The 113,855-nt window shown below is 58.2% G+C and carries 107 protein-coding genes (2 of these 107 only partly in view); 54 read left to right on the forward strand and 53 right to left on the reverse strand.

Annotation, left to right across the window (positions count from 1 at the left end):
- Positions 1-504 carry the start of a chorismate mutase gene (locus tag LGH74_RS10450; RefSeq protein WP_226175436.1) on the reverse strand. The gene continues 594 nt to the left of window position 1, outside the view, so only the first 504 of its 1,098 coding nucleotides appear in the window; its start codon is at positions 502-504; its stop codon lies beyond the left edge, outside the window.
- Positions 505-678: 174 nt separating this feature from the next.
- On the opposite strand from LGH74_RS10450, the gene LGH74_RS10455 reads away from it, so the two are divergent.
- The 7 genes from LGH74_RS10455 to LGH74_RS10485 all read left to right on the forward strand — a co-directional run bounded on the left by LGH74_RS10455 (position 679) and on the right by LGH74_RS10485 (position 9,767).
- Positions 679-1,869 (forward strand): proline dehydrogenase family protein, encoded by a 1,191-nt coding sequence (locus LGH74_RS10455; protein ID WP_226175438.1) that lies wholly within the window; start codon positions 679-681, stop codon positions 1,867-1,869.
- A 126-nt stretch (positions 1,870-1,995) separates the two neighbouring features.
- A complete protein-coding gene (locus LGH74_RS10460; RefSeq protein WP_226175440.1) occupies positions 1,996-2,364 on the forward strand; it encodes a hypothetical protein in 369 nt (122 codons plus the stop codon).
- A 198-nt stretch (positions 2,365-2,562) separates the two neighbouring features.
- A complete protein-coding gene (locus tag LGH74_RS25090) occupies positions 2,563-3,366 on the forward strand; it encodes a hypothetical protein (protein WP_348532990.1) in 804 nt (267 codons plus the stop codon).
- Between the two features lie 348 nt (positions 3,367-3,714).
- Complete coding sequence (locus tag LGH74_RS10470; RefSeq protein WP_226175442.1) at positions 3,715-5,859, forward strand: carboxy terminal-processing peptidase; 2,145 nt, start codon at positions 3,715-3,717, stop codon at positions 5,857-5,859.
- A gap of 229 nt (positions 5,860-6,088) precedes the next feature.
- On the forward strand, positions 6,089-7,129 hold the full coding sequence (locus LGH74_RS10475) for a hypothetical protein (RefSeq protein ID WP_226175444.1): 1,041 nt from the start codon (positions 6,089-6,091) through the stop codon (positions 7,127-7,129).
- 175 nt (positions 7,130-7,304) lie between these two features.
- Positions 7,305-8,867, forward strand: coding sequence for a lysine--tRNA ligase (gene lysS / locus LGH74_RS10480; protein WP_226175446.1), 1,563 nt, complete (start codon positions 7,305-7,307; stop codon positions 8,865-8,867).
- A 606-nt stretch (positions 8,868-9,473) separates the two neighbouring features.
- Positions 9,474-9,767: a DUF3861 domain-containing protein gene (locus LGH74_RS10485; RefSeq protein WP_226175448.1), complete on the forward strand. Its 294-nt coding sequence runs from the start codon at positions 9,474-9,476 to the stop codon at positions 9,765-9,767.
- A 299-nt stretch (positions 9,768-10,066) separates the two neighbouring features.
- Here the strand turns inward: LGH74_RS10485 and LGH74_RS10490 are convergent, their stop codons facing one another.
- Together LGH74_RS10490 and LGH74_RS25095 are read right to left on the reverse strand one after the other, a co-directional pair.
- Positions 10,067-10,429, reverse strand: a complete 363-nt coding sequence (locus tag LGH74_RS10490; protein WP_226175456.1) for a YtxH domain-containing protein — start codon at positions 10,427-10,429, stop codon at positions 10,067-10,069.
- Positions 10,430-10,592: 163 nt separating this feature from the next.
- Entirely contained in the window at positions 10,593-11,027 is a 435-nt protein-coding gene (locus LGH74_RS25095; RefSeq protein ID WP_348532991.1) for a YtxH domain-containing protein, read from the reverse strand.
- A 255-nt stretch (positions 11,028-11,282) separates the two neighbouring features.
- Here LGH74_RS25095 and LGH74_RS10500 point away from each other — a divergent pair, with 255 nt between their 5' ends.
- The 4 genes from LGH74_RS10500 (at position 11,283) to LGH74_RS10515 (ending at position 13,267) form a co-directional block, all read left to right on the forward strand.
- Positions 11,283-11,528: a Kazal-type serine protease inhibitor domain-containing protein gene (locus tag LGH74_RS10500; protein ID WP_226175458.1), complete on the forward strand. Its 246-nt coding sequence runs from the start codon at positions 11,283-11,285 to the stop codon at positions 11,526-11,528.
- 11 nt (positions 11,529-11,539) lie between these two features.
- Entirely contained in the window at positions 11,540-11,908 is a 369-nt protein-coding gene (locus tag LGH74_RS10505) for a cupin domain-containing protein (protein ID WP_226175460.1), read from the forward strand.
- An 86-nt stretch (positions 11,909-11,994) separates the two neighbouring features.
- Positions 11,995-12,261, forward strand: coding sequence for a Kazal-type serine protease inhibitor family protein (locus LGH74_RS10510; protein WP_226175461.1), 267 nt, complete (start codon positions 11,995-11,997; stop codon positions 12,259-12,261).
- A gap of 148 nt (positions 12,262-12,409) precedes the next feature.
- Positions 12,410-13,267 carry a dienelactone hydrolase family protein gene (locus tag LGH74_RS10515; protein ID WP_226175463.1) on the forward strand — a complete coding sequence of 286 codons (858 nt, stop codon included), beginning with the start codon at positions 12,410-12,412 and terminating at the stop codon, positions 13,265-13,267.
- Positions 13,268-13,451: 184 nt separating this feature from the next.
- Here LGH74_RS10515 and LGH74_RS10520 read toward each other — a convergent pair whose 3' ends face one another.
- From LGH74_RS10520 to LGH74_RS10535, 4 genes are all read right to left on the reverse strand, one after another.
- Positions 13,452-16,121: an alpha-L-rhamnosidase-related protein gene (locus LGH74_RS10520; protein ID WP_226175465.1), complete on the reverse strand. Its 2,670-nt coding sequence runs from the start codon at positions 16,119-16,121 to the stop codon at positions 13,452-13,454.
- Between the two features lie 244 nt (positions 16,122-16,365).
- A complete protein-coding gene (locus tag LGH74_RS10525) occupies positions 16,366-17,919 on the reverse strand; it encodes a M20/M25/M40 family metallo-hydrolase (protein WP_226175467.1) in 1,554 nt (517 codons plus the stop codon).
- A 177-nt stretch (positions 17,920-18,096) separates the two neighbouring features.
- A complete protein-coding gene (locus LGH74_RS10530; protein ID WP_226175469.1) occupies positions 18,097-18,513 on the reverse strand; it encodes a response regulator in 417 nt (138 codons plus the stop codon).
- Positions 18,514-18,607: 94 nt separating this feature from the next.
- Positions 18,608-20,842 carry a xanthine dehydrogenase family protein molybdopterin-binding subunit gene (locus tag LGH74_RS10535; RefSeq protein WP_226175471.1) on the reverse strand — a complete coding sequence of 745 codons (2,235 nt, stop codon included), beginning with the start codon at positions 20,840-20,842 and terminating at the stop codon, positions 18,608-18,610.
- A 173-nt stretch (positions 20,843-21,015) separates the two neighbouring features.
- Here LGH74_RS10535 and LGH74_RS10540 point away from each other — a divergent pair, with 173 nt between their 5' ends.
- From LGH74_RS10540 to LGH74_RS10610, 15 genes are all read left to right on the forward strand, one after another.
- Positions 21,016-21,573 carry a hypothetical protein gene (locus LGH74_RS10540; protein WP_226175473.1) on the forward strand — a complete coding sequence of 186 codons (558 nt, stop codon included), beginning with the start codon at positions 21,016-21,018 and terminating at the stop codon, positions 21,571-21,573.
- Positions 21,574-21,635: 62 nt separating this feature from the next.
- A complete protein-coding gene (locus LGH74_RS10545; protein ID WP_226175475.1) occupies positions 21,636-21,923 on the forward strand; it encodes a putative quinol monooxygenase in 288 nt (95 codons plus the stop codon).
- A 92-nt stretch (positions 21,924-22,015) separates the two neighbouring features.
- Positions 22,016-22,663: a hypothetical protein gene (locus tag LGH74_RS10550; RefSeq protein ID WP_226175478.1), complete on the forward strand. Its 648-nt coding sequence runs from the start codon at positions 22,016-22,018 to the stop codon at positions 22,661-22,663.
- 108 nt (positions 22,664-22,771) lie between these two features.
- The gene (locus tag LGH74_RS10555; protein WP_226175480.1) at positions 22,772-24,583 is read left to right on the forward strand and encodes an ABC transporter ATP-binding protein; all 1,812 of its coding nucleotides are present in this window, start codon (positions 22,772-22,774) and stop codon (positions 24,581-24,583) included.
- Positions 24,584-24,676: 93 nt separating this feature from the next.
- Complete coding sequence (locus LGH74_RS10560) at positions 24,677-25,267, forward strand: REP-associated tyrosine transposase (RefSeq protein ID WP_226175482.1); 591 nt, start codon at positions 24,677-24,679, stop codon at positions 25,265-25,267.
- A gap of 272 nt (positions 25,268-25,539) precedes the next feature.
- Complete coding sequence (locus LGH74_RS10565) at positions 25,540-26,166, forward strand: hypothetical protein (RefSeq protein WP_226175484.1); 627 nt, start codon at positions 25,540-25,542, stop codon at positions 26,164-26,166.
- A 301-nt stretch (positions 26,167-26,467) separates the two neighbouring features.
- Complete coding sequence (locus LGH74_RS10570) at positions 26,468-27,172, forward strand: hypothetical protein (RefSeq protein WP_226175487.1); 705 nt, start codon at positions 26,468-26,470, stop codon at positions 27,170-27,172.
- 321 nt (positions 27,173-27,493) lie between these two features.
- Entirely contained in the window at positions 27,494-27,757 is a 264-nt protein-coding gene (locus tag LGH74_RS10575) for a barstar family protein (protein ID WP_226175488.1), read from the forward strand.
- A gap of 262 nt (positions 27,758-28,019) precedes the next feature.
- Positions 28,020-28,595: a hypothetical protein gene (locus LGH74_RS10580; protein ID WP_226175490.1), complete on the forward strand. Its 576-nt coding sequence runs from the start codon at positions 28,020-28,022 to the stop codon at positions 28,593-28,595.
- 44 nt (positions 28,596-28,639) lie between these two features.
- Positions 28,640-29,098 (forward strand): hypothetical protein, encoded by a 459-nt coding sequence (locus LGH74_RS10585; RefSeq protein WP_226175492.1) that lies wholly within the window; start codon positions 28,640-28,642, stop codon positions 29,096-29,098.
- 175 nt (positions 29,099-29,273) lie between these two features.
- Positions 29,274-29,804, forward strand: a complete 531-nt coding sequence (locus LGH74_RS10590; protein WP_226175494.1) for a hypothetical protein — start codon at positions 29,274-29,276, stop codon at positions 29,802-29,804.
- 160 nt (positions 29,805-29,964) lie between these two features.
- A complete protein-coding gene (locus LGH74_RS10595) occupies positions 29,965-30,789 on the forward strand; it encodes an alpha/beta fold hydrolase (protein WP_226175496.1) in 825 nt (274 codons plus the stop codon).
- Between the two features lie 19 nt (positions 30,790-30,808).
- The gene (locus LGH74_RS10600) at positions 30,809-31,615 is read left to right on the forward strand and encodes a polysaccharide deacetylase family protein (RefSeq protein ID WP_226175498.1); all 807 of its coding nucleotides are present in this window, start codon (positions 30,809-30,811) and stop codon (positions 31,613-31,615) included.
- 111 nt (positions 31,616-31,726) lie between these two features.
- Positions 31,727-32,164, forward strand: a complete 438-nt coding sequence (locus LGH74_RS10605) for an SRPBCC domain-containing protein (protein WP_226175500.1) — start codon at positions 31,727-31,729, stop codon at positions 32,162-32,164.
- A gap of 142 nt (positions 32,165-32,306) precedes the next feature.
- Complete coding sequence (locus LGH74_RS10610; RefSeq protein WP_226175502.1) at positions 32,307-32,705, forward strand: hypothetical protein; 399 nt, start codon at positions 32,307-32,309, stop codon at positions 32,703-32,705.
- On the opposite strand, the gene LGH74_RS10615 is transcribed toward LGH74_RS10610, so the two are convergent.
- Positions 32,693-33,115, reverse strand: a complete 423-nt coding sequence (locus tag LGH74_RS10615; RefSeq protein ID WP_226175504.1) for a DoxX family protein — start codon at positions 33,113-33,115, stop codon at positions 32,693-32,695. The genes LGH74_RS10610 and LGH74_RS10615 overlap by 13 nt on opposite strands.
- Before the next feature lie 147 nt (positions 33,116-33,262).
- Here LGH74_RS10615 and LGH74_RS10620 point away from each other — a divergent pair, with 147 nt between their 5' ends.
- From LGH74_RS10620 to LGH74_RS10640, 5 genes are all read left to right on the forward strand, one after another.
- Positions 33,263-34,330, forward strand: coding sequence for an SDR family oxidoreductase (locus LGH74_RS10620; RefSeq protein ID WP_226175505.1), 1,068 nt, complete (start codon positions 33,263-33,265; stop codon positions 34,328-34,330).
- A 110-nt stretch (positions 34,331-34,440) separates the two neighbouring features.
- Positions 34,441-35,250: an SDR family NAD(P)-dependent oxidoreductase gene (locus tag LGH74_RS10625; RefSeq protein WP_226175507.1), complete on the forward strand. Its 810-nt coding sequence runs from the start codon at positions 34,441-34,443 to the stop codon at positions 35,248-35,250.
- Between the two features lie 148 nt (positions 35,251-35,398).
- Positions 35,399-36,097 (forward strand): hypothetical protein, encoded by a 699-nt coding sequence (locus LGH74_RS10630; RefSeq protein WP_226175509.1) that lies wholly within the window; start codon positions 35,399-35,401, stop codon positions 36,095-36,097.
- A 134-nt stretch (positions 36,098-36,231) separates the two neighbouring features.
- Entirely contained in the window at positions 36,232-36,633 is a 402-nt protein-coding gene (locus LGH74_RS10635) for an ACT domain-containing protein (protein ID WP_226175511.1), read from the forward strand.
- A 275-nt stretch (positions 36,634-36,908) separates the two neighbouring features.
- A complete protein-coding gene (locus tag LGH74_RS10640; protein ID WP_226175513.1) occupies positions 36,909-37,427 on the forward strand; it encodes a hypothetical protein in 519 nt (172 codons plus the stop codon).
- A 77-nt stretch (positions 37,428-37,504) separates the two neighbouring features.
- Here LGH74_RS10640 and LGH74_RS10645 read toward each other — a convergent pair whose 3' ends face one another.
- A complete protein-coding gene (locus LGH74_RS10645; RefSeq protein WP_226175515.1) occupies positions 37,505-39,655 on the reverse strand; it encodes a carboxy terminal-processing peptidase in 2,151 nt (716 codons plus the stop codon).
- Positions 39,656-39,949: 294 nt separating this feature from the next.
- Here LGH74_RS10645 and LGH74_RS10650 point away from each other — a divergent pair, with 294 nt between their 5' ends.
- The 4 genes from LGH74_RS10650 (at position 39,950) to LGH74_RS10665 (ending at position 42,784) form a co-directional block, all read left to right on the forward strand.
- Entirely contained in the window at positions 39,950-40,357 is a 408-nt protein-coding gene (locus tag LGH74_RS10650) for a hypothetical protein (protein WP_226175517.1), read from the forward strand.
- 35 nt (positions 40,358-40,392) lie between these two features.
- The gene (locus tag LGH74_RS10655) at positions 40,393-40,740 is read left to right on the forward strand and encodes an MmcQ/YjbR family DNA-binding protein (RefSeq protein ID WP_226175519.1); all 348 of its coding nucleotides are present in this window, start codon (positions 40,393-40,395) and stop codon (positions 40,738-40,740) included.
- 76 nt (positions 40,741-40,816) lie between these two features.
- A complete protein-coding gene (locus LGH74_RS10660; protein ID WP_226175522.1) occupies positions 40,817-41,752 on the forward strand; it encodes an NAD(P)-dependent oxidoreductase in 936 nt (311 codons plus the stop codon).
- 117 nt (positions 41,753-41,869) lie between these two features.
- On the forward strand, positions 41,870-42,784 hold the full coding sequence (locus LGH74_RS10665; protein WP_226175524.1) for a carboxypeptidase-like regulatory domain-containing protein: 915 nt from the start codon (positions 41,870-41,872) through the stop codon (positions 42,782-42,784).
- 74 nt (positions 42,785-42,858) lie between these two features.
- Here LGH74_RS10665 and LGH74_RS10670 read toward each other — a convergent pair whose 3' ends face one another.
- The 8 genes from LGH74_RS10670 to LGH74_RS10705 form a co-directional block, all read right to left on the reverse strand.
- A complete protein-coding gene (locus LGH74_RS10670) occupies positions 42,859-43,680 on the reverse strand; it encodes an enoyl-ACP reductase FabI (protein WP_226175525.1) in 822 nt (273 codons plus the stop codon).
- 117 nt (positions 43,681-43,797) lie between these two features.
- Complete coding sequence (gene recN / locus LGH74_RS10675) at positions 43,798-45,471, reverse strand: DNA repair protein RecN (RefSeq protein WP_226175526.1); 1,674 nt, start codon at positions 45,469-45,471, stop codon at positions 43,798-43,800.
- Between the two features lie 223 nt (positions 45,472-45,694).
- The gene (porD, locus tag LGH74_RS10680) at positions 45,695-46,612 is read right to left on the reverse strand and encodes a type IX secretion system protein PorD (RefSeq protein ID WP_226175527.1); all 918 of its coding nucleotides are present in this window, start codon (positions 46,610-46,612) and stop codon (positions 45,695-45,697) included.
- The gene (locus LGH74_RS10685; RefSeq protein ID WP_262904585.1) at positions 46,605-47,258 is read right to left on the reverse strand and encodes a phosphopantothenoylcysteine decarboxylase; all 654 of its coding nucleotides are present in this window, start codon (positions 47,256-47,258) and stop codon (positions 46,605-46,607) included. Before LGH74_RS10685 ends, porD begins: the two co-directional genes overlap by 8 nt.
- Positions 47,259-47,407: 149 nt before the next feature.
- Positions 47,408-47,956, reverse strand: coding sequence for a flavoprotein (locus LGH74_RS10690; protein ID WP_431357444.1), 549 nt, complete (start codon positions 47,954-47,956; stop codon positions 47,408-47,410).
- Positions 47,957-47,965: 9 nt separating this feature from the next.
- The gene (locus LGH74_RS10695) at positions 47,966-48,310 is read right to left on the reverse strand and encodes a DNA-directed RNA polymerase subunit omega (RefSeq protein ID WP_226175529.1); all 345 of its coding nucleotides are present in this window, start codon (positions 48,308-48,310) and stop codon (positions 47,966-47,968) included.
- A 128-nt stretch (positions 48,311-48,438) separates the two neighbouring features.
- Positions 48,439-49,263 (reverse strand): outer membrane protein assembly factor BamD, encoded by an 825-nt coding sequence (locus LGH74_RS10700; RefSeq protein ID WP_226175536.1) that lies wholly within the window; start codon positions 49,261-49,263, stop codon positions 48,439-48,441.
- Positions 49,264-49,319: 56 nt separating this feature from the next.
- Positions 49,320-51,065 (reverse strand): OstA-like protein, encoded by a 1,746-nt coding sequence (locus tag LGH74_RS10705; RefSeq protein WP_226175538.1) that lies wholly within the window; start codon positions 51,063-51,065, stop codon positions 49,320-49,322.
- Between the two features lie 86 nt (positions 51,066-51,151).
- Here LGH74_RS10705 and tilS point away from each other — a divergent pair, with 86 nt between their 5' ends.
- The 5 genes from tilS to LGH74_RS10730 all read left to right on the forward strand — a co-directional run bounded on the left by tilS (position 51,152) and on the right by LGH74_RS10730 (position 55,487).
- Positions 51,152-52,480 (forward strand): tRNA lysidine(34) synthetase TilS, encoded by a 1,329-nt coding sequence (gene tilS / locus LGH74_RS10710; RefSeq protein ID WP_226175540.1) that lies wholly within the window; start codon positions 51,152-51,154, stop codon positions 52,478-52,480.
- A gap of 36 nt (positions 52,481-52,516) precedes the next feature.
- Positions 52,517-52,990 carry a hypothetical protein gene (locus tag LGH74_RS10715; protein ID WP_226175542.1) on the forward strand — a complete coding sequence of 158 codons (474 nt, stop codon included), beginning with the start codon at positions 52,517-52,519 and terminating at the stop codon, positions 52,988-52,990.
- A 113-nt stretch (positions 52,991-53,103) separates the two neighbouring features.
- Positions 53,104-54,045, forward strand: coding sequence for a malate dehydrogenase (mdh, locus tag LGH74_RS10720; protein WP_226175543.1), 942 nt, complete (start codon positions 53,104-53,106; stop codon positions 54,043-54,045).
- Positions 54,046-54,150: 105 nt separating this feature from the next.
- Positions 54,151-54,783: a macro domain-containing protein gene (locus tag LGH74_RS10725; protein WP_226175544.1), complete on the forward strand. Its 633-nt coding sequence runs from the start codon at positions 54,151-54,153 to the stop codon at positions 54,781-54,783.
- Positions 54,784-54,785: 2 nt separating this feature from the next.
- Positions 54,786-55,487: a DNA alkylation repair protein gene (locus LGH74_RS10730; RefSeq protein WP_226175546.1), complete on the forward strand. Its 702-nt coding sequence runs from the start codon at positions 54,786-54,788 to the stop codon at positions 55,485-55,487.
- A 139-nt stretch (positions 55,488-55,626) separates the two neighbouring features.
- Here LGH74_RS10730 and LGH74_RS10735 read toward each other — a convergent pair whose 3' ends face one another.
- Genes LGH74_RS10735 through mutL form a run of 3 tightly spaced genes read right to left on the reverse strand, consistent with a single transcriptional unit; the run spans position 55,627 to position 59,291 of the window.
- Positions 55,627-56,517: a rhomboid family intramembrane serine protease gene (locus LGH74_RS10735; RefSeq protein WP_226175547.1), complete on the reverse strand. Its 891-nt coding sequence runs from the start codon at positions 56,515-56,517 to the stop codon at positions 55,627-55,629.
- A 13-nt stretch (positions 56,518-56,530) separates the two neighbouring features.
- A complete protein-coding gene (locus LGH74_RS10740; protein WP_226175548.1) occupies positions 56,531-57,316 on the reverse strand; it encodes a rhomboid family intramembrane serine protease in 786 nt (261 codons plus the stop codon).
- Between the two features lie 22 nt (positions 57,317-57,338).
- On the reverse strand, positions 57,339-59,291 hold the full coding sequence (mutL, locus tag LGH74_RS10745) for a DNA mismatch repair endonuclease MutL (protein ID WP_226175551.1): 1,953 nt from the start codon (positions 59,289-59,291) through the stop codon (positions 57,339-57,341).
- 284 nt (positions 59,292-59,575) lie between these two features.
- Between mutL and LGH74_RS10750 the strand changes: the two genes are divergently transcribed.
- Both LGH74_RS10750 and bshA read left to right on the forward strand, forming a co-directional pair.
- Positions 59,576-62,530, forward strand: a complete 2,955-nt coding sequence (locus tag LGH74_RS10750) for a serine hydrolase domain-containing protein (RefSeq protein WP_226175552.1) — start codon at positions 59,576-59,578, stop codon at positions 62,528-62,530.
- Between the two features lie 199 nt (positions 62,531-62,729).
- Positions 62,730-63,866: an N-acetyl-alpha-D-glucosaminyl L-malate synthase BshA gene (gene bshA / locus LGH74_RS10755; RefSeq protein WP_226175553.1), complete on the forward strand. Its 1,137-nt coding sequence runs from the start codon at positions 62,730-62,732 to the stop codon at positions 63,864-63,866.
- Positions 63,867-64,017: 151 nt separating this feature from the next.
- Here bshA and LGH74_RS10760 read toward each other — a convergent pair whose 3' ends face one another.
- Complete coding sequence (locus tag LGH74_RS10760; RefSeq protein ID WP_226175554.1) at positions 64,018-64,554, reverse strand: DUF7935 family protein; 537 nt, start codon at positions 64,552-64,554, stop codon at positions 64,018-64,020.
- Positions 64,555-64,707: 153 nt separating this feature from the next.
- Between LGH74_RS10760 and LGH74_RS10765 the strand changes: the two genes are divergently transcribed.
- Complete coding sequence (locus tag LGH74_RS10765) at positions 64,708-65,061, forward strand: HesB/IscA family protein (protein ID WP_100334767.1); 354 nt, start codon at positions 64,708-64,710, stop codon at positions 65,059-65,061.
- 687 nt (positions 65,062-65,748) lie between these two features.
- Here the strand turns inward: LGH74_RS10765 and LGH74_RS10770 are convergent.
- The 4 genes from LGH74_RS10770 to LGH74_RS10785 all read right to left on the reverse strand — a co-directional run bounded on the left by LGH74_RS10770 (position 65,749) and on the right by LGH74_RS10785 (position 71,131).
- Positions 65,749-66,657 (reverse strand): DUF4249 family protein, encoded by a 909-nt coding sequence (locus tag LGH74_RS10770; RefSeq protein ID WP_226175555.1) that lies wholly within the window; start codon positions 66,655-66,657, stop codon positions 65,749-65,751.
- 10 nt (positions 66,658-66,667) lie between these two features.
- The gene (locus LGH74_RS10775; protein ID WP_226175557.1) at positions 66,668-69,043 is read right to left on the reverse strand and encodes a TonB-dependent receptor; all 2,376 of its coding nucleotides are present in this window, start codon (positions 69,041-69,043) and stop codon (positions 66,668-66,670) included.
- Between the two features lie 319 nt (positions 69,044-69,362).
- Positions 69,363-70,070: a LytR/AlgR family response regulator transcription factor gene (locus tag LGH74_RS10780; protein WP_226175559.1), complete on the reverse strand. Its 708-nt coding sequence runs from the start codon at positions 70,068-70,070 to the stop codon at positions 69,363-69,365.
- Positions 70,067-71,131 (reverse strand): sensor histidine kinase, encoded by a 1,065-nt coding sequence (locus tag LGH74_RS10785; protein ID WP_226175560.1) that lies wholly within the window; start codon positions 71,129-71,131, stop codon positions 70,067-70,069. Before LGH74_RS10785 ends, LGH74_RS10780 begins: the two co-directional genes overlap by 4 nt.
- A 248-nt stretch (positions 71,132-71,379) precedes the next feature.
- Here LGH74_RS10785 and LGH74_RS10790 point away from each other — a divergent pair, with 248 nt between their 5' ends.
- Positions 71,380-72,687 carry a S41 family peptidase gene (locus LGH74_RS10790; RefSeq protein ID WP_226175561.1) on the forward strand — a complete coding sequence of 436 codons (1,308 nt, stop codon included), beginning with the start codon at positions 71,380-71,382 and terminating at the stop codon, positions 72,685-72,687.
- Positions 72,688-73,202: 515 nt separating this feature from the next.
- Here LGH74_RS10790 and LGH74_RS10795 read toward each other — a convergent pair.
- A complete protein-coding gene (locus tag LGH74_RS10795; protein ID WP_226175562.1) occupies positions 73,203-74,228 on the reverse strand; it encodes a TlpA disulfide reductase family protein in 1,026 nt (341 codons plus the stop codon).
- Between the two features lie 284 nt (positions 74,229-74,512).
- Positions 74,513-75,313 carry an alpha/beta fold hydrolase gene (locus LGH74_RS10800; RefSeq protein WP_226175563.1) on the reverse strand — a complete coding sequence of 267 codons (801 nt, stop codon included), beginning with the start codon at positions 75,311-75,313 and terminating at the stop codon, positions 74,513-74,515.
- 224 nt (positions 75,314-75,537) lie between these two features.
- Here LGH74_RS10800 and LGH74_RS10805 point away from each other — a divergent pair, with 224 nt between their 5' ends.
- Entirely contained in the window at positions 75,538-77,742 is a 2,205-nt protein-coding gene (locus LGH74_RS10805; protein WP_226175564.1) for a penicillin acylase family protein, read from the forward strand.
- Between the two features lie 78 nt (positions 77,743-77,820).
- Here LGH74_RS10805 and LGH74_RS10810 read toward each other — a convergent pair whose 3' ends face one another.
- The 3 genes from LGH74_RS10810 to LGH74_RS10820 are packed head-to-tail and all read right to left on the reverse strand — an operon-like array spanning position 77,821 to position 79,438.
- Positions 77,821-78,132 carry an antibiotic biosynthesis monooxygenase family protein gene (locus tag LGH74_RS10810; RefSeq protein ID WP_226175565.1) on the reverse strand — a complete coding sequence of 104 codons (312 nt, stop codon included), beginning with the start codon at positions 78,130-78,132 and terminating at the stop codon, positions 77,821-77,823.
- 50 nt (positions 78,133-78,182) lie between these two features.
- Complete coding sequence (locus LGH74_RS10815) at positions 78,183-78,944, reverse strand: hypothetical protein (protein ID WP_226175566.1); 762 nt, start codon at positions 78,942-78,944, stop codon at positions 78,183-78,185.
- A gap of 53 nt (positions 78,945-78,997) precedes the next feature.
- Positions 78,998-79,438 carry a GNAT family N-acetyltransferase gene (locus LGH74_RS10820; RefSeq protein ID WP_226175568.1) on the reverse strand — a complete coding sequence of 147 codons (441 nt, stop codon included), beginning with the start codon at positions 79,436-79,438 and terminating at the stop codon, positions 78,998-79,000.
- 444 nt (positions 79,439-79,882) lie between these two features.
- Between LGH74_RS10820 and LGH74_RS10825 the strand changes: the two genes are divergently transcribed.
- The 3 genes from LGH74_RS10825 (at position 79,883) to LGH74_RS10835 (ending at position 84,016) form a co-directional block, all read left to right on the forward strand.
- Positions 79,883-81,517 carry a glycerol-3-phosphate dehydrogenase/oxidase gene (locus tag LGH74_RS10825; protein WP_431357446.1) on the forward strand — a complete coding sequence of 545 codons (1,635 nt, stop codon included), beginning with the start codon at positions 79,883-79,885 and terminating at the stop codon, positions 81,515-81,517.
- A gap of 235 nt (positions 81,518-81,752) precedes the next feature.
- Positions 81,753-83,288: a glycerol kinase GlpK gene (gene glpK / locus LGH74_RS10830; protein ID WP_226175571.1), complete on the forward strand. Its 1,536-nt coding sequence runs from the start codon at positions 81,753-81,755 to the stop codon at positions 83,286-83,288.
- Positions 83,288-84,016: an MIP/aquaporin family protein gene (locus LGH74_RS10835; RefSeq protein ID WP_226175572.1), complete on the forward strand. Its 729-nt coding sequence runs from the start codon at positions 83,288-83,290 to the stop codon at positions 84,014-84,016. The genes glpK and LGH74_RS10835 overlap by 1 nt, the downstream gene beginning before the upstream one ends.
- On the opposite strand, the gene LGH74_RS10840 is transcribed toward LGH74_RS10835, so the two are convergent.
- Positions 84,013-84,660, reverse strand: coding sequence for a hypothetical protein (locus LGH74_RS10840; RefSeq protein WP_226175573.1), 648 nt, complete (start codon positions 84,658-84,660; stop codon positions 84,013-84,015). The genes LGH74_RS10835 and LGH74_RS10840 overlap by 4 nt on opposite strands.
- A 95-nt stretch (positions 84,661-84,755) precedes the next feature.
- On the opposite strand from LGH74_RS10840, the gene LGH74_RS10845 reads away from it, so the two are divergent.
- Entirely contained in the window at positions 84,756-85,643 is an 888-nt protein-coding gene (locus tag LGH74_RS10845) for a hypothetical protein (protein ID WP_226175574.1), read from the forward strand.
- Positions 85,644-85,657: 14 nt separating this feature from the next.
- Here the strand turns inward: LGH74_RS10845 and LGH74_RS10850 are convergent, their stop codons facing one another.
- From LGH74_RS10850 to LGH74_RS10880, 7 genes are all read right to left on the reverse strand, one after another.
- Positions 85,658-86,530, reverse strand: a complete 873-nt coding sequence (locus LGH74_RS10850) for a ChaN family lipoprotein (RefSeq protein ID WP_226175576.1) — start codon at positions 86,528-86,530, stop codon at positions 85,658-85,660.
- A 236-nt stretch (positions 86,531-86,766) separates the two neighbouring features.
- The gene (locus LGH74_RS10855) at positions 86,767-88,119 is read right to left on the reverse strand and encodes an ABC transporter permease (RefSeq protein ID WP_226175578.1); all 1,353 of its coding nucleotides are present in this window, start codon (positions 88,117-88,119) and stop codon (positions 86,767-86,769) included.
- Between the two features lie 195 nt (positions 88,120-88,314).
- The gene (locus LGH74_RS10860) at positions 88,315-89,265 is read right to left on the reverse strand and encodes an ABC transporter ATP-binding protein (RefSeq protein WP_226175580.1); all 951 of its coding nucleotides are present in this window, start codon (positions 89,263-89,265) and stop codon (positions 88,315-88,317) included.
- An 84-nt stretch (positions 89,266-89,349) separates the two neighbouring features.
- Complete coding sequence (locus LGH74_RS10865; protein WP_226175582.1) at positions 89,350-89,895, reverse strand: hypothetical protein; 546 nt, start codon at positions 89,893-89,895, stop codon at positions 89,350-89,352.
- An 86-nt stretch (positions 89,896-89,981) separates the two neighbouring features.
- Complete coding sequence (locus tag LGH74_RS10870; protein WP_226175584.1) at positions 89,982-90,455, reverse strand: RNA polymerase sigma factor; 474 nt, start codon at positions 90,453-90,455, stop codon at positions 89,982-89,984.
- Between the two features lie 324 nt (positions 90,456-90,779).
- Entirely contained in the window at positions 90,780-91,922 is a 1,143-nt protein-coding gene (gene dnaJ, locus LGH74_RS10875) for a molecular chaperone DnaJ (RefSeq protein WP_226175585.1), read from the reverse strand.
- A 57-nt stretch (positions 91,923-91,979) separates the two neighbouring features.
- On the reverse strand, positions 91,980-92,564 hold the full coding sequence (locus tag LGH74_RS10880; protein ID WP_226175586.1) for a nucleotide exchange factor GrpE: 585 nt from the start codon (positions 92,562-92,564) through the stop codon (positions 91,980-91,982).
- 201 nt (positions 92,565-92,765) lie between these two features.
- On the opposite strand from LGH74_RS10880, the gene LGH74_RS10885 reads away from it, so the two are divergent.
- Positions 92,766-93,146 carry a hypothetical protein gene (locus LGH74_RS10885; RefSeq protein ID WP_226175587.1) on the forward strand — a complete coding sequence of 127 codons (381 nt, stop codon included), beginning with the start codon at positions 92,766-92,768 and terminating at the stop codon, positions 93,144-93,146.
- Positions 93,147-93,171: 25 nt separating this feature from the next.
- On the opposite strand, the gene LGH74_RS10890 is transcribed toward LGH74_RS10885, so the two are convergent.
- The 6 genes from LGH74_RS10890 to LGH74_RS10915 form a co-directional block, all read right to left on the reverse strand.
- Positions 93,172-93,567, reverse strand: a complete 396-nt coding sequence (locus tag LGH74_RS10890; RefSeq protein WP_226175591.1) for a hypothetical protein — start codon at positions 93,565-93,567, stop codon at positions 93,172-93,174.
- A 26-nt stretch (positions 93,568-93,593) separates the two neighbouring features.
- Positions 93,594-94,592, reverse strand: a complete 999-nt coding sequence (gene obgE, locus LGH74_RS10895) for a GTPase ObgE (RefSeq protein ID WP_226175592.1) — start codon at positions 94,590-94,592, stop codon at positions 93,594-93,596.
- Positions 94,593-94,794: 202 nt separating this feature from the next.
- The gene (locus LGH74_RS10900) at positions 94,795-95,421 is read right to left on the reverse strand and encodes an adenylate kinase (protein ID WP_226175593.1); all 627 of its coding nucleotides are present in this window, start codon (positions 95,419-95,421) and stop codon (positions 94,795-94,797) included.
- Between the two features lie 110 nt (positions 95,422-95,531).
- On the reverse strand, positions 95,532-96,110 hold the full coding sequence (gene hpt, locus LGH74_RS10905) for a hypoxanthine phosphoribosyltransferase (protein WP_348532992.1): 579 nt from the start codon (positions 96,108-96,110) through the stop codon (positions 95,532-95,534).
- A 75-nt stretch (positions 96,111-96,185) separates the two neighbouring features.
- Positions 96,186-98,426 (reverse strand): sodium-translocating pyrophosphatase, encoded by a 2,241-nt coding sequence (locus LGH74_RS10910; RefSeq protein WP_226175594.1) that lies wholly within the window; start codon positions 98,424-98,426, stop codon positions 96,186-96,188.
- 216 nt (positions 98,427-98,642) lie between these two features.
- Entirely contained in the window at positions 98,643-99,557 is a 915-nt protein-coding gene (locus LGH74_RS10915; protein WP_226175596.1) for a M20/M25/M40 family metallo-hydrolase, read from the reverse strand.
- Positions 99,558-99,667: 110 nt separating this feature from the next.
- Here LGH74_RS10915 and LGH74_RS10920 point away from each other — a divergent pair, with 110 nt between their 5' ends.
- Together LGH74_RS10920 and LGH74_RS10925 are read left to right on the forward strand one after the other, a co-directional pair.
- Positions 99,668-100,915, forward strand: a complete 1,248-nt coding sequence (locus LGH74_RS10920; RefSeq protein WP_226175597.1) for a tol-pal system protein YbgF — start codon at positions 99,668-99,670, stop codon at positions 100,913-100,915.
- A 21-nt stretch (positions 100,916-100,936) separates the two neighbouring features.
- Positions 100,937-102,295 carry a hypothetical protein gene (locus tag LGH74_RS10925; protein WP_226175598.1) on the forward strand — a complete coding sequence of 453 codons (1,359 nt, stop codon included), beginning with the start codon at positions 100,937-100,939 and terminating at the stop codon, positions 102,293-102,295.
- Here the strand turns inward: LGH74_RS10925 and LGH74_RS10930 are convergent.
- Positions 102,217-103,281 (reverse strand): glycosyltransferase family 4 protein, encoded by a 1,065-nt coding sequence (locus tag LGH74_RS10930; RefSeq protein ID WP_226175601.1) that lies wholly within the window; start codon positions 103,279-103,281, stop codon positions 102,217-102,219. The two genes, LGH74_RS10925 and LGH74_RS10930, sit on opposite strands and share 79 nt — an antisense overlap.
- Positions 103,282-103,351: 70 nt before the next feature.
- Complete coding sequence (locus LGH74_RS10935; RefSeq protein WP_226175604.1) at positions 103,352-104,089, reverse strand: GNAT family N-acetyltransferase; 738 nt, start codon at positions 104,087-104,089, stop codon at positions 103,352-103,354.
- A 150-nt stretch (positions 104,090-104,239) separates the two neighbouring features.
- Between LGH74_RS10935 and LGH74_RS10940 the strand changes: the two genes are divergently transcribed.
- Together LGH74_RS10940 and rffA are read left to right on the forward strand one after the other, a co-directional pair.
- Positions 104,240-105,175, forward strand: coding sequence for a glycosyltransferase family 2 protein (locus tag LGH74_RS10940; protein ID WP_226175606.1), 936 nt, complete (start codon positions 104,240-104,242; stop codon positions 105,173-105,175).
- Positions 105,172-106,329, forward strand: a complete 1,158-nt coding sequence (gene rffA / locus LGH74_RS10945; protein WP_226175608.1) for a dTDP-4-amino-4,6-dideoxygalactose transaminase — start codon at positions 105,172-105,174, stop codon at positions 106,327-106,329. Before LGH74_RS10940 ends, rffA begins: the two co-directional genes overlap by 4 nt.
- Positions 106,330-106,351: 22 nt before the next feature.
- On the opposite strand, the gene LGH74_RS10950 is transcribed toward rffA, so the two are convergent.
- The 7 genes from LGH74_RS10950 to LGH74_RS10980 all read right to left on the reverse strand — a co-directional run.
- A complete protein-coding gene (locus LGH74_RS10950) occupies positions 106,352-107,491 on the reverse strand; it encodes a glycosyltransferase family 4 protein (protein WP_226175610.1) in 1,140 nt (379 codons plus the stop codon).
- Positions 107,492-107,534: 43 nt separating this feature from the next.
- Positions 107,535-108,776, reverse strand: coding sequence for a glycosyltransferase (locus tag LGH74_RS10955; RefSeq protein WP_226175611.1), 1,242 nt, complete (start codon positions 108,774-108,776; stop codon positions 107,535-107,537).
- Between the two features lie 67 nt (positions 108,777-108,843).
- The gene (locus LGH74_RS10960) at positions 108,844-109,992 is read right to left on the reverse strand and encodes a glycosyltransferase family 61 protein (RefSeq protein WP_226175612.1); all 1,149 of its coding nucleotides are present in this window, start codon (positions 109,990-109,992) and stop codon (positions 108,844-108,846) included.
- Between the two features lie 75 nt (positions 109,993-110,067).
- Positions 110,068-110,964: a glycosyltransferase family 2 protein gene (locus LGH74_RS10965; protein WP_226175613.1), complete on the reverse strand. Its 897-nt coding sequence runs from the start codon at positions 110,962-110,964 to the stop codon at positions 110,068-110,070.
- Positions 110,965-111,009: 45 nt separating this feature from the next.
- Positions 111,010-111,909 carry a glycosyltransferase family 2 protein gene (locus tag LGH74_RS10970; protein ID WP_226175614.1) on the reverse strand — a complete coding sequence of 300 codons (900 nt, stop codon included), beginning with the start codon at positions 111,907-111,909 and terminating at the stop codon, positions 111,010-111,012.
- 9 nt (positions 111,910-111,918) lie between these two features.
- A complete protein-coding gene (locus tag LGH74_RS10975; protein WP_226175616.1) occupies positions 111,919-113,232 on the reverse strand; it encodes a glycosyltransferase in 1,314 nt (437 codons plus the stop codon).
- On the reverse strand, positions 113,229-113,855 hold the 3' portion of the coding sequence (locus tag LGH74_RS10980; RefSeq protein ID WP_226175618.1) for a glycosyltransferase family 4 protein. The gene runs 573 nt beyond the window's last position; only the last 627 of its 1,200 coding nucleotides appear in the window; its start codon lies off the right edge, out of view; it ends in the stop codon at positions 113,229-113,231. Before LGH74_RS10980 ends, LGH74_RS10975 begins: the two co-directional genes overlap by 4 nt.

The following is a 113,855-nucleotide window of genomic DNA, read 5'->3' on the forward strand; positions in this document are numbered from 1 at the left end:
GTGAATAGCTGCCAGCTGCTGAATACCCGCTCGCTCAAGCCGCTCAAGCGCACCAGCCCACAGTGCCACGTCGGGATTTACCGGGTTTTTCACCATCACGGGCACGTTGGAGCCAGCCAGCGCGTCGGCCAGTTCCTGCACCGCGAAGGGGTTTACGGTAGTGCGGGCGCCAATCCAGAGTACATCCACCCCATAAGCCAGGGCATCTTCCACATGGCGCGGCGTCGCTACTTCCACCGTTACGGGCAGGCCCACTTCTTCTTTCACACGGCGCAGCCAGTGCAGCCCCCCCACGCCCACCCCTTCGAAGGAGCCCGGTCGGGTGCGCGGCTTCCAGATACCAGCCCGAAACAGGTCAATGTTGCCCAGCGCCTTTAGGGCCCGGGCGGTAGTCAGTACCTGCTCCTCGGTTTCGGCGCTGCAGGGCCCCGCAATCAGCAGCGGACTGGCCTTAGCCGCCAGCAGCCGCGTGAAAAAGGTATCGGTAGTAATTGCGCTTTCCATAGATGGAGTAAAAAGGAACGAAGAAGAAGGTAGAACGCTGCCTTGGGCGGTGTCAGTAAGGACCGAAATAGCGGGCCGTACTGGTAACTATGCCGGTCGAAACGATGTTTAACGGCTATCTTTGCCCCGCCAAACCGGCCCCTCCTATTAGCCCGCCCAAAGCTAGCCATCCGTATGCCAGTAACCCAATCCCCGCCCATTTCCTTCACCGACACGGCCGTGGCCTTCGCCTCCAAATCGGACGGTGAGCTACGCCAGATGTACGCGCTGTTTGCGGCCATGAACAACAACACGCTGGTGAAAGCCGGCGGCGGAATGATGAAAACGGCTCTGAAGTGGAAGCTGCCGGTGAAGTTTCTGATCAAGAAAACCATCTTTGAACAGTTCTGCGGCGGCGAATCCATCCGGGAGTGCCTGCCGGTTATTGAGGAGCTGGGCCGCTACAACATCGGCACTATTCTCGATTACTCGGTGGAAGGCGAAGGCAACGACCAGAGCTTCGACCACACCCGCGACGAAATTTTGGCCACCATCGATCTGGCTCACCGTTCAACCCACATTCCGTTTTCTGTTTTCAAGGTAACGGGCGTGGCTGATAGCGGCCTGCTGGAAAAAGTGCAGAGCGGCAAGCCGTTATCAGCCAACGAGCAGGCCAGCTATGAGCGGGCCAAAGCCCGCGTTGAAGCCATCTGCGCCCGGGCCCACCAGTATGGCGTGCGGGTATTCGTCGATGCCGAGGAAAGCTGGTTTCAGGACACAATTGATGCTCTGGCCTACGAGATGATGGCCAAGTACAACCGAGAGTCGGCCATCGTCTGGAACACCTACCAACTCTACCGCCACGACCGGCTCGAGGCCATCAAGCAGGCGTATGCGGCCGCGGTGAAGGGCAACTATTTCCTGGGTGGCAAGCTCGTGCGGGGTGCTTACATGGAGAAGGAGGGCCGGGTAGCTACCCAGCGCGGCTACCAGAACCCGATAAACCCGACCAAAGGAGCTACCGACCAGCTCTACGACGAAGCCCTGCGCTACTGCGTGGCCCAGGCCGACCGGATCAGCATCTGCGCGGGCACCCACAACGAAGCCAGCTCCCTGCTCCTCACTGAGCTGATGCAGCAGGCCGGTATGCGCCCCTCCGACCCGCGGATCTGGTTTGCCCAGCTCTACGGCATGAGCGACAACCTCACTTATAACCTAGCCAATGCCGGCTACAACACGGCCAAATATGTACCCTATGGCCCTGTGGAGTCGGTAATGCCCTACCTCTTGCGCCGCGCCGATGAAAACACGGCTATTGCGGGCCAGAGCAGCCGCGAGTTTCTGCTTATTCAGAAAGAAATGGCGCGGCGCAAACTTCAGAAATAGCTTAAAAACAAGGTTTTTTGTAGTCGGCACAGTTTTGGTTAGCGGCGGCCCGCAACGCAGGAAAGGATATTCCTGCGTTGCGGGCCTTTTTTTCTTACTTTCAACTCCCAATTCGCCCCTACCCACATGATCGGCCGAGTACGTAGCCATTTAATCCGCTTTGCCCGCCATCAGGGCGGCACTACCAGTTACCTCAATCTGGTTCAGGAGGCCGAACTCGGCTTCAACCTGGAAATTTCCCACGAGAAAGCCCGGCTCAATGAGCTGCTGGCGGAAATCTCGGAAACTGAGTACCAAGCGGGCCGGCCTATTCTGAGCTGCCTAGTAAAGGTGGAAGGCTCGAAAGGCCAGGGCGACAATTTTTATAAGCTTTGCGAACGGCTGGGCTTAGGCGAATGGCGGACTCTGAAGCAGGACCCGGAGTTTTTAAAAACAATGCGGCGCGAGTGCCGCGCCTTCTGGCTGGACGGGGCCAACTACGAGCAATTTGGCTAAAAAGCGCGTTTAGAGGGCGTTAGTAGCATTTGGTTGAAAAAACATTGGGCGGATACTTGACTGGTAACAGTTTTTTTGTAACCCCTCATTGGCAGGACACGTTAAGAACCCCGAAGCTGAAAAGCACATCACTACTGAGTGACGCTCTGCTTTTCGCGGCTTCTTACTATTCCTTTCCCCACTCAACCAACCCCCTCCATGAACACCAACGATTCGAACAACCCACAGAATACCGGTACTGGTTCAGGCGCTAACTACGGCACCACTAACACGGGCACCGGTTTTGGTAATAGCTCTAGCTCGAGCAACGAAGGCACTTCTTACAACGCCGGCACGGGCGCTGGTGTAGATGGCGACGACTTCAGTGCAACCGCTAAAGGTGCTGCTATTGCTGGCACTCCCGGCGCAGTAGTAGGCCGCGCTATTGATGGCGTACAGAACACGGCCGACAGCGCGGCTCACGCCGTAACCGGCGAGCCTTACCGCGACGGCAGCACGCTAACCAGCACTTTCCGTGACCGTGACAGTGCTGAGCGCGCTTACCAGTCGCTCTCGTCGCGTGGCTACCAGAAAGATGACGTGAACCTGCTCATGTCGGACGAAACGCGCAAAACGCACTTCGGCGACCATACTCCTGATTCCGACCTCGGCGACAAAGCCATGGAAGGTGCCGGCGTAGGTTCGGCTATCGGTGGCACGGCTGGTGCTATCATTGGTGCTATTGCTGCTATTGGTACTTCAGTTGCTCTGCCAGGCCTGGGCTTGGTAATTGCTGGTCCTATCGCCGCCGCTTTGGCCGGTGCTGGTGCCGGTGGTCTGACGGGCGGCCTAGTAGGCGCACTCGTAGGCTCGGGTATTCCCGAAGAGCATGCCGCTGAGTACGAAAGCGACATCAAAAATGGCGGTATTGTAATGGGTGTTAAGCCCCGCAATGCTGAAGATGCCAAATACTTCGAAGACGAGTTCCGTCGCAGCAACGGTGACCGTGTACGTCGCTACTAGGTTTCCTAGATTTTAGCTAAAAAAGGCCTCCTGCTTCTTGCGGGAGGCCTTTTTTATTTTATCTGAAAGCCAACTTTCCCGCTGGCTTGTTTCGTATATCAATGAAAGACCGACCACTTTGCTTGGCTAGGCTAGGCTCATAAATGGCAACTCTTTTGTCCCTAGGCAGGAATTTATTATGTGGTGCAACTCTGCTGGCTGAATTTCGCCCCTTGGCATTGAAAGTCCTGTGCGGGCACTTATTATAGCTGTTCGTGCGTTTTGGCTAAAAGCCGCCAGTCTGACGGGCTCGTGGTTCGGAACGGCTTTTGTTTACATTTGATTTTCCTCCATCTCATTCTGATTTCCATGTCTTCCCCCCGACTGAAAATAGGCCTGTATGCCTCGTTGGTGCTGGCAATCTTCATGCTGGCATCGTATAAGCTGTACCGGCGCAATGACGTCAGCCCTCCTCAAAAAGATGAGGTTCTGATCAAGGCTATGCTGCAGGGGCTTACCGCCGCGCATTACCAGCCCGAAAAGGTAGACGACAACTTTTCCAAGCGCGTATTTGATCTGTACCTGAAGCGTATCGACTACAACAAGAAGTTCTTGCTACAGTCGGATGTGGCGCAGTTGCGCAAGTACCAGAACGACATCGACGACCAGGTACGCCGCGGTAGCCACGAGTTTCTGGACTTGAGCACCAAATTGATGGAACAGCGCACCAAGGACATTCAGGCACTTTACCGCGACCTGCTGGCCAAGCCGTTCGAGTTCACCAAAGAGGAGTCGTTTGAGACGGAGCCTGACAAGATGGTATTTGCTGCCGACGCTGCTGCCCAGCGTGAGGAGTGGCGTAAATACCTGAAGTATCAGACGCTGATCCGGGTGTCGGAAATGATGGATGAGCAGAAAAAGAAGAAGGACAAGCCGCTGGCCTCAACGTCGGTTCAGCCCTCAGCTGCTACCACTTCAGAGCCCGTGCGGACGCCTGCTGAAATGGAAGCCGAAGCCCGCAAGCGCGTACTGAAATATTTCGACGAGCAGTTCAAGGATATGGCCCAGACGGATGCCAACGAGCGACTAGCTGTATATGCTAATACCATTGCTAACACCTACGACCCGCACACTGAATACTTCGCACCCCGCGACAAAGAAAGCTTCGACGTAGCCATGACTGGCCGCTTCGAGGGCATTGGTGCCTCATTGCAGGAAAAAGACGGTCAGATCAAGGTGACGGATGTTATTCCGGGCAGTGCTTCCTACCGCCAGGGCGAGCTGAAGGCCGGCGACATTATCACTCGGGTAGCACAGGGCGCGGCCGAACCGGTATCGGTAGAAGGTTTGCGCCTCGATAAGGCTGTGGCTCTCATCAAAGGAAAAAAAGGCACAGAAGTACGCCTGACGGTGAAAAAGCCCGACGCCAGCACCAAAATCATTTCCATCATCCGCGACGTGGTGGTGCTGAAAGAAACATACGCTCAGTCGGCCACCATCCAAGAGAACGGCAAGAAAATCGGCTATTTACGTCTGCCTACTTTCTATGCCGACTTCAACGACAACGGTGGTCGTAGCTCGGCCGAGGATGTGAAAAAGGAGTTGGAGAAGCTACGCCAGGAGAATGTGGATGGCGTAGTGTTTGACCTGCGCTTCAACGGTGGCGGTTCCTTGCAGGACGCTGTGGAAATGGCTGGCCTCTTCATTGAAAATGGCCCCGTAGTGCAGGTCCGCTCGCCTCAGGGGGCACCAAGCATTCTCAACGACCGTGACCCCCGCGTGCAGTACAGCGGCCCGTTGGTAGTGTTGGTAAACAAATACAGTGCCTCGGCCTCTGAAATTCTGGCCGCTGCTATTCAGGACTACAAGCGCGGCGTGATTATGGGCTCGGCTAGTACGTATGGCAAAGGCACTGTGCAGCGCATCTTCGACCTCGACGATATGCTGGGCGATTTCAACAGCCTGAAGCCTTTTGGCTCGCTCAAGCTCACGACTCAGAAGTTTTACCGTATCAACGGTGGCTCGACGCAGTTCAAGGGTGTAGTGCCGGATATCATTCTGCCCGATGCCTACAGCTACCTCGACCAGGGCGAGAAAGAGTCGGATTACCCGCTGAAGTGGGACGAGATTTCGCCGGCCCGCTACAAGTCCTGGAATGCTGCCCCGGCTGTCGACAAGCTCCGTACGGCTAGCCAAGCCCGCGTAGCCAGCAGCCCCAGCTTCAAGCTGATGAACGAGATGGTACAGCGTATGCGTAAGCGTAAGGACGATACGATGGTATCGCTGAAGCTGACCGCCTTCCGCGCCGAGCAGGAGCAAGCCAAGCTGGAGTCGGAGAAGTACGAAGCTGTACAGAAAGCCGCCCAGCCGCTGGGTATCGCCCCGCTGGCAGTGGATGTTCGTCAGTTGGGCTCCGACACGGTAGAAGTAAACCGGGCTGGCCGCTTCACGAAGAACCTGAAGAACGACATAACCCTGCGGGAAGCCGTAGCTGTTATCAAAGACCAGATCTAAGCTGCTTTAAGCCCGATTTGCAAAGCCCCCGCGCCGTTGGTCCGGGGGCTTTTTTGCGGCCTTTTTCATTTGTCCAATATTATTAGCAAACAGCCGTTAAAAACCATTTTTTATTAATTGGTGCAAAACGCACTAAAAAGCTGTTTAAAGAGCTTTAAGCGCCCATTTGATATTGCGAATATTTTTAGTAAATATGCAACTCGCAGCACACTAATGTTGTTTACTTATCATGACGACGATAACTGAGAACAACATCCTTCCGCTCGTGACCGACGAGCAAAAGCAAGCGGAGGAAACATGGCGCAAGTCTATTCCGGCGCAGGTGTTTCTCAACTACTTTTTTGCTATCAACTACCACATTCAGGAGAATGACGATGCCACCGGTGGCCTGCAGCATCTCCCCTTCTTCCGGGCTCACCAGGCCGAGTTGACCGAGACTGATGTGCAGGCTATTGGTAAGCTGTTGCAGGCTTGCTGGAGTACCGAATACGCACTGCGAGCCACGGCCGAGCTGGGCGACGAGGACTACTTGCGTAATGCCCTGCACTGGACATTTCCGCAAGCATATCACACCATTCTGTCGGGTTTGCAGGCGTTTCTCTATACGGCCGGAGTACGCTCCAACAACCCCTCGTTGATTCGGCGGGAAGTAGGGCGCTTGGTGGTGCGCAATGCGTATCCGCGGCCGGTTTCGTTTTATGCGGCCGGGGCTTATGGCGACTTCAGCATTCACCGGCTGCCGCTGGCCGGCTACAAGCCCGGGCTGCACATTGCGGGCAAGGAAATAGAGGCTCAGGCCCAGATTGGCCAGTTTCTGCGCACTACCCGCAAGATGAAGGCCCAGTGGACCCGGCAGCAGGTGCAGGCCAACCCAAACACGGCCCTGCGCAGCCAGAAAACCGGCAAGGTGCTGGATAAGTGGACGGCCTCGCACTGGCAGCAGATTACCTGGCGCCTAGGCTACACCACTATCTTCGACCTGCTGGGCCGCCTGCGCATTTCGCAGTCGAGCCGCGAGATTGAGCGCTACGTAGAGGCCGAAATCGACTTCAAGCTCTTCCACCAGTCGCTGCTCAATATCGTGAGCTACCTCAACGGTATTCACGAGAGCTACATTGCCAAGGCCGTTGGCCTGGAGCGTTACCAGCAGTTGGTACGTGAATTGCCTAAGCACCTGCAAAACAACTTCGTAGCCGAGCGGCTGCGGACCCGAATCGAGCCGTTGCTTACGGGCCAGGAGCCCGAGCAGCAGATGGGCATCGCCGCCTAAGCACTGCCGACCCGAGCATTTATACCCTACTTCATATAGACCTAAGCGCCATTCCTTTGGGATGGCGCTTTTTGTTTGTCGGCAAGAGACGTGCTATTTAACTCACGGGCAGCAGGACAAGCTGTGAAAATCTAGGTTTCAGACTACCTTTGCAGGCTTATAAACGACCATTCTCATGCAGCACCTCAGCGAACAGGAACAGATACGCCGCCAGAAGCTGGAGGAACTTCAAAAGCTCGGCATTGAGCCGTATCCGTCCGAGCTATTCGACGTCAACTTCTACGCCCAGGAAATTCTCGATAACTACCACCCCGAGCTCAATAATTTCCAGGAAGTAAGCCTGGCGGGCCGGCTGATGTCGATGCGAGTGAAGGGTAAGGCCTCGTTTGCCGAGCTGCAGGACGCTTCGGGCCGCATTCAGCTCTACATCAATCGGGACGAAATCTGCCCCGGCGAAGACAAGGAGCTCTACAACACCGTATTTAAGAAGCTGCTCGACCTGGGCGACTTCATTGGCGTGAAAGGCCGCGTGTTTGTGACAATGGTGGGCGAAACCTCCATTCACGTAACGGGCCTGACAGTGCTCAGCAAGAGCCTGCGCCCGTTGCCCGTAGTGAAAGAGCGTATTGATGAAGCTACCGGCGAGAAAGTAACCTACGATGCCTTCACCGACCCCGAGGCCCGCTACCGGCAGCGCTACGTGGACTTGGTAGTGAACCCGCACGTGCGCGAGGCCTTCATCAAGCGTACCCAGCTGGTGCAGGCCATGCGCAACTATCTGAACGACAAAGGCTACCTGGAAGTCGAAACTCCGATTCTGCAGCCGCTATATGGCGGCGCGGCGGCGCGGCCCTTCAAGACGTTCCACAACACGCTGGACATGACGCTCTACCTGCGCATTGCCAACGAGTTGTACCTCAAGCGCCTCATCGTAGGCGGTTTCGATGGCGTGTACGAATTCTCGAAGGACTTCCGCAACGAGGGCATGAGCCGCTTCCACAACCCGGAATTCACCCAGATGGAGCTTTATGTAGCCTACAAGGACTACTACTGGATGATGGACCTGGTGGAGGAAATGGTGGAGCGCGTAGCGCTGGCCCTGCACGGCAAAACCGAAGTGCAGGTAGGCGAAAACCTCATCAACTTCCAGCGCCCTTGGAAGCGCTTCACGATGGCCGAGTCTATTGAGCACTTCACCGGCTTCAATATCGAAGGTAAGAGCGAAGATGAGCTGCGGGCCGCGGCCAAGGAGCTGAAAGTAGGCCTCGACCCGAGCATGGGCAAAGCCAAAATCATCGACGAAATCTTCGGCGAGCATGTGGAGCCCAAGCTGATTCAGCCTACGTTCATTACCGACTACCCCGTGGAAATGTCGCCGCTGGCCAAGAAGCACCGCTCGAAGCCGGGCTTGGTGGAGCGGTTTGAGGCAATCTGCAACGGCAAGGAAATCTGCAACGCCTTCTCTGAGCTGAACGACCCCATCGACCAGCGTCAGCGCTTCGAAGACCAGCTGGAGCTGGGCAAGCGCGGCGACACCGAGGCCATGGTGCTCGACGAAGACTTCCTGCGGGCCCTAGAGTACGGTATGCCGCCCACGGCCGGCCTGGGCATCGGCATCGACCGGCTAACCATGATCATGACCAATTCCAACTCGATTCAGGACGTGTTGTTCTTCCCGCAGATGAAGCCGGAATACAGCAAGTCGGAGAATGCGCCGAAGCCGGAAGCTGAGGCGTAACGGGCTACGACTGTGGCGGGCCGCCCCAGAAACCTCAGACGCCCAGCCACGCTTGTGCCGGACTACCCGAGAAAGTCAGGGTGGTCCGGCACACTTGTTCTGGGTCAGGCCAGAAACCTATGATGCCCCGGCCCCCTCGTTCCGAACCATCCGAGAAACTTTGGGTGCCCTGGCACACTCGTGATGGGTGCACCGGAAAACGTCGGGTAGCCTGTCACAACTATAGTGGGCATCCCGGAAAACTTCGGTTCTCCTGCCCCACCCTGGGTACAGGGAGGGCTTAAAACTCGAAAAGCCTCCTGCGTATAATCGCAGGAGGCTTTTCTTTTGATAACTAACCTATTGATGTTCTAACGGGATTCCTAAAAGAAGCTTACCAAAGTTGCTGGTTGATTTTGCTACTGGAGGGTTTGAATTTCTGGTAGAAGCTCTGCAGCGGGCAATTTTGCTTTCAAGACATCCCAACTTCTTATAAGTCGGTTATGTCTTCTTTAACGGGATTCGGAAGGCAGGGTTACAAATAGGCCGAAAAAATATCGGGCTGAAATCTTTGAAGCAAAATGCGTCTGGCATCGTTTATTCTGCTCCACCATCACTGACCATAGTATGAGCAAGCGCGCTTATAAATACCGTTTACGCCTCGAACAGGTGGCCGGCATCCAGCCCGACAGTCCGCAGCACGAGCCGCTGGAACTGGTGTTTGACAACCACGACGACATCTTCCGCATCATTGAGCGGATGCAGGAGCGCAACCCGTTTCAGGAGCCCGGACAGGCTACGGAGTTTGCCATTGGGCTGAAGCTGTTCAGCGAAGTGCTGCTCAGGAACCGGCAGCACCCGCTGTTCGAGGAGCTGGGCCCGGCCTTTAAGCTGTTTATGCAACGGCTGAAGGCTTCGTAGCCATTTGCTCTCTATCAGCAGCATTTCGGAAATCAGTGGGGCCTAAAAATCGAAAAGCCTCCCGCGTAAAATCGCGGGAGGCTTTCCTTTAATACAACTTGCTTACCCTTCCAATCGGGGCTTGGCAAAGAATTGTGCGATGGACAAGTCTGATTTTGCTGGGAGAATAAATAACCTTTTCTACCAGAAGCTCCTACTGTCGGCAATTTTGCTTTACCAGCTTCTCCGACCTTCTTTCAAGCTCGTTGTATGTTCTCTAACGGGTGCGCTACCAGAAGGTTACGCTACCGCGAAAAAAATTATAGCGAGCGGCCGTAACCCGAGCCGCTGTGCCGGGCATCACCGCCGCTGCCATCGTAGTCCGAGTCGGCATCGTCGAAGCCGGGGCTGCTGTTCTGGCTCATGGAGTTGAGCACATCGTCGGCAGCGCTGCGGCCTTCCTGGGCGGTATCTGCAGTAGCAGCGCCAGTTTTGGGCAGATTCAGGCCGTTGAGCGAATCTTTGAGCAGCTTGCCCAGCCCGTCGCTCCATTTCGAGGCCGACTTCTTCAGTCCGGTACGAGTTTCTTCGCCAGTTTCGGGGGCTAGCAGCAAGCCGGCTACTACGCCGGCCGTGGCGCCAACCAGCAAGGATAGAATTACTTTACCGTTGTTGTCTTTCATCGGAAAACAGATGTGCTGTGAACAAGTAAAACCAGGAGCCCAGTACTAGCACTGCGCCTGTGAAAAGATAACGCGGATGAAAGGCGAAAGTTGTGAGAAAAAAAGACCCCGCCTCCACAAAGGAAACGGGGTCTTTTTAGAAAATAGGTAAGCCGGTAATGGCCTACAGATCGTTCAGCAGTTTCGTGATTTCACGCTTGCCTTTGCCCAGCTTGGCCTGCAGACGGCCTACCAACTCGTCGCCTTTGCCTTCGGTATACTCCAGGTCTTCGTCGGTGAGCTGAGCGTACTGCTGCTTCAGCTTGCCTTTCGACTCGTTCCAGTCGCCTTTCAGACTCAGGCTGCTGCCTACGCCCGTGATGCCCAGATCTTCGAGCTTCTCCACGTAGCCTTTGAACTTGGTGTCAAGCTCTTCGCCGTATTTCGACAGCTGCTCGCCCAGCGTGCCGCTGTATTTGGTAGCTGCGTTCTTCAGGTTGTCGCGGGTGGCTTTGCCTTTATCAGGAGCCATCAGCATACCGGCAATGATACCGGCACCGGCGCCAGCAAGGGCAGCCAAAAGGATTTTACCTGAGTTGTCTTCTTCGTGATATGACATGGTGTGGAGGGAGAATGGGTGAATAATTTGAACAGTGGTTGGACGTACTGGATTTGTGCGGGTCAGGCACTCGGGCAGCTGACCTACGGGGAGTAAGCTCAGCCGCTGTGGGGCCATTCTGCCTGCCTATACGAAGGCCGGCGGCCGGGGTTATGGCTGAAAGCGAAAAATAGTCAAAGTAAAATATCTACCCGTGCGTTACATATTTGCAGCCCGCTCGTTTGAGAGGCTGTCTGCTTTCAATTTCTCCATTATATGCTCCGAACCACCGCTTCACTGGTTTTGCTGGCCTCCCTACTGGCCTGCCAGCGCGCCACCCCGCCCACGCAGGCCAATGCCTGCATCGACCCCGCCAAAATCCGGAAAGACGCCATGTGTACCATGGAATACGCGCCGGTGTGCGGCTGCGACGGCAAAACCTACGGCAATGCCTGCACGGCCTCCAACGCCGGGGTTACTTCTTTTACGAAAGGCGAATGCCCGGCTTCCACCACCAACTAATTCTCCGAACTATGTCTGAAAAGCGGTATTTCCGTCAGCAGAATCCTTTTCGCGTGCCTACCACCGACGGCAAGCTCATTGAAGAGCATATTGGCTGGGCCAGCACCCAAACGGCCGAGTACAGCGTGGCCCACATGGTGGCGCCACCGCACTGGAGTGAGCCCCACCAAAACCCGGAATTCGACGAAATCACCATTGTGGTGCGGGGCCGTAAGCAGTTTGAGGTCGATGGCGACGTTATTGAGCTGGGGGCCGGCGAGTCGCTGCTGATTAAGGCCGGGGCGCGGGTACGTTACTCCAACCCCTTCGACGCCGAGTGCGAGTATTGGTCGATCTGCGTGCCGGCCTTCACAATGGACACCGTGAATCGGGAGGAATAAATCCGGCGGGGCTGCATGCAACCAAACGGGCCGCGGGTAGGCTCTGGTTTGTGGATTTTATTCTTCACAAGCTACTTCCGCTACCAATGAAACGTCTTGTACTGTTGTTGAGCATCCTGACCAGCCTAACTACCGCCTGCCAGCCAACGGAGGTGAAGCCCGAAGGACAAGCCGACTGCGACCTGCCGCCGATGAGTTGCATTGACCCCACGAAAATCAAGGACGGGCCCTGCACGAAAGAGTATGAGCTTGTGTGTGGCTGTAATGGGCAAACCTATGCTAATACCTGTCTAGCCAGCAACGCGGGCGTGCAGTACTGGACTAAAGGTCCCTGCCCTACCAAGAACAATTAGCCTGTTTTGACCTTCTAAAAACCGCCCCGCTGCAGCTAACAGTTGGGCGGTTTTGCTTTTGCCGGGGTTGTATGCGGAAGCTGGGCCGGGGCCAAGTTCTTTTTATATTACAGGAAATTCCACAGCCATCTTTTCCTCACCACACTCTATGGATCAGCGCATCATCAACCTATTCGATGAATACACCCACAAGCCGCTGACCCGCAAGGAGTTTATGACGCGACTAGTACAACTGACCGGCGGCATGGCCCTGGCTATGTCGGCGCTATCGGTACTGGACCCCGGCTATGCCCAGGCCGCTACCATCGAGGAAACCGACAAGACGCTGGTAACGGAAGAAGTAACCTGGCCCGGCGACGAAACAGTGATGAAAGGCTACCTGGTGCGCCCCAAAGGCAACAAGAAGCGCGGCGCAGTCATCGTAATTCACGAAAACCGGGGCTTGACGCTTCACATCAAGGATGTGACGCGCCGCGTGGCCAAAGCCGGTTACCTGGCGCTGGGCGTCGATGCTTTGTCGCCGTTTGGCGGCACGCCGGCCAACGAAGATGAAGGCCGCACCCTGATTGGCAAGCTCGACGCGCAGCAGAACCTGAGCAACTACCTGCGGGCCCTGAACTACCTACGCGGCCGGCCCGAGAGCAACGGCAAAACCGGCTGCGTGGGCTTCTGCTGGGGCGGGGCTCTGGCCAACCAGCTGGCCGTGCACGACTCGCAGCTAAACGCGGCGGTGGCCTACTACGGGATGCAGCCCAAAGCCGAAGACGTGCCGATGATAAAGGCCGCTGTGATGCTGCACTACGGCGGGCTGGATGAGCGGGTAAACGCCGGGGCTGCCGCCTACGAAGCCGCCCTGAAAGCCGCCCGCGTACCGCACGAGCAGTTTATCTATGAAGGTGTCAACCACGCGTTCAACAACGACTCCTCTCCTGCCCGCTACAACGCCGAAGCCGCCAAGCTGGCCTGGGAACGGACGCTGCGGCTGTTTCAGGAGAAGCTGGCGTAGGAGAATACCTGACGCAAAAAGGCCCGACAAGTCGTTTGTCGAGCCTTTTATTTTCTTCCAGACCGTCATGCTGAGCGAAGTCGAAGCATCTCTCCCGCAGTGGTAAATGATGCCGTTGCAACCTCAGCATGCGAGATGCCTCACGCTATTCGACACGACGTGCTTCAAGCCACAATCCTAAATCCTAATCTAGCTTTGTCAGGCGCAGATAGTCGAGCATAGCTTGGTTTACTTCGCCGTTCATATTTTCATTGGCAGGCTCAAAATTCAGGCTGAGCAAGTGGGAGCCTTTCTCCAGCCGCACCAGCACCGGGTTGGAAAAGCCCCAGTCGGACCACTCTTCCACCCCGCGCTGGGGCAGCACAATGGTACCCAGCAGCTGCCGACCCCGGCGCAGCGTGCGAATCGCGCACTTGTTGCTGGTGTTGATGGGCCCGTTGCCGTTGGCGTAGCGAAAATCAATGGTGTAGAGGCCGGCGGCGGGCACGGTTACCGGGATGGTTACGGCGGTGTTTTTCGTTTTGCTGATTTCCAGAAAACCCTGTCCCGTGAAGCCTTTGTAGGGTTTCGATGATTTGGCGGCTCCCACCCCCAGGTCGTAAATACGGTAGTGCTTTTGCGCCTCCTGCGCCAGCGGCTCACTGGCAAACGACTCGTAATTCTGCGCATCGATGACGCATATTTGATACTCTGTGTAGCTCTCAGTAGACGGCACCGAATAAGTTGTTTCGGTGGTGCGGGCCGCAAACTGGCCGTTGCGCAGCACCTGGTAGGCTTTGGCTCCCTCCACCGGCGGCCACGTTAGCTGCCCGGCCGCGTAGCGCACGGCGGGCGTCATGGGGGCTACGTGGTGGGCTACTTTAGTGGTCTTATAGCTGGACTCGGGGGCACTGTTGACCAGTTTGATGCGCACGGTATGCCGGCCGGTGAGGGTGCCGGGCACGGCGGCATCAGGCAGCGGCTGGCCGTCGAGCGTAATGGTATCGATGCGGTTGCCGTAGCCAGTCATTTCAACATCAAGCACGGCTTGGCGGTAGCGGAAGCCGGTGAGCTTGCGCGGGCCCTGCAGCGCCTGGGGCACGAAGGGCCGGAATACGAGCCAGTCAGGCTGAAAATTCATGCCAAACAGGCCTTTGTACACCAACCCCAGGCTGCCGGAAAGGCTCCAGAGCATATTGCTGCTATTCACCTGCGTGCCGGCAAAGTCGCCATTGCTGGCCACGAAGTTTTCCTTGTTGGTGAGAAACAGCGCGGCGGGACGAGCCACGGCGGCTATGCTTTCCATAAAGGCCGCTTCGTTGCCGACCTGCGCGGCGGCCAGCCCCCAGTAGCTCTGCACGAAGGGCCACACCGCGTTATTGTGGTAGGGCGGAATATCGGCAATCTGGGGGTAGATGCAGGGAATGCCGTAATCCATGACCGGCGTGCTGGCCACTACCGTTTTGGCCCGGGCCTCGTCGGCCACGCCAAACAAAACGGCCAGCGCTTCTCCCAACGCTTCTGCTTTGGGGGAAATCTGCTGGAAAGTGCGGCCGTAGCGGTACTGCCCGTAGTAGCCCTTGCCCTCCAGCCACAAATGCTCATTGATGCCGGATTTGATGCGCTGGGCCCGTTCCCGCGCCAAGCGGGCCACGTCGATTTGTACCAGCTTCTCGGCCATGAGGGCCAGCACCTGGTTGCCCTGGTAATGCGCCGCGTTGGTGCCCAGGCTTTCCGACTGGTAGATATCCACCGGCTGCATCCACTTGGGGTAGGTTTGCTCGCGCCAGTCCAGAAACGACGACTCGCCGCGCACCAGGCCGGTAGCGGGGTTGTAGGCATTGGGCACATCGTCCTCGATGGAGGCTTTGATGATGGGGTACACCGTGCGCAGCCAGGCATCGTCGCCGGTGGCCTGGTAGATTTCCCAGGCGGCCACGGCCCAGATAATTCGGTCGGTGGAGCACGGGTAGGCGCCGCCGGTGCCGGTATCCTGAATGATGCGGCCCTGGGGCGTGACTTTGCGCAGCAGGCTGGTTTTGGCTACTTCGGGCTGTAGCAGCGCTTGGCTGAGAATGATGGAGTAGCTGATGTCGCGGGTCCAGACGCCGGCCCACTCCTGGCCGGTGCTGAAGGTGCCGTCGGGCTCCACGGCGCGCTTGGCTTCTTCCAGGGCCAGGTTATACAGCGCGTCGAGCAGCGGATACTCGGACGTATACTGCGGCAAGGCCGACGTGTCGAGGGTTTTCTGCCACTGCGCGGCCGTGGTTTTCTGGTCGGAATGCGCGTTGAGCACCACAGTGGTTTCGTAGATGCCGTTGCCGTCGGGGTCCAGCAGCTCCAGCCCCGACTTGTTGATCAGGTTGTCGAAATCCCAGCTCAGCGGCGCGGTGTTGCCCGCTACGAATACGTGCTTCAGGTCCTGCTTATACAGTTTCTGCCCGTTGTAGAGCTGGTAAAAGCCCTGCTGCTCAAACGCGGCCAGCACCGGGCGCAGATCCAGCCGGATTTTCAGCGGCGTGTTCGGGGCCAGGTACGTGTTGGCCGGCACGGGCGTTTTGTCTACGGACTGCTGGCCAAAAGCAATGACGGGCGTTTCCAGCGGCTGCTTGGCCCGGGGAACCGCCACGAAGCTATGGTCCTGGCCCGGCGGCATTTCGTTGTCTTTGCCATTGAGGCTGAACTTAAACGTTACCTGCGGACTCTGAAACGCATTGGCCGGGCTCTGGTAGTTCGACCGCAGAGTAGTGCGCGACTCGGCCCGGGCCACATTGCGGCCCTGCACCAGACTGTCGCGGTACAGGGTATAAGCCGCCGACTGCCATACCGGTGCCGCGGCCGAAGTGGCGGCAGGTTGAGTACTATTCTTTTGCACCTGACAAGATCCTAAAGCGAGAAGAGAAAGGAGTAAGCGGGTGGGAAAAGGGGCAGATTTCATACGTGGGCGGAATGGGCGGGATTGGGCGCAAGCTAACCGCAACAAGAACGTCATTCCGAGCTTGCCGAGGAATCCTGCATGCTGAGACGTTGGATTAGTAACTCAACGACGCCACGCGAGAATCCTCGGCAAGCTCGGAATGACGTTCGGCCAATGGCAATGAAGTGCCCGTCGGCAACTGCTACTGCGGCTTGGCGGCGGGCAGGGGCTTGCGGGGCAGTTTCTGGTCGCGCATGGCCGCGTTGTACACGAAGGCGGCTACTACTACGGCGGCCTGTTTCAGGTCGTTGGCGGGCAGCCGCTCGTAGGTATCCATGTTGGTGTGGTGGGTGCGGGTGCTGTAGTCGAGCGGGTCCTGAATGAACTGGAAGCCGGGCAAGCCCACCGCGTCGAACGAGAGGTGGTCGGTGCCGCCGGTGTTGCGCAACGTAACGGTGGTAGCGCCCAGGTCGGCAAAGGGCTTCAGCCAGTCTGTGAAGATGGGCACGGCGGCCTCGTTGCCCTGGGCGTAGATGCCCCGGATTTTACCCGCGCCGTTGTCGAGGTTGAAGTAGGCGGCCACTTTGGCGTGGTCGGGCAGCATTTTCATGGTGGCCGGGTCGCCGAAGTGGTTTTTCACGTAATTTTTCGAGCCGTGCAGGCCCTGCTCCTCCTCACCCCACAGCGCAATGCGGATGGTGCGGCGGGGCTGCACGCCGGCCACCTTCAGTATCCGGACGGCTTCCATCATCACGGCGCAGCCGGCCGCGTTGTCGGTGGCCCCGGTGGCGGCGTGCCACGAGTCGAGGTGGCCGCCGAGCATCACTATCTCACTTTTCAGCTTCCGGTCAGTGCCCGGTATTTCGGCCACTACGTTGTAGCCCTTCAGGTCCTGGGTCTGGAAGCGGGTGCGGGTTTCAAGCTCAATTTCCACCGGAACGCCGGCTTCCGCGAGGCGCGTTAGGCGCAGCAAATCTTCGGGGGCCATTTCCATTTCCGGCAGCACGGGCTTGGCGTCGGGGGCGTAGGGTGCGCCGTTGCTGGTAAAGAACGTACCATCGGAGCCGGCCCGGGAGCTGAGCACGGCTACGGCCCCTTCGCTGAGGTAGAAATCAGCCATTTTAGCCCGTAGCACCGCTTGGGCACGCCGGGCCGCCAGCCGCTCGGCATCGGCCGGCGCGGCAGCAGCAGCGGCTGGGGCTTCGGCCAACTTCTTCAACTCATCATCGGTGTAGCGCCGGGCGTCGGGCTCGAAGGTAAGCTTGGGCGGCATGGCCACTTCCGTCAGCACGATTTTGTCGCGCAGCTTCCCCTGGTACTGGGCCAGGTCAGCTTCCACGGCGGCTTTCACCACCACTACCGACTTCTTCACGCTGCCATTGGTGGAGGGTGTCCAGGCTTTGGGAGCCCCGAGCAGGGCGTGGTAGTACGGCGCCGTCATGGCCACGTACGACTTCTCGATGTCCCAGCCGCGGCCAAACGTACCCCAGGGCTCAATGCTGGCATTCTGCAGGCCCCAGGCGGCAAGCTGCTGGCGCGTCCACTCGTTGGCGCGCTGCAGGCCAGCCGAGCCCGCCAGGCGCGGACCGCTCACGTCGGTCAGGTAAAAGGCCGTTTCCATCACCTTCGAGCGGTTTAGGCCCTCGTCCCGGATTTTGTCGAGCATGGCTTGGTCGAGCTTTTCGGCTTGTTGGGCCCGGCCCGGGAGCGGGAGCAGCGTGGCCACGGCCAGGGCAAGCAGCAGTACATTGTTCATAGCAGACAGTGCAGAGGTAGAAGCGTAAAGGCACGGAAGTCGGCGGGCCGTTGCAGCCTGTTGCCGGGGCACCTAGCCCGGTAAACAAGGTAGCGGGCAGGTAATCAGAAAGCAATTTGCCCCGGCAGGTTGGCTGTCGGGGCAATGAAAGGCAGTGGTGCGGCCGCAGGTGGCAACTTATTCGGCCGTGGTGGTACCGAAGTGCTCCTGTAGAATATTGGTTACTTTTTCCTTGGTCAGCGGCTTGTTCAAAAAGCCGGCAATGTTCAGCGTTTCCACGCGCTGCACGTCGCGCGGGTGCAGCGAGGTGGTGAGCATGATAATAACACTGGGCTGCGGGCAGGCAACGGCCAACTGCTCGTAGGCGCTCAGGAAGTCGAAGCCGTTCATCACGGGCATGTTCACGTCCAGTAGAATCAGGGCCGGGCAGCCCGTCGCCGATTCGCTGTTTTCCTGAATCAGGGCAATGGCTTCCTTCCCGTTCAGGGCAACCAGCAGCTTTTCCGTCAGGGCCATTTCATCGAGCAGGCGCTGGTTCAGAAAATTGGTAATTGGGTCGTCGTCAACTAACAGGATGGAGGAGAGTTTTGGCATGCGTAAGGGAAGCTAAAGGCAGTGAGTGCTGCCTTCACGTTCGGTTAATCTCCGTGCATACGCAACAGCGACGTTTGCGTTGGGAAATACCAGATCAGGCCGGTGTACTCAGCAGCTTATCGGGCGTGATGGGCAACTCCCGGATGCGCTTGCCGGTGGCGTGGTACACAGCGTTGGCCACGGCCGCCGTGAGGCCAATCAGACCAATTTCGCCCATGCCCTTAGCACCTATCGGGTCGAGGCGCAGGTCGGGCTCGTCGATGAACAGCACGTCGATATCGGGCACGTCGGCATTCACCGGCAAATGGTACTCGGCCAGTTGCGGATTGAGGTAGCGGCCGTAGCGGTGGTCCATGCGGGCTTGCTCCAGCAGGGCCATGCCGATGCCCCACACCACCGAGCCGTAAACCTGGCTGCGGGCCGTTTTGGCATTCAGCACCCGGCCCACATCCAGCGCCGACACCACCCGGCTCACTCGCACCGTGCCCGTGGGCTCGTGCACCCGCACTTCCACAAAATTAGCGCAGAACGACTTACCGGAAGACTTTTTCTGCTCCTCACCCGGCTCCACTTCCCGCGTCAGATCCAGGCCCATCAGGTTGTGACGGCGCAGAATCTCGGGGTAGGCAAGCTGCCGGTCCGGGTGGCGGACCAGCCGCACCGTGCCGTTTTCGACTGTTACTTCCGCAGGTTTCAGCCGCAGCTTCTGCCATTCGGGCGTGCTGCGGGCTAGGCTCAGAAGCTGCTCTTTGAGGGCCGTGCAGGCCGCGTGCACGGCCGTGCCCACCGAGGCCGCCGTGTGCGAGCCAAACTGCCCCGGCGCGGGCGGCAGGTCCGAGCTGCCCAACTCGAAGCGGATATTCTCGACCGGCACCCCGCTGGCATCGGCCGCAATCTGGCTCATGATGGTGGCCGTGCCGGGGCCGGCATCGGCCGTGGCGGCCTGCACCAACAGGCGGCCATCGGCAAACAGCTGGGCCCGGGCAGCGGATTTTGCACGCTCTGCTTTGTAGATGCCCATGCTCATGCCCCAGCCCACCAGCCAGTCGCCCTGCCGGGTGGCGCGGGGCGGCATCGGCCGCTTGCTCCAGCCAAACCGCTCAGCCCCCTGCTCGTAGCACCGGCGCAGCTCGTTGCTGCTCCAGGGCTTGCCATCGGCGGGGTTCATGTCAGCAAAATTCTTGAGTCGCAGGGCCAGCGGGTCCATCTTCAGGGCGTAGGCCAGCTCATCCACCGCCGATTCGAGGGCAAACGAGCCGCTAGCCTCGCCGGGGCCGCGCGTCCAGGCGGGCGTGCTCAGGTCGAGGGGCACAAGGCGGTAGGTAGCCGTCAGGTTGGGGCACTGGTAGGCCGTTTTGGTGGGGTCGAGGATGCGCTCCACGAATTCCTCGTGCCGGGAAGTTTGCCCGAAAGCCTCGTGCGTGATGCCCACCAACTGACCATCGGTGGTAGCGCCCAGCCCTACTTTTTGGATAGAGTAAGGTCGGTAGCCCACCATGTTGAACATCTGGTCGCGCCGTAGTGCCACTTTTACCGGCCGGCCCACCAGCTTAGCGCCCAGAATGGCGGCTACTTCCTGGGGCCAGATGCGCGAGGAGCCGCCAAAGGCGCCGCCCACAAACGGCGAATGCACCTGCACGCTGGCCTCGGGCAGTTGAAACATGCGCATCAGGTCCTGCTGGGCCACTTTCGGGGCCTGGGTTTTATTATATACCGTTAGCTTGCCGCCCTCCCAATGCGCAATGGCGGCGTGCGGCTCCAACGGGTTGTGCATCTGCACGGCGGTGCGGTATTCTTGCTCGATGCGCACCGGAGCTTGGCGGTAGGCATCGGGTTGGCCGCGCTGGTGGTCGGCGGCCTTCTGGGGCTTGATGGCGCGGCTGCGGTGCTGGGTCAGGTCGGTTTTGGGGCTGACGGGCTCGTACTGCACCCGCACCAGCGTGGCCGCGTGCTGGGCGCGCTCCAGCGTATCGGCAATTGCCAGAGCTACGGGCTGGTTACTGAAGTGAATCTGGTCGTCGTAGAAGATGCGGATTTCCTGGCCGGCCAGGCGCGGGTTGTTATTGGCTTTAGCATCTTGGTAGGCGGGCACACCGGGCGAGTTGCGGTAGGTAAGAACCGCCAGCACGCCGGGCGCTTTTTCGGCCGCCGTGGTATCGAGGCTTTTGATGCGGCCCCGGGCAATGGTGCTGGTAAGCAGCACTCCGTGCACCACGCCCGGCACGGCATGCTCGGCGGCGTAGCGGGCCTGGCCGGTTACTTTCAGGCGGCCATCGACGCGGCTCAGCGGCTGGCCGATGCTGGGCGGGGTAGCGGGTTGGTTTTCCATAGGGCAGAGTCGGGCCGCCGGTAGCAGCGGCCAGAGTTTCTCTACGATGGAGGCTGGGCGGGTGTTAGCCACCACCTGGAATAGTACCTTACCTTAGCCGGACGTTTCCGGCCTTCCTCCGGCTTCCAAAGAGCGCCGTTTCAATCAAATTCTACCTCTCGCCTCAGGTATCTATGGCCTTTCTACTCAAACTGAAGCACTGGCAGTTATTCCTGCTGACCTGGGGCGCTGGCTTCCTGATCAACCTTGTTGCCATTATCAACATCCACCTGATTATGTATGCCTTTCCGGTGATGATGCTACTGTTTTGCGTTGGCCTTTTCGGCTGGATATGGGCCATTGCCACCACGCTGTTCCGGCAACTGCCACCCGACACGAACATGAATTTGCATTTGTTCAAACTCCTGTTTAGCATCCCCATCCTCTATATGCTGGCTATTAGCGTCTTTATGGGCGTGGCTATGGCCCATCAGCCGGTGCTGCAAGGCTCGGCAATGCTGACTGCCATGGTCTTCATCGTTCCACTACACCTGCTGTCCATGGTTTGCATTTTCTACGGGTTGCGCTTCGCTGCCAAAGTGCTTAAGTCGGTGGAGCTACAGCGCGAGGCGCATTTTGGCGATTATATAGGCGAGTTTTTCCTGATTTGGTTTTCGGTTGTAGGCGTGTGGATACTGCAACCCCGAATCAGTGCACTGGTGCAGCAGAAGCAAGCTGGATTGATTGGATAGCGGCGGCAGGGCATGAATACAGCAGAAACGGTATATTGAGCTTCTACCTTGTTCCTCCCGCCATGACCGTCGAATACATCCGCTACCGTATTGCCGCCGACCAGCAGCCGGCCTTCGTGCAAGCCATCCGCAGCGCCAACGAGCTGCTCTCCCAGGCTCCCGACTGCCTTACGTACCAGCTCAGCCACTGCGACGAAGACCCCGAACTGTTCATCTGGCGCATCGAGTGGACGTCGGTAGACCGCCACCTCAACGGCTTCCGCAAAAGCGCGCAGTTTGGCGCCTTCTTTCAACTGGTGCGGCCCTTTTACCAGAGCATTCAGGAAATGAACCACTACGCGGTGGTATAAGAAACAGTATTGCTTAAGCAGTATAGTATCTGTGGACCTCCTTTGCAGGTCGCTATAATCACAACATTCACAAGATTATTTTCGCAGTTGTAATGAGAGAAATAAGGACAGTATTAGTCTGCGCAAGTATATACTTTACAAGCTGCAATACTGCTGATCAAGAACTTCATTTTAAATCACCTACTCAGCTTGATTCATCCGTTCATCAAACTATTAAAACACGTTTTAAGCTTTCCAGCCTTGATCCAGCACCAAGTCATTGGGGTGGGCTAAAACCGGCGTACCCCATATCCAGTGCCTTCAGCCTTCTGTATGAAGACTGCCGTGAGCCAAAGTGGGTAAACCAAGGAATGATAACGGGGTGTAGCAAAGTGGTAATCAAAAAAGACACCTCTTATGTATTGATCGGCACTAGAGATGAATTACAACAGGTGTATGCACCTATAACTGACAAGCAGGAAGCACTTAGCTATGCCAGCATATATTTTGATTATTTCCCTATAACAACATATTCATTTTTCAAGAAGACTTATATCTATAAAAGAAGCACGATGATATCTAGCGCTGACAGCCTAGAAAACTACTTTATAGTGTATCTGTATGATAAAAAAGTTTTTGGGTGTGGCCCTCATCCTTACTATTCTGTAGCCATAAAGGTGTTCAGAGACGGAAGTGTACAAGAGCTACAAAAGAGCGAAGCATTCCGGAACCCAGAGGCAGATGACTTGTGTGTAGATTAGAACGAGAACCGCTTGCGCGTATATAGCCTCACACAGTCCCTAGAATAACCCCACGCCCCGCTCCCGCGTCTAACCGAACACTACCACACCGTGTCCGCGCTGCCGCTTATGAGTCTCTGGGAAATAATCCGCCGCCTGTATCCCTACGTGCTGCCCTACCGCCGCCTGGTTATCAGCACGCTGCTGCTGACGCTGGTGGGCTCGTTGGCGGCGCAGGTCAACCCGTTTGTGCTGCGCTATACCGTGGACACGGTACAGGGCTTGCTCAACCGCAACCTGGGGCTAGTACAGGGCGCCGAGCTGCTAATCTGGGTGAGCGTGCTGCTGCTGGGCAAGGAAGTTATCAACACCTTTATCCAGTTCGGGCAGAAGTTCTACGGCGAGAAAATCCGCATCAACGTGTCGAGCACCCTTTCCCAGGATGCCATTCACAAGATTCTGAGCTACGAGCTGGGCTTCTACTCCGACAGCGGCAACCAGACCGGCAAGCTCCAGACCCGCGTGGACCGGGGCGTGGAAAGTCTGATGAAGCTGGTCCAGAACTTCTTTATCGACATCCTGCCCCTGTTTGCCAACGCCGCCGTGGCCCTGGTGGTCATGTTTATGGCCAACGTGTATGTGGGTCTGGTGGCCGTGGCCGTGCTGCCCGTCTACTTCTGGATCAGCTACCGGCAGGCCGACAAGCTCAATGGCACCCGGCGCGCCCTGCGCGGGTTGCGCGAGGCCAAGAGCCAGGGTTTGGTGAATCTGATTGACTCGGCCGTGGTCATTAAAAGCTTCGTGCGCGAAGACTACGAGGAGCAGAAGCAGGCCCAGGTGCAGCAAAACCTACAGGAAGCCCAGCTGGCTACGCGCAAAACCAACTTCCTCTACGACGGCCTCAAAACCTTTGTGGAGCAGGTGGGCGTGGTGCTCATCATCATTCTGACAGCCTACCTCGTGCTCGACCGGCAGATCAGCATCGGGGCCATCATGTTTCATATTCTGCTCTTCAACAACGTGTCGGCCCCCATCCGGCAGCTGCACCGCATCTACGACGAGATGAACGAGGCCCTCACCTACTCCGAAGGCTTCTTCGATATCCTCGACGCTTCCGACGCGGTGGAGAAAACCGGCCCAATCCAGCCCGACCAGGTGCGCGGCACCTTCGACATCTGCAACGTGGACTTCACCTACCCCAGTGGCACCCAGGCTTTGCACGACGTGTGCCTGACCATCAAGGAAGGCACCACCACGGCGCTGGTGGGCCTCAGCGGAGCCGGCAAAAGCACCATCATCAACCTGCTCTGCAAGTTTTACGAGCCCGATAGCGGCAAAATGCTGCTCGACGGCAAGCCCCTGGCCGACTACGACACCCACGCCCTGCGGCAGCGCATCGGGCTGGTGCTCCAGAAAAACCACATCTTCAAGGGTACTATCGAGGAAAACATCCGCTATGGGGTGATGGACGCCACGCTGGAGCAAATTCAGGCCGCCGCCAAGCAGGCCTACCTCCACGACCAGATTCTGGAGCTGCCCAAGGGCTACCAGAGCGACGCCCAGCAGCTCTCGGGCGGGCAGCAGCAGCGCATTGCCATTGCGAGGCTGTTCCTCAAAAACCCGCCCATCATCTTCCTCGACGAGCCCACCGCCTCCCTCGACGCCATTGCCACCGAGCAAATCAAAAACTCGCTCGACGCCATTAAAAAGGGCCGCACGGTGGTCATCATCTCCCACAGCCTAGCCCAAATCGTGGACTCCGACTGCATCTACGTCATGAAGCAGGGCCGCATGGTGGAAAGCGGCACCCACGAGCAGCTCTACGACCTGAAAGGCACTTACCGCGAGATTTTCGACGCCTCGGCCCGAAGCTTGAATATCGAGAAGCTGGCTAGGGTGATGGTGGATGATGAGGACGAGGTGGGGGATACGGCGGCGTAGTAGCGCGAACTTTGTAGTTCGCGTGGCCCGCGCCTTTGCAATGATTATCGTTCAGCCACGCGAACTACAAAATTCGCGCTACTACCTTACGATATGGGCGACCTTATTCATTACGAGCGTAATCTACCGCATCGGCTGCCGCCGGGCTCTACTATATTTCTCACGTTTCGCCTCGCCGATTCCTTGCCTGCTAATGTGGTACTCCGCTTACAAATGCAGTTTAGCAGCGGCGAGCAAACCGAGGACCTCTATGCCAAGCAACGCCGCTATTTCGGCAAGTTTGACAATCTACTCGACGGTGCTGCGCATGGCCCCACATGGCTAGAGCAACCACAGATAGCCAACGTAGTGGGAGCTTCGCTACGCCATTTCCATGGCAAAGCATACGACCTAATATGCTACTGCATTCTGCCCAATCATGTGCATCTGGTCATTTCCTTACCCGATGAAGCGCCGTTCTTAGCCAGAACTATCCAACGGATAAAGGGCTACACGGCACTGCAGGCAAACCAATTGCTGAGCCGCACCGGCCAGTTCTGGCAGCGCGAAACCTACGACCATATCATTCGCAGTGGCGAAGAAATGCAACGGGTTATTGCCTACGTGGTCAACAACCCTGTGAAAGCAGGATTGGTAGAAAGTTGGGAGCAATGGCCCCACACCTACTGGCCAGAAATCCAGTAGCACAGTAGCGCGAACTTTGTAGTTCGCGTGAATGAACGATAATCGTTCTGGCACGCGAACTACAAAGTTCGCGCTACTAATACCCTAGCTGCTTTTCCTTTTCTGGTCTCACCTTGCTGGCACTGCGTCTGTGTCGCGAACCAGCCGCGCCACTTGTGCTACCACGCGCGTCGCAGGCGCGAAACCCTCATCCTGTCACCCGACGAGGCTGTAGCCCAGGCATTGTGAAGTATATTACCGCCCTGGTAGCTATACTCTTTATTCCGTTTGTTATGACGTTCCTGCTGTATATACTCGGCGCCCTGGTTGCCCTAGTTTGCTTGCTGATCTTGTTTATTCTTATCCTCAGGCTGCTGGAAGAATTTCCTCTGCGCGTACCCGGACCCGGGTTTAAGTACGTCTATGTAGAGGAAAACGGCACCGTGCGTGAGCTGGACGCGGAAGAGCGGGAATACCTCTCTATTGAGTTTGAACCTGGCAACTCAGGCCGGCCATATATCAAGTGGCGGTATGGCTCCAGAGCTGGGGATGGACTTCTATCAGGCTTCATTGCGCGAAAACGGCTTCCCTTTTGGATTTCCATTGGCTCTCAGGCTCCACATTCGGGCGAGGAGCAGTCGTTAAAAGGTCAGGCCGTTCGCATTATTAGCGAACAACACGGGAATCTGTTCGGAACTATCACCTCGGTGCATACCTCAAAATACATTGTCATCCAATTAACTAAAGTCATCGAGACGGAGAGAATAGCCAGTGACTTGATAGGCATTTCACCGCAGAGTACGCAGGATTCATTTATGCTCCTGATGCAAGGCTATAGTATGGCAGCACATGGGCATTGCCTTAATGAACACTTATTGCCAGTAGGTTTTATGGTCAGTGGAAATGTTGCTATTAAATAACTAATCCTCGCTCTGCACTCCCTGCAGTCGCTCGGCTGTGCCGAGTGACGCCTACGCTTGAGCAGCTGTGCTACGAATTAGAACGCGCCAACAGAACAACCGAACGGCGCGGGACGCTCGGGGCAGAGCCCCTCCGGCATAACGGTTACTCGGCATAGCCGAGCGACTGCGGCCAGACTGCTCTAGTACCCCAAAACAAACTACTCCCTACCGCTTGCCCAACTGCTTTAACTCAATACCTTACGCTCGGTCCGTACTCGACGGTCCGGGCTATTTTATTTCATTATTTACCTACTTACCAATGTCCGCTTACCAGATTTATTTCGACAACTTTTTTGCGACGCTACCCATGTCGCGCACCAACTTTAAGGCCCTGGGCACCGCTACTCACCTGGTCGTACAGCAGGCCGACCTCGGAGCCGAGTTTACGGCCCACCTCACCGCCCTGCAAGCCGCCCTCGACGGCTTCGACGAGAACCTGCAGGACGCCGACGAATCGACGACGGGCGGCACGGTTGCCTTTCGGGCAGCCCGCAAGCAGTGGCTGGAGTTTGTGGACGATGCCATGAAAGACTACGTGACGCCCAAGCTGCGGAAGCTGCCCGCCTACGCCGATTTCAAGAAGTATGGCAAGAGCAAGCTCAGCGTCCTGGAGCAGGCCGATTTACTCCAGGATTCCAAGCTGCTGCTCGACCTTTATACTACCCACGCCGCCGCCCTGGGCCAGCCCAGCCTGCCCGCCGCGGCCCGGGCTGCCTACCAGCAGCTGGCCGCCGCCCACGAAACCCGGGGCACCGCCGGCGCGGCCATTTCCCAGGCCCGCGTGGCCCTCTCCACCGACTGGCTCACTCTGGCCCGCGCCCTGCGCCGCCTCAAGGCCCAGCTGGAGCTGCGCTACGACGAGCCCGCGCAGGTGTACCGGTTTTTCGATTTTGGGAAAACCTACAACGCCAGCAAAAAAGCCGCTAAAGCCAAGAGCAAAGCTTCGGCAGCACCCGCCGCTTAGTCGGGCCACAAGTCTGCTCACGGCGCTGAAATAGCAAAAGCCGTCCTGGTCTTGGCTGGGGCGGCTTTTGTAGTTACAAACGAGGGTGTAGCCTTGGCTGGGGCGGCTTCTGGAGTTCCGTAAGTGCCTGTCGCCTTGCCTAGGCGGGCTTTTGGAAATATTGCAGGCCATGTCGCCTCGCCTAGGGGGCTTGTGGTAACTATTGTAATGCCTCTAGGCAAGGCGACACGGCCTACTGTAGTGTTGAAAGTGTCATTAGGCAAGGCGACACGCTTTGCGAACTTTACCGTAGGCTATTTACCTCAACCCAACCTCTTCCCCATGACCCTTGACCTGACCGGCATTCATACCAAAGCGGCCCTGCACGCGCTGTTCAAGCAGGCCCTGGGCTTCCCGGAGTGGTATGGCCCCAGCTGGGACGCCTTCTGGGATTCGGCCACGGCCATTGTGGAGATGCCCCAGGTGCTGGAGCTGCGCCACTGGCAGGAATTTGCCGCCCACTGCCCCCACGACATGCAGATTCTGCACCGGGTAATAGCGGACTACGCCCTGGAAATGGCCCCGAAGCGTATTGTGTTGGCGTAGCACTGGCGGGCCTTTGCGCCAGATTTGGCGCAGTCGGGCGGCGCTGTTGAATGACGACTACGTGAGTGACGTCTACGCTTAAGCAGCTGTTCTACGAATTGGTGGCGCTGTTGGCACTATACGACCCGGCACACGTCTCCAACGTGCGTCAACTGCCAGACATTGTCAGAATTTCCCCGCTATATTTGGCTTAGCCTATTCTTTACTACGCGGGCCGCGCCGGCGGCTTTGTCACTGCAACTGCTTTCTTATTCCCTTTCCGATGCGCAATAAGCTTGCCCTCTGCGCCCTACTGGGCACCCTGGCTGCCTGCCAGAACCAGCCGGCCGAACAACCAACTGCCACTCCCCCCACCGCCGAAACTCCGGCCGCAGCCGCTACTGCTGCTAGCACTGCCCCGCCGGCTGATGCGGAGGCCGCTAAGGTGCGACAGTGGCTGGTGACCAGCATCGAAGACAACTTCAACATCCCCGACAAAGACGGGCAGAATATTGACCTGGAAAACCCCAGGAGCATTTATACCCGTCAGTACCGCGAATACAAACTCGACGCTATTCAGCTCGAATTCCAGGGTGAGGAAGAGGCCAAAGCGTTTCTCAAGAAGTGGGAAGGCCCCTACGAAACCAAGTACGTAGGCCAGGGCAGCTTTCTGTTCACCGGCCAGGATTTCGGGAAGGTGAAAGTAACCAAGTGCGAGCTGAAGGAGCGCACGAAAGACCAGGCCTATATTTTCAGCGTGGCTACCCGGGATTCAACCTACAACGTGGACGGCAAAGGCGACATTAAGGTCATCAAAACGGCCGACGGCTACCGCATTGATGACGTGCGGGAGTACTAGAAGTGACGAGAATATACTAGGCTGACACTTTTATATGCCAGTTGATGCGTAATATCCTATCTGCGGGCATTGCTGTCCTCACAACACTTCTCTGCTGCTGCGAAAGCAAAGAGTTACCTGCTGTCAAAACAGTAGTTCTAATTGACAACAATGAATTTCGCGTGACTACTGACTATAAAGTACTGGATAGGAATTTCACTAAATGGGTTGAGAATCATCCAAATCTAGAGGATGACTCAATGCTTCTCAGCAGCATAAGAAGTCAAAACACGGAATCAATTATTTATGCAAATAAGCTTGCTGACTCGTTAAGGTTAAATCAAAGACTCGAATTTCGCATTGCTGACTTATTAGAGCTAGACAGCTGTTTAATTCTTAGCAAATCAGGAAAGGAATATGTAGCAACTGCCAAATCAGAGCGAGTTTCTGATACAGGAACTTCCGGGAGAAAGTTCTCAGTAGAAGGACGTACTATACTTGTAGTCATTGACAATATTTATTAGTTATCCTCCTGGCACAGGCGGGCTACTACCAGGTTAATCAATTTAATTCTGCAGCTACAACTAACAGCAGCGGGCAACACGGGCCGAAAAAGATGCCGGCAGAAGCGGGAGAGTTATTGGGCGGTGGCTATATTGCCGGCTTCACCGCTTTTTGCCCTGGGGGGCTTATCTGCTTATGAAGTTTTTTGCTACGCTGCTCGGGCTGCTCACGCTGACGGCCGCGCCCGTACTGGCCCAAACCACCACGCCCGGCCTGCAGGCCCTCGATGATTCCTACGGCTTCCGCGGGGCCCGCTTCGAAGCCGATACCAGCGCCTTTAAGGACCTTGTGCTGGCCGAAACCGCCGGCCAGACGCGCTACTACCGCCGCACCAGTGAGCCCAAGAAGCTGGGCGAGGCCGACGTGGCCGACATTACCTACGGCTTTTACCAGGGTAAGCTCAGCGTGGTGCTGCTCAAAACGCGGGGCGCGGCCAACAGCCGGGCGGCGCTGGCGGCCCTGCAGCAAAAGGCCGGCCCCGGCAAGCAAAACAGTCCTTTCAGTCAGCGCTACGCCTGGAATGGCAAGCGCGTGCACCTGAGCTACGACGAAAACGCGCTGAGCAACGACGCCGTCATTATCCTGACCTGCAAGAAAATCAAGCAACAGGAAATCAAGCGTGACCTGCGCACTCGGCCTACCACACCGCCACCCGCCGGCGCGTAGAAAGGCAGAAATTACCCCTCGTCCCAGCGGCTGGACCAAGCTTAGCACCGTGTAGCTCGGGCCAGCCGCTGGGGCGAGTGATGGTACCTGCGCTGCCTCCCAGCCGCGCCGCTAAGCCACTCCGCTAACCAGCATCAACTGAAAGCCAGTACCTTGAGTAATGAAACACTCTCTGCTGCTGCTTTTACTGCTGGCACTTTGCCGGCTGGCCTTGGGACAGGCGGCGGTGCCGTATGGGCACAACCCCGCCGCCGGTAAGTTTGCCACCCTGCGCGGAGTGAAGCTCTATTATGAAACTTACGGCAGCGGGCCGCCCCTGCTCCTGCTGCACGGCAATGGCGGCAGCAGCCAGGATTTCAAGCAAACCATTCCCTACTTCGCCCGCCGCTACCGCGTGGTGGCCCTCGACAGTCGGGCCCACGGCCAGTCGGTAGATGCGGGTGACTCGCTGAGCTTCGAAATGCTGGCCGACGACTGTGCGGCCCTGCTCAGCCACCTGCGCCTCGACTCGGCTTACGTGCTGGGCTGGAGCGACGGGGGCATTACGGCCCTGCTGCTGGCCCAGCGCCACCCCGGCCGGGTAAAGCGCCTGGCTGCCACCGGGGCCAACCTCTGGCCCGACTCCACGGCCCTCGCGCCGGCCCTTTGGCAGCAGATGCGGCGCGGCTACCGCGAAGGCCGCACCCAGACCTTCACCGATGCCAGGCGCCGCAACGACTGGAAAGTGTTTCTGCTCGACTGGCGGCACCCGCATATTCCGCTGTCGGCCCTGGCCCGCGTCAAGGCGCCGGCCTTCATCATTGCCGGCGACCGGGACGTGATTCGCGCCGAGCACACGGTGGCCATCTACCAGAATCTACCCCGCGCCTGGCTCTGGATTGTGCCCAACAGCGGCCACGCCACCCTACAGGAGCACGCCGAGGAGTTTAACCGCCAGGTAGACGCCTTTTTTCGGGCGAAGTCCGTGCCGGCTCCCGCCCGTTGAACCCGCTAAACCGGCTGTTATGAAAACCGTCTTTCTACTGGCAATTCTGCTGACGACTAGTGCCCTTGCGGCCGCCCAACCCGGCCATGCTTCGCAGCCCCGGCGTGCCATCATCTGCCTGACGTATGACGACGGGCTGCCCTCTCACCTGCGCACGGTGCTGCCCCAGCTGGATTCGGCGGGCCTGAAGGCCACGTTTTTTCTGAACGCCATTCAGGGAGCATCCACCGCTGTGGGCGAGGCCTCGCCGGCGGTGGCGGGCTGGACGGCCGCGGCCCTGCGCGGGCACGAGCTAGCCAATCATACGCTGTTTCACGCCTGCCCGGAAAAGCTGGGCTGGCCGAAGGCACTGGCAGTGGAGAGCTACACCGAGGAGCGGATGCTAGCCGAAATCAGCACCCAGAATGCGCTGCTGGCCCTGCTCGACCCCCGGCGCAAAACCCGCTCCTTTGCCTTTCCCTGCAACAACTTCCTGCTGGGCGCCACGGATTATGCCGGTCTCATCAGGCAGCGTGGCCTAGTGCGCTACGGCCGGGCGGGCGGCACCCGGGCCAGTGTCGTAACTGACTTTTGGGGCCTCGACCCGATGAAGGTGCCAAGCTGGATGGTGGAGGAAGGCACTTCTGTGCAGGAACTGGTGGCGTTTGCCGAGCGGGTGCGACAGGCCGGCGGTCTGGGAATCTACCAGTTTCACGGCGTCGGGGCCGAGTTCTTCCGCGTTTCCGCCAGCACCCACCGGGCGTTTCTGGCGTATCTGAAAGCGCACCCCGACGCATATTGGGTAACCACCTTTTCCGAGGCCATGGATTTTGTAACAAGGAAATAAGTGCCAGCCGGAGACTCGGTTATGCCGGCTGGAGTGGGGGCAGCGCGGCAGACTTTTTGTAAATTCCTCGGCTATTACCCACTCCTTCCATCACCTAAAACAGCCTGCACCATGAAAAAAACCTGCTTTTCAACCATGATCAACGCGCCCAAGGAGAAAGTATGGAACGTGCTCTGGGGCGACCAGACCTACGGCGCCTGGACGAGCGTATTCAGTGAAGGCTCGCGGGCCATTACCGACTGGCAGGAAGGCAGCAAAGTGGTCTTCTCTTCGGCCGATGGCGGCGGGATGTACAGCGTTATTGAGAAGAAAATACCCAACGACTTTATTTCCTTCAAGCACCTGGGCGAGGTAAAAGACGGCCAGGAACTGCCCATTGACGAGAAAACCCAGAGCTGGTCGGGAGCTACGGAAAACTACACCCTGACTCAGGTGGGCGAAACCACCGAGCTGTCGGTGGAAATGGACATTAGCGAAGACCACCAGCAGTATTTCAACGACACCTTTCCTAAGGCTCTGGAGAAAGTGAAAGAGCTGGCCGAAGGATAAGCGCTGCTTTTTGCGCGGCCAAGCTACCAGCGGGCTACTGCGGCGTTTGGCGTCGTTGTAGCCCGTTGGTTTGTGCGGCCAAACCGATACTATTCGGGTGCTGGAGTTGCGCGGCCCGGATACCTCTCCCATTCTGAATCCTATGCCATTCCTTCTGCGGCACGCCGCTTTCCTGGCCATTCTTTCGGCCGCAACAGCCTGCGACGCCGCGCACGAGCAGGCTGACTTGGGGTATAACCTGGTCATTCTGCAGGACCCGGCGCACGACGAGCTGTCGTTGAACTACCGGATAAGTGCCGGTGGCTACCTGACGATAAAAACCGGTCTCATCCGGTGCGCGTGGGCCACGCCGGCGTATGTTCTACTGCAGAACTTCTCGGTTATTAATAGCCACAGTAGCTTCGTGTATTATCTGCTGCCGGTGGCCAAAGCCAATCCGCAGGATGTGCAGGACGCTTTGATCGGGCCGCTGGGGAAAGATTCAGTGGCGTTCTACCTCGGCCGAAACCAGCTACACGGTGCCAAGCGCTACTGCTTTTGAGGCGAAGGCAATTCTGCGGCACGGGACTGGTCGGCGGCGGCAATGAGGAGTAGGGCCACGAGCAGCAGCACGCTGTATTCCATGCCGCCCGTGCCATGCTCGCCCACGAACCAGCCGTTGGCGGCGTGAATGAGTAAGATGCCGGTGCCGATGAGCAGAAAAAACACCAGGGCCACCCAGCGGGTGAAGATTCCCAACAGCATCAGCAGCCCGCCCCCCAGCTCCACGGCCGTAATCAGCCACACTAGGGCTACGCCCATCGGCAGCCCCTGGCTTTCGAGGAAGCCGCCGAACCGGGGCACCGTGCCGCCCACCACTCGCACTGCTGCGTGGGCCATTAACAGTCCGGCCACCGTGACGCGCAGCAGTATCAGGCAATGCGCCAGGCGCAGAAAGGGAAAACGGCTCATGGGGCGGCGGAAAAGAGTGGGCGGCAAAAATATAATTTCAACGCTATATACCAGCGTCATTCGGGCCATTTCCCGGTTTTGGCTGTTATAGCAACTTGCGCCGGCCCGCCGCCGGCCGCAACTACCTTATAACTCTGAAATCACAGCATGGAAAACATAGCATTGGTCGTGGGCGCGAGTGGTATTATTGGCAGCAACCTGTCCCAGGAGCTGCTCAGCCACGGCTGGACTACCTACGGCTTGGCCCGCTCGCCCCGCCCGGATGTAGCCGGCCTGCGCCCGGTAGCCGCCGACCTGATGGACCCGGTCAGTCTGGCCGCCGCCCTACAGGGCCTGGCCCCCACCCACGTCTTCATCACTAGCTGGATGCGGCAAGACACAGAGGCGGAAAATATCCGGGTAAACAGCGCCATGGTGCGCAACCTGCTGGCTGCGCTGGCCCCGAAAAAGTCGGTGCAGCACGTAGCGTTGGTAACTGGCCTGAAGCACTATCTGGGTCCGTTTGAGGCCTACGTGAGCGGAGGGGTAGCGCCGCCTACGCCCCTGCGCGAGGAGCAGCCCCGCCTGGCCCTCGGCAACTTTTACTACGCCCAGGAAGACGAAGTATATGCCGCTGCGGCCCGCGACGGGTTCAGCTGGAGCATTCACCGGCCCCACACCATCATTGGCAAGGCTGTGGGCAACCTCATGAACTTGGGCACCACGCTGGCCGTGTATGCCAGCATCTGCAAAGCCACTGGCCGCCCGTTCCGTTGGCCCGGCTCAGCGGCGCAGTGGCACGGCCTTTCCGACGTAACCGATGCCCGCATCATTGCCAAGCAGCTGCACTGGGCGGCCACTACCGAAGCGGCCCGCAACGAAGCTTTCAACATCGTCAACGGGGACGTGTTCCGCTGGAGCTGGCTCTGGCCCCGGCTGGCGGCCTGGTTTGGCGTGGAAGCGGTGGGCTTTGATGGTACCATTCACCCGCTGGAAGCCGAGCTTAGTCAGGACGCCGCCGTGTGGCGCGCCATTGCCGAGCGCCACCAGCTGGCTGAGCCCGAGCTGAGCCGCCTGGCCTCGCCCTGGCACACCGATCTGGACCTGGGCCGGCCCATTGAGGTAATGACCGACATGGCCAACAGCCGCAAGCGGGGCTTCACGGCGTACCAGGCCACGGAAGATTCGTTTTTCGACCTGTTTGCGCAGCTGCGCGCCGACCACCTGATTCCGTAGCGCCAGCACCGGCGGTGTGAGGCCGTGGGACCAGGCTTTGCGCAAGCCCGACAATAACCGCCCGGCTGGGCTTTGCGTTATCATTTGCCTACCTAAATCACTATTCAATCATGGCAAATCAACCCCAAACAGCCCTCATCACCGGGGCCACCAGCGGCATCGGCCGCGAGCTAGCCAACTGCTTCGCCCAGGATAAATACAACCTGATTCTGGTGGCCCGCGACCCGCAGGAGCTGACCCAGACGGCCGCTGAGCTGCAACAGCAGTACGGCGTGCAGGTAACCACCATTGCCAAAGACCTGTTTCAGCGCCAGGCCCCTTTCGAGGTGTACGACGAAATAAAGGCGAAAGGCACCCAAGTAGACGTGCTGGTAAACGATGCGGGCCAGGGCCAGTACGGCACCTTCGCCACGACCGATATCAACCGGGAGCTGGATATTATTCAGCTCAACATCGGGGCCTATGTGGTGTTTACCAAGCTGTATCTGCAGGAAATGACGGCCCGTAACGAGGGTAAAATCCTGCTCGTGGGCAGCATTGCCGGTGAGCTGCCTGGCCCGCTGCAGGCCGTGTACCACGGCACCAAGGCCTTTGTCAACTCCTTCGTCGAATCGATTCAGGAGGAAAACAAGGACAGCAAGGTCGTCATCACCAACCTGCTGCCGGGCGTAACGGATACCGACTTCTTCAACAAAGCCGATATGAACCGCGCCAAAAACATTGCCGAGGGCAGCAAAGCCTCCCCCGCCGACGTGGCCAAAGACGGTTACAAAGCCCTGCTGGCCGGGGAGCGGAAAGTCATTTCCGGCTTTATGAACAAGGTGCAGGTGACGTCCAGCAACGTGATGCCCGACGCGCTGGTGGCCGCCCAGGTCCACAAGCAGAGTGAGCCCATCGACGGCAACGAAAGCGCCCGGTAATACGAGCCAACCGAAAAACGTCCGGTCTGCTGAGCAGGCCGGGCGTTTTTTTATGGGCGTTTGGCGGGTCTAGCCGTAAGCAGAACAATACGGCGCGGAACTACCGCCCGTGGCGGCCCACCTCGGCCGCGCTTCCTACTTGTCTTCCATGAAAAATTTCACCGTAGAACGCCTTTCCTTCGATACCCTGAGCGAGCTGCCCGGCTCCTGGACCAACCAAGATTATCTGGAGCTGCTGCGCCTGATGAGCTACGACAGTCCCGAAGCTATAGAGCCGGCCGAATTGAAGGCTATGTGCCAGATGTCGCTCACCGACCTCGAACCCGCCGAGGCCGCGCAGCTGGTGATGGGCTACCTTTTCGAAGATGAGCTTACCATTGGTCAGGCCGAAAACCTGGCTCACCAGATGCTGACCGAGAAGTTATGGGAAGAAAACCCGCAACTAGGGCAGCACGAAGGCTTTTTCAAAGCCACCCAGCTGCTGCACGAAGCTTACAACGGCAAGTTCCCGCGCACCGAAGCCGTGCAGTTTCAGGTGCAGCTCACCGCTGAAGCGCCCGAGGACTTAGCTTTATTTGCCACGCAGCCCGAAGCCCCGCTGCTGCGCCTGTTGGCCCAAGGCATGCCCGACAACACGCTGCTCAACCGCCTTTTTGGCGACCAGCTGGCGGGCACCAGCTTCCCCGAAGCGCCCCATATCATCTGGCAGTTGCGCACCATTAAGCAGGATGCTTCTTCTATGATTTTAGAGGTCGTCAGTTCGGCCTATTGGCTCGACGACTTCAAGTATGCTGACACCTACGCGGCCACCACTCAGGCCGATACGGAGGAAGCCGAAGAAGCGTAATACTACTCACCGGTAACGCCCCGGGCCTTTTGCCGCACCAGCCGCTGTCTTCCCAGAAGGCAGCAGCTGGTGTCGTTCGAGGGAAACCAGTAGTGCCACTGAGCAATCAGCCCACAAGGCACTACCTTGCCCCTATGAACGGCGAAACCAACTTGGGAGACCTACTACGCACAATGCGCCCGGCTAGGCAGCCCGGCACCTACGTATTCTGCTCGGTAGCTTCCCTCGAAGGCTTCGATGTGGCCGACACCGTTGGGCTGTTTCGGGAGGCGGAAGGCATTACTGTCATTTTGCCCCAGGCCACGGCCGACCGGTTGCAGCTCCCCTACTCCTACGTGGCCGCCTGGCTCACGCTGACGGTGCATTCGTCGCTGGCCGCCGTAGGACTCACGGCCGCTGTAGCTCAGGCCCTTGCCAACGCCAGCATTAGCTGCAATGTGGTGGCCGCCTACTACCACGACCATATTTTCGTGGCCGCCACTGATGCCGATGCGGCCCTGCGCGTGCTGCAGCAGGTGGCCGCCACTGCCTCCTGAATCTACTGCCTATCTGGCCCGCAGGTTCAGCAGCCGAATCTGGGAAGTGTCGAAATGCAGGCGGCGGATACGGTTCCAGATAAAGGAAAATCCTTGGCGGCTCGGCAAATCAGGCGTTTTTTGTCGTTTTTCTAGCTTATCTGCGGCGGCCTTAGTTTTGGCAACGCACTACTTGGCAGCCGCTGCCCAACGAAAAAAACAGCTTGGCGGCCTCGCCCACCCGGCGGTTGTCACGCGGTTGGCCAAGCTTGCTTACCTTCCCCGCCCCCAACCATTTGTCCTCTCTTGCTCTCGTGTTCAAGCTGTTCTCTGCCACTACTGTACCCGCCACTCAAGTTGATCCGCTGCTGACTTTCGTGCGCGAAATTGGCCTGCAGGTGCGCGAAGCCTCACTCAAAGGCCACACTACGTTTCTGCCCGGCCTGCTTATCGACCAGGGCGTGCTGGTAATAGACCGTAAACGCCTGCTTTACCCCGGCGACATTCTGCACGAGGCCGGCCACATTGCCGTAACGGTGGCCACCGAGCGGCATCTGCTAACGGCTAATGTTACGGAGCATCATCCCGAAAAGGAAGGCGAAGAATTGGCGGTGCTGGCCTGGTCCTACGCCGCCAGCGTGGCCCTGCAGCTACCACCGGAAGTCGTGTTTCACCCGGCCGGCTACAAAAGCCAGAGCGAGTGGCTGATTAACAATTTTCAAACCGGCCAAAACATCGGGCTGCCCCTGCTGGTCTGGATGGGCCTGACGACCCACGACACATTTCCGCGCATGACGCGGTGGCTGCGCGAGTAGCTTCCAGGCAGGTATATAAACGACAAAAGCCCGCTGCGAGGCTTCGCAGCGGGCTTTTGCTTGACAGGGGGAAGGCGCTATTTGCCCAGTTCGTCCTGCAGCACGGCTACGGCTTCACGTAGCGTCAGGTCTTTGCGCAGGGGCTGCACGAAGCGGCTGGCCCGGCTGCCGGCCACACTGTCGGCGGGCGTGGTGGCGGCCAGCAGCGGGGCTACATCCAGTGCGGGGGCGGCCTGCTGGGTTTGCTTAAACTTCTCGGTGGCGGCCCGGGCTTGTAGCTGCTCGGCGCGGTAAGCCATCAGGTTCAGCGGTACCTGGGTGGTTTTGCGGCGCTTCACCATGTCCTGCACGGCATCGGTAAGCTGCTGGAAAGCGGGGTTGGCGGCCACGCGCTGCTGGCTGGCGGCGGCCAGCGTGGCTACGGGCGGCGCGGTAGCCCATGCCTCGTAGTTAGCAGGCGAAATTTCGTCCCAGGGCAGCGGGTAGTCGGTATCCTGCTCACCATCGGCCAGCACGCTGTAGGCATCGGGCACCACGATATCGGGCGTTACGCCCTTAAACTGCGTGGACGAGCCCGTCACGCGGTAGTATTTCTGAATGGTCATCTTCAATGAGCCAAACGGCTTGAGGCTGGCCAACGCGGGGTTCATAATATCGTCCAGCTCGAAAATGCGCTGCACGGTGCCTTTACCGTAAGTGGTATTGCCCACAATCACGCCGCGCTTGTAGTCCTGAATAGCGCCGGCCAGAATTTCGGAAGCCGAGGCGCTATACTTGTTGACCAGCACGGCCAGTGGCCCGTCGTACTGCACCTGCGGGTCCGGGTCACTCACCATTTGGGCTTTGCCCTCGCGGCTTTTTACCTGCACCATCGGGCCGTTGGCCACAAACAGACCGGCCATTTCGGCCGCGTCCTGCAGCGAGCCGCCGCCATTGAAGCGCAGGTCGAGCACCACGCCATCCACTTTTTCGCGCTTTAGCTTGGCCAGCTCGGCTTTCACGTCGTCGGCCGAGCTGCGGCCCCCGTCGTGGTTAAAGTCGGCGTAGAAGCTGGGCAGCAGAATGTAGCCGATTTTCTTGCCGCCCTCGTTGATGATGGCCGACTGGGCGTAGGTTTCTTCCAGCACCACCACGTCGCGGATAATGGAAATAACCCGGGTGGTGGCATCGGGCTTTTTCACCGTCAGGCGCACTTCCGTGCCTTTCTTACCCCGAATCATCTGCACCACTTTGTCGAGGCGCATGCCTTCCACGGCCACGGGCTCGGCCGCGCCCTGGGCCACACGCTGCACTACGTCGCCGGCTTTCAGCTCGCCCTGCCGGTAGGAGGCCGAGCCGGGCACGATGTAGGCTACCACAATCTGGCCGTCTTTCTCGCTCATCTGGGCACCGGTGCCTTCGAGGCGGCCGGTGAGGGCAATGTCGAAGTTGGTTTTATCCTTGGGCGCGAAATACTCGGAGTGCGGGTCGAAGGTATTGGCAATGGTGTTAGCAAACTCGGCCAGGCGGTCGGCCTCGTCGGTCTGGCGCAGGTCGCTGAAGGCTTCGTCGTAGTATTTGAGCACCTGCTTGCGGGCCTCGGCCTCCAGCTGGGCCGGCGTGCGCACCGGAGCCGACAGCGTCGCACTCGACGGCTTGGCCTTGGTAGCAGCCAGCGACTTGGTTTGCTGGCGGCTTTGCTCATCCATCATTTCCGACACCCGTACCATGGTCTGGTACTTGAGCAGGCGGCGCCACCGCTCGCGCCGGGCGGCGGCATCAGCGGCATAAGTCAACTTTTCGGGGTCCGTTTCGAAGGTTTCGGTGGCCGTAAACTCGAAGGGCTTCTGCAGCAGTTCGCGGTAGAGCGTCTGGGCCTCCTGCACGCGCTGGTTGATGAGCTTGGTGCTCAGGTCCAGAAAGCCGTGCTTGCCTTGCTTCACCTCGTTGTCGATACCGGTTTCGTACTGCTGTAGCTGCTTGATATCGGCCTGCAGCAAAAACCGCTTGCTGGCATCAAGCTCCTTGAGGTAGAGGGCATACACGCGGCGCGAAAAATCGTCATCGAGCTGCTCGGGCTGCACGTGGGCCACACCCAGGCCCTGGGTTACGGTACCCAGTAGCACCTCTTTTTTCTGGGGCGGCAGGGCGGCCGCTACGTTTTGCGCCATGCCGCTGAAGGGCAGCAGATACAGCAGACCCGGCAGCAAGGCCGAGGAAAAACCGAGGGAAGTGCGAAGTAATGCCATACGTGGATGGGCCAAAGGAAAATAAGTTCGAAGGAAATACCCGACTGCTGAACGGGCGGCATTGCCAGCAATGGCAGCGCGCCGGGGCCAGGGGCCGGCCCGGGCAGCGGTGGTAGTAAGAACACTGCTTTGCCCAGCAAGTTGCACAACGCCAGGCCCGCGGAAAGTGTTCGATGGACCCGAGCCGGCTGGCCCGCCAAACGGTATTCCCAACGGTAGAGAGCGGCTAATTGCGCATCTTTACACTCCTCTTTTCCGGCCGCCGAATTCTTTGGCCGGCTCATTTGCTTGCTTATGACGACTTCCCTGTTGCGGGGCGACGGCACCGTGTACCTAACCGTTGAGCGTAATCAGATTGATAACTGGATTCATGCCCGCTGGCACGGCCGCCAGACGCTGAGCACCATTATGGACGGCGGTCTGACGTATGTGGATATACTGCGGGCTGAGCCGTGCGCCAAGCTTCTGAACGACCACCGCGCCCTGGTCGGCACCTTCACCGAGGCCAACGACTGGATTCAGCAGGTCTGGACGCCCTTGATTATCAACGCCGGCCTGCGCTATTTCGCCCAGGTGGTGTCGCCCGATATTTTCAGCCAGCTTTCCATCGAGAATCTGCATATGCGCATCGGCGACCAGTTCCAGATTCAGCTGTTCAACAGTCTGGAAGGTGCCCAGGAGTGGCTTCGGGGCCAGTCATAATTTCGCTGCTCCTCCCCTTCCTTCTCGTTGCCTTTATGACCGTCGTCGAGCTGCAAGCCATTTGTCATACGTGCCCCGGCGCCACGGAGGATATCAAGTGGGACACGCACCTGTGCTTCTGCGTAGGCGGGAAAATATTCCTTTCGACCTCGCCCGATAATTTCCCCGTGTCGGCCGCCTTCAAGGTGCCGGGCGAAGCTTTCGACCAACTGCTGGCCCGCCCCGAATTTACGGCGCACCACTACCTGAGCCGCCACCAGTGGGTGCACCTAGGTGATATCCGGCGCCTCACTACGGCCGAGTGGCAGCACTACATCCGGCAGTCGTACGCGCTGATTGTGGCGAAGCTCCCGGCTAAAATCCGGCAGCAGTTGGGCGGGTAAAATGCCCTTAGAGGCGCAAATACCGGATACAGCGGCGGCATTCTGCGTATAGCCGGGCAGCACCCTACCTGTCTTTATGCAACTCTTCGTCTATTCCGACCTCAGCGCCCCAGCCCGCGCTATGCTGCTGCACCGCCTCCCTGCTGATGTGCAGCCCGTTTTCCGCACCGATTTGCCGGCCAGTCAGCAACAAGCCGCTTTTCAGCAGGCCGAGGTGGTGCTCGGCAATGTGCCGCCCAATTGGCTAACTGACCAGCTGCCGCCCCGGCTTCGCTTCTGGCAAATCGATTCGGCTGGCTTTGAGCGCTACGCCAATCTGCAGCTGCCTTTTCCGGTGGCCAACGTGGGCGACTATTTTGCCTGGCCCTGCGCCGAAACCATCGTGGCGGGTATTCTGGGCCTCTACCGCCGCATTCCCGAGCTGGCCGTATTGCAGCAGCAACAGCGCTGGGTGGGGGCTCCTCTCCGCGCCACAGTGGGTTTATTGCGCCACAAGCGGGTCGTTATTCTGGGTGCGGGCGCCATCGGGCAGGCCGTACGCGAGCAGCTCGCTGGCTTCCAGTGTGCCATTCAGCTTCTGGCCCGCACCGATCCGCAGGCGCAGCTGCACTCGCCCGCCGAACTAAAGGCAGCCCTGCCCCAAACTGACCTAGTTATTAATTGCCTGCCGGGCAGCGCTGAGGGCTTTTTCTCCGCCGAGCTGGTGGCCGCCATGTCCGTGGGCAGCATCTACGCCAGCGTGGGCCGCGGCAACACCACCGACGAGCCCGCCCTGCTAGCCGCCTTGCAGGCCGGCCGTATCGGCGGGGCCGTCCTCGACGTGACGGCCCAGGAGCCCCTGCCCGCCGACAACCCGCTCTGGACGCTGCCCAACGTGCTGCTTACCCAGCATACCGGCGGCGGCCAGCCCCACGAAGACGAAGGCAAAGTCGATATCCTGCTGCGCAACCTGCACTTGCTGCGCAACGGCCAGCCGCTGGAGAATCTGGTGGAGCTTACGCGGGGGTATTAGTGCCGTATGGTAGTCTTTGTGCAGCAACAGTCACACAAGTACGGTTTCTTTTATGGCAAAAATGTGTGGAATACGGACTAAGCCGGCATCAGCTCAACACACATTCCATATCAGCCCATGAAACTACTTTTACTGCTCGGGTTTTGTCTGTTCTCTCGCTGCGCCCAAGCCCAAAATACTACCGTGACAGGCCGGATATTAGACCGCAGCAACGGGCAAGGACTGCCTGGCACGACCATATTACAGCTTAACACCAATAATGGCGTTAGCTCAAACACCGACGGCAGCTTTTCGCTCACCGTACCCGGCCGCCTGGATAGCGTTGCAGTTAGCCTAAGTGCTATCGGCTACGTGAAACAGCAGCGGCGAATAGTGGCGGGCGACAGTGTCACTATTGCCCTGGAACTGAGCACTGAGGCGTTTGGTGACATCCCAGCCTACGCGCTGCTGGAAGCAAGCCTGTCGGCGGGCCTGCGCTACGCGCCGCTGGGAGCTGCTCTCAAAGTATATGGCTACCGTTTTATCGGTTATAAAGTCAACCTGCAGGGCCACTATCAAACCAACCTTGGCCGCAACTATGCGGCCTTAGCCAGCCTGAGTTTGCCGCCGCTGCAAACTAACAGCCGACTGAGCTTCACCGAAACCCTTACTTACCAGCAGCTGCAGGCCGCGCCTGCCAATCTGCGCTTTCGTAGCTATACCGCTACTCTGGGCGTGAGCAGCTACCGCATCGGGAAGGTGCTCACGCCCGATTTGCTGCTGGGCGGGGGCTATGCCCGTTACCGGCCTTTGCAGCCTTCGGCCGAAACAGCTGCGGCAGCCGGTTATGGCTATAGCATAGGCCTACAGTATAACCTGCCGCATACCTTATGGGCCCAAATGCAGGTACTGGCCACTCGCTGGCCCGGCTATTGGCAGCTGCAGGGCAATGTGAGGCGTCAGGTCTTCGACAACTACTCCGTCGGCGTGGCTTACACCCAGCTGCGCTCCTACCGAGAAGCTTCGCTCACGCTCAGCCGGTTCTTTTACTAAGTCCGCCCAGCCCAAAGCGCAAAAAGCCCGGCCAATTGAATCGGCCGGGCTTCTTCTATACGCTGCACCCCGAATTACGAATTCAGTTTGGTAATCGTCTCCACAATTTCTTCCGAAATACCGGTGCTGCTGAAGCCGCCGTCGTGCATCAGGTTCTGCATCGTTACGTAGCGGGTCAGGTCCGAAAACAGGCTTACCACGTAGTCGGCGCAGGCTTCGGCCGGGGCGTTACCCAGCGGCGACATTTTATCGGCGTAGTCGTAGAAAGCGTCGAAGCCACCCACACCGGTGCCGGCCGTGGTTTTGGTCGGCGACTGCGAAATGGTGTTTACGCGCACCTTTTTCTGCTTGCCGAGGCGGTAGCCGTAGTTGCGGGCAATGCTTTCGAGCACGGCCTTAGCCTGCGACATATCGGTGTAGTCGGGAAATACGCGCTGGGCGGCAATGTAGGACAGGGCCACCACCGAGCCCCACTCGTTGAGGGCATCCTGCTTTTCGGCCACGGCCATCATCTTGTGAAACGACAGCGCCGACACGTCCAGCGTCTTCATAAACCACTCGTAGTTCAGCTCACCGTAGTTCTTGCCCTTGCGGATGTTGGTGCTCATCCCAATGCTGTGTAGCACAAAGTCGAGCTTGCCGCCTAGGTGTTCCTGCGCGCCGGTAAAGAGCTTTTCCAGATCTTCCATCGAGGTGGCATCGGCCGGAATGATGGGCGCGTTGCACTGCTCCGAAAGCTTGTTGATTTCGCCCATGCGCATCGCCAGCGGGGCATTGGTCAGCACGAAACGGGCACCTTCGGCGTGGGCCTTGAGCGCCACTTTCCAGGCAATAGATTTTTCGTCGAGAGCCCCGGAAATGATACCGACCTTGCCGGCAAGGATGTTATTAGACATGCTGTCTGTGATTTAGTGAGTTGGTGATTTAGTGAGTGGGATGGCGCCGCTTTTTCCTGCGGTACAGGCAAGAGCCGGCAAGTTAAATAATCAGCAACTCACTAAATCACTAATTCGCTAAATCGCCACTTCCTCACCCCGCATGGCCAGCAGCTCGCGGGCACTCTGGAAGGCATTTTCACTGGGCTTGGCCCCGGCAATCATGTGAGCAATTTCGCGCACCCGCTCTTCGGTTGTCAGCTCCCGAATGCGGCTCACGGTACGGTCGGCACGGTCTTCCTTGTACACGAAGTAGTGCGAGTCGCCGGCGGCGGCCATCTGGGGCAGGTGCGAAATGGCCACCAGTTGGTGCTTTTTGGCCATCTGCTGCATCATGCGGCCCACTTTCACCGCAATTTCCCCCGAAATACCAGTGTCAATTTCGTCGAATACGATGGTGGGCAAGGCTGTTTTATCGGCCAGCATATATTTGATGCACAGCATCAGGCGGGAGAATTCCCCACCCGAAGCAGCCTTGCTTAGGGTCTGGGGCTGGGCACCTTTGTTAGCCGTAAACAAGATGCTGATAATATCGGTGCCGCTGGCGGCCGGCTGCCCGGTGCTGTGCTGCACCACGATGCGGGAGTGGGGCATGCCCAGCTCCGACAATAGCCCGGCCAACTCCTTTTCGAACTTTGGAAACGCTTTTTTCCGGCTTTCCGACAGCTTGGCAGCCTGGCGTGTGGCCGTAGCCAGGGCGCCGTCGGTGTCTTTGCGCAGGCGCGTGAGCTCCTTGTCCAGGTTCAGCACCGAGCCTACTTTCTGACGCAGCTCGTCGCGCACGACAATCAGCTCGGCCACGTCGCGCACCTGGTGCTTGCGCTGCAGGTTGTAAATCACGTTCAGGCGGCTTTGCAACTCGTCGATGCGGGCCGGGTCACCCTCGGTGCGCCGCTCGGCGGCCTCCACTTCATCGGCAATATCGTGCAGCTCAATCAGGCAGCTGTCGAGGCGTTCTTTCAGTACTTTGAATGAGTCGGCGTAAGCCGAAATCTGGCCCAGCAGCGTGGCAGCTTCCTTCATGCTGCCGGCCGCGCAATACTCACTCTCGCTCAGGCTCTGCAGGGCGTGCGTCAGCTTGAACTTGATTTCCTCGGCGTGCTCGAGCTGCTGAATTTCCTGCTCCAGCGCCTCCTGATCCTCATTATCGAGGCGGGCTTCCTCCAGCTCGTTCAGCAGAAAGCTGTGGTAGTCCAGCTCCTTGTTGGCCTGGGCAATCTGGTCTTCCACCATTTTCAGGTCAGCTTCCAGCTTGCGGTACTGTCGGTAGGCGTTGCTGTAGTGGGCCCGCGTGGGCACCAGGCCCGCGTACAAATCCAGCAGGTTGAGCTGAAATACCGCGTCGCCGAGCAGCAGCGTGTCGTGCTGGGAGTGAATGTCCATCAGGTTGGCCCCGATGTTGCGCAGCGTCTCCAGCGTTACGGGCGTGTCATTCACAAATGCCCTGGATTTACCCGAGGGGCTTATTTCACGGCGCAGAATGCACTGCGCGTCGTAGTCCAGATCTTCTGAGTCAAAGATGTCTTGAAGCTGGTAGTTGGAAATATCGAATTGGCCCTCAATCACGCACTTCTGCGCCGTGTTGAAGAGCATGCGCGAATCGGCGCGGTTGCCGAGCAGCAGCCCGATAGCGCCCAGCATGATGGACTTACCGGCCCCGGTTTCGCCCGTAATAATATTGAGCAAAGCGGAAGGCCGCAGCTCCAACTGCTCAATCAGAGCGTAGTTCTGTATGCGAAGATCAACCAGCACAGTGGTAAGATTAGTTAGCAGGAAGTAAAACGGTTTGGTCGCCGAACGGCATCCAGGGCAATTCGTCCTTTTTCAGCAGTTGAAAAAGAGGGAAAGTGCATATGCGCCGCCCAAAGGCAATACAACCCGTTTCCAACTAATGAAATTAGTTGATTTTCCCGACACAACAAGTTCAGGCCAACTAGTTTAGCATCCCAAAGCCCTATATAGCCGTTTGGCTACCTCAGGGTTGCCGCATTATCGTCTGGTACTTGGCCGAGTTGGTGGGGTCTACTTCCGTGAGCATCGTTACCACCTGCTGCTTCTGCTGCTGATCCTGAGCAGTACGGAAGATATTGGAAATCTCGTCCGACTTGGTATCGAAAAATGCGCGGGCCAGCAGTGTGCCGGGCCGGCGAATGGCAGCCTGCTGCACGCCCTGCAAGGCCGTAAACACACTCGTGCGGGCTTCGTCGGGCTTCTGAATAAAGATATCGAGTCCCTGCCGATAGTAGGCATAAATGCCGGTGCGCATGGCTTCCAGCTGCGGGTCCTGCAGGTTGTTGAGCAGCCAGTACCGGTTGCGCGACTCCCCGTCTTTCCAGGCCGGGTCGGCTTCGTTGGTGATGCTCTGGGAGGCGGCGTTGTTGAGAATGTTGCGGGCCCGGTCGTAATAAGGCGAGCCGCCCAACTTGGCAAAGCTGTCCTGGTCCATGCCGATGATGACGTAGGCGTAAAAGCTCAACAGCGACGACAGATTGGAAACAAACGTATTTTCCGAGTAGTCAATCGGGTTCTGGGGCGAGTAGTTGAACACCCAGCGCTTGTCGGCAAACGACAGCAGATTGGTTTCGTAGCCCGTGCCATACACCGGCCGCGACGACACAATGCGGGCCGTAGCCTCAAATGAGCCTGACTGCGGAATGGCCGTGATACCCACGAAAATCCGGCACTTAATGCGCTCCTCGGGCCGGTAGGTCTGGTTGGTCCACGAGCGAGTGTTCAAAAACGACTGCATGTCGTTTTTGAGCTGCTGAATCAGCTGCCGGTCCGACACGTTGACGTTTTCAGTGGTTACCTGCACATCGACGAGCAACTCCTGTGCTTGGCCGGGGCGGGCCAGCAGGAGCACAAACAGCAGCGGAAGCAGAATTTTACGCATTGCGGAGGGAAAGACTGGCAAGAACGGTTCGGACAATATCGTGGGCTACGGCGGCTTTGGGCTTCAACTCAAAGATAGTCTTTTGGCCTGCCGTATCGAGCAGCGTCACTTTGTTGGTATCGTGGCGGAAGCCAGCGCCGGAGTCACGCAGGGAGTTGAGCACAATCAAGTCGAAGTTTTTGCGCTGCAGCTTGCCCCGGGCATGGGTTTCCTCATCATTGGTTTCTAACGCAAAACCCACCGAAAATTGTTCAGCCCGCTTGGTTTGGCCCAGCGTGCCGGCAATATCTACGTTCTTCACCAGCTCCAGCGTCAGCGTGTCGCCGTCCTTCTTGATCTTGTTGGGAGCTACTTCGCGGGGCCGGTAGTCGGCCACGGCGGCGGCAAAAACCCAGATATCGGCCGTAGGCGCGGCGGTGGCGGCGGCGGCGTACATCTCGGCGGCCGTCTGCACCCGGGTCGTCGTTATCAGCGGGCTTGCTGGGTCGGGCAAACTAGTAGGGCCGCTAATGAGCATAACTTCGGCACCGGTGGCGGCAAAAGCCTCGGCCAGCGCGTAGCCCATTTTGCCGGTGCTGTGGTTGCCGATAAACCGAACCGGGTCAATTGGCTCGTAAGTTGGGCCGGCTGTGAGTAAAACACGCATCGTGGAAAAGTAAAGAGGGTATAAAAGTAACGTCATTCCGAGCGAAGCCGAGGAATCTGGCGTGGCGTCGTTAGATTACTAATCAGACGTCAGCACGCGAAATTCCTCGGCTTCGCTCGGAATGACGTTCTAATTGCTCTACTCACTCACTACCCAAAGAACCGCTCTAACTCCGCCACAATATCCTCGGGCTCCAGCATGCGGCCGGGACCCGATAGGCCGCTGGCCAGCTCCCCCACCGGCGACTCCAGCACGTGGTTGCCGAAGCTACGCAGCCGCTCGAAGTTGTGGGTCACGGCCGGGTGCACGTACATATCCAGGTCCATGGCCGGGGCAAAGAACACGGGGCAACGGGCCGATAAGTACACGGCTGCCAGCAGGTTGGGGCAGTGGCCGTTGGCCAGCTGGGCTACCGTATTGGCGCTGGCCGGGGCAATCAGTAGCGCGTCGGCCCAAAGGCCCAGCTCTACGTGGTTGTGCCATTCGCCGGCCGCTTCGTTGCGCAGAAAGCTGGTCAGGACGGGCTTTTTGGAGAGCGTGCCCAGCGTGAGGGGCGTAACAAAGGCCGAGGCCGAGGCCGTCAGAATGACTTGCACCTCGGCCCCGGCCTTGATCAGCAGACGCACCAGAATGGCAGATTTGTACGCGGCAATGCTGCCGCATACTCCCAGCACAATCTTGCGGCCTTGTAGCGGCATCGCAGCTAGTTATTCGGCAGCCCGAACGATGGGCGCTTCCTCTTCAGCCGGCGTGCGGAACGTTACTTTGCCTTCCATAAATTCCTCAATGGCGAGGATGGTAGGCTTGGGCAGACGCTCGTAGTGTTTGGAAATTTCGATCTGCTCGCGGTTTTCGAATACTTCCTCCAGGTTATCAACTGTGGTAGCAAACTCGGACAGCTTGCCGTTCAGCTCCTCCTTCAGCTTTATCGAAATCTGATTGGCACGCTTCGAGATGATGGCAATCGACTCGTACACGTTGCCGGTTTCGTGGGTGAAGTCCGACATGTTGCGGGTCACGATGGAAGCAGAGACGTTGTTCGGAGTTTTCATATGATGAAGGGTATTTAATGTGCTGATGTGGAGAATGTGCTCATGTGCTAACGGATGGGTAGGCTGAATGGGACTAATGTACTCAACAATAGTGGCGTTACTCGCGCCAGCTGTATTCAGCACATTAGTTACTTTGCCGCTGTATCAGTGGGCTTGATCTTGGCAATTTCCTCGCGGGACGTGGTGTACATCGTCTCCGCCGCTTTCAGGTTCCGGCTCTGCGGATAGTTGTCAATGAAGAACTGGTAGAACGAGAGTACTTCCAGATACCGTTCCCGCTGCTTTTCCGGTACGCTTTCCTTGGCCAGATCGTACTGGGCGTTCAGCTTGAGGAAAGCCGCTTCCTCATTATACGCCGAAGAAGGGTACTGCTGCTGAAACGAGTTGAAGGCCGTAACGGCCGACTGGTAGTAGCGAATGTTGTAGTAGAGCTTGGCACTCTGGAACGCCTTATTCTCCAGCTTCTTCTGCAACTCCTGCGACATATTCTCGGCTTCGGGCCGGAACTGGCTGGTTGGGTACCGGTTCAGGAAATCCTGGATAGACTCAAGGGCCGAGTAGGTGTTGGTCTGGTCGAGCTCAAACTCCGGAGAGTCGCGGAACAAGGATTTGGAATGCAGAAACGTGGCTTCCTCGGCGTAGGTCGAGTTGGGGTACGTGTCGGCAAACGACTTGAAGTAGTAGGCACTCAGCACGTAGTTGCGCTGGCGGTAGTTGGTATTGGCGAAGTAAAACTGGGCCTTCTCGGCCTCGGGGCGGCCTTTCAACAGCGGAATCAGGTCTTCGAGCAGGGTGCCGGCTTTGAAGAAGTCGCCCTTGTCGTAGTACTGCACGGCGGCCTCGTACTTCTTATTGACGTCGCCGCTCTTGAGCAGCTTTTGGTAGCCGGTGCACGAGCCAAGCAGCAACGTACTCACTAACAGAATAAAGAAGGCGGGGCGGAAAGACTGCATAAGGGGGACAAAGGTAACAGATTGCAAAGCCGAATCAAAGGTAGAGTCCTGGGGCGCTATTTGGCAGCCTGTGGGGCCGGCACTTTGGGCTTAGGAGCAGCGGCTGGTGGCGTTTTTGCTTTAATCGGCGCGGTTTTGGGCTTGGCCGCTGGGGTAGCCTTGGCTTTTCCAGCTTTGGCTTTGACGGCCGTTTTAGGTTTGGCTTTCGCCTTGGGCTTGGGCTTGGCTTTTGCCGGCAGGGCGAAGTGCTTGCCTAACACCAGGCGGCGGGTAGGCCGTTCCGTGGCGCGCCAGGTAAAGCCCTTGAGCTTCTGGTCCTCGGGTTTCAGCTCGTGGGGCGGAATAAAGCTGGCGTCGGGGTTGGTGAGAAAGGATATCGTTTGGAGCTTGTTGTCGGCGAAGCGCAGAGCCATGTTGGCACTCACAGCCTTGTTGAGGCCCGTCACGGCCGTATCAGCTTCAAGAGCATAGTAGAGGCTCTCGGCGTTGCCAAGCACGTCCACTTTTTTTATTTTGTTGTCCACGAAGTAGGCCACCATGTTGCGGCCCTTCACCTGGTTGTAGTTCAGAATCGTGTCTTGGCCAATGATAAACGAGTTGGCATACAGGCGCATCTGGTCCACTTTGCCCTTGCGCTGCCGGATTTCCATGCTGTCGGCCGTCAGCTGGTTTTTGTCCGACCACAGCACCGGCCGCTTGTTGAGGTAGATGATGGAATCCTGCCGGTCGTAGGTCAGCGAATCGCAGCGGCCCTGTAGGTCCTTGCGGAAGATCTTCACTTTCGGGTACGCATACAGCACACCGGCCACGTTTTTGGGCGGCCGGCCTTCCACGCTCACCAGCGTATCGGCGGCCAGGTAGAGCGTGTCGCCGTCGGAAATATTGCGCATCACCGGGCTGCTGCCGTACACTTTGGTGCGGCCCAGGCCCCGCCAGTACTTGCCCACGTCACCGCGCAGCACGATGTTGTCTTTCTTGGAGGTCATCGAGACGTGGCCGGTAGCTACGCCGTACTGCCGGGCTTCGTCATACACCAGCTTATCCCCGCCGAGCAGGTAGTTGGGCGTTTCGATTTTGGCGTTGCGCTGGAAATTGGAAACCTTCGTGCGGGTGTTATAGGTGCCGTTTTCGGCGTAGAGGTTGCCCTGCTTGCCCGTAATGCGCGTGGGGCCGAAAAAGTAGGCAATCTTCGACACCGTATTATACTGCAGCGTATCGGTGTCGATGTTGTTTTCCTTGGTCACCAGCTTCACGTTGCGCTTGAAGCTGAACACTTTCGAGGTCGTATTATAGTAGCCGTACTGGCTGTCGAGCGTGTTTTCGGGGTCGACGAGGTGGCCGCCGGTGCTGTAGTAGGCCAAGTTGCGGCTCAGGTCATAGTCGAGCACGGTGGTCGTGAGCGTCATGCGCGGGTCGCGCATCACCACGTTGCCGGTCATGCGGGCCTTGCGGGTGTCGCCGTCGTAGGTGGCCCGGTCGCCGGTGATGGTGATGGTATCGTTCTGGATGATGCGCACGTTGCTGAAGGCTTCCAGCGCGTTTTTCTCCAGGTACTGGTAGGCCGAGTCGCAATACAGCAGCGTGGTGCCCTGCTTGAAGCTCACGTTGCCGATCAGCTTGCGGATTTCGACGCCGTTGAACGTGCCGCCAATCAGCTTCTCGGTGCCGGGCAGCAGCTCGATGCGCTGGCCAGGCTGCTGCGCGGGTGGAGTGGCCGGCCGGGGCCGGGGGCGCTGCTGCGCGTGGCTGAACAGCGGCAGGGCGGCCAGAAAAAACAGAAAAAGAAGCTTTACAAAACGCATTTCAGGGCAAAGGTACGGAAGGCCCGCTGGTAACGCCCATCTTTGCAGCGTAGTGCCCACCGTTGCCTTCCCGAATCAGTTTTTATATGCTTGAGCGTGTCCGTCAGTTTATTGCAGAACAGCAGCTTTTCTCCCCCGCCACCGACTATATCCTGGTAGCCGTCAGCGGCGGCATGGACTCGGTGGTATTGGCCGATGTGCTGCATCACCTGGAAATCAAGTTCGCCATTGCTCACTGCCACTTCGGCCTGCGCGGCGAGGAAGCCGATGCCGACGAGGAATTTGTGCGCAAGCTGGCTAAAAAGTACGAAGTGCCCTACTTCGCCGAGTTCTTCCAAACCAAAGAGTTTGCCGCCCAGGAAGGAATTTCGACCCAGATGGCGGCCCGTACGCTGCGCTACGCCTGGTTTGAGCGGATTCGCCAGACCCAGCAGCTCGACTATATTGCCACGGCCCACCACCAGCGCGACGCGGCCGAAACCATGCTGCTCAACCTGACGCACGGCACCGGCTTGGCCGGTTTGCACGGCATCAAGGCCAAAAACGGCTTCATCATCCGGCCACTGCTGGGCCTGGGCAAGGAGGATCTGTACGATTACTTGGTCGAAAACCGGCTGATCTGGCGCGAGGATGCCTCCAACGACAGCACGCTCTACCAGCGTAACCGCCTGCGCCACGACGTGCTACCGGTGTTGCGCGACATCAACCCCAACCTCGACCAGACCCTGCAGATAACCGCCGAGCGGGTGGGCGGAGCCGAGGAAATCGTGAGCCGCTACGTGGAAGACACCCAGGCCCAGGCCCGCCGCGACGAAGCCGACGTAACCTACCTGAACATCCCGACGCTGCAACGCACAGCCGCTACCACGCTGGTGCTGCACGAGCTGCTCAAGCCGTTTGGCTTCTCGTATCTGGTGGTGAAAGACATTGTGGCGGCCTTCGGGGCCGAGTCGGGCCGGCGGTTTGAGTCGCCGACGCACCTGCTGGTGAAAGACCGGGAACAGCTGGTTATCAAGCCCAAGCGCCTCACCCAGTTTGGCACCTACCAGCTGCAGGCCGGCCAGACCGAGCTGAAAGCCGAAGGCCTCAACCTGCGCGCCGAGCTGAGCGAAAACACCGGCCAGGAAATTCCGCGCAGCAAATCGGTGGCTGCCCTGGATGCCGATAAGCTGAATTTCCCGCTCACGGTGCGGCGCTGGCAGGAAGGCGACTGGTTTATGCCCATCGGCATGAAAGGTAAGAAGCTGCTCTCCGACTTTCTGATTGACCAGAAAGTGCCGCTGAACCTGAAGGACGACGTGCGCGTGCTGGTCACGGCCGACCAGAAGATAGCCTGGATTATCGGTTTCCGGCCCGACGACCGGTTTAAAATCACCGAAGAAACCCAGCGCGTGCTCACGGTGCGCCGTATGTAGTGCAGCCTGCTACGTGCCTCTAAAATCCTGACTGTTATGAAACTATATATAGCAGCCCTGTTGGCCCTAAGTGGCTGTATTATAGAAGACCCATGCGAGGAAATACCTAGCGCCGACAACGTGATGCTCAAGCTGCAACTGCTATCAGCCAGCGGCGAGCCATTCTTTTTTCGCCGTAACGGCTACGTTCGGGATTCGGCTCGGATAGTTGATGAGCAAGGGCTGCGCATAGATATCCCGATTCCTCAAGCTAGCCTAACGAACGACGCCCCCATTTCCTGCTATCTGCTGGAGAGGGGCAAAGAGCCCGTGCTGCATACACTCATTACTCGCCAGTATATGGTGTATTTCAAGAAAGCTGATCAGGACACCCTGCGGGTGCAATACCAGCTTTCCAAGAGTGACTGCAACACTCTGGACGTTGACGTGCTACAGGTCTTTTACAACAATAACCTGGTATACAACAACCCTTTAGAGACTAGCGCAGAGATACTCGTAACAAAGCCTTAGGCACGCTCCCAACTGCGCGCCGGTATCGTTCCCGTAACTTGTTCTAGGCCGCTACGGCTTTTCGCTTACTTTTACAGCCGCGAACAAAATTCTCAAAACCCAACCCATTACCGATGAAAGTTACCGTAGTTGGGGCTGGCAACGTAGGCGCTACTTGCGCCGACGTTTTGGCCACCCGCGAAATCGCCAACGAAGTTGTTCTGGTTGACATTAAAGAAGGCTTCGCCGAAGGCAAGGCCTTGGATATCTGGCAGAAAGCCCCCATTATCGGCTACGACACTCGCACGGTAGGTGTTACTGGCGACTACAGCCGCACTGCTGATTCGGACGTGGTGGTTATCACCTCGGGCCTGCCTCGCAAACCCGGCATGACCCGTGACGACCTGATTTCGACCAACGCCGGCATCGTGAAATCGGTAACCGAGCAGGTAGTGAAATACTCGCCCAACGCTATTATCATCATCGTGAGCAACCCGCTCGACGTGATGACCTACCAGGCTCACCTCACCTCGGGCCTGCCCCGCACCAAGGTGTTTGGCATGGCCGGCATTCTGGACACAGCCCGCTACCGCGCGTTCCTGGCCGAGGCCCTCAATGTAAGCCCCAAAGACATCCAGGCGGTGCTGATGGGCGGCCACGGCGACACGATGGTGCCCCTGCCCCGCTACACCACCGTGGGCGGCATCCCGGTGACCGAGCTGATCGGCAAGGCTGAGCTCGACGCCATTGTGCAGCGCACGGCCCAGGGCGGCGGTGAGCTGGTGAAGCTCATGGGAACTTCGGCCTGGTATGCGCCCGGCGCCGCCGCGGCTCAGATGGTGGAAGCCATACTGCGCGACCAGCGCCGCGTATTCCCCGTCTGCATCAAGCTCGAAGGCGAGTACGGCATCGATGGCGTATACCTGGGTGCTCCGGTTATTCTGGGCAAAAACGGTATCGAGAAAGTTATTGAGCTCCAGCTCAACGACGAAGAAAAAGCCCTGCTCGAAACCTCGCGCGGCCACGTGAAAGAAGTAATGGACGCCCTGGACAACATGAGCAAGGCCAGCGCCTAGCGTATTCCAGCATCCGTAAGAAAGGCCGCTCTGCACTGCAGGGCGGCCTTTTTTTCTGTCGTCAATTGAGCTGCCAGTCAGTATCTTGCCGGTGAAAACCAATCTATGCACGTAAAACTCATTGACACCAACCCCGAAGTAACCGACGCCTGGGCCCTCGTTTTTGCCGACGTTCCGCAGGTCACCGTTATCCACGGCTCCATTTTCGACCACCCCGCCGACGCCATCGTCAGCCCCGCCAACAGCTTCGGCTACATGAACGGCGGTATCGACTTCGCCATTTCCAAGCATCTGGGCTGGCACCTGGAGAAAAATCTGCAGCACCTCATTCGTACCAAGTACTACGGCGAGCTGCTGGTGGGCCAGGCCGAAATCATCGAAACCGGCAGCCCGTTGTTTCCCTTCCTGATTGCCGCGCCCACCATGCGCACGCCCATGACCATCACGCGGGGCCCGAATGTGTACCAGAGCATGAAAGCCGTGCTGCAGCTGCTCCAATACGGCCACATGAGTACCGGAGAGCCGGTTCGGCAGCAGGTGAGCAGCATTGCCATTCCGGGGCTGGGTACGGGCGTGGGGCAGGTTCGGCCGCTGGTGTGCGCCCGACAGATGCGCCTGGCGTGGGAAGACGTGCTGCACGAAAGATTTGCGACGGAAGCCGGCTGGGAGCAGATGTGCGCCAACTATGCCTACTTCTACACCCACAACCGGCCCGATATCAAGTACGACATCTACTAGCCATGCCTACTGCCGCCGCCGTTCAAGCCGCCATTGCCGCGCTGGCCCAACCTGGGCGAGCTGCGCTGGTAGCCCGCTTTTTCAAGACCGGGCCGGGCGAGTACGGCGAGGGTGACCAGTTCCTAGGCCTCACGCTGCCCCAGCAGCGGCTGGTAGCCAAAGAGTTTCGGGAGTTGCCGCTGGCGGAAGTAGAAAAGCTGCTAGCCAGTCCCTGGCACGAGCACCGGCAGACTGGCCTGATTATCTGGACGCTGCAGTTTGCCAAAGCCGGGCCCGCCGGACGACAGGCCATTCACGAAGCGTATCTGCACCACCGCAGCCGCGTCAACAATTGGAACCTGGTCGATATTACTTGTCCGCTACTGGTGGGCACGTATCTACTGGATAAAAACCGGGCGCTACTCTACGAACTGGCCGCCGAGCCTAATCTTTGGAGTCAGCGTATGAGCATTGTTTCCACGCTGGCCTTCATTCGCAAGGGGCAGTTTCAGGACACTTTTGCGGTGGCCGAGCAGCTTCTCTCCCACCCCCACGACCTGATTCACAAGGCCACCGGCTGGATGCTGCGCGAAGTGGGCAAGCGTAACGAGGAGGCACTGGAAGAATTCCTGACTGACCATCACGGGCAGCTGCCCCGCACGGCCCTGCGCTATGCCATCGAAAAGCTCACGCCGGCGCAGCGGCAGCGGCACATGCAGAAATAGCACCTGTTTAAACAGCAAAAAGAACGTCATTCCGAGCTTGCCGAGGAATCTCGCGTGGCGTCGTTGAACTAGCAACTCAACATCAGCACGCGGGATTCCTCGGCAAGCTCGGAATGACGTTCTTTTAATTTCGCAGACTCTACTTCTGGCTGGCTTTGAAGAGCTTCTGCTTTTCGTCTTTCGACAGGCTTTCGTAGCCGGAGCGGGAAATCTTGTCCAGAATCAGATCGATTTCTTCCTGCTCGGGGCGGGCCAGCGTGCCTTTCTTGGCGGCCGGCGCTTCGGCGGCACGGCTGCGGTGCGTTACGCTCATGCGTGGCCGACCCGATACAATATTGGCCACAAAGTCGCCGACGGCCTGCACGGGGCGGCCTAAGTCGCGGCCGGCCTGCAGCTGCTTGATGAAGACAAAACCCAGGAGAGCCCCACCGATGTGGGCCAACTCGCCGCCGGGGTTGCCACCGTTAATACCCGCAATAGATACCAGCACCACCACGGCCGCAATGTATTTAATCTTCACCGGTCCAATCAGAATCAGGCTGAATGTGTAGTCGGGCAGCAGCGTGGCGGCCGCCACGATGATGGCCGTAACAGCCGCCGAAGCTCCCACGATGGGAATGCCCAGCCGGGCCTGAAAAACGGGCAGCAGATTGAAGCTCAGCAGGAAAAACACGGCCCCCACCAGAGCACCCAGAATATAGAGGCTCACCAGCTTGCGGTTGCCCAAGTACTCCCGAATCAGCATGCCAAACCAGTAGAGGTTCAACAGGTTGAAGATGATGTGCAGGAAGCCTTCGTGGGTAAAGGCATAGGTAAGAACGGTCCAGGGGTGGCGCAGCAGGCTGGGCAAATCGGAGGGCATGGCCAGCTGGCGCATCACCACATTGTAGGCCGTGCTGGCCCCACCGATGTAAAGAATGGCCCGCAGCACGATCAGGACGGCAAACACGAGCACGTTAATCAGCAGCAGCTGATTAAGGGCATTGTCGCGCCGGCTAAAGGCAGTGCGGATATCGTTGACAATACTCATGGTGGGCAGGAGGCTAGTAGAACCGGGAGCGGCCCCGCTCCCAGAATTTTAACACAATAAACCCAATCAACAATCCCCCCAGGTGCGCGAAATGCGCCACATTGTCGCCCGGGGTGCGGTGCACGCCGTTGTAGAGCTCATATAACGCGTAAAGACCGACAAAGTATTTCGCCTTGATGGGAAAGGGGAAAAAGAGCAACATCAGCTCGGTGTTCGGAAACAGGTAGGCGAAGGCAAATAACAGCCCGAACAGCGCCCCGGAAGCGCCCAGCATCGGCGAGTTCAGACTGGTCGAGTACATATCCCCCATCGACGCCAGGGTGCCCTGCACCAGCTGCGGGTCGTTGGGGGTGGCGTGCAGCTGCCGCACTACCGGCTCGTAGGCTTTCTTGTAGTCGGGTAGGCTGTGCTCCACAAAGTCCTGGAGGTTGATAGCTGTAGGCTGCTGCCGGAACAACTCGATATCCTGCTGCATCCGGTTCAGCTCGTAGTACCGCACGCCCGAGTAGAGCACCCCGGCCCCGATGCCGCAAATCATCCAAAACGTGAGAAAACGATTGCCGCCCCAGCGCTGCTCCAGCAGCGGCCCGAAGGAAATCAGGCCGAACATATTGGCCAGAATGTGCCCCCAGCCCCCGTGCAGAAACATGTAGGTAACGAACTGCCAGGGCTTGAAGAACGTGGAGCCAACGGGAAACAACGCCAGCATATTGGTTTCGTTCGGAAGCTGGGTTTGCAGCAGAAACATCCCAATATTGATGAATAGCAGGACGCGGACCGTCGGGGTGAGGTTGAACATGCAGGAAAATTCAGGGCGAAAATCAGGCTTTACGGAAAAGGTCCTGCAGCTGACTAAGCTCCATCAGAACCAGGGTACGGCGGCCGTCGGGGGTGTAGCCCGGCACCGCGCAGGCAAAGAGCCGGTCGACCAGCGCCGTCATCTCCACGTCGGATAACCGGGCATTGTCGCTATTGGTTGCCAGCCGCCGGGCCAGGGCCCGCACCAGTTGCTCGCGCCGGTCGAGGCGCACGGGGCCGGCATTGGTCCGGAACTGCTCGATGAGGCCTTCGAGCAACTCCCGCTCGTCGCGGTTGGCCACGTCGGCCGGAATGCCTTCCACGGCAATGGTGTTAGGTCCAAACTCGTTGAACCGGAAGCCGATATCGTGCAGCGGGCCCGACACCTCGCGCAGAATGGCAAAATCCTGGGGCGTAAAGGTAACCGTGCGCGGAAACAGCAGCGTCTGGGAGCTGCCACTCTGCCGCTCCAGGGCCTGGGCATACTGCTCGTAGAAAATCCGCTCCCGCGCCGCCGCCTGGTCAATGAGCATCATGCCCGATTTTACGGGTACCACCAGATACTGCTGGTTGATCTGAACCACGCGGTTGCCCGGCCCGCTGGCCTGCTCACGCAACGGCAGCTCGGGCGCAGCTTCCTTGGCCGGCACCGGATTTTCGACGACTAGCGGCGAACTGACTTTCTCGAACTTTTCAATTGTTTCGGCGTCGCCGGCCGGCAAATCGGGCACGATGGTTTGGCCCAGAGACTTGTAGAAAGCCTCCAGCTCGCGCTTGGCCTGCTCGGTGGGGCGCTGGGGCAATTGCCGCTCACTGCCCGCGCCCTTGCTGCCCTCCCGCGGGGCCGGAGCCGCCGCCCGCGCCGCGGCCGAAGCCAGCGCGTCGGGCCGGTAGTCGTCACCGAAGGGGTTGGCGTGGGGCGAGGCCCGCAGGGGCTGAATGGGCGCAAAGTTCACGTCACCCTCAAAGTCGAGCGAGGGGGCCATGTTGTGAATCCCTAACGACTGCTTCACGGCGGCCCGCACAATGGCATACACGGTTTTCTCGTCCTCGAACTTGATTTCCGTCTTCGTGGGGTGCACGTTGATGTCGATGGCCTTGGGGTCGAGCTCCAGAAACAGCACGTAAAACGGGTGCGTGTCTTTGGGCAAGAGGCCTTCGTAGGCGGCCAGCACGGCGTGGTTGAGGTAGGCCGAGCGAATGAAGCGGTTGTTGACGAAGAAAAACTGGTCACCCCGGCTTTTCTTGGCCGACTCGGGCTTGCCGATGTAGCCTTTTACCGAAATAAAGGGCGTTACTTCCTCGCAGGCCGCCAACTGCTCCTTGTAGCCATTGCCCAGCAAGGCCACGATGCGCTGGCTGAGCCGACCGGCCGGCAGGTTGAACACTTCCAGATCATTCTGGTAGAGCGAAAAGGCAATCTGGGGGTTCGACAGCGCCACGTGCTGGAACTCGTCCAGAATGTGGCGCATTTCCACCGCGTTGGTCTTTAGAAAGTTGCGCCGGGCCGGCACGTTATAGAACAGGTTCTTGACGGCAATGCTGGTACCGTCGGGGCAGGCTACGGGCTGCTGGCTCATCACCTGCGAGCCTTCGATGAGCAGCAGCGTGCCGGTTTCCTGGTCGCGCTGCTTGGTGCGCAGCTCGACCTGGGCCACGGCTGCAATAGAAGCCAGGGCCTCGCCGCGGAAGCCCAGGGTCCGGATTTTAAATAAATCTTCGGTGGTGCGAATCTTGCTGGTGGCGTGCCGCTCCAGGCTCATGCGGGCATCGGTGGGGCTCATGCCCGCACCGTTGTCTACGACCTGCACGAGCTGCTTGCCGGCCTCTTTCACAATAAGCTGCACCTGGGTAGCCTTGGCGTCAACGGCATTTTCGAGTAGCTCTTTCACTACCGACGCCGGACGCTGGACCACCTCCCCTGCCGCAATCTGGTTGGCAAGGTATTCGGGGAGCAACTGAATTACATCCGCCATCGACCGGGAACTGAAGGTGATACTGAACTGGTTAGCTACGCTTATCACGGGCCCCGCCGGTCGTAAAACGTCCGACCTCGGGAATTTATCCGTAAGTTTGCGGCCAACATTTGTGTGCGCCACGCCATACGGACTTCCGTTTTGGCGCGTTAAAAGAGAAGAAAGCAGGGAGCTGAAAGCCACGTAAAGCGGCTGAATCCCTGGCACGATTTTCCTTGCAGGAGTACACAAAAGTAGGGCTATTTCCGCTCAGATTCAACTTTACGACGATACCACGGGAGTCAATGCTCAAGGAATTTCGGATTAGTCTCTTACTGCTTATTCTGGCCGTTACGGGTCTAATCATCTCGTCGTCTGCCCCCCGGGATAAGGACGTGCGGCCCATTTCGGCGGCCGAGCAAACCTGGGTCGACAGCGTGTTTGCTACCCTCACTCCCGACCAGCGCCTAGGCCAGCTGTTCATGGTGGCCGCCTATTCCAATAAGGATAAAAAGCACGCCCAGCGCATCGACGAGCTGGTGAAAGTGTATGGCGTGGGCGGGCTGATGTTTCTGCAGGGCGGCCCCCGCCGGCAGGCTACGCTCACCAACCGCTACCAGGCTCAGGCCAAAGTACCGCTGCTCATTGCCATGGATGCCGAGTGGGGCCTCGATATGCGCCTCGACTCCTCGATGCATTTTGCCAAGCAAATGACGCTGGGCGCCATGGACGACGACCAATACGTGTACCAGATGGGCCGCGAAATTGCCCTCAAGCTCAAAACCTTGGGCGTACACGTGAGCTTTTCGCCCGTTATCGACGTCAACTCCAACCCCGACAACCCGGTTATCGGCAACCGTTCCTTCGGCGAAAACAAGGAGCAGGTAGCCAAGCGCGGCGTGGCTTACATCCGGGGCTTGCAGGACCACGGCGTTATGGCCGTAGTAAAGCACTTTCCCGGCCATGGCGACACTGACGTTGATTCGCACGTGGCCCTGCCGGTTATCAACTCCGACCTGGCCCGCCTGACCAACGTGGATCTGTACCCGTTTCAGCAGGCGTTTCAGTCGGGCGTGATGGGCGTGATGGTGGGCCACCTGTATATGCCGCTGTTCGATACGGTGCAGTCGGTATCGGCTACCATCTCCAAAAACCTGGTGACGGGCATGCTCAAGGAGAAGATGGGCTACAAAGGCCTCGTTTTCACCGATGCGCTCAACATGAAGAGCGTGGCCAACCTCTACAAACCCGGCGAGCTGGACGCGCTGGCTCTGATAGCCGGCAACGACGTGCTGCTATTCTCGGAAGATGTGCCGATGGCGCTGCAGAAAATCCGGGAGGCCGTGGCCGCCGGCAGCATTTCGCAGGAAGATATTGACTATCGGGTACGCAAGATTCTGCGGGCCAAATACTGGGCCGGCCTCAACCGCTACCAGCCCGTAGACGTGCCCAATCTGGTAGACAACCTGAACCGGCCCCTGAGCCGCACGGTGCAGCAGCAGATTTATGAGCACGCCGTGACGGTGGTAAAAAATGAGGATGACATCCTGCCCTTCCACCGCCTCGATACGCTGCGCATTGCCTCTGTTACCATTGGTACCGGCCCGGGCAGCACCTTCGGCACTATCATGAACAAGTACCAGAATGGCCCCGTGTACTCGGTGCCCAACCGGTACGCCGTCGACTCTACTTTTGCCCGTATCCAGACGCGCCTAGCGCCCTATAACGTGGTGGTGGTGAGTGTGCATGGCATGAACAACACGCCGGCCCACAACTACGGCATTGGTGAGGGCGCGCTGAAATTCATTAAAGACATACAGGCCAACCCCAAGCTGAAAACAGTGGTGGTGGTGATGGGCAATGCCTACGCGCTGAAGTACGTGGAAGAAGTCCGCAACCTGGTGTGCGGCTACGAAGATAACTACCCCTCGCAGCTGGTGGTCCCCCAGGTGCTGTTTGGGGCCTTGCCCGCCAAGGGCCGCCTTCCTGTCACGGTATCGGCCACGCTCAAGGCCGGGGTGGGCCTGCCTACGCCCGATTTCCGGCGCCTGCGCTATGCCACGCCCGAAAGCGAGGGCTTGGATTCGCGCATCCTAAGCCAGATCGACAATATTGCCCTGGAATCGGTGGCGTATGCGGCGGCGCCTGGTTGCCAGGTATTGGTAGCCAAAGATGGGGCCGTGGTATTTGACAAAAGCTACGGCTACTGCACGTATGACAAGTCACAGCCGGTGGAGAATACGACGCTCTACGATTTGGCTTCGGTGACCAAAGTGGCCGGCACGCTGCAGGCCGTGATGTACCTCAAGGATCAGGGCAAGCTCAACCTCGACGCTAAAGTAGCTGACTACCTGCCCGAGCTGAAGACGTCGAACAAGAAGGATATGACGGTGCGCGACGTGCTCCTGCACCAGGCCGGCCTTAAGCCCGGCATACCGACCTGGGAGCGGACGGTGGGCAAAACCGGCCTGAAACCAACATTCTACGCCAGCACCCGCTCCGAGGAGTTTCCCAACGAGGTAGCGCCCGGCACGTTCAGCACCAAAGCCGTCGACGACTCGGTCTGGACCTGGATTGTGCGCAGCAGCATGCTACCCAAAGTGAAAGGCAAATACCCGATTGAATACAGCGACCTGAGCTTTATGGTGCTCAAGCGTCTGAGCGAAAAGGTGCTGAATCAGCCGATTGATGAGTTCCTGGATAAGACGTTCTACAAGCCACTGGGCTTGGCGTCCATGACCTACAACCCACTGGAGCGTTTCCCTAAGTCCTGCATTGCGCCCACCGAAAACGACACGTACTTCCGTAAAACCCAGCTCCAGGGCACGGTACACGACCAGGCTGCGGCCTTGCTGGGCGGGGTAGCCGGGCACGCGGGCCTCTTTGCCAACGCCAACGACCTGGCCGTGCTCATGCAGATGGATTTGCAGAACGGCCGCTACGGCGGGCAGCGCTACTTCCAGACGCCAGTGGTGACGGAGTTCTCGCGTCCCCAGGTGGCGGGCAACAAGCGTGGCATGGGCTGGGACCATGGCAACCCCGAAAAGCCCGAAGGCCCCACCTCCAACCTCTCGCCAGCCAGCACCTTCGGTCACACCGGCTTCACAGGCACCTGCGTGTGGATGGACCCCGAAAACAAAATCCTCTATATCTTTCTTTCCAATCGGGTGTACCCCGACGGGGGCAACAACAAATTGCGCCAGTACAACATCCGCACGCGCATCCACGACGTTATTTACAAGTCTTTACAAAAGACATGAGCTGTTGCCTGACATTTCTGTTTCTTTGACTCCGCAATCGGCGGTGAGACGTTCTTTGGAGCGACTTGCCGCCGATTTTGTTTCTGGCGCGAAGCTCCAGCTTCGCCGTATCGGGGCCGATTTGCGGCCCACGGTTTCCTCTCACAGTATTGCTTAACGATGCGCGCAGCTGGAGCTTCGCGCTCCTGCCTCCCACCCCATGAATATTGGCATCGTTTGTTACCCCACCTTTGGCGGCTCCGGCGTGGTGGCTACCGAGCTTGGTAAAGCCTTGGCTCTAAAGGGTCACCGCGTCCACTTCATTACCTACAGCCAGCCCGTGCGACTCGATTTCTTCAACGAGAATCTGTTTTACCACGAGGTCTACATTCCGCCGTATCCGCTGTTTCAGTTTCCGCCCTACGAGCTGGCCCTGGCTTCGAAAATGGTAGACATTGTGCAGAACGAGAAGCTCGACGTATTGCACGTGCACTACGCCATTCCGCACGCCTCGGCGGCTTTCATGGCCAAGCAGATTCTGCGCACCAAGGGCATCACCGTGCCCGTTATTACCACCCTGCACGGCACCGATATTACGCTGGTGGGCAAAGACGCCAGCTACGAGCCGGTCGTCACGTTCAGCATCAACCAGTCGGACGGCGTCACGGCCGTATCGGCCGATTTGCGGCGCGAAACCTACGAGTACTTTGCCATCGAAAAGGACATTGAGGTGATTCCCAACTTCATTAATCTGGAGCGCTTCAAAAAGCAGAACAAGGGCCACTTCAAGGCGGCTATTGCGCCCAACGGCGAAAAGCTGCTGGTCCACACCTCCAACTTCCGCTCGGTGAAGCGCGTGGATGACGTGGTGAACATATTCGCCGGGGTACGGCGGCAGATTCCGGCCAAGCTGCTGCTCGTGGGCGACGGCCCCGACCGACCCCGCATTGAGAAGCTGTGCCGCGAAATCGGCTTTTGCGACGATATCCGCTTCCTGGGCAAGCTCGAAGCCGTGGAGGAAGTGCTCAGCATCGCCGACCTGTTTTTGATGCCGTCCGAAAAGGAAAGCTTTGGCCTGGCCGCCCTCGAAGCCATGGCCTGCGAGGTGCCGGTTATCAGTACCAACGCCGGCGGCATTCCCGAGCTGAACGTGCACAACGTGACGGGCATGCTCAGCGAAATCGGAGCCGTAGAGGACATGGTCAAAAACGCCCTGTACGTGCTGGAAGACGAGAATTTGCCGCGCTTTAAGGAAGCCGCCCGCGCCCGCGCCGAGGAGTTTGCCGTCGAGAATATTGTCCCGCTCTACGAAGCCTGTTACCAGCGCGCCATCGACGCACAGTTGGCAGTGGTGTAGGATTTAGTTGTTGGTTGTCAGTTGTCAGTTGTCAGGTTTACACGACTCTTTCAACCAGACAAAAAGCCCGCCCGACGAATCGAGCGGGCTTTTTGTCTGGTCAATTGCTTAAACGACCTAACAACAGACAACTACCAACCAGCAACTAAACCTAAAACAGCCCCACTGCTTCACGCTTTACGGCCAACAACGCCTGGGTGGTGGGGTCCAGCTCGTCGGCAATGAGGGTTTCGAGGATGCGCTTGGCCAGCTCGGTGCCGCGGGCCTGCTGGGGCGTAGCCAGGGCATGGTAGGCCTTGTTGATCATCGTCAGGATATTTTCCTTGGCCTGCTTCACCTGCTCCCATACTTCGGGACTCATGTAGAGCTGTTGACTGAGGTTGTGCTCGTACTCGGCCCGGATTTCGGTCATCAGCACGCGGTGGTACTCAGAGGCCGTCTGGCCCGAGCTGCTCAGGCGCACCAGCAGGTTGTTGGGCGTGATGCGCTCCAGCAGCAGTGTTACCCGCTCGTAGGCTTGCAGACGCAACGGCAGCGTGGTCTTGGAGTTTTCCAGGCGCAACTCAATCAGGCGGCGCTGCTGGTCTTTCTCCAGGTAGCTTTGAATCAGGAAGTAGAGCGAGCCGGCCACGATGAGAGCAGGCAGAATAATCTTGAGCAGGTCGAAAATGTACGCGGTAGTGTCCATGCAGCGGGGAAAACTTCTATTTTAGAGGTCACAAGGTCGGCAAATATTCGGTGAACCGGATGGGCCGCCTTGCTGTTCTATACGCATCGGAGCCGATGGTGTATGCCCCGGGCTTCGTATCTTTGCGCCTACTCTTCTAACAACGAACGTACTATGGCAACCGCCGTTTCAACTAAGATTGCTCCCATCACCCTCACGCCGGGGGCTTTGGTTGAGGTAAGAAATATCATCGAGGAAAAGAAAGTGCCGACCGAGTACGGCCTGCGCATCGGCGTGCAGGGCGGTGGCTGTTCGGGCATGAGCTACCTGCTCGGCTTCGACAAAGCCAAGGACAACGACGAAGTGTACGACCTCGATGGCCTGAAGCTCATCATGGATAAGAAGCACGCCATGTACGTGCTGGGCATGGAAGTCGACTTCCAGGACGGCCTGAACGCCCGCGGCTTCGTCTTCAACAACCCCCAGGCTAAGAGCACTTGCGGCTGTGGCTCGTCTTTCTCAGCCTAAATAACTGACTTACGCCGATTTTGCGCTGATTTCGCAGAATCGGGTGTAATTACAAAGCCCCGGCCTTAGGCTTACAACTTGCCTTAGCCAAATTTTGAAAGCGTTCCAGCCATAAGCTGGAACGCTTTTTTTGTTATTGTTGGTGACTTCTGAAAAACGGCAGGCATAGCCCAGTAAGCGGCTTCCACCGTTTTCGTGAACTATGATTTTACTCACTCCTCTCAAGGCTAATATGGCAGTCAACCTCAATGGCGTGCCCACTACATAACTGCCTGCGGGCGTATGCCTCTGTACCATCCCGTAGCTGATAATCAATTTGCATTTTGCGAATTGAAAACACTCAATCATATAGAGTGGGCTCAGACTGCCCGAAACATCAGGTAGAGCTGATTAGATATCCCCTCTGTACAGTTGCCAGCCTTGGGGTAGTGCATTCAGCGAAACAGACGTAGCTGTTGCAGAACTCAGGCTCAGTTACAAATCGAGTTCTGTTGCTGTTTTCTATTGGTCACCACTAGTCGTGTTTGTAGCCACACTATAGACGCAAGCGGAAGTGAAGCAATGGCCACCGTGTGAGATTCATGCATCGTTCGAGCCGTTAGTATGCCCAACATCGGCCAGTAGTTCGGGCCGCTAATACAGAACCGGTGCCAGTAACCGTATTTGCAGTCGGCTACCTGAGCTGGCTTATTGTAGTATCACTGTCCGGCGGTCAGCCATGAGCACCGTAAACACGCCGAGGCCGCCCTGCACGGTGCTGCGGATGCGGGCAGGCTGGGCAAAAGGATTACCGTTGGCCGAAACGGCCCCTAGTACGCTCTGCTGGAAGTTGTAATGAGCCTGTTCCATGTGGTAGAGTGTGGCCGTCATCGTGTCCCCCGGCTCGAAGCGGTAGGTGGTCGGGGCCGTGTAGGTTTGCCCGTTGAACTGCTGGTCGTTGAGCAGGTAGTCGCCCGAGTCGTCGTTGGGCTCACTAAACTTGTTGAGCAGCAGGTAATAGTAGTCGGCCGTTCCGGTCGGATCCGTCCAGCGGGTAAGAATATTGGCCTTGCGGTTGGAGCCGCTCAGCCCGTTGAATTCGTAGCGCACGGTGTCAATCGGAATGAAGGTGGGCACGGTGGTGGTGCCCGTCACGCGGTGGTTGCGGGTGTCGCGCACGTCCAGGTCGAAACGCTGGCCCGGCTGCATAGCCAGCGGCGCCGTTCCGATGTGGGTGAATACCTTGCGCGTAACGGGGTCGATACCCGGGGCAAACCGCAGCGGCATCACCTGGCCGCCGGGCAGCGTGAGGCGGACGGTAACATCTACCGGGACCTGAATCGTGATGCCATTGATGCCGATTCCCACGGTGGGCGTTGTGGCCGAGGGCAGCGTGATAGTGAGCTGGTCGGTAGCCGACGCCGCGCTAGGCAGGTACGCCCCCGACTCCACCACGGTCAGGCGCGGTATTTCCTCCGGCTTTAGGTAGCACTCCACCGTCAGCTCGGGGGTGTAGGCGGGCAGTACCACGTCAACCTCTTTTTCCAGGTTGCACCCAGCGGCCAGCAACAAGAGGCTTGTTAGGCTAAGCGTGGCAAATAGTGGCTTCGTTCTCATACCGGTAGTGTTAGAACTTGAAGTTGTACGTGACCGACGGAATAACGGGAAACAGCGACACCTGCCGGGCCCGGAAGCCGTTGATTACGTCGGTGTCCAGGTTGCGGGTCACTTCAAAGTAGACGAAGTAGGCGTTGCGCCGGTCGTAGGCGTTGTAGATGCTGAACGTCAGGTCGCGCTCCGTGCCGAAGCGCACGGGCCGCAGCTTCCAGACCACGCCCAGGTCGAGGCGGTGGTAGGGAATGAGGCGGTAGGTGTTGCGGTCGGGGTACACGGGCACGGCCAGCAGGTCGCCGCCCTGCACGTTTTGCAGCGGAAAGCGGCCGGCCGGCAGTGTGGTCGGTGCGCCGCTGGTGTACACAAAGCTGGCAGTCAGGCTTACCCGGGTGCTGAGCTGGTGCAGCAGTACCACGTTCAGGTTGTGGCGCCGGTCGTAGCTGGGTACGTAGTCGCGCCCGTCATTGATACCGCTCGTGCCCCGCTGGGGCTGGAAGTTGCGCCAGCTCCAGGCCAGGGTGTAGCCAATCCAGCCGGTGGTTTTGCCGGTCTGCTTTTCCAGGTACAGCTCGTTGCCGTAGCCCCAGCCCCTGCCGAAGAGAAACTCCTGGTCGAGGTTGGGGTTGGCGAAAATCTGGGCCCCGTCGCGGAAGTCTATCTGGTTGGCGGCCCACTTGTAGTATACCTCGTCGGTGAGCAGAAACTTGCCGCCGAACAGCAGGAAGCTGGCCCCGGAGCTAACCTGCTGGGAGCGTTGAGGCTTCACTGATAGGCGCGAGGGATACCAGATATCGGTGGGCAGCGAGGCGCCCGAATTGCTCACCAAGTGGGCGTACTGGTACATCAGCGCGTAGTTGGCCTTGAGCGACACGTTGGGGTTAAGTGCGTAGCGTACGGCGGCCCGCGGTTCCAGTCCGGCGTAGGTGCGCCCTCCGCTGCTAAAGCCGCTCAGGCGCAGCCCCAGCTCGGCCTGCAGCTTGTCGCTCACCTTCCAGTTGTCGCTGGCGTAAAGGCCGGCCTCCAGCCCAGGGTAGGAAATGTTGTCGTCGATGTTGAGCGAGTTGTCGCCTGTTTCTACCTGCAGGCGACCCACGCCGAAGGTGTGGTGGGTGAAGCTGCCTCCGAAGCGCACCTGATGCGTCGAGTCCAGGGCGTAGTCGAAATCGACGCGGGCATTAAGGTCCCGAATGGTGGACGTCAAGCCAAATGAGAGCACATCGACCGAGCTGCCCAGCGAGTAGCGGTAGCTGGTCATGCCCACCTGCGTGTTGGCCGTGAGCTTGGGCGAAAACGTGTGCTGCCAGCGCAGCGTGCCCAAGGTGTTGCCCCAGGAAAAGTTGGCCTGCAGGTTGGCAAACGAGTTGAAGCCGAACACGTCGCGGCCCAGGTACCCGGTGGCAAACACCTGGTCGTTCTCGCCGAGCGAGTAGTTGGCCTTGGCGTTCAGGTCGTGGAAGTAGTAGTCGGGAATGGGCTGCCAGTCCTCGTTGTTCTTGTTAGCCTGGTTGAGGGCGCGGGTGAACACGTCGAAGTAGGTGCGGCGGCCACTTACCAGAAACGAGCCCTTGGCTGGCGCCGACCTTTGGTTACCCCGGTTAATGGGCCCTTCCAGGCTCAGGCGCGAGGCAATCAGGCCGATGCCGCCGTTGACGGTAAACTTCTCGCGGCTGCCCTCGCGCATCTTCACGTCTATTACCGACGACAAGCGCCCACCGAACTGCGCCGGAAAGCCCGACTTGTACAGGTCCACCGACTGCACGGCGTCGGAGTTGAAGACCGAAAACAGGCCAAACAGGTGGTTGGGGTTGTACACCAGCGCGTTGTCGAGCAGCACCAGGTTCTGGTCGGCCGAGCCGCCGCGCACGAAAATGCCACTGCTGCCCTCCCCCCCGCTTTGCACACCGGGCTTCAGCTGCAGGGTTTTAAGAATGTCGACTTCACCAAAAAGCGCCGGCAGCAGCTTGGCCTCGCGGATACTCAGGTGCTCGACGCCCATCTGCGTGGTTTCAAGCTTTTCCTGCAAGGTCTGCTGCCCTTGCACCACCACCTCGCCTAGCTCCCGGGTGTTGGGCGCCAGCGCCAGGTCGCGCTGCTGAGCGCGGCTCATGTTCACGCGAAAAGTCTGCGGCAGGTAGCCCACAAAGGACACGGTCACCTCCTGGGGGCCCGCCGGCAGGTCGAGGCGGTAGCGTCCTTGCTCGTCGGTGGCCGTGCCCACGCCCAGAGCGGGCACGGCTACGGTGGCACCCGGCAAGGTCGTGCCATCGGTACCGCGCACCAAACCGCTGAGCACATGCCGCGCCTGCGCCCAGCCCAGTTGGGGAATTAAGACGCCCAGCAGGATGCCTAGGATGGCAATCCGATAACTTCCCTTTCGTATTGCTGGCATGCGCGGCTGCTTACTGACGATGTACTCAATGGTAACTCCTCCTTGAGTTAAACACAAAGCAGCCTAAATGTTATCATCTCTACAGCTCCAAACTGAACCGCTACCAGCCTGGTCACAGGGAAAAGCGCGTTGTCGTCCGGTTTTGCCGGTACCGCCAAGCCTGTTCGTATCGGCCGGCCTTTCTGCCGGTAACACATAGCAACGCAACCGTAAGGCCGGTAAGGCTTACTCAATTGCTTTGCCTGCATCACGTTGGGAGTTAACTAAGCGAGGTAAGCGTGGCCCCGTTGCGGTAAGACGCCGTTCTACGAATCAGCGCCTAGCTGCTTTGTATGATTTTGGAAAATTGTTCGCGATACGTAATGCCTATGGGTATCGGGCGATTGTGGACGATAACGCTGGCCCTTTCAACGACACCCACGTGTTTCAAGGAAACGATGTAGGATTTATGGATCCGAACGAACGAAGCAGAGCTAAGCATCTTCAGCACATCGTTCAGCGGTAACAGGGTCGTAATCTTTCCGGTTTTGGTATGGAAGGTTATGTAATTGCCGGCCCCTTCAATGTAGAAGATATCATCGGTTGCTATCCGGAATTTCTTCGTGCCGCTTTTCACCAGAATGGATTCACTGGGCATTTCCACCGGCTGAGCAAGAGCAGTGCTTCCTTTGGGGGTCAATGGATAGCTACTGGCTTTGTTGACTGCTTTGAGAAACCGCTCGTATTTTACCGGCTTTAGCAGAAAATCGACGGCGTTGAATTCGTAACTCTCCGCCCCGAATTCCGAATAGGCCGTGGTGAAGACGATGTTCGGGATGACGGGCAGCGACTTGAGTAGCTCCATGCCGGATAGTTCGGGCATGTTGATATCCAAAAAAACCAGATCTACCGATGTACTCACCAGAAAGGCCATGGCCTCAAAAGGGTTGGTAAATTCGCCTACACACTGCAGGGACGGGGTTTTTCGGATATAACCAGCGATGAGCTCCAGCGCAAACGGCTCATCGTCGACAGCGATACATCTCATGGCTTTGGGTTCAGTTCTAGTTGGAGTCTGACGTGGAAAGAAGAACCCGAGTCATCGATTTCCAGGGAGTGCTGGTTCGGATACAGAAGCAGCAACCGTTCCCTGGCGTTTTTCAAGCCAACGCCGGAGTTGGGCTCCGCAGGCCTGGTATGGAGGGACTTATCGTTTTTCGTTTCCAGGATCAAGCGGTTGTCGCTCACCTGTACCGATACCGATATAGCCGATTGCCTGCTCAGGATAATACCGTGCTTAAACACGTTTTCAATGAATGGAATGAGAAGCAACGGCGCCACGGTGTGCTGTTGCCAACTCCCTTCCACCCGATACTGTACCCGGCTGGCTAATTCGGGGGATAAGCGCTGCCGCTGGAGGCTCACGAAGTCGTCAATGTACTGGATTTCTTTTTCCAAGGAAACGGTATCCTCGTTACTCTCATACAACACGTAGCGCATCAGGCCCGAGAGCTTTTCCACGATGTCGGCCGTAACTAGGTCGTTGCTCTTGGTGGCCGAGGCATAGGCCATGTTCAGGGTATTGAACAGAAAATGCGGGTTAATCTGCGCCTTCAGGTATTTCAGCTGGGTGGTAAGCTCCGCTTTAGCAGCTTGTTGCTGACGTTTCTGGTTTTCAAACCACTGCCTGGTGAGCCCATAGCCCAGGGACAACGAAAGAATGACCGTCTTACTCTGAATGTTCAGGATGATATCCGCTCCAAAAGGCTCTTTCTCCGTCGAAAAAAGCGAGAGGCTGTAGAGCTGATCAACAACGGTGTTTCCAACGACGACGGCAGCGTACAGCAGAAGAGCCCAGACAATGTATTTTTTATAGTGTTGTCTGTAGAACAGCCACGGCACCAAACCGCAGGCATTCCCATAAAACAAGGCCACATTGAAGCCGGCACTCCACAACAGGGGCCCGTAAATACTGCCTTCCTGCCTTCGAAAAGGCCCCAGCGTGTAGGCCGTGTGCCAGAGGTAGGCAAACAACGAGGTCCAGATCAGGACATGCACAACCCATTCGGCATACTGTATTTTCGTACGCTCTCCTGGGCGTTGAATCATGGCTGGGCTGGTTATTATCCAAAATCAAAGATACTGGTATGCGTTGGGCCGTCCCGATAATCTATGTCAACAGTCTTTCCTGCCCTTCCTATTCCATTTACCCTCTTTCTGTGCTTGTTCACACCCCTACTCCGGCTACTTGAATAAGTCAATTGGCGGAGTTGCGTACTGTTTTCACTTTTGGCTGAACGAAACACCACGGGGCCATGCCTGGCTGCCAACCGGTTTTAAACAGTTCAGACCTAAACATGACAAACTTCCGATTGGCCACTCTTGTAGCAGCCCTTTTACTTCCCTTCCTAGGTTGCGCACAGGCTCGCCCGCAGGCCGGCATCCAGGTTTCCCACCTGGTAGATTCCATCGAGCACAGCCTGAAAACCCACTATGTCTTCCCGGACAAGGCCAGGCTTATTTCCCGGCGGCTGAAATCCCAAGCAAAAAAGAATGCTTATGCGTCCCTGGCCCAGGACCCGGAAAAACTAGCGGTATTGCTGCAGGAAGACATCTACAAGGCACACCACGACCCGCATATGGCAGTAGAATACAATCCTGATTTTGCCCGGCGACGCCAGAAAAGCGCCCAGCAGTCCGGGGAGGAAATTCGGCAATTTGCCAACTGGGTGAGGGAAAACAACTTTATGTTTAAGAAGGTAGAGCTGCTACCCGGCAATATCGGCTACTTCCCCTTCAACGTCTTTGTGGAACAGGTAAAAGAGGCCAAACCAATCATTGCTTCCGCCCTGGGCTTTTTAGCTAATTCCCGGGCCCTCATCATTGATTTGCGGGAAAACAGCGGGGGTGAGCCGGAAATGGTAAGCCAGCTGGAAAGTTATTTCTTCAAGGAGAAGACCCGCATGAACAGCATAGTGCAGCGTGCTAACCAGGACACCACGTTTTATTACGCCGACCCGGCCAAGACGGATGGGATAACGCTTTCCATGCCCATCTATATTCTGACCAGCAACAAGACCTTTTCCGCAGCGGAGGACTTTAGCTACGCCATGCAACAGGCAAATCGGGCCACCATCGTTGGAGAAGTTACCGGGGGTGGGGCGCATCCAACGATGCCTTTTTCTGTTGGTCAGGGCTTTGTCGTGCATATCCCCTTTGCCCGGTCCCTGAATCCTATTACGAACACCGACTGGGAAGGAACAGGCGTACTGCCGGATGTGAAAGTGGAAGCAGCCCAAGCGCTTATAAAAGCTCAGGAGCTTATCCTGCGAGAGCGTCAAGCAACCGCGAAAACGGCTAAGGATAAACAAAAAATGGAGTACCTGATCAATACCCTCTATGTAAACAGGGACCTTGGCACACTCCCCCTGGATCAGTTTGACCAGCTCGCCGGCACCTACGGGCCCTTGGTCATCTACCGGGAAGGAAACAAGCTTTTATGCACTTTCTCCGGCAATAAAACGGAGCTGGCGCATATCTCTAAAAACCTGTTTGTCCTGGACGAGAATGCGCAGATTGAATTCGTAAAGGACAGCAAAGGCCTCTATTCGATGGCCCGACTATTTATTCAGAATGGAGAAATATTTGAAGAGCTGAGAAAGTAACGCAGGACCAGGTAGCACAAGTGGAAGGACCGCAAACTCCCGTTAGCGCAGTTAGTGGGGCAGAGTTCCTCAACCTACGGGCGGTGGATCAAGACCATCTGCATCCTGCGCTACCTGCTCCCTCTGCGGGGCAAGATTCACCCGCACCTCAACAAGGGCAGGCAACTAGCCCGGGCAGTGGGGTAAGGTAGCGTGGTTTCAAGAGCCCTGCACTACTGTACCTCGAAGGGAGAAGCTTTGGCCTTGGTTTAAAGATTGGCGCAAATGCGACATGAAGCTGCTTGCTGGCCATTAATCGAAGGGAGTGAATCTGGTTAACGCGCTTTTTGGGGCCTCTTAGGAAACGTAGGATATCGTACTTCAAGGGAATTCGACCGTTACAGTGAACTAGCCGATGCTTACCCTTTCGCGGCGGTGGCTTCACTGACAGCCCGCAAGCGCACGGTCCAAGCCCGACCACGGAGTTCCGCCACCGCCGCGCACCTGCTGCGCGTTGGCCCCCACGCCTGGCTTGCTCACTTGATAAACCGGGCGAGGGTAGCGTGCAATTCGGCACCGTGCAGATTGGCTGCCACGATTTTACCCTTGGGGTCAATGAGCAGGTTCTGCGGCGTGCCCGGGTAGCCATAGAGTCGTTGTACTTCCCGGTCCGGGTCATCCAGGTCCGCTACCTGGGTCCAAGCCAAGTGGTCGTCGGCAATGGCTTTAATCCACCTATCACGATTGTTCTCGGTGTCGAACGAGACGCCCAGCATGTCGAATTGGGGGCCTTTGAAGGCTTGGTAGGCGTTGACCAGGTTCGTGTTTTCCGTACGGCAGGAGGCGCACGAGTTCCAGAAGGTCAGCAGCACGTACTTGCCCCGGTAATCGGCCAACGAAACCAACTTGCCGGCGGGTGTTTTCTTGGTGAAGTTGGGCGCGGGCTGGCCCACGGTCGTGGCTTTTAGGCCCTGCACCAAGTCGCCGTAAATGCGGCCGGAGCGGCTGCTCTTCAGTTCGGGGCTGAGGGCGGCGAAGAGGGGAGCCACCTCGTCGTATTGACGTTCCGCAAAGACTCCCATATCCCACAACGCCATCAGGCTCACCCAGGAAGTGGGGTGGGTTTTGATGAAGGTGGTGTAGGCCTGAGCGTACTGTTGGGGGGTAGCGTTGGGCGGTACCGCTGCGTAGAGCTGCTGGTGTTCGGTGGTGAGGGGGCCGCCGGTAATGGTCGTTGTCGCATCTCTCAAGCTGCCTTCGCTGATGACAACGACCGGGGTTGGCTCCAAGAAAACGCTGGTGGCGTTGGTCAAGGCAGTGTTCGGATGATACCCGTTGGCCTGCACCACCAAGTCGGCGCGGGTGGGCAGTACGGCGCTTCCTTTTAGCTCGAATACCCCATTGGTGAGGGTGGCCGAGTCGACTAGTTCGCTGTTTCTTAAGTAGACTTTGTTGGGTGCATTCAACACGCCAATTTTGCCGCTGATGTGGTAGGTAAAAGGCTTCTGGGCCAGAGACAAGCCCGGCACCAGCAGTAATAGGGCGAGGAAATAACTTGTCATAATTGGGTCGGGTAAGTAGCAGGTTTAAATACACGCCGAGCAACGTACTGTCTTGTAGAATATTGCTCCTTTTCCTGAACTACGGCCCACGCACGCCTACTGGCATGGCAAAGTGGTCCTACGGACCAGATTGAGTTCAAGAAACTGGTTTACTTTCCAAGGTTCAGAAAACTCAGATTTACGATGAGTTTCCTGAAGTCCTAGCTTCTTGGAAGATTTGGGTAAGGACGAGGTTTTGCGGTCGGGGCTTCTTGCCTTTGTCTGGCTCTGAGGCTGGCCCTGCTTCAGGCTACCATAAATTCTTCGATGGCCTGTAGCGTCTGGCTTGGTGCGCTGAGCTGGGGACAATGCCCGGCCACGGGCAGCGTCACGAGGCGGGCGCCGGGAATGGCATCGCGCAGGTAGGCACCCACTTCGGGCGGGGCAATCAGATCATGGGCGCACTCGATGAGCAAGCAAGGGTGTTGGAGCCGGCTGACATCGGCCCGGTTGTCGGAGAGGAAAGTAGCGCGGGCAAACTGGCGGGCAATGGCCGGATTGGTCTGGCAGAGGCTATGCACCATTTCGGCGGCCAGGGAGGGCCGGTCGGGGGCGCCCATGATGAAGGGGCCGAAGGTATCGGCCCAACCTACGTAGTCGGTTTCCATAAAGGCGAGCATAGCGTCGATGTCGGCCCGGTCGAAGCCGCCGTGGTAGCCGTTGTCGTTGAGGTAGCAGGGCGAAGGGCACAGCAACAGCAGCTGCTGGAAATACTCGGGGTGGGCAATGGCCGCTAGTGCGCCAATCATGCTGCCCACTGAGTGCCCGATTAGTACGGCCTGGCTCAGTTCCAGCTGCTCGCAGATATCGAGCAGATCCTGGGCGTAGCCATCTAGGGAAGCATACTTACGGGGCTCGTAGGCCCCTACTGCCGACAGCCCCGCGCCGACGTGGTCGTAGAGGATGAGGGTAAAATCGTGCGGGTCGGAAAAGGCGGGCGTTAGGTAGCGCCACATGCTTTGGTCGCAGCCGAAGCCGTTCACGAAGATCAGCTTGCGGGGCCCGCGCCCGATGATGTGCACGTTATTGCGTTGGAGCGTATTCATGGGCTTGGATCTGGATAGAATAACTGATTATTACATTATTTACAAATTATATTCCAATAGCACAACTGTTCAGCTAGCTCCAACTGCTGGTCTACCTGCTGCATTACTCATTGCAAATTGCTGCTTGGGGCCTGCCAGGCAGGAATGCAGGTTGATAAGCTAGTAGGCTTTACCTTACGCTGCGGATGAAACAATGCGCGGCCGTTTCCTTTTATGCTTGCACTATGACCCGATTTCTCTTTTTGCTTTTCCTGGTATGCCAAGCCGGCCAGGCAGCGCGGGCGCAAGCCTTCAGCCCCGCCGAAATAGCCCGCTGGCAGCAGCAGGCCAAGCAGGTGACTATTGTGCGCGACAATTGGGGCGTGCCGCACGTGTATGGCAAGACCGATGCTGACGCGGTGTTTGGGCTGCTCTACGCGCAGTGCGAAGACGACTTTGCCCGGGTGGAAGACAACTACATTACCGCCATCGGACGCCTGGCGGAAGTGGAAGGCGAAGCGGCCATTTACCACGATTTGCGGGCCCGGCTGTTTATGGACAGCACCCAGGCCCTGCGCACCTACCAGCGCAGCCCGGCCTGGATGAAGCTGCTGCTCAATGCCTTTGCCGACGGCACCAACTTTTACCTCTACTCCCACCCTACCGTGCAGCCCAAGCTGCTGCGCCGCTTCCAGCCCTGGATGCCGCTCATGTTTAGTGAGGGTAGTATCGGGGGCAACATCAGCGTGGTATCGGTGGAGAAGCTCAAGTCTTTTTACAGCCAGAAAAAGTCGAGTTCCTGGCAGCGGCCCGACTTTGAGAAGCAGGACCGGGAGCCGGTGGGCTCGAATGGGTTTGCCATTGCGCCGGCCAAAAGTGCCAGCGGCCACGCGCTGCTGCTGATCAATCCGCACACCTCGTTCTATTTCCGGCCCGAGGTGCAGGTAACCAGTGAGGCCGGTCTGAATGCCTACGGAGCCGTTACCTGGGGGCAGTTTTTCGTGTATCAGGGCTTTAATCAGCACTGCGGCTGGATGCACACTTCCAGCTATGCCGACTCGATGGACGAGTACCTGGAAACCATCGAGAAAAAGGACGGCAAGTTTGTGTACCGCTACGCCGGCAAGCAGCGCCCAGTGCTGACGGCCCCCGTGACCATTGCTTACCGGCAGGCCGATGGCAGCATTGGCCGCAAGGAATTCACGACTTACCGCACCCACCATGGGCCGGTAGTGGGCCAGCAGAGCGACGCTAAATGGGTGACGGTGCGCATGATGGACACGCCGCTGGAGGCGCTGGAGCAGTCGTACCTGCGCACCAAGGCTACGGACTACGCCAGCTTTCGGGAGGTGATGAAGCTGAATGGCAACGCGTCGAACAACACCGTTTTTGCCGATAGTAAGGGCACTATTGCCTACTGGCACGGCAACTTTATGCCCCGCCGCGACCCGCAATTCGACTGGAGCCTGCCCGTGGACGGCAGCAACCCCAAAACCGAGTGGCAGGGCTTGCACAAAGTGGAAGAGCTGGTGCAGACGATGAACCCGACCAGCGGCTGGCTGCAAAACTGTAACTCCACGCCGTTTACGGTGGCCGGCCCGAGCAGTCCGGCGAAGAGCAAGTACCCCGCCTACATGGCTCCCGACGCGGAAAACTACCGGGGCATCAACGCCGTGCGGGTGCTGAGCCGCAAAACCAGCTTCACGCTCGATACGCTCATTGCCGCCGCCAAGGACCCCTATTTGGCGGGTTTTGAGGAGCTGCTGCCGGCTTTGGCCAAAGATTTTCAGCTGGTAACCGACGGGGCCAATCCGCCGGAAGGCGAGGTGGTGGAGGCCATGAAGCTGCTGCGTGGCTGGAACCGGCGCTACGATAAAGCCTCCGTGGCCCAGACGCTGGCCATTTATTGGGGCGAGAGGATTCAGCGGCTGGCCCGCACCCGCACAGCGCCCGAGCAGCGTTTCGACCAGATTTCCTTTACGGCCTTTACCATCGCCAACACCACGGCCCCGGAGAAGGTAACGGCCCTGCAAGAAACCCTCGACGAGCTGACCCGCGACTTTGGCACCTGGCAAATGCCCTGGGGCGAGGTAAACCGCTTCCAGCGCCTGACCGGCAACATCCAGGAAACCTACGACGATAAGAAACCCAGCCTGCCGGTGGCCTTTGCCTCGTCGGCCTGGGGCTCGTTGGCGGCTTTCGGCTCCAAAACCTACCCCGGCACTAAGAAGCGCTACGGCAACATCGGCAACAGCTTTATTGCCGTCGTCGAGTTTGGGCCGCGTATTAAGGCTCGTTCGGTGCTGGCCGGCGGCAACAACAGCCAGCCTTCCTCGCCCCACTTCACCGACCAAGCCGGGCTCTACGCGGAGGAAAATTTCAAGGACGTGCTGTTTTATCCGGAAGACGTGAAAAAGCACGCCGAGCGCACGTATTCGCCGGGCAAGTAAAGCACTTCTTTCACCTGGAATTGAGCCGACAAGCTGTTGTACTGCTCGTGCGTCGGCAGCTAGTAATGAGGGTGACGACTAGTATTCGAAGGTTTCGCAGTGAATAACCGTGGGCTCGAATTCCAGCAGGTACTGCGCGTCCTCGGGGTAGTAGCGGGCCTTTTCGTAGTCGGGGCCGGCGAAGTGCTGGATGCTTTCGTAGCTGTTCCAGCGCGTGACGGTCCAGAAGTGGCAGATGTCGCCGTCGAGGCGGCGCAGCACCTGCACGCCCAGGTTGCCGGGGGTATTTTTGTAGTCGGCCAGGCCGGAGGCTTCGAGGTAGCGCAGGTAGGTTTCGGCGTGGGCGGCGGCCGTGGTGCCGTGCCAGATGCGGGTGATGATGGTGGTCATGCTTTTTCAAGTAATTTTTATATCATATTACAAATTCTAATTAAAATACATTATTTAAATAGAATGCTTGACAAAAATTCAATTGCCAAGCCTAGCACAATAGTCCCTAGTAAAATACCTGCAATCCACATTTTCTTTTCATACTCTTTACTTTGCCTGCCTGTTGCAATATACAATCTTGGAAACAAATAGTCTCTTATTTTATTTAAAACATAACCTAAGACAATCACAATAGTTATTATTAAAAACACAATACTTATACTAGATAAATCATTAGAAGTATTATTGGCATTACCGCTAGCAAACACAGGACGTCTTCCCATTAACCTAAATGCACCATCTAACACTAAAAACAACACCAAAATAGCTGGAAGTAGCAGCAAAAACCCTCCGATAAAATCCGCATACGTGAGGATATTGTAAATTGGTTTGAATATTTTTATTTCACTTAATAAATCATCCTCAAACTTAAATCCCCATTCCCTAGACTCATAAGACAAATGATATGAAATGGTTTTTGGCTTAATTAAAGACATTTCATCTTTAAAACTAATAGAAAGGTATTTATCCCATTCTCTATCAGCAAACTCCCCATAGCATTTTATCTCTATGCTTTCCAGGTTTCGTCTATTGTTATTTGAGTAGGATAGCACATTTTCTTTGAACAAAAAATCAATAGATGTACCCTCTACAAGTTTACCCGTGTATGTTATTGTCTGAAAATGATTTCTAAGAAACTGGTCAAATTCCTCAATAGATTGTGAAGTCAATAGTGATGCTTGACTTATACTACTATGTTTACTGTGCTGCATTAAATGAGTATTAGTTTTAAAAACATTGATTTGCTAAGGTATATTATTATTGATTATAGATAATCGTTCTTCCAGTCCCCTCTTTCAAAACGCACCTCGCCGCTCTTCGTCCGACCGGTTTCGTGCCAGCCCTGGCGGCGGTAGAATTCCTCGGCGCGGGTGCCGGGAGCGGTGCTGAGCCAGACGGGGTGTGTAGTTTGCTGGAAGTACCAGGTCAGCATTAGGTCGTGAAGGCGCTTGCCGATGCCCTGGGCGGCGAAATCGGGGTCGATGAACAGGGCCCAGATGCTGTGGTCCTGGAGGTCGGCAATGGCGAAGCCGGCTACGGTGCCGGCGGTGGTTTCGCAAAGCCAGCCTTTGCCGCGCTGGGTGAGGTATTCCACGTAGGCTTCGGCCGGGACCAGGGCGGGGTTGGAAAGGCGGTTTTCGCGCACGGCCATTCGCACGCGCATGAGCTGAGGAATATCGGTGAGTTGGGCTTCGCGGTAGTGCATGGCGGGGCAATTGGGAGGAAAACGGAGGAGAAATGTACGCAGAACGCGCAACAGGTGAATCCGGGCCGCGGACGACCGGGGCGGCACCGCGGACGACTGCGGCCACACCACGAAGCATCGGGTCGAAGACGCAGACCGTTGAAACCAGGCCGCGAAGCATCGGGGCGACACCACGGAGCATCGGGTCGAGGCCGCGGATGACTGGGGCGAGGCCGCGAATGACCGGGGCGAAGGCGCGGACGAGTGCGGCGGGGCCGCGGGTCGTTGGGGCGAAGGCGCGGGGTTTTGGTGACGATGGGTCGGACTTTTGGCGTCTTCACCGCGGGGTTTTGCCAGAAAACAGGTGGAGTTTGTTTAGGTGACAGCGACGATTGAGACGCAAGTATGCGTCTCTACAGCGCGGGGGTGGAAAACGTATTTGCCCTGGCAGCAGTAAGCACGGCTATGGGGGAGAAAAAACCGGAGTCCTTGTTTCGACGTGACGTGCTGCTGGCGCAGCTCCAGCAGCAGGCCGAGTGGGATTTGCTCGTTATCGGGGGCGGAGCTACGGGGCTGGGCGTGGCCCTCGACGCACTGAGCCGGGGCTACCGCACGCTGCTGCTGGAGCAGAGCGACTTTGCCAAGGGCACCAGCAGCCGCAGCACCAAGCTGGTACATGGCGGGGTGCGCTACCTGGCTCAGGGCGACATCGGGCTGGTGCGGGAGGCGCTGTATGAGCGGGGCTTGCTGCTCAAAAACGCGCCGCACCTGGTCAAAAACCAGGATTTTATCATTCCCAATTACGACCGGTGGGGTGGCCCGTTCTACACTATCGGCCTGAAGCTGTATGACCTGCTGGCGGGCAAGCTGAGCTTGGGCGCCTCAGTGCACCTGAGCCGTCAGGAAACCCTGGCCCGCCTGGGCAACATCCAGGCCGCGGGCCTGCGCGGTGGCGTGTTGTACCACGACGGACAGTTCGATGATGCGCGGCTGGCTATCAACCTGGCCCAGACGGCCGTGGAGCTGGGCGGCACGCTGCTCAACCATTTCGGGGTGCGCGGGCTGCTTAAGGATGCGCGGGGCCGGGTGGCGGGCGTAGCGGCCACCGACCAGGAAACCGGCATTCCCTACGAGCTGCGGGCCAAGGTCGTGGTGAATGCCACCGGTATTTTCGTGGACGACATCCGGCAGATGGACCAGCCCGGAGCCAAAAAGCTGGTGCGGCCCAGCCAGGGTGTGCATATCGTGGTGGATAAGTCGTTTCTGCCCGGCAACGACGCCATTATGATTCCCAAGACCGACGACGGGCGGGTGCTGTTTGCCGTGCCCTGGCACGGGCGCGTGGTATTGGGCACCACTGATACGCCCCTGACCGAAAACAGCCTAGAACCCCGGGCCCTGGAGGAAGAAATCGAGTTTATTCTGCGCACTGCCGGCCGCTACCTCACCCGCGCCCCGCAGCGCGGCGACGCGCTGAGCGTGTTTGCGGGCTTACGGCCGTTAGCGGCCACTGAAGACGGCTCCGATAAGACCAAGGAAATTTCGCGCAGCCACAAGATTCTGGTGTCGGCGGCGGGGCTCATCACCATCACCGGCGGCAAATGGACCACCTACCGCCGCATGGGTCAGGATGCGGTGGATAAGGCCATTGTCCAGGGCAAATTGCCCCCAGCTCCCAGCCAAACCGCGCATTTACCCATTCACGGCGCCCGGCCCACTACCGACCGCAGCAGCCACCTTTACGTGTACGGCACCGACGAGCCGGCGCTGTTGCAACTCATGGCCGACGAGCCGGCGCTGGCCGAAAAGCTGGATGAGGCGCTGGAATTCCGGCGGGCCGAAGTGGTGTGGGCCGCCTGCCACGAAATGGCCCGCACCGTGGAAGACGTACTGGCCCGGCGGGTGCGGGTGCTTTTCGTGGACGCCGCTGCCGCCCTGCGCATGGCGCCGGCAGTAGCTGAGCTGCTGGCCCGGGAGCTGGGCAAGGATGCGGCCTGGGAGCAGCAGCAGGTAGCGGCTTTTACGGAAGTGGCGCGGGGCTATGTGCTAAGCCAGCCGGCAACACAGGAAGCATCTCTACCGCTTCGTCTGTCATTCTGAGCCCTGCGAAGGCCCTTGCTCCCCTGCCCCACTGTAGTTTGGGCCAACGTGCCAGTGCACCTTTTTACCAGCGCAGCAATGGGGTTTGGTACATTGAACGAAGCTTCTCACTCAGATGAGGAAGGTCCTTCGCAAGCGGATGTCAGATCAAGGATGACAGACGATAAAACGGCAGTCAGGCAAAAACGCCCTACTTTTCCCCTCCGCTTCTCTCCTTCCACCGCCCCCGCCCCTCATGGCCCAGTATATTCTTGCCCTCGACCAGGGCACCACCAGCTCCCGCGCTATTCTCTTCAACCGCAAGGGCCGTATTGTGGCGCGGGCGCAGAAGGAGTTCACCCAAATTTTTCCCCGGCCGGGCTGGGTCGAGCATGACCCGCTGGAAATCTGGTCGACGCAGGCGGGCGTGGCGGCCGAGGCGACGGTGAAGGCCGGGCAGAACGGCAAGAGCATTGCCGCCATCGGCATCACCAACCAGCGCGAAACGGTGGTCGTCTGGAACCGCAAGACGGGCAAGCCGGTGTACAACGCCATTGTGTGGCAAGACCGGCGCACGGCCCAGTACTGCGACGAGCTGCGGGCGGCTGGGCACGAGGAGTTGATTCGGGCTAAAACCGGCCTGCTGCTCGATGCTTACTTTTCGGCCAGCAAGGTGAAGTGGATTCTGGATAACGTGAAGGGCGCCCGCAAAAAGGCCGAGGCCGGGCAGCTGGCTTTCGGCACTATCGACAGCTGGCTGATCTGGAACTTCACCCAGGGCGAGCTACACGTAACGGACGTTACCAATGCTTCGCGCACGATGCTGCTCAATATTCACACCCTGCAGTGGGATGATGAGCTGCTCAGGCTGTTCGACATCCCGCGGAGTATGTTGCCCGAGGTGCGGCAGTCGAGCGAAGTGTATGGCACCACCAAAACCACGATTTTCGCCTCTAAAGTGCCCATTGCTGGTATTGCCGGCGACCAGCAGGCGGCCTTGTTTGGGCAGCAATGCACTACGCCCGGCATGGTCAAGAATACCTACGGCACCGGCTGCTTTATGCTGATGAACACCGGGCCGGAGCCTAAGGCCTCGCGCAACAACCTGCTCACCACCGTTGCCTGGCAGTTCAACGGGCAGGTGCAGTACGCGCTGGAAGGCAGCATCTTTATGGCCGGGGCCGTGGTGCAGTGGCTGCGCGACAACCTGGGCATCATTAAAACCTCAGCTGAGGTGGAAAAACTGGCCCAGCAGGTAATCAGCACCGAGGGCGTGTACTTCGTGCCGGCCTTTGCCGGGCTGGGCGCGCCCTACTGGGACCCATACGCCCGGGGCGTCATCTTCGGCATGAGCCGGGCCACCACCGCCGCCCACATTGCCCGGGCCGCCGTCGAGTCCATTGCCTTCCAGACGATGGACGTACTCAAGGCCATGGAGGCCGACTCGGGCCTGCACATTGCTGAGCTGCGCGTGGATGGCGGGGCCTCGGCCAACGATTTGCTGATGCAGTTTCAGGCCGACGTGCTGCACACGAAAGTAACCCGGCCGCGCATCACCGAAACCACGGCGCTGGGCGCGGCCTACCTGGCGGGCCTGGCCGTGGGCTACTGGAGCAGCGAGGAGGAAATCAAGGCGTTGAACCAGGCCGATACCTCGTTCACGCCAAAAGCCAGCCGCAAGGGCATTGCCGAGGGCATTGAGAACTGGCAACGAGCCGTGCGGGCCCTGCAGGCTTGGTCGCAGCCGCCGGCCGCTACGGCCACGGCTTCACCCCAAACGACAGCAGCATAATGAGTCCATACGTAGCGGAGTTTGTGGGCACAACGGTGCTGCTATTGCTGGGCAACGCGGTGGTAGCCAACGTGGTACTGAAAGATACCAAAGGGCACGGCAGCGGCTGGATGGTCATTACCACTGGCTGGGCCCTGTGCGTATTTGTGGGCGTCGTCATTGCCGGGCCGGCCAGCGGGGCCCATCTGAATCCGGCCGTGACGCTGGGCCTGGCCGTGGCCGGTAAGTTTGCCTGGGCCCTGGTGCCGGGCTACCTGCTGGCGCAGTTCGGAGGTGCTTTCGTGGGCTCGGTACTGGTGTGGGTGCTGTTCAAAGACCACTTCGACCGCACGCCCGAGCCCCTGCTGAAGCTGGCCGTCTTTTGCACCGGCCCGGCCATTCGCAACCACGCGTCCAACCTGCTCAACGAGGCCGTAGGCACGGCAGTGCTGGTTTTCACGGTGCTCTACATCACGGGGGCCGAAATAACGACGACGCACACGCCCGTGGGCCTGGGCTCGGTGGGAGCTTTGCCGGTGGCCTTTCTGGTGTGGGTTATCGGGCTGGGAATGGGCGGCACCACGGGCTACGGCATCAACCCGGCCCGCGACCTGGCCCCACGCCTGGCGCACGCGCTGCTGCCTATCCGGGGCAAGGGACCGAGCGAGTGGAGCTACGCCTGGATTCCGGTGCTGGGGCCGCTGCTGGGAGCCGTAGTAGCCGCCGGCCTCTACCGGCTGCTGGGCTAGCCGGCCGGGTCGAAGTCGTACGGATAGCCGATTTCGTCCAGGTCGCGGCGCAGGGCTTCCCAGTCGGCCACTTCCGTCACCAGGGCTTCCACCATCGGCCGGGTCAGCGTTTCGCCGTAGTAAAGCTGGGTAACGGTGCCCAGTAGCAGGCCATCCTTGGGAAAACGCTCTTCCTCGAAATACTCCTGGGCCCAGTCGATGTAGGTGCGCGGGTGGCCGTCGAGGATGGGCAGCAGCTCATCGGAACCGTCTTCGGCGGGGGTGCCGGGCGCCAGCTGCCAGGGCGAGTTATCCACCGTCCAGACGCAAAACGTGGTACCAATGGAGTTGACCGGCTCGCCGAAGATGAACTCGTGGAACGACTCGGGCAGGGCCTCCCGGAGCCCGGCCTTGTCGGCTTCGGCCAGTCCGTCGGCGTAGCCGTTGATGACGGCCCCATCGGGCGCGAAGAGAATGAGCATCTGGTCCCCTTCCCCATCGTTCAGCTCAAATACCTCTTCACCGTCGCCCCACTTGGCGTCGTAGGTGTGGTAGCGGTATTCTTCCTCGGGCGAAATAATGGCATCGAGTACCGCCAGGGCTTTGCAGATGCGCTGCAATTCCATTTCGGCGGGCAATGCGGCAAGGTTCTGAGTGGAAATCATGGGCTAAAGGTAAACGTCGGCGCGAAGTGCGTCTTGCTCTTACGCAAAAACGGCCGTGAGGCTTCTATCTTACGTCGCCATTCCTGCTCCCACCCATGCAAATCTACTCCCATTGGGCCCGCACCACTCTGAAGATTGGGGAAAATGAGTACGGCCCTTTCCTGCTCACAGCCTACACCGGCAGCGACGAAAGCCTGGCGGCGGCCCAGGCGGAGGGCCAGCTGATTTTGCAGCGTCGCCACGCCAAGCTGCTGGCCGCCGAGCCCCTGGGCGGCGAATACCCCGTTGGCTCGGCCCCGCTGCGTGAGCAGGTGGAGCAGCGGATTCACAACAGCAGCGGCGAGCTGATAGCCGCCATTACCCGCAACCGCTACGGCAGCCTGGTGCTGAATGCCCCGCGGGTTATGTTTCTGGACGTCGACGACGACGATTTGCGCCAGCCACCTCCCCGGGAGCCGTTCAGCCTGGCCCAGTTTTTCCGTAATCTGTTCTCAACTGCTCCGGCTCCGCCCCCACTGCCGCCGCTCGTCCCACACGAGCAGCTGCAATTGCGGCTGGCGGCTTGGCTGCAGCTGCATCCGGAGTGGAATTTTCGGGTGTACCGCACCCGGCTGGGTTTCCGGCTGCTGGTAACGCACCAATTACTGGCCCCGAACAGCGCCGAGGCCCAGCAGATTTTCGCGGCTATGCGCACCGACGCCATTTACGTGCGCCTCTGCCAGAACCAGGATTGCTACCGGGCCCGCCTGAGTCCCAAGCCTTGGCGCATTGGCTGGAGACGGCCCAAGCACCCTTTTCCCTTCGATACTCCCGAGCAGATGCGCGAGCAGCAGCAGTGGCAGCAGGAATACACCAGCCGCAGCCAGGCGTTTTCGGTGTGCGATTGGGTGGGCGAATACGGCAGCGGCCACACCACGCCCGAGGCCCGACAGCTCATCGAGCTGCACGACGCGGCCTGCCTGGGCGGCCAGAAGCTGGCCTGACCGGCCTAGTTAGCTTAATAGGTCTTGGTCATATCCTCGGGTACGACCAGCACGAAGTCGGCTTTTTGCTCGTGCTCCTTATCGAGCCGGCTTAGCTGGGCCTGCGTCACGGTGCTGATGGTGCGCACTTTCAGCCCCGGATTGAGCTGGCGCAGGTAAGCCAGAATACCGTCGTGGTTGTCGGAGTGGTAGCTGCCGTTGAGGTGCAGCAGTAAGTGGCCGGCGGGGCGGGCCTGGTGCAGGAAGTACGCCATGGTAGCGTCTTTCAGCGCCTGGGCCTGAATAATGTTCTGCACGCCGGCGGCGTGGGCCGCGTCGCCGCCGAACATCTTGGCCATGTTCTTATAGCCGGGCAGTTCGTAGTCCACGGTCAGGGGCAGGGGCACCAGCCAGGCTTTTTCGGCGGCGGGTATAGTTTCCAGCGCCGCGAGGCTGCCTTTGGCGACCTGGGAGGCGTAGCGCCGGGGCACGTTGGTACCCACCACCCGGAATTTCTGCTGCCGGGCCAGCTGCAACAACGGCTTGTAATCGGTGGCATAGTTGGGCCAGGGGCGGCTTTGCTCCTCGAAGGCTTTGTCGTCGAGCTCCCCGGTGGCGTAGGCATCGACCAGCGGCTGCACGTCGCGCTCAAACATTTCCAGGCCCAGCACCAGCTGGCCCTGCTTGAGGCGCAGCAGGTCTTTGGTAAGCTGCAATTCCAGCCAGTGGCCGATGGGGTCATTGTGCTGCTCGCCGAAAAACACCACGTCGGCGGCAGCCAGCTCCTTGAGCATTTTATCGTAACCAGCCGGCTTGCCCGCGCCCGTAAAGAGGCGGTAGGCGGGCTTATCGTCGGCGCGGAAACCGAGCAGCAACAGCAGCGGAAACAGCAGCAGGATTCGGGTCATGGTAGTTGTAAGACAGAAGCGAAAAGTGGGGCAAAAGTAAAAAGCCCGTAGCACTCGTGTCCTTACGAGGAGGGACGACGAAGCAATCCGTCCGCTGAAATGGGCGGAGCCTTCTAATGTAAAAAGCCCTTTCCCGTTGTTACAGGAAAGGACTTTCTGGTAAAAGTGTGTCGTACTGCGCAGAGGACGGATTGCTTCGCGCTGCTCGCAAGGACACAACTTCACTATCTCACCGTTTACCCCTTATAGAACATCCAGCGCGACAACTCAGCATAGGTTACCTTCTTGCCATACATCAGTATACCGACCCGGTAAATACGACCCGCCACCCAGGTGGTGAAGATAAAGCCCCCCACCAGCAGCACCGCCGACAGCAGCAGCTGCCACAGCGGCACCCCAAACGGCAGGCGCATCACCATGGCAATGGGCGAGGTCAACGGAATCATCGACAGCCAGAATGCCAAAGGCCCGTTCGGGTCACCGTTGATAATGACGTTGATGCTCACGATGTAGCTCAGAATAAGCGGAATGGTAACTGGAAACATGAACTGCTGGGCATCAGTCTGGTCATCGACGGCGGCCCCGATGGCAGCAAACAGCGACGAGTAGAGCAAGTAGCCACCCAGGAAAAAGAACAGGAACCCACCCAGGATGCTGCCGATGGGCAGGCCTTCGAGCGTGCTCCAGATGTTGGGCGTGGCGCCTGGCTGCGGCACCGCCGGGGCCTCGGCAGCCGCCACGGCCGCGTCAGAGGCCGGCGGCGCGGTGGTCGAAACGGAAGTGGTAACCAGGGCTTTGGCAGGCTTCATCAGCAGCGGCGCTACCACGGTGGTAATGGCGTAGGAAAGCATCAGCCAGAGCCCAAACTGGGTGAGAACTACGGCGGCAATACCCAGAATCTTGCCCATCATGAGCTGGAAGGGCTTCACCGACGACACCATCACTTCCATAATGCGGTTCGACTTTTCCTCGGCGACCCCGCGCATTACCTGCACGCCGTAGATGAAAATGAACATGTACACCAGAATCGACAGAATGTAGGCCGCTGCCGTGGTCAGGCCTGCGTTGTTTTCGCGCCCACCCTGCTGGGAAAGGTCCACAGCCTTGAGGTCTACGTCGGCCTTAAGGTTGTCGATGGTGGTTTGGTTGAGGCCCGAGCGGGTCAGCTTTAGCTCCCCTACCGCCTTGTTTACGGCCTTGCGGATGTTGAGCTGGCGCTTCAGGCTCATGTTGCCGTTGGCCAGCAGCCGCACGCCCCCGGTTTTGTCGAGGGAAAAGTCCTTCGAGAAAACCAACAGCGCGGCCTGCTTGGGTTTGGCCTGCTTGAAGGCGGCCGTAGCAGCTTCTGCCGACGCGGCAGCAGTGGGCACGAAGCGCGTATCCTCGGTGCTGGCTAGGCGCGCCAGCAGGCCTAGGCCGCTTTCGTCGTACACGGCCACCTCATCGGCCGACGAGGGCGCGTTGAGCTTGGCAATGCCCAGCGTGGCCCCCGCCAGCAGCAGCGGCGCCAGCAGCGACACCACGATAAAGCTTTTTTTGCGCACCCGCGTCAGGTATTCGCGCTGAATGATAAGCCAGATTTTTTCCATGATTGGTAGGTATCTTGTTTGTGGGGCTAAGGCTAGAAAGCTAGTTCCCTTCCTTTTTTCAAGCAGAGACTAGGGGTGATTCAATCGTTGTTTCGTTGAAGGAGTAACTAGCCCTAACTTTTTAGCTCTAGTAAACCACCCCGCCCTTCGGGCGCCCCTGATTGAAAAAAGGAGGGGAACTAGTTTCCTAGTTGCTTAGCGTTTTACTTCCAGCTCTTTTTCAGTTAGGCTTTCGGGCATGGTTTCCTGCACGCGCCGGATAAAGATGTCGTTGATGCTGGGAATCTGCTCCCGGAAGGCGTGCACTTCCACGTTGCCGATGAGGTAGCGCAGCAAGTCGTTGGGCGTGGTGCCATGGTGCAGCCGGATTCGGTCGTAGAAGTGGCCGTTTTCGCGCTCCTTATGCTCCAGCACCTCAAAATCGGGGTGAATGACCATCAGCCGGCCTTTGCCTTCCACCTCGTAGGTGTTGGTCTTGAAGGTGTCCTTGATATGGCGCACCGGCCCGTCGAGCACTTTATGGGAGCGGTTTATCAGGGCAATATTGTCGCAGAGCTCCTCCACCGATTCCATGCGGTGGGTGGAGAAGATGATGGTGGCGCCCTTCTCGCGCAGGGCCAGAATTTCGTCCTTAATCAGATTGGCATTGATGGGGTCGAAGCCGGAGAAGGGCTCATCAAGGATAATCAGGGCCGGCTCGTGCAGTACGGTGGCAATAAACTGCACCTTCTGCTGCATGCCCTTGCTGAGGTCTTCCACATTTTTGCTCACCCAGGCGCGCAGCTCCAGCCGGTCTATCCACTGCTTGATGCGCTCGGTAGCATCAGCCTTGCTCAGGCCTTTCAGTCGGGCCAAATACAGCAGCTGCTCGCCTACCTTCATTTTCTTGTAGAGGCCCCGCTCCTCGGGCAGATAGCCGATCTGGGCAATATGGCCGGGGTTGAGCTTCTCGCCCCGAAACCGGATTTCGCCCGAGTCGGCGGCCGTAATCTGGGTGATGATGCGGATGAGCGAGGTTTTGCCGGCTCCGTTGGGCCCCAGCAGCCCGAAAATGCTGCCCTGCGGAATGTCGAGGCTGACCCCGTTCAGAGCGACGTGCGCGGCGTAGGCCTTGTGCACGTCAATAGCTTGCAGAATGTTGTTCACAGCGGTACAGGAAGGAATAGGTGGTGGACGGGGTTAAATGTAGGGACTTTGCTATGTTTCGCAGGCGGGAATGTTGCCCAACCGTCATTTTTCCTCCTCCAACTCCTGCAAAGCCGCTTCGAGCTGGTCGAGGTGCTGGCCATAGCGCTGCTGCTGCCGCCGCTGCCCCCAGTAGAGCAGCCCCGCAACGATGCCCAGGCCGGCGACTATTCCCACCGCTACCAGCGGCAGGCTGAGGCCCGAGTGCAGACTGTGCATAATGGCGTCGTACTTACCATATACCACCACCAGGGCTACCGTAGCCAGGAAAGCAATTTTGGCATACAGCTTATTGTGGCTGAAGGCGCGTAGCTGCTGGATGGCCCCTCGCAGATGGCCGTAGGTGGCCCCATCGCCCTGCCGAAGCCGCCGGATGAGCTGGCGCTGCCGGTACGCATACCACGACACAAACACAATCATCAGGGCCACCACCACGTAGAGCAAGCTCAACGTGCCACCCTGCATAAACCGCCGGCTCATATTCACGACGTTGCCCACGTTGAGAATCACCATAAGAAGAATCAGCTGCTGGTCGCGCTGGGCATTGCGCAGCATTTCCCCGACCGGGGAAGCAGTTTCGTTGGCAAGCATAGCCTGAAGTTTTTGGTGGGTTAGAGTAGAATCGGAAGGGCTGGTGGGCTGCTGTTGCCACTGCCGGCGGAGGTTATCGAGGTCCATCAGGCGGGCTGAGTGAGTAGTTGACGAAGCTTGTCCTGCACGCGGTGCATTTTCACGCGCACGTTGTTTTGGGTAATACCCAGGATATCGGCCATTTCCTCGTAGGTGCGCTCTTCCAGATAGAGCAGGATGAACGCCTTTTCCACGTCGGAAAGCCGCCCGATGGCTCGGTATAATTCGGCCAAGTCGTCGGCATCGGGGCCGGTATCAGGGGGTAAGGCCAGGTCGGGGGGCACGTCGCCGAGCCGTTCGGGCGCCGGACGGCGGGTGCGCTGCCGTAGGTTGCTGATGGCCACGTTCAGGGCAATGCGGTAGAGCCAGGTGCTGATTTTGGCCGTGGGCTGATAGCCCGGGAAGGCCCGCCAGAGCTGGAGTACTATTTCCTGGTACAGGTCCTGCCGGTCGTCGGCGTCCTGGCAGTAGAGCCGGCACATGCGGTGCAGAATGCCCTGGTTGGCATTGAGAACGGCCAAAAAATCGGAGCTAACGGGGTTGGAGGTCACAGCGGGAAGTTCGAGCCGAAGTACACGCTATATATCGCCAAGCCAATACCCGCATTACAGCCCAGGCGAAAATATTTTATCAGACCCAAGAATTAGTCTGTACCCGGATGTTCTTGTGGTATTTTTTTGGGTAAATCGAAAAAATACCACAAGATTTCTGAGAAATCTTGTGGTAAAAAATACAGAAGATTAAAAATTTACCACAACCTGACCAGCACAAAAAAGCCCGCCCTCCACAGTAGGAAGGCGGGCTTTTATCCGTCCACAAAATCCGGTGGAATCCGTGGTTCAGGTTTACTGGAAATACTCCTTCACTTTCTCGAAGAAGCCTTTTTCATTCTTGCCGGGGTTGGGCGTGAAATTCTGGGCGTTGCGCAGCTTTTCGAGCAGCTCCCGCTCCTCGTTGCTCACGTTCTTCGGCGTCCAGACGCTGAGGTGGATGAGCTGGTCGCCGCGGCCGTAGCCGTTCAGATCCTTGATGCCCTTACCGCGCAGACGCAGGATTTTGCCGGGCTGGGTGCCCGGGTCCACCTTGATTTTCACCTTCCCCTCGATGGTCGGCACCTCGATGCTGGCGCCCAGGGCCGCGTCCACGAAGGAAATGTACTGCTCGAACATGATGTTGTTGCCGTCGCGCTTCAGCAGTTCGTGCGGCTCCTCTTCAATCTGGATGAGCAGGTCGCCGGGCACGCCGCCCCTCTCGGGGTAGTTGCCTTTGCCGTTCATGCTCAGCTGCATGCCCTCGGCCACGCCGGCCGGAATGTTGATCGGAATAACCTCTTCGTGCAGCTGCCGGCCTTCGCCGTGGCACACGTCGCACTTGCTGCTCACGATTTTGCCTTCACCGTTGCAGGTCGGGCAGGTCGAGGCGCTGACCATCTGGCCCAGCATCGTGTTTACCACGCGCTTTACCTGTCCCTGGCCGTGGCAAGTGCCGCAGTCTTTCAGGTCGGTACCGTTTTTGGCACCGGTGCCCGAGCAGGGCTGGCAGGCCACGTAGCGCTTCACCTTGATCTTTTTCTCGACGCCGTTGGCTACTTCCTCCAGATCGAGCTTGAGCTTGATGCGCAGGTTGGAGCCTTTCTTGACGCGCCGGCCGCCGCGGCCCTGGCCACCCCCGCCGCCGAAGAAGCCTTCGAAGCCGCCGCCGCCGAAGATGTCGCCGAATTGGGAGAAGATGTCTTCCATGTTCTGGGCACCTCCGCCGCCCCCGCCGGCCTGGTGGCCAAACCGGTCGTAGCGGGCCCGTTTCTGCTCATCCGACAAGACCTCGTAAGCCTCGGCGGCCTCCTTAAACTTGTCTTCAGCCGTCGGGTCGTCGGGGTTTTTATCGGGGTGAAACTTGATGGCTACCTTGCGGTAAGCCTTCTTTATCTCATCCCCGGTAGCGGTCTTGGCGACATCCAACACCTCGTAATAATCTCGCTTCGTTGCCATTGTTGTGTATTGCTAATCGTCCTGTCGAACAAAGTGAGACATGACAAATGCTCTGTATTAGGCTCCCAGCACTACTTTGGCGTGCCGGATTACTTTTTCGCCCAGGTAATAGCCTTTTTCAACCTCGTCCACCACTTTGCCTTTCAGGTCCTCAGAAGGAGCCGGAATCTGGGTGATGGCCTCGTGCAGGTCGGCATCAAAAGCGCCACCCTTGGTTTCCATCGGGGTCAGGCCTTTCTGCTGCAAGGTTTTCTGGAGCTTACCGGAAATGATGTCGATGCTCTCACGCACGGCGCTGGCATCCTCCGTGTCTTTGGTATGGTGGCGGGCGCGGTCAAAATCGTCGAGCACGGGTAGCAAGGCTACCATCAGCTCCTGGTTGGCGGTCTTGAACAGGTCGGTGCGCTCCTTGGCGGTGCGACGCTTGTAGTTATCAAACTCGGCGGCCAGGCGCAGGTATTTGTCTTTGAGCTCGGCTAGCTCGGCGTCGGTTTTGGTAGCACCCGCTTTGGGGGCGCCACCTTCCACGCCTTCTACTTCGCCCAAGTCGGGCGCGTTGGGGTCTTCGGGCAATTCGCCAGCCGTGTGGTCAGGTTCCACGGACAGATTGTCGTCCTGGGGCAGGGTGGTATCTTCAGCCATTTTGGTAAATATTCGTCGGAAAGGGTTTTTCACGGGAGTTGCCGTTGGGCTAGGCTACGGGCGCAAGGAGTTTGCCAAAGCCAGTTTGGCTGTCATTGTGGCACAGAAACTTCAGAAGCCGAGCAGTTAGTTCAGATGACTCTGCCCCGGCTCTATTTAAGGTAGTTGTATTATTGGCGGCGGCGACATTACTTGGGCCCTATGCAACACTCTCCCGCCGCTTTGCCGGCAATGAAACCTATTTCCCGGTGGCTACTGGTGCCTGGGCTAGTATTGGTAAGCTTCCTGCTGGCAGCAAACCTTCACGAGTGGCTCTTGGTGGGCGTCATTAAAAACCCGGCGGATATTGCCCAGTATCCTTTTGGCTCCGAGGAAGCAATGGGGGAAGGCCGCTGGTACTATGCAACGGCCGGGCTATACGCCCGGCACATGCTCATTTCGTGCTTAGCGCTGCTGCCGGCTGGTTTTGCTTTCCTCAGAGCCCTGCTTTGGCGTAGCGGTTTCCGGGTAGCAGTAGCCTATGGCTTACTCATCCTGACGTTGCTGGTGAGTGGCATGTTCAACCAGTATATGAGCGCCTAAGCTACCCCCTGGCTCTGCCGCGCTTCTACTTTTGTAAAGCTTGGTAGTGCCACCTTTTCAGGTAAAATGCCAGCAGCGCCAACGGGAGGGTCAGTAGCATAATCAGCGGGAATTGCACCCAGCCGATTCGTTTCGTAAATGGGTGCAGAAGGTTGGCCTGCGGCAGAAAGTAATCCAAAGCAATACAAAGCCACAGGACTACATAGCCTATCAGCCAGCACCGCGTAGCTGCTTGAAAAGCATTATCTGGTGTCGAGACATCCTGCTTCACCACCCGATGCAGCAGCCACAGCAGATAGCCTCCTACCAAGACATTACCCACTACTGCTACGGCCCCGAAAATTGCCAGCCAGCCGAGGAATACTCCCCACGGACCGCCCACCATAAAGCCGAGCAGCGTGAGGACTACAATGGCCAGCACGATACAGAACCGGGCCACCACGGCGGTTACTCCTTCTCCTGCAGTGCCTGCCAGATCATATCCTTCAGCTGGATAATGTTCTTGTTGGCCAAGCTGGAAATGAATACGGTCGGCAAATCGGTGGGCAGCGTTTCACGGATTTCGGCTTCCAACTCGTCGTCAATCAGGTCGGCTTTGGTAATGGCCAGTAGGCGCTTCTTGGTCAGCAGCTCGGGGTTGAACTGCTCCAATTCGCTGAGCAATACCTGGTACTCGGCGGAAATGTCGTTGCTGTCCACCGAAATCATGAACAGCAGAATGGAATTGCGCTCGATGTGGCGCAAAAAGCGCGTACCCAGCCCCTTGCCGTCGGCGGCGCCCTCGATGATACCCGGAATGTCGGCCATTACAAACGACTTGTAGTCGCGGTAGGCTACTACGCCCAGGTTGGGCACCAGCGTGGTAAAAGCGTAGTCGGCAATCTTGGGCCGCGCCGCCGATACCACCGACAGCAGCGTGCTTTTGCCGGCGTTGGGGAAACCCACTAAACCTACGTCGGCCAGCAGCTTCAGCTCCAGAATCACGTACTCGTCGATACCGGGCTCCCCCGGCTGGAAGTAGGTTGGGGCCTGGTTGGTGGAGGACTTGAAATGGTCGTTGCCGAGGCCGCCGCGGCCACCGGGCGTGAGGATGAGGCGCTGGCCGTGCTCGGTGATTTCCAGCTTTTTGGCGCCGGTTTCCGCGTCGCGGGCAATGGTACCGAGCGGCACCTGAATCACGATATCTTCGCCCTGAGCACCGGTACAGAGGTTTTCACCACCGTTTTCACCGGGCTTGGCAATCAGGTGCTTGCGGTACTGCAGATGCAGCAGCGTCCAGAGCTGGGAGTTGCCTTCCAGGATGATGTGGCCGCCCCGGCCCCCGTCGCCGCCGTCGGGGCCGCCGTTGGGCAGGCCTTTGGCGCGGAAAAAGTGGCCCGAGCCGGAGCCGCCTTTTCCGGAGCGGCAGTTGATTTTGACGTAATCGATGAAGTTATTGGAAGCCACGGCGGGGAAATGTTGAATGTTGAAGTTTGAGTGTTGAATTGAGAGAACTCAAATACCAACGATCTTAAAAACAGCTGTCATCCTGAGCAAAGCGAAGGACCTTACGACAGCCGAACGATTCGTTCCAGCGTGATAAGGTCCTTTGCTTTGCTCAGGATGACAGAAATATTCTGCCGCTACCTATGAGGTAGCAGCCGCAAAGTTACGCTTTTACTTCGTCCGTTGCTGTCTGGCTGTCGGCCACGGGCGTAGCGGGCTGGTGCTGGTCCACGATTTCGCAGATCTGGCCGAAGATATCTTCGATGGCACCGATGCCATTGAGGCCGTGAAACTTGCTTTGCTCGGCGTAGTAGCTGGCTACCTGGGCGGTTTCGGTGTTGTAGACCGTCACACGCTTCCGGATTTTGGTTTCATCCTGGTCGTCGGGGCGGCCACTGGTTTTGCCGCGCTCCAACAGACGCTTTACCAGCTCTTCCTCGGCTACTTCCAAGGCAATCATGCAGCTTACGCCGGTGTCGTAGCGCTGGGTGAGAGCATCGAGGCTCTGGGCCTGAGGCACCGTGCGCGGAAAGCCGTCGAAGATGAAGCCGGCAGCCGTGGTGTTATTGGCCAACTGGCTTTCAATCATGCCGATAACCACTTCATCGGGCACGAGCAGGCCTTCATCCATGAGCTTCTTGGCCCGCACACCAAGTTCGGTGCCTTGCGCAATCTGGGAGCGAAGCAGGTCGCCGGTGGAGAGATGCACGAGATTGTAACGGGCAATCAGCTTCTGGCTTTGCGTTCCTTTGCCGGCGCCGGGTGGGCCGAAGAGTACGATATTGAGCATAAAGCGAGGTATTTCGCGGGAGAGAAAAAGCGGCTGGGGTTGGGAAAGATAACAAATCGGAAACAAACCGTCCCTTACGGAAAGCAACTTGTTTTGGGTGTGCGGTCGGGCTAAACAGCGGTGTATACGTCGGGATAGTTGCGGCCTAGCCCGTCGTAATCAAGACCATAGCCCACGATAAAATCGTTGGGAATGCTCAGGCCGATATAGCGCAGGTCGAGCTCGTGCTGCAGGCACTCAGGCTTGAGAAACAGCGTGGCTACTTCCAAAGAAGCCGGCTGTTTGGCACCCAGCAGCTCCAGCAGGGCCTTCATAGTATGGCCGCTGTCGACGATATCCTCGATAATAATAAGGTCGCGGCCGGCTACTTCTTCCTGCAGGCCCATAATTTCGCGCACAGTGCCGGTGCTGGTAGTGCCCTCGTAGGAGGCCACGCGAATGAAGGCTATTTCACAGGGAAGCTGAATTTCCTTGAGTAAATCGGCGGCAAACATGAACGAGCCGTTCAGCACGGCCACGAACAAGGGCTGCTTGCCGGCATAGTCGCGGTTGATCTGGGTTCCTAGCTCCCGAACGGCAGCGGTGATTTGGCTGGCGGTCAGATACGGCGCAAACTGCTTGTCGTGCAGCGAAATAGTGGACAATGGCATCCGGGTGGGGTTGGTGCTCAGGGCAAAACTACGGGCCAAAGGTAGTACAAAAAAGCTGCCCCTCCGGTGTAGGAGAGGCAGCTTGTACGAGCGGCGGCCAAGGCGTTTAAACTCCTAGCGGGTTTCGCGCAGCAGCACAAACAGCGCTTTGGTAGCGGCCGGGGCCAGCTCGGCGTAGCGCACCTTGGGCTCCAGCTTCAGCGTGGGGCGCTCCAGGGGCCGGGGCGCCACTCCCCGCTCAGGCGCCGCAATGTGGGGCGCAATGACGAGCGAGACGATGGACATGAGCTTGATTAGAATGTTCATGGAAGGGCCCGAAGTGTCCTTGAACGGGTCCCCGACGGTGTCGCCGGTGACGGAGGCTTTGTGGGCATCGGAGCCTTTGTACTCCATTTTGCCGTTCACGAGCACGCCTTTTTCAAACGACTTCTTGGCATTGTCCCAGGCCCCGCCGGCGTTGCTCTGAAACATGGCCATCAGCACCCCCGATACCGTGACGCCGGCCAGTGTACCGCCCAGCACTTCGGGGCCGAAAGCAAAGCCCACGATGATGGGCACGATGAGGGCAATGGCGCCGGGCAGCATCATTTCGCGCAGGGCCGCCTGAGTAGAAATGGCCACGCACTTCTCGTATTCGGGCCGGGCCGTACCTTCCATGATGCCGGGGATTTCGCGGAACTGCCGGCGCACTTCCTGCACCATGGCCATAGCGGCGCGGCCCACGGCCGAAATAGCCAGGGCCGAGAAGATGAATGGAATCATGCCGCCTACGAACAGGCCCGCCAGCACCCGCGCGTTGCTGATGTCGATGACGGAAATATTGGCCGTGCCCATGAAGGCAGCAAACAGCGCCAGTGAGGTAAGAGCCGCCGAGGCAATGGCGAAGCCTTTGCCGGTGGCGGCGGTAGTGTTGCCCACGGCGTCGAGAATGTCGGTCCGCTCGCGCACTTCCTTGGGCAGGTCGCTCATTTCGGCAATACCGCCGGCATTGTCGGCAATTGGGCCGAAGGCGTCGATGGCCAGCTGCATGGCGGTAGTGGCCATCATGCCGGCGGCGGCAATAGCCACACCGTAGAGGCCGGCGCACTCAAACGACAGCACGATGCCGGCCGCCAGCACGATAATCGGCAGCACGGTCGACTCCATGCCCACGGCTAGCCCGCCGATGACGGTAGTGGCGTGGCCGGTGCTGCTTTGCTGCACAATGCTGTTGACCGGGCGCTTGCCCATAGCTGTATAATACTCGGTGATGATGCTCATGAGCGTACCCACGACCAAGCCCACCACTACCGCATAAAACACATCTATGGAAGTAAACGGCACCGAGCCGGCGCGGCCGATAACCAGCTCGCCGGGCGGCAGCATCCAGCGGATGATGAAGAAAGAGGCTATGCCCGACACGACCACCGAGGCGTAGTTGCCGAAATTGAGGGCGGCCTGCACGTTGCCTCCTTCCTTCACCCGCACCAGCAGAATACCCACCAGCGAGGCCAGAATGCCCATCCCGGCAATAACCATCGGCAGCAGAATGGGCGACAGGCCGTTGAACTGGTCACCGGCGGCTACCACTTCGCGACCCAGCACCATCGTGGCCAGAATGGTAGCCACGTAGGAGCCGAAAAGGTCGGCGCCCATACCGGCTACGTCGCCCACGTTGTCGCCCACGTTGTCGGCAATGGTGGCGGGGTTGCGCGGGTCATCCTCGGGAATACCGGCTTCGACTTTGCCCACGAGGTCGGCGCCCACGTCGGCGGCTTTGGTGTAGATGCCACCGCCCACGCGGGCAAACAGGGCAATGCTTTCGGCCCCGAGCGAAAAGCCGGTGAGGACTTCCAGCGCAGTTTCCATCTCAATACCGTTGGCCCCACCGCCTTTGCTCACCACAAACATCTGGTAGAAGACGATAAACAACGAGCCCAGCCCGAGTACGGCCAGACCGGCCACACCCATGCCCATCACCGAGCCGCCCGAAAACGACACGTTCAAGGCCTGGGCCAGACTGGTGCGGGCGGCCTGGGCCGTGCGCACGTTGGCTTTGGTGGCAATTTTCATCCCGATAAAGCCCGCCAGCGCCGAGAAGACGGCTCCAATCAGGAAGGCCACGACGATAACCGGACTGGACTTTTCGCCCGTGGAGCCCAAGTAGCCCAGAAAGACGCAGGCAATAAGGGCAAAAAGGGCCAAAACCTTGTATTCGGCGCGAAGGAAGGCAATGGCACCATCGGCAATGTAGCCGGCAATGGTGCGCATACGCTCATCACCCGCATCCTGCCGGGTAACCCAGCCAGAACGCAGCCAGGTGTAGAAAAGGGCCAGCACGCCCAGCGCGGGCGCTACGTAAAGAATATTCATCATACAGGCGGTGGTGGGATTTTAAGGTTTTGGTTGGAGTAGACGGGGTTTGTGCTTGTAAAATAGAGGTTATTACCTAATACTCAACTTTTAAGCTCTAAACCATAGGTTTCTATATATGCCAGGCGCAATTCACGCTGCGCTCTGCGGTATTTGCTAACGGCAGAAAGGCCATTCGGAAGCTCCGAATGGCCTTTCTGCCGTTAGCAAATACCTACGTTAAAGCTTCTCCATCAGCACCTGGTACAAGGCCAGCATACTGTCGATATCCCGCTTGTCAACCAGCTCATCAGGCGAATGCACATGGTCTTCGGGCGCGCCGATAAAGCACCAGTCCCAGGGCTGGGCGCCGTGCTGCAGCTCTTTGGCATCAGAGCCGCCGCTGCCTTCCACTTCCAGCTGGTGCGGAATGCCGGCGGCCTGGGCAATGCGCCGGATTCGCTCGACGTAGGCGCGGCGCGGAATCAGGGAGTCGCGCAGGGAAATGGCCACGCCTTCGCCGGCGTGCACGCCTTCCGTGACCCAGGTGATATCCGAAATCAGGGCCTGGCGCACGCCGTAGTGCTCGTAAATGTGCTTGGCCAGATAGGCTACCGAGCCGCCGCCGTGCTCTTCCCAGCAGCTGAAGGCAATAATGCCGTTTTCGAGCGTTTCGGCCAGCCGCAGCGCATTCCAGACGCCCAGGCGGTTGTCGAGGTAGCAGGACTGCACGGTGGTTTCGGTTTCGCGGAAGTCGCAGTGAAACGTCAGCTCGGTGCCTCGTTCGATGAGCCGGGTGAACTCATAGCCCAACTCGCCGGTTTCCTCATCTACTGTGAGGGTACAATCGATGTCGCCCTGCGAGTCGCGGCCTACCAGCCGGTAGCCGGTCTCGGCCCGGGGGCCGCCGATGCGTACCAGCTGCTGCCCATACCGAACCGTGAAACCGATACTATCCATATGCGCAAAAACCGCCGTACGCGGCTGGCCAAATACCAGGATAATACAATCCTGAAATTCGTCGCCGGCCAGCACCTGCGGCTGCACGCGCCACGAACTTTGGTGTTCGGCCACGTAGTTTAAAAGGAATTCGGTCATTGGGGCCTCATTGCCAGCAGGGGCAGCCAATTGGCATAAGGTTCGTAGAAGGTCCATAGCAGGGCGTTTATTCGTCCAAATCTAGGATAAAAGTCATACTTTAGCTTTCCCGTGGCGTGGTTGCAGCGCAGTGCAAGCTGCCCGCCCGCCTGCCCCCAACTGCTCCCATGATTCAAAAAATCCGTTTTATCCTGTTGCTCTTCCTCCTGCCGCTGGCGGTGCAGGCACAGCAGCCCGATACGGCCCGCACTGGCAAACCGATTCGCAAAATCGAATTGGAAAACGTAGACATTGCACCCGGCGCCGTCGATACCAAAGGCTGGCTGCTGCTCGACAAGGACATTCAGACGGAGCTGGAGGGCGCGGTTCAGAACCTCTACAACTTCAAGTACGACAAGGCCGAAAAGCAATTCCGCTCGTTGCGCCGCCGCTATCCGCAGCACCCCATGCCCTACTTTCTGATGGGCTTGAGCCAGTGGTGGAAAATTGTGCCGACCAACGTGCAGACCAAGCTCTACGACAAGGCCTTTTTTGCCTACATGGACACGGCCGTGACCTACGGCGAGCGGCTCTACGAAGCCGATAATAAGAATTACGAAGCCTGCTTTTTCCTCTCGGCCGCTTATGGCTTTGATGCCCGCCTGAATGCCGAGCGCAAAAACTGGCGCAAGGCCACCGTCAGCAGCAAACGGGCCCTGGAGTACCTCGATAAAAGCAAGGAAGCCAATGGGTTGAGCCCGGAGTTCTTGTTCGGCCAGGCCATCTTCAATTACTACGCCGTCTGGATTTCGGAGAATTACCCGCTGCTGCGGCCCGTGCTGCTGTTTTTCCCGAAAGGAGACCGGGCCCTGGGCCTGCAACAGCTTAAGAATGTGGCCGACAACGGCTTTTACACCGGCCTGGAGGCAAAAACCTTTTTGATGCGCATCCTCAACAACGAGGAAAACAATACCGCTGCCTCGATGCCGGTGGCGCGCTTTCTGGCTACCAATTACCCCGACAACGCCTACTTTCAGCGCTTCTATGCTCTGCTCTGCTTCAATGAAGGCAACTTTCCGGAGTGTGAGCGGGTCAGCCGCGACATCCTGGACAAGCTCAACCAGGGGTTACCGGGCTACGAGGGCATCAGTGGGCGCTATGCCACCTACTTTCTGGGGTGGCTGATGCAGAACAAGTACAAGGACCGCGCAAAGGCCAAAGACTACTACCAGCGCAGCATCGTGTTTGCGGAAAGCACCGGCGACACCAACGGCGGCTTTTACCTGTACGCCAACCAGAAGCTGGCCCAGATTGCCGACAAAGAAAAGGACACCAAAACGGCCCTGCGGTATTATAACGTCGTAGTAGACAAGGCCGAGCACAAGTCGAGCGAGTACAAGGAGGCAAAGGCCTACGTGAAGAAGAACAAGAAATAAGGGGTTGCCCTCTTTCGTCGGATGGAATTACAAGACCTTTTTCTCACGCCTATCTACCTGGCTATCTTTTACGGCATAGCCTTCGCCATGCGCCGTAAGGTTACCAATGCATTTACGCGCAAATACTTTATTCCGGCACTGTCGGTTAAGTTTCTGGGTGCTATTGGGCTGGGCCTCATCTACCAGTTTTACTACAGCGGCGGCGACACCTATAACTATTACGCCCACACCAAAATAGTGTATCAGGCCTTCAGCGACTCGCCCCTACTAGGCCTGAAGCTGGTGATGGCCAACGGCGAGTTTGACCCTGCCACTGTCAAGTACACCTCTCAGATGTACTGGTATAAGGCTTCCACCGAGTACTTCGTGGTGCGCGTAGCCTCGCTCTGTGGGTTTTTGTGCTTTAATACCTACTCGGTTATTGCCCTGATGTTTGCTCTGATGAGCTTCACGGGTATGTGGGCCATGTTTATCACCTTCGTGCGCATTGCGCCGATGGCCTACAAAAAGCTGGCTTTCTCTGTATTCTTTTTGCCCTCGGTCTTTTTCTGGGGGTCGGGTCTGATGAAGGACTCGCTTTGTATCGGGGCGCTGGGCTGGGTGTTTTACGCCTTCTACCACCTCACCATTGAGAAGAAGAACCTGACGGTGGCCGCCGTAATGGGGGCGCTGGGCGTGTACGTGCTGGTGTCGACCAAAGTGTACATCCTGCTCTCCTTCATGCCCCCGGCCCTGCTCTGGACGTTCAACGAGAACAACCAGCGGATTCGCTCCGCGACACTGCGCATGTTGCTCAAGCCGTTGTTTCTGGTGCTGGGCCTGGCCGCCGGCTACCTGGGCGCTACCAACCTGACGGCCGGCGACGAGAAGTACGACGTGGAAAAAATTGGGGAGCGTTCCAAGATCAACCAGCAGTACCTCACCTCGGGCACCGAAAACGGCTCGTCGTACAACATCGGCAGCTTCGATGGCAGTTTGTCGGCGCTAGCTACGGTGGCCCCGCAGGCCGTGGTAGTGTCGCTGTTCCGGCCGTTTCCGTGGGAGGCCCGTAGCGCCATCATGATTTTATCGGCCCTGGAGTCGCTGCTGATGCTGTATCTGACCGTGTCGCTGTTCTACAAAACGGGCGTACTGAAAACCTTCCGGCTGATTATAGCCAAGCCCGTGCTGACGTTCTGCTTCATCTTCGTCATCATCTTCGCCATTGGGGTGGGCACCAATAGCGGCAACTTCGGCACCCTGGTGCGCTATAAGATTCCGCTGATGCCGTTTTATCTGGCGGCGCTCTACATTATGCAGTTTCAGGCAAACAGCGCCAAGAAGTTGGGGCGGTTTGCTTCTACCGAGAAGCGTGCTTCGATGGTAGCCCGGGCCGCCTGACCAAAGCGGGTCCGCAGGTCGTGGTCTTGCAGTAGCTTTTCCAGCCCGTCGTACCACTGCTGATACGTGGCGCAGATGTAGCCGTTGACGCCTTCGGTAACCACCTCACTGTTCATCCCCACCGGCGACACCAGCGCCGGAACACCCAAAGCCATATACTGCAGGGCTTTGAAAGCGCATTTACCCTTGGCCCAAGGGTCGTCTTCCAGGGGCATCAGGCCGATGTTGAAGGTGAGCAGGTCTTCGATTTCAGTGTCTTTGCGCCACGGCCGGAAGCCCAAAGACCGTAGCGGCAGCTGGGGCTCCTGATTGGAAATAACCCGAAACTCGAAGTCGTAGTGCTGCTCCAATTCGGCCAGCACGGGCACCACCTGCTCCAGGTATTTCATGGTAGAGTGCGTGCCCGTCCAGCCGATAACCAGCTTTTCAGTGCGCTGGTCTTTAACCTGGTTGTGCAGATTCACGGTATCAATTGTGGTAGGATTCACCACGGCATTGGGATTGAACTGCTGCGCGTAGCGTTGCAGATACGAATTGCCACAGCTCACTTTGTAAGCCCAGCGGCAGATACTCCCGACTTTATGGTGCCATTTTACCCCGGCCACAATGCTGTTGGCCGCCGAGGTATTTGGAATCCAGATGGCATCGTCGAAATCATAGACGATGCGCTTACCCAGCACTTTGGCAATAATCCACTCGAAGACGGGAGGACCGATGGGCGAGGCCTCCCGGTGGATAAACACAAAGTCGGCCTTGGGCACCGAGAACAGCAGCAGAAACCGCCGCAGGAAACCCGCCAGAATGCCAAGGGCTTTGCTCAACGTATGGCCGGGTTTGTAGAGAATGGCCCAGGTAGCGTCCGAAATAAAAGGTTCTAGCTGGTACGTGTGGCCGGCCTGGGTGAGAAAGTGCAGATACTGCTCGAAACGAAAGCGTTGAGAAGGTGCTTTACCAGCAGGATAAGGCACTACAAAAAGAATGTGCATAGACGAAAGCGGCCAATTGACCGGCATATACGGAGTTGGCTGCAAAAGTACGGTAACTATCCCAGGATGGCTATTCGTGCCCGGCCAGCCACAGATGAAACACCACCTGCCGCTCGTGCAGCACAAAGCCGCAGCTCTCATAGAGGGCACACGCCGCCCGATTTGCACCCTGGGTTGTTACCAGTAGCTGAGTGGAGCCGGCGGCGTGTGCCTCCCATTGCGCGGCCGTTACCAGCTGCTTTCCGACTCCTTGCTTCTGCCAGTGCTCAGCTACTGCCAACAAGCCAATCCGGCTGCTGTCCGGCTGCTTTTCCAACGTAAGCAAACCTACTGCTGTGGTAACGGCGGCCGGGTAGTAGGCAAATACCTGCTGACCGTCGGCGCCAGTAAGCGCAGTTGCAAGCCATTGCGCATATAATTTTTCAAATACCCCCGGGGCAAAATCAGGGTCCAGGCGGAAGCGGGAATAGATGCCACTCTGCACCGCCAGCTCTACCAGGGGCGGCGTAGCCATTGCTGCGGAAAACGGATGAACATCGGTAGGCCGGAGCGGCACATTCTTAACCGACCAGCTGTAGGTACGCTTCTCATCCATCACCGGCAGGCCGAGCGTTTGGGCCGTGGTCAAAGACTGCGTATCCGTGGGCGTCACAAACCAATACAGCAGTTGGTAGCCTTCCTGCTTCGCCTCGGCCAGTATGTTGCGTAGCGCAACAATAGAAAGGCCAGAAGCCTGTAGCCGGCCCGTGGGGAAACCGAAAAAGGCACTATCCCATTCCAGAAGGCTTACATGCGGAGCAGAATTCATGCGAACAAGATAGGTGGTCGGCGTCGAAGCACTACTTTTAATTATCTGGGCAAAGCCCATCTGCTGCTTACCTTTGAGTACCCAGTTACCGGCCATTTCGGCCCTGGAGCTGCCTTCGTTCACCCCCCTGCCGCAGTCTGCTATACCCGAATGCCCGTCGACACTACCCCGCCGTTGTTCTCCATTGTCAGCCCCGTATACCGGGCCGAGCAACTGCTGGATGAGTTGGTAGCCCGACTGCAGGCGTCCATTGCTCCAATTTCGGAAGCTTACGAGATTATCCTGGTCGATGACGGCAGTGCAGATGGGAGCTGGGCCAAAATTCAGGCGTTAGCCGCTTTGGAGCCACGTATTCTGGGGCTGCGGCTGAGCCGCAATTTCGGCCAGCACCACGCCCTGACGGCGGGGCTGGATCTGGCCAGGGGCGAATGGGTGGTAGTAATGGACTGCGACCTGCAGGACCGCCCGGAGGAAATACCTCGGCTGTACCAGCAGGCCCTAGCTGGCTACGACGTGGTGCTGGCCAGCCGCGCCGCCCGCCAGGATCCGTGGCTGAAACAGACTGCGTCACGGGCTTTTTACGCGCTTCTCTCCTACCTCACCGGCACGCAGCAGAATCCATTAATTGCCAACTTCGGAATTTATCATTCCCGGGTTATTGCCACTATCGGGCAGTTGCGGGAAAGCATCCGGTATTTTCCCACGATGGTGCGCTGGGTAGGGTTCCAGCAAACAACCATGCCCGTAGAACACGCCTCAGAAGGCCGCCCGAGCACCTACAGCTTTTCGCGGCGCCTGCGCCTGGCCACCGACGTGATTCTGGCCTATTCCGACAAGCCCTTGCGGCTGACGGCCTACTTCGGCCTGTTGCTTTCCGGCGGAGCCTTTCTGCTGGGTCTGATAACGCTGCTGCGCTTCGCTATTGGCCAGATTACCGTGCCGGGCTACACCAGCCTGCTCATTGCCATCAGCTTCTTTTCCGGCCTGATTATTCTCGTACTTGGAGTTGTAGGACTTTACGTCGGCAAAATATTCGAGAGTGTGCGCCACCGTCCGCTGTATGTCATAGCCGACCGCACCGCATGATTGCCACTCCCCTGCCCCCCGATTTCATTCCCTTCAACCGCCCTCATCTGGCGGGCCCCGAGCTGGAGTATATCCGGCAGGCCGTGGCTGCCGGTAAGCTTTCCGGCAACGGGGAATTCACGCAGCGCTGCCAGCAGTTTCTGGAGCAACGCTACGGGCTGGCCAAAGCCCTGCTGACGACTAGCGGCACCGACGCACTGGAAATGGCGGCGCTGCTCCTCAATATCCAGCCGGGCGACGAGGTCATTGTGCCCAGCTACACGTTTACCTCCACGGCCAATGCCTTTGTGCTGCGCGGTGCCCGTATTGTTTTTGCCGACAGTCAGCCGAACCACCCCAATATGGATGTGCGCACGGTAGCCGCGCTGCTCACCCCACGCACCCGGGCCATTGTGCTGGTGCATTACGGCGGCCAGGTTTCAGAGCATCTGCCCGACGTTTTGGCCCTGGCTCACCGGCATGGCCTGTGGGTGGTCGAAGATGCCGCACAGGCCATTGAGGCCCGCTACCAGGGCCAGCCCTTGGGCACGTTCGGCCAACTGGCGGCTTTTTCCTTCCACGAAACCAAGAATATCAGCGCTGGGGAGGGCGGCCTGCTGGCCATCAACGACCCGGCGCTGATGGCGCGGGCCGAAATCATCTGGGAAAAAGGCACCAACCGGGCCGCCTTTCACCGGGGCGAAGCGGCCCGCTACGAGTGGGTTGATGTCGGCTCCTCGTTTCTGGCTTCAGAGCTGAACGCGGCTTACCTGTGGGCCCAGCTACAGTCTATTGAAGCCATTCAGCAGCAGCGGCGGCAGTTGTGGGAATACTACGCTATGGCCTTAGAACCACTGGCCGCGTCTGGGGCCATTCGGCTATTGCCACAGCTGCCGCAGGCTCAGCCCAACTGGCACGTGTTTGCGCTGCTGTGTGCCGATGAGGCCGAGCGGGATGCGCTACTACAGCATTTGCGCCAATGCCATATTCTGGCCGTGTTTCATTATCTGCCGCTGCATCAGAGCCCGTATTACGCACCACTGCACGATGGCCGGCCGCTGCCGCACGCCGAGCGCTATGCCCGCACGCTGGTCCGGCTCCCACTCTTTCATGATCTGACCCGCGAACAGCAAAACCGGGTTATTGCGGCTATTCAGGCCTTTTACCACCAGTAGGGTTAGGTGGTCTTCGCGCCGATTATTGCCGGGCTAGCACTTGGGTATACACGGCGCCCAGTTGCTGGAAGGTAGCGGCAGCCCGAAACTTGTAGCGGACAAACTCGCGGCCTGCCGCCGCAAACCGCTGCCGCAGATTGGGGTCGGTGGCCAGCTTATTAATGGCCTCGGTCATGGCTGGCACGTCTCTGTTAGGCACCAGCAGGCCAGAGACGCCATTTTCAAACAGCTCGGCTGGTCCGCCGCAGTCGGAAGCAATAAGCGGCGTGCCAAAGTACAAGGCATCGAGACAGGTCAGGGAAAACGACTCCGATTCGGAGAAGTTCAGCAGAATATCCGCTTCCTTAATGGCCTGCTCCACATCCGTGGCAAAGCCCTGAAAGCTAACCGCCGATGCTAGCCCGGCCGTTTGCACAGCAGCCTCCAGCTGCTGCCGGAACTCCCGGTTCTTCTCCAAGCCCATGTCGCCGCCCACGAAAGTCAGGCGCAGGCGGTTGTTCTGCGCATACGCCTGTTGGAAGGCCTGCACCGCCATATCTTGGCCTTTGCCCTGGATATAGTTGCTCAGGTACAATAGCCGGACGCTGCCATCGGGCCGGCTGGCGGGCACTGCGGGCACCGGGTGGCGCTCCTGGCCGGGTAGTGGGTCGAACACCACCTGCACTTTGCCTGAAGGGCCAAAGTAGCGCCGCACCGCTTCCGACACGCATACTACCTGATCAGCATAGGTTTCGCCCAGCCATTTCCAGGTACGAGCCAGTGGCTGCACGAGGCTTTGCGGCAGAAACCGCACGTGCGTTATTACCCGTATTCGGCCCAGGCTCAGAGCTTTGGCTACGTAGCCGGTCAGGTTATAGAAATCATTGAGGTGAAGTAAGCTGGCTCCCTGCCGTTTTGCCAACCGGTACAACCGCCAGCCATTCAGCAGCAACATAGGTACGTAGCGCAGCAGATCTGCTTTACGCCGGCTTATTTCTACGAACGGCAGTTCATGCACCGGGTAGCCATCCTGCTCCAGTACAGAGCGGGCGGTGCTGCCGGTGGGAATTACGTACTCAAATGCAAACTGCTCCCGTAGCGGGCCAGTGGCGTGGCGCATGGCATTCAGGGCCCCCGTTACGGCCCGGGAGTTGTCTACAACAAGAATCAGGGGCTTCTTCAATAGGTAAGTTGTTGGCGCTTGAAAAGCGCGCAGGCGGTATCGGCTATTTCTCGGCTAGTACTTCGTCGATCAGCTTCTGCCAGCGCCGAAACGTGTTGGCGTGCGTGAAATCGTTGGAACGCTGACGCGCAACCGCGCCCAAGTGCTTGCGCTTCGCTTCGTCCTGAAGCAGCGCACGAAGCGTATCGGTCCATACCTGCTCATCGGCCGCTAGTGTACCGGCATCGGTCAGCATCGGCATCAGAATCCCGTATTCGGCCCATTCAGCGGCACGAATGGGTTGGGCCGGTGTAGCGGAGTCGGGCGCCAGCATCTCCCGGGGGCCGGTGGGACAGTCGGTGCTTACTACGGGCACTCCGCAGGTCATGGCTTCGCCCAGCGCCAACGGAAATCCTTCCCACGCCGACGGAAATACAAAGGCCGTGGCGGGACGAATATATTGAAACGGATTGTGCTGCAACCCTACAAAATACACGTCGAATTCGGGAGTAAGCGCCTGCTCAGCCCAGGCCTCGTACACGCGCAGGCCCAAGCTACGGGCATGATCTACGATTTCCGTGCGTAGTTCTCCATCACCGATGAAGACCAGCTTGGAAGGGTTGGTTTTGCGCAGCTCGGCGAAGATATCGAGCAGCGGCTTTTGATTCTTCTGAATAGCCAGGCGGCCGGAAGTCACCAGGATGGGAGCTGAATCGTACACAGCCTGCATGGCCGGCGGTAGTGGCTCCTGGGCTTTTTCCCACACGCTTTCCACCTCAAAGGAGTTGTTGATAGCGCTCAGCTTACGCCGGTCTACTCCGTAGTCGTCCACCATTTCCGGAATGATGTCGCGGCTCACGCACACGATGCGGTCGGCGCGCTTGTAGAGCATGGGCATCAGCACACTTTTCCGCAGCCAGCCGGTAGCCCCGCTGATGTTACGGTCGTGCGTTTTGGAGCCTTGAATCAGCAGAATAACTTTTTCCTGACCCTTGCTGAGCAGATTCACATAGTCGGCTCCCTCGAGGTGGCTAATGCAGATATCGGTTTTGAGCCGCTGCTTCAGCTGCTTGAGCTGGCTGACGCGCTTGAAGAAGTTAGTCACCTTGCGCACCGGTCCGCCGCCGCCTTCCACTTTCAGACTTTCCAGCGGATTGCCCGAAGGATACAGGTTGTCAAGGTCAAGGTCGAAAACGGCTTCGGTTACGTCGTAATATTTACTCAGCTCCACGCTGTGGTCGTGAAAGGCGCGCTGAGCACCACCTAACCCCAGGTTAGGAATTACCATTAACAGCTTCTTACGCATAGTATTGGTCAAGAATTTCTGATTGCCTGGCGGCAGGCTTCGTCACCAAAGTCTGCCCCGAACGTCGTTAGGCCTGAGCCAGCAGGGCGTGCATCCGCTGCCGGAATTCCGCCGGCTTCACGTAAAAGCCACCCGAATATTTGTTTTCGCTCGGGTCCCCAATCAGGCTGTCATATTGAAAGCCGTGCTGGGCCGCCATGAGCATGTAGTGAAACGGGTAGTACTCGCCGGGCGGAAATACTTCCAGCAAGCCCATGGGCTGGTGCCCCCGGAACATCATGTTGACCAACCCTGCGCCGTGAATACCAATGACGTAGCGCGATTCGCTGAGCAGGCGCGCCTGCTGCCCCAGCGTCATGGTGTCGAAATCCACTACTTCAAAGCCTTCGGACTGGCAAATGGCTTCGATTTCGGCGTTGTTCTCAATGAAGCGCAGGCGCTTGGGGCTGCGGGTGATAAACACGCGCCGCTCGCCGCTGCCGGCCGGAGCCAGATCCTGGGGCTGCACCAGCTGCCGGATACGCTCGTAATAGGAAGCCGTGTGCGTGAGCGGCTTACAGAAATACGTCTTTTTGCTGCGGATGTATTCGCCCTCCTTCTGAATCACCCAGGTGCGGTTTTTCAGGTACGGATGCTGCAGAAAGTACTGGAAAAACGACTTCTTATACAGCGCCTCGGCAATCAGCAACGGGGTTTCGTAGGGCAGGCTAAGCTTCTCTTCCAGGAAAAAGAGCTTGGCCAGCACGTCGTTGTAGAAGTGGTAGTAGTTTTCCTCCCCCGTGTCGCGCAGCGACACCAACACCTCGTGGGCGGGCAGCTTATCGAGCTTCACCTTCCGGATCTGCGTGTCGGGCTTGGGCAGGTACGATACCCGGCTGAAACCCAATGAGGGATATATCAACTGTTTATCAGCCGACATGGCCCAGCCGTATTTCGGCTCGATAATGCACTCCTGGTTGTACATCAGCAGGTATTCGTCCTGGGTCCAGTTTTCGTAGAGTCCAATCTGGTGTTGCAGGCGGGCGTCCAGGTGGTCTTTGCGCACCGTTGTGATGCGGAACGGATAATCGTCGCGCTTCACTACAAAATCCTGGTCGGCAAACTGCTTTTCCGGGAAGAGCAGCTTATCTATCGTATTTATTCGCAGCGTGTTGTAGTGCAGGTGCGCTTTTTTGAGCAACACAACCGGGAATATCTTTTTTAACAGCTTTTTCAACGCCTACGGGCTAAAGGTGAAGCGGAATATGGGAGTTGACTCACGCGGCAGCAGCGGGCCAAGGCTACCGGCCGGTTAGAGCAGGTGCTTCACGGAGGCCAGAAACCGCCGCCGCACCAGCACCGACGGATCGGCCTGCACGGCTTTCCAGAGGTACTGTATCGTCTCGGCGCGGTGCTGCTTGCTCAGGGCCAGCGTCAGGGAAATAAAGGTGTAGCGGTCGGCCACAAACTGCCCGGTGCGGTTAGGAAAGCGGCGGGCAAAATCAGGGTTGCGGCGAATCAGCTCGCCAAACAGCTCGTCGCGCTGGCGCACGGCCTCCGGGGCAATGGTATTGAGGCTGCGGCCGTCGTGCTCACGCAGGCAAAACGTTTTCTGCCGAATGGGATGAAACGTGTACTTGCTGGCTAGGCGCACCCACAGCTCCCAATCTTCGGCTGAAGCCAGGCGCCGGTCTTCCTCAAAGGGGTTGGCCAGGGCAATGTCGCGGCGCACGAATACCGTGTTGCAGGCCAGTGGATTATCGTGCAGCAGCACCTCGTTGGTGCTTTCTTTGAACTCGTACATCTCACTGATGACACGGTCCTGCCCGTCGAGGCGCTCGTAGCCCGTGTGCACCACTTCCACTTGCCCGTTGGCGTCTACGAACTCCTTTACCACCCGCAGGTGGTTAGGGTACATCTCATCATCGGAGTCAAAGAAGTTGATGTACGTGCCGCGGGCCTGCTGGGCGCCGTAGTTGCGGGCGGCGCCCCGTTCGCCGTTTTCCTTGTAGAAATAACGCACCCGCGGGTCGGTAATAGCGGCTACCACTTCGCGCGTGTTGTCTTTGCTGCCGTCATCAACCAGCACCAACTCGAAGTTCTGGTACTCCTGCTTCAGAATGGAATGCACTGTGTCCAGCACAATATCCGCCCGGTTATAGCAGGGCACAACGATAGTAAAAAACGGCGACGAAGCGGAAGTATCCACGGGCAAGAGAGAATGAAAGGCGGCGAAAAAAGGGAGCAGCAGCCGTTACAGGGGCTTGCCACGCAGCAGCTTGCCGTACTGCTGCAGCATTTGCTGTCGGTGCTCGGGGTTACCGCGCATCAGCAGGAAGTTGGCCATTTTGGTGAGGTAATACGCCTTGGTGGTGGCCCAGCCGTATTCGCGGTTCAGGAAGATGTCCTCGTTCTGCAGGATCATATTGCCCTGGTTCAGGCGCTTTTCCTTCTTGGTACTCTGCGAAAAATGGTGCATCACATGCGCCTCGGGCACATATTTGATGGTGTAGCCCAGCTTACGCACGGTATAGCTCCACTGCAAATCCTCGGCATACATGAAGAAGTCATCGGCGAGGTGGCCGCCGGGCATTTTCTCGATTACCTCGCGCTTGATGTGGAAGTAGGTGCCCCACACCCAATCGGGGTACAGGGGCTTGTCGTACGTGAAAAATGCTCCTTGCAGAATAGTACCGCGCTGCTCGGCCGACATGAGCTTTTGCAGGCGCAGCAGCTCCACCAGTTGCAGGTTGATGGACGGAAAACGGCCGCAGGAATGCTGAATCCGGCCATCCGGGTACTCCAGGCGGGCCGTGGTGAGGCCCAGGTTAGCTTCGGCTTTTAGCTCCTGGTAGGTTAGTGTTAGGGCATCGTTCAGGCAGGCCGCGTCGCTGTTGAAGAGCAAAATGGTTTCGCCCGTGGAATGCTGAATGCCTAAGTTGTTGCCCTTCGCGAAGCCCGAGTTGTCGGGGTTGCGCACCAGCTTAATGGACGGAAAACGCTCGGCAAACAGCCCCGGGTCGCACTCCGTAGAGGCGTTATCGACTACGATGATTTCGTAGCTAACGCCGTGCGTGTGCTTGATAATTGACTCAACAGCCTCACAGGTGAGCTGAAAGGTGTTGTAGTTGATGATGATGACGGAAACCTGCATCGGAAAAACTTACGTTGAAGAGGCTACAACTTGTACGTATAGCCGGTCGTGGGCGTCGATAAACGGCTCCATATCAAACTGCTCGCGAATGCGCAGCGCGGCCTGCCCATGCCGCTCCAATAGCGCGGCATCGGTTACGTAGCGTTCCATACTGGCCAGCAGGCTATCCACGCGCGGAATAGCGCCGTTGTCTTCCATTGCAATCAGGAAGCCGCCTGGTTCCAGGTTGGCCGGCACGATTACTTCGGGAATGCCGCACAGGTCACTGGCAATAACCGGCACTTTGTGCTCGTAGAATTCGACAATACTCAGGGGCAGCCCTTCAGAAAAGCTCGACGGCACCAATCCTGCGTGGCAGGCCGACATATAGTAATGCGGATTATCGACGCTGCCCAGGAAGATAATGTCGGGCTGCGTCTCGCCCAGTTCTGCCCGGATTTCACGCAAGCACGGCCCCTCGCCCATACACAGCCACGCCAGCTGGCGCTCGGGGTGCAGAGCGCGCAACTGCTGGTAGGCGGCTAGGGCATAGCGCCAGCCTTTTTGCTCCGTGCCGCGGGCTATCATGCCAAACACGAACGTGCCGGGCGCAATGCCCAGCTCCTGCCGGATCTGCTCGGGAGTGGGCAGTGGCTGCGCGTAACGCACCACGCCGTTGTAAATAGTAGTAACCGGCACCGTAATTCGGGCGTCGGCTTGCGCTATGGATTTCTTCTGTTTGAGGTTTTCGTATTCCGTTTTGTGGTCGGAGGCAATGATTTTCTCTCCAATAGCCCGCATTTTCTCATTGGCCTCGCTCCCGTTTTTTTGCAGCAGGATATCAGCCGTGTACTGCGAAACCGCAACAATGGCACGAGCCTTATTGGCAGCGGGCATAAACGACGTGTCACCCACTTTGAGCAGCATCGTGTAGCCGTTGTGGTCAGTAATTACCACCGGCACCGACAGAAAGCGTGTTACTTTGGCCAGCCGGGAGTTTTCCACCAGAATTTCGTGGCCATGTACCAGATCAATGCGGTGGCGCACGATGGTATACAGGAACATGAGCGTTTTGCAGGCCTCGTGAAATCCGGTGTAGCCCGTCAGGCGCTGCACCAGGGCATTCACTTTCCATAGCACCGCGTTCAGGCGCGGGTACGAGGTCATATCGATGAGCTTTACCGCCGGGCTGAGGTAACTTTCCACCATGCCCCGGTCAACCAGCTGCTCACCCTGGTTGAAATAGTACGCCTCGTGCCGCTTCGTAATACCCGACGCCAGCGTGAGGGCCACCACGTGTGAGCCGGCTTTCTCTAGATTTAGGGTAGTATACAGGATTCTCATCGGCCCGGCATTGACTTGGTCGTTACCGCCTGTTCGAAGGCATGCTCGTACTGGGCCGCGCAGTTTTCCATCGTAAACTCGGTGCTGGCCCGTTGGCAGTTTTGTACGTGGGCCGCATACAGGGCCGGTTCGGTGCAATACCGCCGCATGGCGGCCGTGAGCATCGCCAAATTGGGGGTGTAGGTGGCCGGCTCAATGTCTACCAGCTGCCCCGTTGGGCCAGTAGTGGGCTCAATCAGCTCAGGAATACCGCCTACGCGGGTTGCAATAGTAGGCTTGCCAGTTACCATATATTCGATAATGGCTAGCGGCAGCGCCTCGGCGCGGAAATACGTTGGCAGCAGTCCCACGTCAAAGCCCGCCACGAAAAAGTCCGGGTTGGGCACCTGGCCGGTGAAGATGATATCAGTGTCAGACCCGAATTCAGCCTGCAGGCTTTGCAGATAAGAGCTGCCGCCCACCAGTACTAGCCGCAATGGCCGGCCTAGCCCAGCGGCTTTCACCTGCTGAAAAGCTTGAATAGCGTATTTCCAGCCTTTATCCTCAATGCCGCGAGCTACCATACCAAATACAAAGGCTTCAGCCGGTATATGCAGGGTACGGCGCGTTTCAGCAGCATCGTA

Source organism: Hymenobacter lucidus (assembly GCF_020447265.1).
Lineage (GTDB): Bacteria > Bacteroidota > Bacteroidia > Cytophagales > Hymenobacteraceae > Hymenobacter > Hymenobacter lucidus.

Excerpts from the sequence above, each read along its gene's own strand:
- LGH74_RS10925 (WP_226175598.1), top strand. The coding sequence starts at position 100,937 with ATGGAATTACAAGACCTTTTTCTCACGCCTATCTACCTGGCTATCTTT.
- LGH74_RS10885 (WP_226175587.1), top strand. The coding sequence starts at position 92,766 with ATGCAACACTCTCCCGCCGCTTTGCCGGCAATGAAACCTATTTCCCGG.
- LGH74_RS10855 (WP_226175578.1), bottom strand. The coding sequence starts at position 88,119 with ATGGAAAAAATCTGGCTTATCATTCAGCGCGAATACCTGACGCGGGTG.
- LGH74_RS10715 (WP_226175542.1), top strand. The coding sequence starts at position 52,517 with ATGAAACTATATATAGCAGCCCTGTTGGCCCTAAGTGGCTGTATTATA.
- dnaJ (WP_226175585.1), bottom strand. The coding sequence starts at position 91,922 with ATGGCAACGAAGCGAGATTATTACGAGGTGTTGGATGTCGCCAAGACC.
- LGH74_RS10740 (WP_226175548.1), bottom strand. The coding sequence starts at position 57,316 with ATGTTCAACCTCACCCCGACGGTCCGCGTCCTGCTATTCATCAATATT.
- LGH74_RS10880 (WP_226175586.1), bottom strand. The coding sequence starts at position 92,564 with ATGGCTGAAGATACCACCCTGCCCCAGGACGACAATCTGTCCGTGGAA.
- LGH74_RS10590 (WP_226175494.1), top strand. The coding sequence starts at position 29,274 with ATGAAGTTTTTTGCTACGCTGCTCGGGCTGCTCACGCTGACGGCCGCG.
- glpK (WP_226175571.1), top strand. The coding sequence starts at position 81,753 with ATGGCCCAGTATATTCTTGCCCTCGACCAGGGCACCACCAGCTCCCGC.
- LGH74_RS10475 (WP_226175444.1), top strand. The coding sequence starts at position 6,089 with ATGACGACGATAACTGAGAACAACATCCTTCCGCTCGTGACCGACGAG.
- LGH74_RS10570 (WP_226175487.1), top strand. The coding sequence starts at position 26,468 with ATGTCCGCTTACCAGATTTATTTCGACAACTTTTTTGCGACGCTACCC.
- LGH74_RS10505 (WP_226175460.1), top strand. The coding sequence starts at position 11,540 with ATGTCTGAAAAGCGGTATTTCCGTCAGCAGAATCCTTTTCGCGTGCCT.
- LGH74_RS10665 (WP_226175524.1), top strand. The coding sequence starts at position 41,870 with ATGAAACTACTTTTACTGCTCGGGTTTTGTCTGTTCTCTCGCTGCGCC.
- LGH74_RS10900 (WP_226175593.1), bottom strand. The coding sequence starts at position 95,421 with ATGCTCAATATCGTACTCTTCGGCCCACCCGGCGCCGGCAAAGGAACG.
- mdh (WP_226175543.1), top strand. The coding sequence starts at position 53,104 with ATGAAAGTTACCGTAGTTGGGGCTGGCAACGTAGGCGCTACTTGCGCC.
- LGH74_RS10815 (WP_226175566.1), bottom strand. The coding sequence starts at position 78,944 with ATGCAGCACAGTAAACATAGTAGTATAAGTCAAGCATCACTATTGACT.
- LGH74_RS10775 (WP_226175557.1), bottom strand. The coding sequence starts at position 69,043 with ATGCCAGCAATACGAAAGGGAAGTTATCGGATTGCCATCCTAGGCATC.
- LGH74_RS10940 (WP_226175606.1), top strand. The coding sequence starts at position 104,240 with ATGCCCGTCGACACTACCCCGCCGTTGTTCTCCATTGTCAGCCCCGTA.
- LGH74_RS10785 (WP_226175560.1), bottom strand. The coding sequence starts at position 71,131 with ATGATTCAACGCCCAGGAGAGCGTACGAAAATACAGTATGCCGAATGG.
- LGH74_RS10850 (WP_226175576.1), bottom strand. The coding sequence starts at position 86,530 with ATGACCCGAATCCTGCTGCTGTTTCCGCTGCTGTTGCTGCTCGGTTTC.
- LGH74_RS10610 (WP_226175502.1), top strand. The coding sequence starts at position 32,307 with ATGCCATTCCTTCTGCGGCACGCCGCTTTCCTGGCCATTCTTTCGGCC.
- LGH74_RS10550 (WP_226175478.1), top strand. The coding sequence starts at position 22,016 with ATGAGAGAAATAAGGACAGTATTAGTCTGCGCAAGTATATACTTTACA.
- LGH74_RS10585 (WP_226175492.1), top strand. The coding sequence starts at position 28,640 with ATGCGTAATATCCTATCTGCGGGCATTGCTGTCCTCACAACACTTCTC.
- LGH74_RS10820 (WP_226175568.1), bottom strand. The coding sequence starts at position 79,438 with ATGCACTACCGCGAAGCCCAACTCACCGATATTCCTCAGCTCATGCGC.
- LGH74_RS10500 (WP_226175458.1), top strand. The coding sequence starts at position 11,283 with ATGCTCCGAACCACCGCTTCACTGGTTTTGCTGGCCTCCCTACTGGCC.
- LGH74_RS10595 (WP_226175496.1), top strand. The coding sequence starts at position 29,965 with ATGAAACACTCTCTGCTGCTGCTTTTACTGCTGGCACTTTGCCGGCTG.
- LGH74_RS10915 (WP_226175596.1), bottom strand. The coding sequence starts at position 99,557 with ATGGACCTTCTACGAACCTTATGCCAATTGGCTGCCCCTGCTGGCAAT.
- LGH74_RS10670 (WP_226175525.1), bottom strand. The coding sequence starts at position 43,680 with ATGTCTAATAACATCCTTGCCGGCAAGGTCGGTATCATTTCCGGGGCT.
- LGH74_RS10845 (WP_226175574.1), top strand. The coding sequence starts at position 84,756 with ATGCAAATCTACTCCCATTGGGCCCGCACCACTCTGAAGATTGGGGAA.
- mutL (WP_226175551.1), bottom strand. The coding sequence starts at position 59,291 with ATGGCGGATGTAATTCAGTTGCTCCCCGAATACCTTGCCAACCAGATT.
- LGH74_RS10575 (WP_226175488.1), top strand. The coding sequence starts at position 27,494 with ATGACCCTTGACCTGACCGGCATTCATACCAAAGCGGCCCTGCACGCG.
- LGH74_RS10615 (WP_226175504.1), bottom strand. The coding sequence starts at position 33,115 with ATGAGCCGTTTTCCCTTTCTGCGCCTGGCGCATTGCCTGATACTGCTG.
- LGH74_RS10690 (WP_431357444.1), bottom strand. The coding sequence starts at position 47,956 with ATGCCGCTACAAGGCCGCAAGATTGTGCTGGGAGTATGCGGCAGCATT.
- LGH74_RS10645 (WP_226175515.1), bottom strand. The coding sequence starts at position 39,655 with ATGGCATTACTTCGCACTTCCCTCGGTTTTTCCTCGGCCTTGCTGCCG.
- LGH74_RS10660 (WP_226175522.1), top strand. The coding sequence starts at position 40,817 with ATGCAACTCTTCGTCTATTCCGACCTCAGCGCCCCAGCCCGCGCTATG.
- LGH74_RS10460 (WP_226175440.1), top strand. The coding sequence starts at position 1,996 with ATGATCGGCCGAGTACGTAGCCATTTAATCCGCTTTGCCCGCCATCAG.
- porD (WP_226175527.1), bottom strand. The coding sequence starts at position 46,612 with ATGCGTAAAATTCTGCTTCCGCTGCTGTTTGTGCTCCTGCTGGCCCGC.
- LGH74_RS10705 (WP_226175538.1), bottom strand. The coding sequence starts at position 51,065 with ATGCGTTTTGTAAAGCTTCTTTTTCTGTTTTTTCTGGCCGCCCTGCCG.
- LGH74_RS10770 (WP_226175555.1), bottom strand. The coding sequence starts at position 66,657 with ATGAGAACGAAGCCACTATTTGCCACGCTTAGCCTAACAAGCCTCTTG.
- LGH74_RS10630 (WP_226175509.1), top strand. The coding sequence starts at position 35,399 with ATGAAAAATTTCACCGTAGAACGCCTTTCCTTCGATACCCTGAGCGAG.
- LGH74_RS25090 (WP_348532990.1), top strand. The coding sequence starts at position 2,563 with ATGAACACCAACGATTCGAACAACCCACAGAATACCGGTACTGGTTCA.
- LGH74_RS10840 (WP_226175573.1), bottom strand. The coding sequence starts at position 84,660 with ATGATTTCCACTCAGAACCTTGCCGCATTGCCCGCCGAAATGGAATTG.
- LGH74_RS10545 (WP_226175475.1), top strand. The coding sequence starts at position 21,636 with ATGACCGTCGAATACATCCGCTACCGTATTGCCGCCGACCAGCAGCCG.
- LGH74_RS10920 (WP_226175597.1), top strand. The coding sequence starts at position 99,668 with ATGATTCAAAAAATCCGTTTTATCCTGTTGCTCTTCCTCCTGCCGCTG.
- LGH74_RS10540 (WP_226175473.1), top strand. The coding sequence starts at position 21,016 with ATGGCCTTTCTACTCAAACTGAAGCACTGGCAGTTATTCCTGCTGACC.
- LGH74_RS10795 (WP_226175562.1), bottom strand. The coding sequence starts at position 74,228 with ATGACAAGTTATTTCCTCGCCCTATTACTGCTGGTGCCGGGCTTGTCT.
- LGH74_RS10625 (WP_226175507.1), top strand. The coding sequence starts at position 34,441 with ATGGCAAATCAACCCCAAACAGCCCTCATCACCGGGGCCACCAGCGGC.
- LGH74_RS10910 (WP_226175594.1), bottom strand. The coding sequence starts at position 98,426 with ATGATGAATATTCTTTACGTAGCGCCCGCGCTGGGCGTGCTGGCCCTT.
- LGH74_RS10970 (WP_226175614.1), bottom strand. The coding sequence starts at position 111,909 with ATGCAGGTTTCCGTCATCATCATCAACTACAACACCTTTCAGCTCACC.
- LGH74_RS10515 (WP_226175463.1), top strand. The coding sequence starts at position 12,410 with ATGGATCAGCGCATCATCAACCTATTCGATGAATACACCCACAAGCCG.
- LGH74_RS10930 (WP_226175601.1), bottom strand. The coding sequence starts at position 103,281 with ATGCACATTCTTTTTGTAGTGCCTTATCCTGCTGGTAAAGCACCTTCT.
- LGH74_RS10975 (WP_226175616.1), bottom strand. The coding sequence starts at position 113,232 with ATGAGAATCCTGTATACTACCCTAAATCTAGAGAAAGCCGGCTCACAC.
- LGH74_RS10525 (WP_226175467.1), bottom strand. The coding sequence starts at position 17,919 with ATGAACAATGTACTGCTGCTTGCCCTGGCCGTGGCCACGCTGCTCCCG.
- LGH74_RS10685 (WP_262904585.1), bottom strand. The coding sequence starts at position 47,258 with ATGCGTGTTTTACTCACAGCCGGCCCAACTTACGAGCCAATTGACCCG.
- LGH74_RS10805 (WP_226175564.1), top strand. The coding sequence starts at position 75,538 with ATGACCCGATTTCTCTTTTTGCTTTTCCTGGTATGCCAAGCCGGCCAG.
- LGH74_RS10490 (WP_226175456.1), bottom strand. The coding sequence starts at position 10,429 with ATGAAAGACAACAACGGTAAAGTAATTCTATCCTTGCTGGTTGGCGCC.
- LGH74_RS10780 (WP_226175559.1), bottom strand. The coding sequence starts at position 70,070 with ATGAGATGTATCGCTGTCGACGATGAGCCGTTTGCGCTGGAGCTCATC.
- lysS (WP_226175446.1), top strand. The coding sequence starts at position 7,305 with ATGCAGCACCTCAGCGAACAGGAACAGATACGCCGCCAGAAGCTGGAG.
- LGH74_RS10600 (WP_226175498.1), top strand. The coding sequence starts at position 30,809 with ATGAAAACCGTCTTTCTACTGGCAATTCTGCTGACGACTAGTGCCCTT.
- LGH74_RS10655 (WP_226175519.1), top strand. The coding sequence starts at position 40,393 with ATGACCGTCGTCGAGCTGCAAGCCATTTGTCATACGTGCCCCGGCGCC.
- LGH74_RS10800 (WP_226175563.1), bottom strand. The coding sequence starts at position 75,313 with ATGAATACGCTCCAACGCAATAACGTGCACATCATCGGGCGCGGGCCC.
- LGH74_RS10485 (WP_226175448.1), top strand. The coding sequence starts at position 9,474 with ATGAGCAAGCGCGCTTATAAATACCGTTTACGCCTCGAACAGGTGGCC.
- LGH74_RS10605 (WP_226175500.1), top strand. The coding sequence starts at position 31,727 with ATGAAAAAAACCTGCTTTTCAACCATGATCAACGCGCCCAAGGAGAAA.
- LGH74_RS10765 (WP_100334767.1), top strand. The coding sequence starts at position 64,708 with ATGGCAACCGCCGTTTCAACTAAGATTGCTCCCATCACCCTCACGCCG.
- LGH74_RS10455 (WP_226175438.1), top strand. The coding sequence starts at position 679 with ATGCCAGTAACCCAATCCCCGCCCATTTCCTTCACCGACACGGCCGTG.
- LGH74_RS10530 (WP_226175469.1), bottom strand. The coding sequence starts at position 18,513 with ATGCCAAAACTCTCCTCCATCCTGTTAGTTGACGACGACCCAATTACC.
- LGH74_RS10470 (WP_226175442.1), top strand. The coding sequence starts at position 3,715 with ATGTCTTCCCCCCGACTGAAAATAGGCCTGTATGCCTCGTTGGTGCTG.
- LGH74_RS10835 (WP_226175572.1), top strand. The coding sequence starts at position 83,288 with ATGAGTCCATACGTAGCGGAGTTTGTGGGCACAACGGTGCTGCTATTG.
- LGH74_RS10725 (WP_226175544.1), top strand. The coding sequence starts at position 54,151 with ATGCACGTAAAACTCATTGACACCAACCCCGAAGTAACCGACGCCTGG.
- LGH74_RS10825 (WP_431357446.1), top strand. The coding sequence starts at position 79,883 with ATGGGGGAGAAAAAACCGGAGTCCTTGTTTCGACGTGACGTGCTGCTG.
- LGH74_RS10955 (WP_226175611.1), bottom strand. The coding sequence starts at position 108,776 with ATGCGTAAGAAGCTGTTAATGGTAATTCCTAACCTGGGGTTAGGTGGT.
- LGH74_RS25095 (WP_348532991.1), bottom strand. The coding sequence starts at position 11,027 with ATGTCATATCACGAAGAAGACAACTCAGGTAAAATCCTTTTGGCTGCC.
- tilS (WP_226175540.1), top strand. The coding sequence starts at position 51,152 with ATGCTTGAGCGTGTCCGTCAGTTTATTGCAGAACAGCAGCTTTTCTCC.
- LGH74_RS10760 (WP_226175554.1), bottom strand. The coding sequence starts at position 64,554 with ATGGACACTACCGCGTACATTTTCGACCTGCTCAAGATTATTCTGCCT.
- LGH74_RS10535 (WP_226175471.1), bottom strand. The coding sequence starts at position 20,842 with ATGGAAAACCAACCCGCTACCCCGCCCAGCATCGGCCAGCCGCTGAGC.
- LGH74_RS10650 (WP_226175517.1), top strand. The coding sequence starts at position 39,950 with ATGACGACTTCCCTGTTGCGGGGCGACGGCACCGTGTACCTAACCGTT.
- LGH74_RS10790 (WP_226175561.1), top strand. The coding sequence starts at position 71,380 with ATGACAAACTTCCGATTGGCCACTCTTGTAGCAGCCCTTTTACTTCCC.
- LGH74_RS10865 (WP_226175582.1), bottom strand. The coding sequence starts at position 89,895 with ATGCTTGCCAACGAAACTGCTTCCCCGGTCGGGGAAATGCTGCGCAAT.
- LGH74_RS10620 (WP_226175505.1), top strand. The coding sequence starts at position 33,263 with ATGGAAAACATAGCATTGGTCGTGGGCGCGAGTGGTATTATTGGCAGC.
- LGH74_RS10560 (WP_226175482.1), top strand. The coding sequence starts at position 24,677 with ATGGGCGACCTTATTCATTACGAGCGTAATCTACCGCATCGGCTGCCG.
- LGH74_RS10580 (WP_226175490.1), top strand. The coding sequence starts at position 28,020 with ATGCGCAATAAGCTTGCCCTCTGCGCCCTACTGGGCACCCTGGCTGCC.
- LGH74_RS10730 (WP_226175546.1), top strand. The coding sequence starts at position 54,786 with ATGCCTACTGCCGCCGCCGTTCAAGCCGCCATTGCCGCGCTGGCCCAA.
- LGH74_RS10555 (WP_226175480.1), top strand. The coding sequence starts at position 22,772 with ATGAGTCTCTGGGAAATAATCCGCCGCCTGTATCCCTACGTGCTGCCC.
- bshA (WP_226175553.1), top strand. The coding sequence starts at position 62,730 with ATGAATATTGGCATCGTTTGTTACCCCACCTTTGGCGGCTCCGGCGTG.
- LGH74_RS10565 (WP_226175484.1), top strand. The coding sequence starts at position 25,540 with ATGACGTTCCTGCTGTATATACTCGGCGCCCTGGTTGCCCTAGTTTGC.
- LGH74_RS10750 (WP_226175552.1), top strand. The coding sequence starts at position 59,576 with ATGCTCAAGGAATTTCGGATTAGTCTCTTACTGCTTATTCTGGCCGTT.
- LGH74_RS10510 (WP_226175461.1), top strand. The coding sequence starts at position 11,995 with ATGAAACGTCTTGTACTGTTGTTGAGCATCCTGACCAGCCTAACTACC.
- LGH74_RS10695 (WP_226175529.1), bottom strand. The coding sequence starts at position 48,310 with ATGAAAACTCCGAACAACGTCTCTGCTTCCATCGTGACCCGCAACATG.
- LGH74_RS10735 (WP_226175547.1), bottom strand. The coding sequence starts at position 56,517 with ATGAGTATTGTCAACGATATCCGCACTGCCTTTAGCCGGCGCGACAAT.
- LGH74_RS10700 (WP_226175536.1), bottom strand. The coding sequence starts at position 49,263 with ATGCAGTCTTTCCGCCCCGCCTTCTTTATTCTGTTAGTGAGTACGTTG.
- LGH74_RS10635 (WP_226175511.1), top strand. The coding sequence starts at position 36,232 with ATGAACGGCGAAACCAACTTGGGAGACCTACTACGCACAATGCGCCCG.
- LGH74_RS10935 (WP_226175604.1), bottom strand. The coding sequence starts at position 104,089 with ATGAATTCTGCTCCGCATGTAAGCCTTCTGGAATGGGATAGTGCCTTT.
- rffA (WP_226175608.1), top strand. The coding sequence starts at position 105,172 with ATGATTGCCACTCCCCTGCCCCCCGATTTCATTCCCTTCAACCGCCCT.
- LGH74_RS10810 (WP_226175565.1), bottom strand. The coding sequence starts at position 78,132 with ATGACCACCATCATCACCCGCATCTGGCACGGCACCACGGCCGCCGCC.